Source organism: Cohnella silvisoli (assembly GCF_021190915.1).
Taxonomy (GTDB): domain Bacteria; phylum Bacillota; class Bacilli; order Paenibacillales; family Paenibacillaceae; genus Cohnella; species Cohnella silvisoli.
Window position 1 is genome coordinate 574,346 of record NZ_JAIOAP010000002.1, and the last position, 115,343, is coordinate 689,688.

Annotated in this window: 81 protein-coding genes and 6 pseudogenes (1 of these 87 cut by a window edge); 22 read left to right on the plus strand and 65 right to left on the minus strand. The window is 47.4% G+C overall.

Translation table 11 applies throughout. The features are described 5' to 3' along the window. Positions 1 to 88 precede the first annotated feature (88 nt). On the plus strand, positions 89 to 1,144 hold the full coding sequence (gene add, locus K7P76_RS06315; protein WP_232184314.1) for an adenosine deaminase: 1,056 nt from the start codon (positions 89 to 91) through the stop codon (positions 1,142 to 1,144). 430 nt (positions 1,145 to 1,574) lie between these two features. On the opposite strand, the gene K7P76_RS06320 is transcribed toward add, so the two are convergent. The 5 genes from K7P76_RS06320 to K7P76_RS06340 all read right to left on the minus strand — a co-directional run bounded on the left by K7P76_RS06320 (position 1,575) and on the right by K7P76_RS06340 (position 6,302). After that, positions 1,575 to 2,219, minus strand: coding sequence for a bifunctional 4-hydroxy-2-oxoglutarate aldolase/2-dehydro-3-deoxy-phosphogluconate aldolase (locus K7P76_RS06320; protein ID WP_232184316.1), 645 nt, complete (start codon positions 2,217 to 2,219; stop codon positions 1,575 to 1,577). A 119-nt stretch (positions 2,220 to 2,338) separates the two neighbouring features. Then, on the minus strand, positions 2,339 to 3,187 hold the full coding sequence (locus tag K7P76_RS06325; protein ID WP_232184318.1) for an AraC family transcriptional regulator: 849 nt from the start codon (positions 3,185 to 3,187) through the stop codon (positions 2,339 to 2,341). After that, entirely contained in the window at positions 3,180 to 4,052 is an 873-nt protein-coding gene (locus K7P76_RS06330; protein ID WP_232184479.1) for a sugar phosphate isomerase/epimerase family protein, read from the minus strand. The genes K7P76_RS06325 and K7P76_RS06330 overlap by 8 nt, the downstream gene beginning before the upstream one ends. A gap of 36 nt (positions 4,053 to 4,088) precedes the next feature. Then, a complete protein-coding gene (locus K7P76_RS06335; protein ID WP_232184320.1) occupies positions 4,089 to 5,162 on the minus strand; it encodes a Gfo/Idh/MocA family protein in 1,074 nt (357 codons plus the stop codon). A gap of 15 nt (positions 5,163 to 5,177) precedes the next feature. Next, positions 5,178 to 6,302 (minus strand): Gfo/Idh/MocA family protein, encoded by a 1,125-nt coding sequence (locus K7P76_RS06340; RefSeq protein WP_232184322.1) that lies wholly within the window; start codon positions 6,300 to 6,302, stop codon positions 5,178 to 5,180. Between the two features lie 83 nt (positions 6,303 to 6,385). Between K7P76_RS06340 and K7P76_RS06345 the strand changes: the two genes are divergently transcribed. Next, on the plus strand, positions 6,386 to 6,709 hold the full coding sequence (locus K7P76_RS06345) for a hypothetical protein (protein ID WP_232184324.1): 324 nt from the start codon (positions 6,386 to 6,388) through the stop codon (positions 6,707 to 6,709). Positions 6,710 to 6,809: 100 nt separating this feature from the next. Here the strand turns inward: K7P76_RS06345 and K7P76_RS06350 are convergent, their stop codons facing one another. Then, positions 6,810 to 7,736 carry an AEC family transporter gene (locus tag K7P76_RS06350; RefSeq protein WP_232184325.1) on the minus strand — a complete coding sequence of 309 codons (927 nt, stop codon included), beginning with the start codon at positions 7,734 to 7,736 and terminating at the stop codon, positions 6,810 to 6,812. A 97-nt stretch (positions 7,737 to 7,833) separates the two neighbouring features. On the opposite strand from K7P76_RS06350, the gene K7P76_RS06355 reads away from it, so the two are divergent. Beyond that, complete coding sequence (locus K7P76_RS06355; protein WP_232184326.1) at positions 7,834 to 8,130, plus strand: hypothetical protein; 297 nt, start codon at positions 7,834 to 7,836, stop codon at positions 8,128 to 8,130. Positions 8,131 to 8,141: 11 nt separating this feature from the next. On the opposite strand, the gene K7P76_RS06360 is transcribed toward K7P76_RS06355, so the two are convergent. The 7 genes from K7P76_RS06360 to K7P76_RS06390 form a co-directional block, all read right to left on the minus strand. Continuing rightward, a complete protein-coding gene (locus K7P76_RS06360; RefSeq protein ID WP_232184327.1) occupies positions 8,142 to 8,801 on the minus strand; it encodes an SGNH/GDSL hydrolase family protein in 660 nt (219 codons plus the stop codon). Between the two features lie 92 nt (positions 8,802 to 8,893). Next, positions 8,894 to 10,480 (minus strand): DUF2339 domain-containing protein, encoded by a 1,587-nt coding sequence (locus tag K7P76_RS06365; protein WP_232184328.1) that lies wholly within the window; start codon positions 10,478 to 10,480, stop codon positions 8,894 to 8,896. A 6-nt stretch (positions 10,481 to 10,486) separates the two neighbouring features. Beyond that, complete coding sequence (locus tag K7P76_RS06370) at positions 10,487 to 11,200, minus strand: YwaF family protein (protein WP_232184329.1); 714 nt, start codon at positions 11,198 to 11,200, stop codon at positions 10,487 to 10,489. A 382-nt stretch (positions 11,201 to 11,582) separates the two neighbouring features. After that, on the minus strand, positions 11,583 to 14,258 hold the full coding sequence (locus K7P76_RS06375) for a family 78 glycoside hydrolase catalytic domain (protein ID WP_232184330.1): 2,676 nt from the start codon (positions 14,256 to 14,258) through the stop codon (positions 11,583 to 11,585). A gap of 391 nt (positions 14,259 to 14,649) precedes the next feature. After that, a complete protein-coding gene (locus K7P76_RS06380) occupies positions 14,650 to 15,471 on the minus strand; it encodes a carbohydrate ABC transporter permease (RefSeq protein WP_232184331.1) in 822 nt (273 codons plus the stop codon). Continuing rightward, complete coding sequence (locus K7P76_RS06385; RefSeq protein WP_232184332.1) at positions 15,471 to 16,184, minus strand: carbohydrate ABC transporter permease; 714 nt, start codon at positions 16,182 to 16,184, stop codon at positions 15,471 to 15,473. The genes K7P76_RS06380 and K7P76_RS06385 overlap by 1 nt, the downstream gene beginning before the upstream one ends. A 242-nt stretch (positions 16,185 to 16,426) precedes the next feature. Further along, complete coding sequence (locus K7P76_RS06390; RefSeq protein WP_232184333.1) at positions 16,427 to 17,776, minus strand: ABC transporter substrate-binding protein; 1,350 nt, start codon at positions 17,774 to 17,776, stop codon at positions 16,427 to 16,429. A gap of 215 nt (positions 17,777 to 17,991) precedes the next feature. Between K7P76_RS06390 and K7P76_RS06395 the strand changes: the two genes are divergently transcribed. Beyond that, positions 17,992 to 19,809 (plus strand): sensor histidine kinase, encoded by a 1,818-nt coding sequence (locus tag K7P76_RS06395; RefSeq protein ID WP_232184334.1) that lies wholly within the window; start codon positions 17,992 to 17,994, stop codon positions 19,807 to 19,809. Beyond that, positions 19,806 to 21,362, plus strand: a complete 1,557-nt coding sequence (locus tag K7P76_RS06400) for a response regulator transcription factor (protein ID WP_232184335.1) — start codon at positions 19,806 to 19,808, stop codon at positions 21,360 to 21,362. Before K7P76_RS06395 ends, K7P76_RS06400 begins: the two co-directional genes overlap by 4 nt. A gap of 92 nt (positions 21,363 to 21,454) precedes the next feature. Here K7P76_RS06400 and K7P76_RS06405 read toward each other — a convergent pair whose 3' ends face one another. The 7 genes from K7P76_RS06405 to K7P76_RS06435 form a co-directional block, all read right to left on the minus strand. Further along, entirely contained in the window at positions 21,455 to 25,309 is a 3,855-nt protein-coding gene (locus K7P76_RS06405; RefSeq protein ID WP_232184336.1) for a beta-xylosidase family glycoside hydrolase, read from the minus strand. A gap of 1,079 nt (positions 25,310 to 26,388) precedes the next feature. Further along, positions 26,389 to 27,051 carry a response regulator transcription factor gene (locus K7P76_RS06410; protein WP_232184337.1) on the minus strand — a complete coding sequence of 221 codons (663 nt, stop codon included), beginning with the start codon at positions 27,049 to 27,051 and terminating at the stop codon, positions 26,389 to 26,391. Then, on the minus strand, positions 27,044 to 28,459 hold the full coding sequence (locus K7P76_RS06415; RefSeq protein ID WP_232184338.1) for a sensor histidine kinase: 1,416 nt from the start codon (positions 28,457 to 28,459) through the stop codon (positions 27,044 to 27,046). The genes K7P76_RS06410 and K7P76_RS06415 overlap by 8 nt, the downstream gene beginning before the upstream one ends. Positions 28,460 to 28,474: 15 nt before the next feature. Next, complete coding sequence (locus K7P76_RS06420; RefSeq protein WP_232184340.1) at positions 28,475 to 29,281, minus strand: alpha/beta hydrolase; 807 nt, start codon at positions 29,279 to 29,281, stop codon at positions 28,475 to 28,477. 683 nt (positions 29,282 to 29,964) lie between these two features. Continuing rightward, on the minus strand, positions 29,965 to 30,549 hold the full coding sequence (locus K7P76_RS06425; RefSeq protein WP_232184341.1) for a thymidine kinase: 585 nt from the start codon (positions 30,547 to 30,549) through the stop codon (positions 29,965 to 29,967). 87 nt (positions 30,550 to 30,636) lie between these two features. Next, positions 30,637 to 31,674: a Gfo/Idh/MocA family protein gene (locus tag K7P76_RS06430; protein WP_232184342.1), complete on the minus strand. Its 1,038-nt coding sequence runs from the start codon at positions 31,672 to 31,674 to the stop codon at positions 30,637 to 30,639. Between the two features lie 40 nt (positions 31,675 to 31,714). Next, positions 31,715 to 33,325 carry an alpha-amylase family protein gene (locus K7P76_RS06435; protein ID WP_232184343.1) on the minus strand — a complete coding sequence of 537 codons (1,611 nt, stop codon included), beginning with the start codon at positions 33,323 to 33,325 and terminating at the stop codon, positions 31,715 to 31,717. A gap of 153 nt (positions 33,326 to 33,478) precedes the next feature. On the opposite strand from K7P76_RS06435, the gene K7P76_RS06440 reads away from it, so the two are divergent. Then, the gene (locus K7P76_RS06440; protein ID WP_232184344.1) at positions 33,479 to 34,387 is read left to right on the plus strand and encodes an AraC family transcriptional regulator; all 909 of its coding nucleotides are present in this window, start codon (positions 33,479 to 33,481) and stop codon (positions 34,385 to 34,387) included. 60 nt (positions 34,388 to 34,447) lie between these two features. Here the strand turns inward: K7P76_RS06440 and wrbA are convergent, their stop codons facing one another. The 3 genes from wrbA to K7P76_RS06455 form a co-directional block, all read right to left on the minus strand. Beyond that, entirely contained in the window at positions 34,448 to 35,071 is a 624-nt protein-coding gene (gene wrbA / locus K7P76_RS06445; protein WP_232184345.1) for an NAD(P)H:quinone oxidoreductase, read from the minus strand. A 63-nt stretch (positions 35,072 to 35,134) separates the two neighbouring features. Continuing rightward, a complete protein-coding gene (locus K7P76_RS06450) occupies positions 35,135 to 35,482 on the minus strand; it encodes a YkgJ family cysteine cluster protein (protein ID WP_232184346.1) in 348 nt (115 codons plus the stop codon). A 193-nt stretch (positions 35,483 to 35,675) separates the two neighbouring features. Further along, on the minus strand, positions 35,676 to 36,341 hold the full coding sequence (locus tag K7P76_RS06455) for an SOS response-associated peptidase (RefSeq protein ID WP_232184347.1): 666 nt from the start codon (positions 36,339 to 36,341) through the stop codon (positions 35,676 to 35,678). Between the two features lie 146 nt (positions 36,342 to 36,487). Between K7P76_RS06455 and K7P76_RS06460 the strand changes: the two are divergent. Next, a pseudogene (locus K7P76_RS06460) lies at positions 36,488 to 36,601 on the plus strand (spore germination protein); the annotation flags it as partial. Between the two features lie 221 nt (positions 36,602 to 36,822). On the opposite strand, the gene K7P76_RS06465 reads toward K7P76_RS06460, so the two are convergent. Next, the gene (locus K7P76_RS06465; RefSeq protein WP_232184349.1) at positions 36,823 to 38,913 is read right to left on the minus strand and encodes a copper-translocating P-type ATPase; all 2,091 of its coding nucleotides are present in this window, start codon (positions 38,911 to 38,913) and stop codon (positions 36,823 to 36,825) included. 236 nt (positions 38,914 to 39,149) lie between these two features. Between K7P76_RS06465 and K7P76_RS06470 the strand changes: the two are divergent. Next, a pseudogene (locus tag K7P76_RS06470) lies at positions 39,150 to 39,683 on the plus strand (multicopper oxidase domain-containing protein); the annotation flags it as partial. Between the two features lie 250 nt (positions 39,684 to 39,933). Here K7P76_RS06470 and K7P76_RS06475 read toward each other — a convergent pair. The 5 genes and pseudogenes from K7P76_RS06475 to K7P76_RS06495 form a co-directional block, all read right to left on the minus strand. After that, positions 39,934 to 40,053, minus strand: coding sequence for a glutaredoxin domain-containing protein (locus K7P76_RS06475; protein ID WP_232184350.1), 120 nt, complete (start codon positions 40,051 to 40,053; stop codon positions 39,934 to 39,936). 33 nt (positions 40,054 to 40,086) lie between these two features. Then, positions 40,087 to 40,290 carry a heavy-metal-associated domain-containing protein gene (locus K7P76_RS06480; protein ID WP_232184351.1) on the minus strand — a complete coding sequence of 68 codons (204 nt, stop codon included), beginning with the start codon at positions 40,288 to 40,290 and terminating at the stop codon, positions 40,087 to 40,089. Positions 40,291 to 41,466: 1,176 nt separating this feature from the next. Continuing rightward, positions 41,467 to 42,567, minus strand: a complete 1,101-nt coding sequence (locus K7P76_RS06485; RefSeq protein ID WP_232184352.1) for a Gfo/Idh/MocA family protein — start codon at positions 42,565 to 42,567, stop codon at positions 41,467 to 41,469. Between the two features lie 180 nt (positions 42,568 to 42,747). Continuing rightward, positions 42,748 to 44,082: pseudogene (locus K7P76_RS06490) on the minus strand (IS3 family transposase). Between the two features lie 154 nt (positions 44,083 to 44,236). After that, positions 44,237 to 44,494: a hypothetical protein gene (locus K7P76_RS06495; RefSeq protein WP_232184353.1), complete on the minus strand. Its 258-nt coding sequence runs from the start codon at positions 44,492 to 44,494 to the stop codon at positions 44,237 to 44,239. Between the two features lie 184 nt (positions 44,495 to 44,678). On the opposite strand from K7P76_RS06495, the gene K7P76_RS06500 reads away from it, so the two are divergent. Then, on the plus strand, positions 44,679 to 45,161 hold the full coding sequence (locus K7P76_RS06500; RefSeq protein WP_232184354.1) for a hypothetical protein: 483 nt from the start codon (positions 44,679 to 44,681) through the stop codon (positions 45,159 to 45,161). Positions 45,162 to 45,188: 27 nt separating this feature from the next. Here the strand turns inward: K7P76_RS06500 and K7P76_RS06505 are convergent, their stop codons facing one another. The 16 genes from K7P76_RS06505 to K7P76_RS06580 form a co-directional block, all read right to left on the minus strand. After that, complete coding sequence (locus K7P76_RS06505; protein WP_232184355.1) at positions 45,189 to 45,881, minus strand: LrgB family protein; 693 nt, start codon at positions 45,879 to 45,881, stop codon at positions 45,189 to 45,191. Further along, the gene (locus K7P76_RS06510) at positions 45,878 to 46,222 is read right to left on the minus strand and encodes a CidA/LrgA family protein (protein ID WP_232184356.1); all 345 of its coding nucleotides are present in this window, start codon (positions 46,220 to 46,222) and stop codon (positions 45,878 to 45,880) included. The genes K7P76_RS06505 and K7P76_RS06510 overlap by 4 nt, the downstream gene beginning before the upstream one ends. Before the next feature lie 145 nt (positions 46,223 to 46,367). Beyond that, positions 46,368 to 47,606: an iron uptake transporter deferrochelatase/peroxidase subunit gene (gene efeB, locus K7P76_RS06515; RefSeq protein WP_232184357.1), complete on the minus strand. Its 1,239-nt coding sequence runs from the start codon at positions 47,604 to 47,606 to the stop codon at positions 46,368 to 46,370. A 22-nt stretch (positions 47,607 to 47,628) separates the two neighbouring features. Beyond that, positions 47,629 to 48,801: an iron uptake system protein EfeO gene (gene efeO / locus K7P76_RS06520; protein WP_232184358.1), complete on the minus strand. Its 1,173-nt coding sequence runs from the start codon at positions 48,799 to 48,801 to the stop codon at positions 47,629 to 47,631. A gap of 25 nt (positions 48,802 to 48,826) precedes the next feature. After that, a complete protein-coding gene (locus K7P76_RS06525) occupies positions 48,827 to 50,338 on the minus strand; it encodes an FTR1 family iron permease (RefSeq protein WP_232184359.1) in 1,512 nt (503 codons plus the stop codon). Positions 50,339 to 50,451: 113 nt separating this feature from the next. Continuing rightward, positions 50,452 to 51,141, minus strand: a complete 690-nt coding sequence (locus K7P76_RS06530) for a response regulator transcription factor (RefSeq protein ID WP_232184360.1) — start codon at positions 51,139 to 51,141, stop codon at positions 50,452 to 50,454. Beyond that, positions 51,134 to 52,606, minus strand: coding sequence for a sensor histidine kinase (locus tag K7P76_RS06535; RefSeq protein ID WP_232184361.1), 1,473 nt, complete (start codon positions 52,604 to 52,606; stop codon positions 51,134 to 51,136). Before K7P76_RS06535 ends, K7P76_RS06530 begins: the two co-directional genes overlap by 8 nt. A 70-nt stretch (positions 52,607 to 52,676) precedes the next feature. Further along, positions 52,677 to 53,870: an MFS transporter gene (locus K7P76_RS06540; protein WP_232184363.1), complete on the minus strand. Its 1,194-nt coding sequence runs from the start codon at positions 53,868 to 53,870 to the stop codon at positions 52,677 to 52,679. Positions 53,871 to 53,874: 4 nt separating this feature from the next. Beyond that, positions 53,875 to 55,056 carry an MGDG synthase family glycosyltransferase gene (locus tag K7P76_RS06545; protein ID WP_232184365.1) on the minus strand — a complete coding sequence of 394 codons (1,182 nt, stop codon included), beginning with the start codon at positions 55,054 to 55,056 and terminating at the stop codon, positions 53,875 to 53,877. Positions 55,057 to 55,085: 29 nt separating this feature from the next. After that, a complete protein-coding gene (locus K7P76_RS06550; RefSeq protein WP_232184366.1) occupies positions 55,086 to 55,835 on the minus strand; it encodes an ABC transporter permease in 750 nt (249 codons plus the stop codon). Continuing rightward, a complete protein-coding gene (locus K7P76_RS06555; protein ID WP_232184367.1) occupies positions 55,807 to 56,565 on the minus strand; it encodes an ABC transporter ATP-binding protein in 759 nt (252 codons plus the stop codon). The genes K7P76_RS06550 and K7P76_RS06555 overlap by 29 nt, the downstream gene beginning before the upstream one ends. Before the next feature lie 82 nt (positions 56,566 to 56,647). Then, the gene (locus K7P76_RS06560) at positions 56,648 to 57,580 is read right to left on the minus strand and encodes a hypothetical protein (RefSeq protein WP_232184368.1); all 933 of its coding nucleotides are present in this window, start codon (positions 57,578 to 57,580) and stop codon (positions 56,648 to 56,650) included. A 287-nt stretch (positions 57,581 to 57,867) separates the two neighbouring features. Next, complete coding sequence (locus K7P76_RS06565; RefSeq protein ID WP_232184369.1) at positions 57,868 to 59,709, minus strand: beta-L-arabinofuranosidase domain-containing protein; 1,842 nt, start codon at positions 59,707 to 59,709, stop codon at positions 57,868 to 57,870. Between the two features lie 24 nt (positions 59,710 to 59,733). After that, entirely contained in the window at positions 59,734 to 60,657 is a 924-nt protein-coding gene (locus K7P76_RS06570; RefSeq protein WP_232184370.1) for a hypothetical protein, read from the minus strand. An 89-nt stretch (positions 60,658 to 60,746) separates the two neighbouring features. Continuing rightward, entirely contained in the window at positions 60,747 to 62,903 is a 2,157-nt protein-coding gene (locus tag K7P76_RS06575) for a glycosyl hydrolase (RefSeq protein WP_232184371.1), read from the minus strand. A gap of 40 nt (positions 62,904 to 62,943) precedes the next feature. After that, positions 62,944 to 65,634, minus strand: a complete 2,691-nt coding sequence (locus K7P76_RS06580) for a glycosyl hydrolase (RefSeq protein ID WP_232184372.1) — start codon at positions 65,632 to 65,634, stop codon at positions 62,944 to 62,946. Between the two features lie 307 nt (positions 65,635 to 65,941). Here K7P76_RS06580 and K7P76_RS06585 point away from each other — a divergent pair, with 307 nt between their 5' ends. Both K7P76_RS06585 and K7P76_RS06590 read left to right on the plus strand, forming a co-directional pair. Beyond that, positions 65,942 to 67,762: a sensor histidine kinase gene (locus tag K7P76_RS06585; protein WP_232184373.1), complete on the plus strand. Its 1,821-nt coding sequence runs from the start codon at positions 65,942 to 65,944 to the stop codon at positions 67,760 to 67,762. Beyond that, complete coding sequence (locus K7P76_RS06590) at positions 67,740 to 69,329, plus strand: response regulator transcription factor (protein WP_232184375.1); 1,590 nt, start codon at positions 67,740 to 67,742, stop codon at positions 69,327 to 69,329. The genes K7P76_RS06585 and K7P76_RS06590 overlap by 23 nt, the downstream gene beginning before the upstream one ends. A gap of 73 nt (positions 69,330 to 69,402) precedes the next feature. Here K7P76_RS06590 and K7P76_RS06595 read toward each other — a convergent pair whose 3' ends face one another. From K7P76_RS06595 to K7P76_RS06620, 6 genes and pseudogenes are all read right to left on the minus strand, one after another. Further along, a complete protein-coding gene (locus tag K7P76_RS06595; RefSeq protein ID WP_232184377.1) occupies positions 69,403 to 72,573 on the minus strand; it encodes a hypothetical protein in 3,171 nt (1,056 codons plus the stop codon). A gap of 108 nt (positions 72,574 to 72,681) precedes the next feature. Further along, on the minus strand, positions 72,682 to 74,472 hold the full coding sequence (locus K7P76_RS06600) for an extracellular solute-binding protein (protein ID WP_232184378.1): 1,791 nt from the start codon (positions 74,470 to 74,472) through the stop codon (positions 72,682 to 72,684). Positions 74,473 to 74,571: 99 nt separating this feature from the next. Continuing rightward, a complete protein-coding gene (locus K7P76_RS06605) occupies positions 74,572 to 75,453 on the minus strand; it encodes a carbohydrate ABC transporter permease (RefSeq protein ID WP_232184379.1) in 882 nt (293 codons plus the stop codon). A gap of 17 nt (positions 75,454 to 75,470) precedes the next feature. Continuing rightward, positions 75,471 to 76,400 carry an ABC transporter permease subunit gene (locus K7P76_RS06610; protein ID WP_232184380.1) on the minus strand — a complete coding sequence of 310 codons (930 nt, stop codon included), beginning with the start codon at positions 76,398 to 76,400 and terminating at the stop codon, positions 75,471 to 75,473. Positions 76,401 to 77,278: 878 nt separating this feature from the next. Further along, a pseudogene (locus K7P76_RS33630) lies at positions 77,279 to 77,425 on the minus strand (transposase); the annotation flags it as partial. 209 nt (positions 77,426 to 77,634) lie between these two features. Continuing rightward, positions 77,635 to 79,605, minus strand: coding sequence for an alpha-amylase family protein (locus K7P76_RS06620; RefSeq protein ID WP_232184382.1), 1,971 nt, complete (start codon positions 79,603 to 79,605; stop codon positions 77,635 to 77,637). Positions 79,606 to 79,778: 173 nt separating this feature from the next. On the opposite strand from K7P76_RS06620, the gene K7P76_RS06625 reads away from it, so the two are divergent. Next, a complete protein-coding gene (locus K7P76_RS06625) occupies positions 79,779 to 80,651 on the plus strand; it encodes a helix-turn-helix transcriptional regulator (RefSeq protein ID WP_232184383.1) in 873 nt (290 codons plus the stop codon). A 3-nt stretch (positions 80,652 to 80,654) separates the two neighbouring features. Here K7P76_RS06625 and K7P76_RS06630 read toward each other — a convergent pair whose 3' ends face one another. Continuing rightward, a complete protein-coding gene (locus K7P76_RS06630; protein WP_232184384.1) occupies positions 80,655 to 83,411 on the minus strand; it encodes a discoidin domain-containing protein in 2,757 nt (918 codons plus the stop codon). A 186-nt stretch (positions 83,412 to 83,597) separates the two neighbouring features. Between K7P76_RS06630 and K7P76_RS06635 the strand changes: the two genes are divergently transcribed. The 3 genes from K7P76_RS06635 (at position 83,598) to K7P76_RS06645 (ending at position 86,544) form a co-directional block, all read left to right on the plus strand. Next, complete coding sequence (locus tag K7P76_RS06635) at positions 83,598 to 84,089, plus strand: CBO0543 family protein (RefSeq protein ID WP_232184385.1); 492 nt, start codon at positions 83,598 to 83,600, stop codon at positions 84,087 to 84,089. Beyond that, on the plus strand, positions 84,086 to 84,580 hold the full coding sequence (locus K7P76_RS06640; RefSeq protein WP_232184386.1) for a CBO0543 family protein: 495 nt from the start codon (positions 84,086 to 84,088) through the stop codon (positions 84,578 to 84,580). The genes K7P76_RS06635 and K7P76_RS06640 overlap by 4 nt, the downstream gene beginning before the upstream one ends. Positions 84,581 to 84,936: 356 nt before the next feature. Then, the gene (locus K7P76_RS06645) at positions 84,937 to 86,544 is read left to right on the plus strand and encodes a sensor domain-containing diguanylate cyclase (RefSeq protein WP_232184387.1); all 1,608 of its coding nucleotides are present in this window, start codon (positions 84,937 to 84,939) and stop codon (positions 86,542 to 86,544) included. Positions 86,545 to 86,741: 197 nt separating this feature from the next. On the opposite strand, the pseudogene K7P76_RS06650 reads toward K7P76_RS06645, so the two are convergent. After that, positions 86,742 to 86,876 (minus strand): annotated as a pseudogene (locus tag K7P76_RS06650) (glutamate:protein symporter); the annotation flags it as partial. A gap of 179 nt (positions 86,877 to 87,055) precedes the next feature. On the opposite strand from K7P76_RS06650, the gene K7P76_RS06655 reads away from it, so the two are divergent. Both K7P76_RS06655 and K7P76_RS06660 read left to right on the plus strand, forming a co-directional pair. Continuing rightward, a complete protein-coding gene (locus K7P76_RS06655; protein ID WP_232184388.1) occupies positions 87,056 to 88,345 on the plus strand; it encodes a sensor histidine kinase in 1,290 nt (429 codons plus the stop codon). A gap of 6 nt (positions 88,346 to 88,351) precedes the next feature. Further along, on the plus strand, positions 88,352 to 89,284 hold the full coding sequence (locus tag K7P76_RS06660) for a response regulator (RefSeq protein ID WP_232184389.1): 933 nt from the start codon (positions 88,352 to 88,354) through the stop codon (positions 89,282 to 89,284). A gap of 59 nt (positions 89,285 to 89,343) precedes the next feature. Here K7P76_RS06660 and K7P76_RS06665 read toward each other — a convergent pair whose 3' ends face one another. Next, positions 89,344 to 91,812, minus strand: a complete 2,469-nt coding sequence (locus K7P76_RS06665; RefSeq protein WP_232184390.1) for an alpha-L-rhamnosidase-related protein — start codon at positions 91,810 to 91,812, stop codon at positions 89,344 to 89,346. 205 nt (positions 91,813 to 92,017) lie between these two features. Between K7P76_RS06665 and K7P76_RS06670 the strand changes: the two genes are divergently transcribed. Beyond that, a complete protein-coding gene (locus K7P76_RS06670; RefSeq protein WP_232184391.1) occupies positions 92,018 to 92,899 on the plus strand; it encodes a helix-turn-helix transcriptional regulator in 882 nt (293 codons plus the stop codon). A gap of 73 nt (positions 92,900 to 92,972) precedes the next feature. Here K7P76_RS06670 and K7P76_RS06675 read toward each other — a convergent pair whose 3' ends face one another. The 4 genes from K7P76_RS06675 to K7P76_RS06690 form a co-directional block, all read right to left on the minus strand. Further along, entirely contained in the window at positions 92,973 to 96,476 is a 3,504-nt protein-coding gene (locus K7P76_RS06675) for a discoidin domain-containing protein (RefSeq protein WP_232184392.1), read from the minus strand. Positions 96,477 to 96,522: 46 nt separating this feature from the next. Then, complete coding sequence (locus K7P76_RS06680; protein WP_232184393.1) at positions 96,523 to 97,350, minus strand: carbohydrate ABC transporter permease; 828 nt, start codon at positions 97,348 to 97,350, stop codon at positions 96,523 to 96,525. After that, positions 97,350 to 98,228, minus strand: a complete 879-nt coding sequence (locus K7P76_RS06685) for a carbohydrate ABC transporter permease (RefSeq protein WP_232184394.1) — start codon at positions 98,226 to 98,228, stop codon at positions 97,350 to 97,352. Before K7P76_RS06685 ends, K7P76_RS06680 begins: the two co-directional genes overlap by 1 nt. A 74-nt stretch (positions 98,229 to 98,302) precedes the next feature. Then, entirely contained in the window at positions 98,303 to 99,661 is a 1,359-nt protein-coding gene (locus K7P76_RS06690; protein WP_232184395.1) for an ABC transporter substrate-binding protein, read from the minus strand. A 212-nt stretch (positions 99,662 to 99,873) separates the two neighbouring features. Between K7P76_RS06690 and K7P76_RS06695 the strand changes: the two genes are divergently transcribed. The 3 genes from K7P76_RS06695 to K7P76_RS06705 are packed head-to-tail and all read left to right on the plus strand — an operon-like array spanning position 99,874 to position 104,225. Then, entirely contained in the window at positions 99,874 to 101,661 is a 1,788-nt protein-coding gene (locus K7P76_RS06695) for a cache domain-containing sensor histidine kinase (protein WP_232184396.1), read from the plus strand. 21 nt (positions 101,662 to 101,682) lie between these two features. Beyond that, a complete protein-coding gene (locus K7P76_RS06700; protein ID WP_232184397.1) occupies positions 101,683 to 103,323 on the plus strand; it encodes a response regulator in 1,641 nt (546 codons plus the stop codon). Between the two features lie 2 nt (positions 103,324 to 103,325). Beyond that, the gene (locus K7P76_RS06705) at positions 103,326 to 104,225 is read left to right on the plus strand and encodes a helix-turn-helix transcriptional regulator (protein WP_232184398.1); all 900 of its coding nucleotides are present in this window, start codon (positions 103,326 to 103,328) and stop codon (positions 104,223 to 104,225) included. An 8-nt stretch (positions 104,226 to 104,233) separates the two neighbouring features. On the opposite strand, the gene K7P76_RS06710 is transcribed toward K7P76_RS06705, so the two are convergent. Together K7P76_RS06710 and K7P76_RS06715 are read right to left on the minus strand one after the other, a co-directional pair. Continuing rightward, positions 104,234 to 105,364 (minus strand): glycosyltransferase WbsX family protein, encoded by a 1,131-nt coding sequence (locus K7P76_RS06710; protein WP_232184399.1) that lies wholly within the window; start codon positions 105,362 to 105,364, stop codon positions 104,234 to 104,236. An 18-nt stretch (positions 105,365 to 105,382) separates the two neighbouring features. Further along, positions 105,383 to 108,598, minus strand: coding sequence for a glycosyl hydrolase (locus K7P76_RS06715; RefSeq protein WP_232184400.1), 3,216 nt, complete (start codon positions 108,596 to 108,598; stop codon positions 105,383 to 105,385). Between the two features lie 240 nt (positions 108,599 to 108,838). Here K7P76_RS06715 and K7P76_RS33635 point away from each other — a divergent pair. Further along, positions 108,839 to 108,994, plus strand: a pseudogene (locus K7P76_RS33635) (aldo/keto reductase); the annotation flags it as partial. A gap of 61 nt (positions 108,995 to 109,055) precedes the next feature. On the opposite strand, the gene K7P76_RS06725 reads toward K7P76_RS33635, so the two are convergent. The 5 genes from K7P76_RS06725 to K7P76_RS06745 form a co-directional block, all read right to left on the minus strand. Further along, positions 109,056 to 109,889 carry a carbohydrate ABC transporter permease gene (locus K7P76_RS06725; protein ID WP_232184401.1) on the minus strand — a complete coding sequence of 278 codons (834 nt, stop codon included), beginning with the start codon at positions 109,887 to 109,889 and terminating at the stop codon, positions 109,056 to 109,058. Beyond that, on the minus strand, positions 109,889 to 110,779 hold the full coding sequence (locus K7P76_RS06730; protein ID WP_232184402.1) for a carbohydrate ABC transporter permease: 891 nt from the start codon (positions 110,777 to 110,779) through the stop codon (positions 109,889 to 109,891). Before K7P76_RS06730 ends, K7P76_RS06725 begins: the two co-directional genes overlap by 1 nt. Positions 110,780 to 110,966: 187 nt before the next feature. Beyond that, positions 110,967 to 112,352 (minus strand): ABC transporter substrate-binding protein, encoded by a 1,386-nt coding sequence (locus tag K7P76_RS06735; RefSeq protein WP_232184403.1) that lies wholly within the window; start codon positions 112,350 to 112,352, stop codon positions 110,967 to 110,969. 109 nt (positions 112,353 to 112,461) lie between these two features. Further along, complete coding sequence (locus tag K7P76_RS06740; protein ID WP_232184405.1) at positions 112,462 to 114,069, minus strand: response regulator; 1,608 nt, start codon at positions 114,067 to 114,069, stop codon at positions 112,462 to 112,464. Between the two features lie 4 nt (positions 114,070 to 114,073). After that, a protein-coding gene (locus tag K7P76_RS06745) for a sensor histidine kinase (protein WP_232184407.1) crosses the window boundary here: on the minus strand, positions 114,074 to 115,343 show its 3' portion. It continues 641 nt past the right edge of the window; only the last 1,270 of its 1,911 coding nucleotides appear in the window; its start codon lies off the right edge, out of view; its stop codon occupies positions 114,074 to 114,076.

Here is a 115,343-nt window from a genome sequence, read left to right on the forward strand (position 1 = left end):
ATATTACACACTAATTATAATCATTCAAATTAGCAGAATATTATGTTATATTAACTTACAAACATCTCGGTCAAGGAGTGACTTATATATGGATACCTTCCACCTGTTGTCGGAATTACCGAAAATAGATCTTCACGTACATCTAGATGGCTGCATTAAACCGTCAACTCTCCTCAGGCTTGCTGACCAACAAGATATGCCTTTACCCACGAAGGAACTTGATGCATTGCTACCCTACGTACGAGTTGGCGAAGACTGTACCAGTCTGACCGAATATTTAACCAAATTCGATTTCGTCCTCCCCTTCCTCCAAACGAAAGAAGCGTTGGAGCAGGTTGCATTCGAAGTCGTAGAACAAGCGGCCGAGTACAAGATTAAATATATCGAGGTCCGCTTCGCTCCTCAACTGCACCGAGCAAATGGATTATCCGCGGCCGAAGCTATCCATCATGTTATTGAGGGATTAAAGCGGGGAGAAGAACATTGCGGGGTTAAAGCTCGGGTTATCGCCATATGCATGAGAAACCATGCTGCTCCCGCGAATTTGGAAGTTATAAATGCCGCTTCCCGTTATGTAGGCCGCGGTCTAGTCGCCGTTGATCTAGCGGGTGATGAAAAGACTTACCCCGCAACCCTGTTCCGAGAGGTGTTCGCTCTTGCCCGCACGCTCGGCATTCCGGTTACGATTCATGCGGGAGAAGCCGCGGGAGCCGACAATATCGAGGAAGCGGTGCTCCATCTTGGAGCGCGACGCATAGGCCACGGCGTTAGATTACGGGAAAAAGCGAGCGTGATGCATTTGATACGGGATCAGCGGATTCCCTTGGAATTATACCCGACCAGCAACATCCAGACCAAAGCGGTTAACGGCTGGGATGCCTATCCGATTCGCGAATACTACGATCAGGGTATTTTCTTTACGGTCAACACGGATAATCCCGGCGTATCCGGAACGAATATTACGAAGGAATACCACATTCTAACCGAGAAATTCGGGTTCACCTTGCGGGAAATAACGGTGCTTATCCTGAACGGCGTTGAAGCTTCCTTCTTGGAAACCAATGAGAAAGCCGCCTTGAAAAAGGATTTCGAAGCGATTCTAACTCAGCTGGGCCTGTACGATCCCGTTGAAACGTTGAATTAATGAGCTAAAACGAATTAGATTCGCGCAAAAGGGCAGCAGCTCCTACCGGGCGTGGCTGCCCTTTTGCAGGCGTTAAGCCCGAATTCCGGAACGGAAATTGGGCTTAATTATGACGAGGGCCAAAAAAGTGCCTTGGCGGAGCGAGTGAGCGATGTTACTTGGGGGCGAATGCCAAGAAAGTACCTTGGCAGAGCGGGTGAGAGGTGTTACTTGGGCGTGAAGGCCAAGAAAGTGCCTTGGCGGAGCGGGTGAGCGATGTTGCTTGGGTGCGAGGGCCAAAAAAGTGCCTTGGCGGAGCGGGTAAGCAGTGTTGCTTGGGTGCGAAGGCCAAAAAAGTGCCTTGGCAGAGCGGATGAGCGGTGTTACTTGGGCGTGAAGGCCAAAAAAGTGCCTTGCCCAACCGGCGCCGACGGCCCTACATAAGCGGAACTTATATCGTCTTTGCCCCTTGGACTTCACTCACGAACGCTTGGGCCAAATTCCTCAGCTCTTCGAATTTACCGTCCTTTACCAATTGCTTGTCGATAAGATTGCCGCCCAAGCCGACGGCTACCGCACCCGCGTCCAAGACGGAATTAATATTTTGCAAATTGACGCCGCCCGTCGCGACCATCGGAATATGGTTCAACGGCGCGCGAATTTCCTTCAAGTAATTGATGCCGAGCGAGCCCATCGGAAACACTTTAACCGCGGAAGCTCCAGCCTTGTACGCACGAACGATTTCGGTCGGAGTCATCGTCCCCGGCCAAACTTCGATGCCCTGCTCTACGCCGTAGTAAATGACTTCTTCGTCAAGATTAGGAGAAATAATATATTCGGCTCCCGCCGCTACCGCTTCTTTGGCTTGTCCCAGGTCCAGGACGGTGCCCGCACCGATGCGCAGGCGGCCTTCATAGTCCGCACGGAAGCGCGAGATCATGTCTAATGCGCCATCGGTATTCAACGTAACCTCAAGGAACACGATTCCGCCGTCGGCCAAAGCTTTGGCAGTGTTATTCCCCGACTCTGCGGATATCCCCCGGATGATGGCAACGATTTTCTCGCGAGACAAGGATTGCATGAGTTCAGAGGGCATAAGAAATCTCCTTCAATAGGTATTGTTACGTTCGATAATCCCGTTTAACCAACGTAACCCATTCTACCATCTCAGAGGAAAAAATTAAAATAACTTCCGCGAATCTGCGAGCACCTTCGTTAAAGCTTCCCACCTTCCGCATCAGAGCGCTCTTCCTTCAATTGTTTTTTATACCGCTCGGGAGACAATCCCACATGTTGCTTAAAAAGCCTGCTAAAATGGGCCAAATGCTTGAATCCGAGCCGAAAGCAAGCATCCGTAACCGTTAGATCAGGCTGGAGAAGGAACAGGATTTTGGCTTCGTTAATCCGCTTCCGGTACACGTATTCGAATATCGTAACGCCGGTCACCTCTTTGAATATTTTCGCTAAATACGACTTGCTGAGATGCAGCGCATTTTGCAGCTTCTCCATATGCAAATCATCTTCCGCATACGTATCCTCTAACAAATTGATGACATTCTGAACGGTCATTTCCTTGTCCGAAGGAAACTCCCTAGGCTCGCGAAGGGATTGCAAGCATTGATCATAGATGAAATGCAGCATGTCAACGAAAGCGAGCAGCAACCGTCCCGCCCCAACCTTATCACCGCGCTGCTGATGACCGTGCATAACAACCAAAATCCGCTCGAACTCCTCTTTCTCCTTTTCACGCAAGCAAAGACGATGGTTCTTGAACTGCTCGAATGGCTGCATGACGGGAACGGCCTGAGGCAACTCCAAATAAGGACGAAGAATAGCCGGGTCAAAATGTACGATCGACCGGATGTATGGGACCGCTGGATCAACCTTTGGACAATGCAGAGTCATTCCATACATGAGTATTAGGTCGCCGGGAGCCAGATTATAAATCTGGTCGCCGATTAAATAGTTGCATTTGCCCTCGTGAAAATAATAAACCTCGTAATGCATATGCGAGTGAAAGATCGGTTCTATCGGAGCGGTTGAACGATAAATATATTCAAACATCTTGCCGAAGCTCCGCGACCAACCCTCCGATATATTCGGAAAAATGATTCAGCATGCTTGGCGAATCCGCAAACTGCTTGCTGAAATCCTCAACGCCCAAGTATCCGTCATACCCGACCGCCAGCAAATCGGCGATGACCTGTCTCCAAGGAACCATTCCTTCCTTGAGTCCTTCCCAATCGCATACCCAGTTGGCGCTTCCATCTTCCGTCTTGCCATCCGCCTTCCACCCGGCATTTTTCACATGGACATGCGCCAAGTAAGGCCCCAATATTTCCAGAGCCATCCGGTAATTTTCGAAGCCTTCGAATACCGAATTGCCCGGATCGAAAAGGACTCCTATGAAGCTCGGGTCCAACCCCTCGCACAATCGGCGCGCTCCCGAAGCAGAGGCGGCTATCGTTCCATGATGGATCTCGATTAACCCCTTGACCTCATATCGCTTGCAAAGCGCCTCTGCTTCCTTTAAATAAGCGATAGCCAGATCGAACAACTCTCCAAAAGGCTTGCTGCGATCATATCCGGGAACACCTAGTCGAATGTAAGACGCGCCCATGTAACGGGCAGCCTTAAGCACCTCCTCGGTCCCTTCCAAATCTCCCGCTCGCAAATAAGGAGTGACGCTAATCGTTGTAAGACCGTGCAGCTCCGTTGCTTGTTTGAAGCGGGTCAGTTCGGCCTCGCCGCCGGACGGGGATATCGTACTGAGATTGTTTCCCCAGAAAGAAGACAAACCGTCAACCGTCTGCGGCGCACGTTCCTTGTAACGCCACTCGATTCCGTGAATGCCGGCTAACTTGGCGGCAGCCGCAAGTTCTTCCGGTTCAAGCTCCGGCGTTGCTACCGTAAATACCGAAAGTTTAATCATAAGAGAAGTCCTCCTCGGCTCGATTCATCGTTTCTATTCAATGCGGATCGCTTTGGCTTGCGCTTGCAGACAAAGCTCAGCCGCTTTGAAGGCGTGCGCCTGAGTCATCGCATGCTCCGTTCGGTTCATGCAGTCCAGTATGAGCTCTCCGAAAAACGGAAAACCGACCTTGCCGCTTAAGTCCATATGAAATTCGCCTTCCCCATTTACCAAATACAATTGATCGCCTTTGTCATCCCGAGCGATATCGACGTATTTACGAAGCTCGATATATCCGTTCGTCCCCATGATGACCGTACGGCCGTCTCCCCAAGTCGATAAGCCATTTGGAGTCAGCCAATCGACGCGAAAATAGTTGGTCGCACCATTGTCGCCGACTAGGGTCGCATCGCCATAGTCCTCAAGCTCCGCATAACTCTTATTGTCGTAATTCGCCACTTTGCTATGGAGAACTTCGGCATCTTTGCAGCCCGCATAATACAGAAATTGCTCGATCTGATGGCTGCCAATATCGCAGAGAATGCCCCCGTACTGCTCTTTTCTGAAAAACCAATCCGGCCTTGAAGACGCGTTCAATCGATGCGGCCCGAGCCCGAGCACCTGCACGACTCGCCCGATGGCACCATCCTTCACCAACTGTCCCGCAAACACCGCACTTTCCACATGAAGCCGTTCACTATAGTAGACGGCATATTTGCGACCGGTTAAGTCGACGGCACGCTTCGCTTGTTCTAATTGCTCCTTAGCCGTAAACGGTGTTTTGTCGGTAAAATAATCTTTGCCATGCTCCATCGCTTTCACGCCAAGCGGCCCGCGAAGGTTCGGTACGGCAGCGGCGGCTACGAGCGCGACTTCGGGGTCTTGCAGAATTTGCTGTTCGGATGCCGCAGCCCTAACGTTAGGGTATGCTTCGATAAACCTACGAACTTTATCCGGATCGGAATCATACACCCACTTAAGAGATGCCCCCGCCTCCTGCAACCCATTGCACATTCCATAGATGTGACCGTGATCGAGCGACATGGCTGCAAACGTAAACTCTCCCTCGCTCACGACCGGTCTTGGCTTACCTTCCGGCGCGTAGTTCATGCCGTTAGCACGTGACATCGCCCTCATCCTCCTCTATCGTTTGCCGTTGGCCGAAAATAAGATTTGCTCTTGCAGCTTGTCGTAAAATACATCCTCGTCGATCGGAAGGCTTACCCAGTTATCCGTCCAAGTCGACAGCAGCATTGCATTTGATAACGTCAATCCTTTAATGCCATCCTCACCGGGTGCCAATAACGGCGTTCCTCCCATAATCGCATCCGTCCAATTTTGCGTGATTTCCTTATGCTGAGCGCCGCCTGACGCAACCGGAATCTCGCATTTCCAAATTTCCGGCTGACCCCAGGCGTTTGTATTCGTCCGATTGAACTCCGACTCTAACTCCCTTAAACGCCAGAAAGTCATTTTATCGTCCTCGATGACGATTTTGCCGCGATCCCCGGATATTTCGAACCGATTCGTACCCGGAGCTTCATAAGTCGAAGTAACGAACACTCCCGTCGCTCCGTTCTCGTATTCCGCGTAGGCGGTCACATCGTTCTCTACCTCTATGTCGCGATGCTTACCGAAAGAGCAGAAAGCCCGGATCCGCTTCGGCATAAGTCCTGTCGTCCATTGCCATAAATCCAGCTGGTGAGGATCCTGATTAATGAGCACTCCGCCACCTTCACCTCCCCAAGTCGCTCTCCAGCCGCCCGAATTATAGTAAGCTTGCGAGCGATACCAATTCGTAATAATCCAATTCGTCCGCCGAATCTCCCCAAGCTCTCCCGACGAAATCAATTCCCGCAGCTTAACATATAGAGGATTCGAGCGCTGGTTGTACATGATGCCGTACACTTTGCCGCTAGCGGCCGCCGCTTCGTTCATTTCCCGCACTTGCTGGGTATAGACACCAGCCGGTTTCTCCACCAGCACGTGAAGGCCGCACGAGAAAGCATCGATCGCTTGCCTCGGATGGTCATAATGGGGTGTGCATAACAAGATACCGTCTACCGCTCCCGAGCGAAACAAAGCTTCCGGGCTTTCGAACGTTAGGACACGGTCTCCCCACTGCTCCTTAGCCAGCTTCAGACGCTTGGGATTAATATCGCTAACCGCCGTTAACTCCGCCCCTTTCACTTGACCTTCAATCAAATATTGCGCATGCCCGGATCCCATATTCCCTAGCCCTACAATGCCGATTCTGACTTTGTTCACGAAGGATTCCCTTCTTTCGTCACATATTATTTCATTACAGCTATTGTATCATTGTTGACTATAAATGAACTTCACTCCTAGGCATGAAAACGTCTTATTATTTGACTGTGAGTCAACTGGAAGTTTTTCTCCACGATTCGATCAAAAACAACAATAAAACCCTCTATCATGCGTTTACGTATCCGGATATAATCAGCTTCATGAGACAATTAACCAATATGCTGGTAAGCCAGCACATGGCCTACGCCATTCAGAATCCGCACGAGATTCACGAATTCGAGTCGATATCCGACCATATGTTGCACTTCTTCGTTTCCGTGATCGGATTGTCGGAACAATCAGCTAACGCATATATCGAGGAATTCTTTGCACAACCGATGTTCTCGGCTGTAATGAAAGGAGGTTAAAGCTGCTCAGTTAAACAAAAAACCGCCCCACAAGGACGGTTGAACAAAAACACTCTCCGTGCGCTCCGCACGTATAAGCTCCATATTAAATCCCCAACAATTACGCCCGTAACAAATAAATGACCCCCGTAACTGTCACGATACTTAACGCCGTCGTTACGAGTACGGTTTGCGAAGCGAAATCCCGTTCGTTGTCGAACTCAACCGCGAGAAGCACACTTGAAAGCGATGTCGGCACAGCTGACGATACGATAAGCGCCGCTGCCATCATCCCGTGCAAATCAAGCAAGAGCACGACGCCCCATGCAAGCAAAGGACCGACCAGCAACCGAAGTGCCGAGGCGATTCCGACATCCAGCGCCAGTTTCCGGCTGATCGTTCCTTTCATGGTGCCCAATTGCACGCCAAGCGTAAATAGTGCCGTACCTATGAACGCGTTCGACAAATAGCCGATGGAAATGGTCAGGAAACCCGGCAATGGAACATGATAACCGCGCAGCAAAAACGCAATCGGTATCACATAGATGACCGGCATGGACAGTATCACTTTGCGTATTTCACGCCAATTGGCTTTATGGGCATTCACGCTATAAATGCCGTATGTATTCGGAACGAGCGACTGCATCATCATGATAATAATTTGAACCGAAAGCGTGTAGGCATTGCCCGCAAACGCGAGTTGATTGATTGGAATGCCATAGTTTGCGCTGTTATAAAATAGAACGCTGTTCCGCATGGCGGCGCGTTTGCCGCCATCGTATTTTCGCAGCCGAACGACAACCTCCAGCAAGGCGTATTGAGCAAGCATAAACACGATAAAGAAGAGCAGAACTTGCCCGAATAGCTGCAAAGAGATCGCCGTCCCATACAGCAATTCGAACATGATCGCCGGAGAAAACAAATAAAAATTCAACTTGGAAAGCGTCAAGATATCCAAATTGAATATACGATGCAAGAGGATCCCCAGACCGATAATTATCGATAAAGGAAGTACGTTATTCCAAAGAATATGCATAAAAATATCCATGCTGCCTATTATCCTTTCCTAAACCCATCAACCTTTTATACATGCTATACTATGATAACCGGCATCGGAATCCCGACTTCGCAAAGGATGAACGTGAATGGCTTTCGGCATTACTAGAGCAGAGTTGAATCAATGGAAGGAGGCGGTCGCGCGCGGCGAAACCGCCTACTTGACCCATTATTGGTACGATCCAAGGTTTCCCGAAGTGAGAACGGTAACTAAAGTAGGCAACGCCAACCTCGAACGGTTAACCGACTGGTGTATTGCCCACGGACTGAACCCCAAGTACATCCACAACCGTCCGCCTTTTCCCCACTTCGATTTAATGGGCTGGAAACAGAAGGATATATTAGCTAAAGAAAACCTGCTACATCACATGGATCGATTCAAATAAAACGGTTTCCGTTATCCATTTTTAGTCCAATCAAACCCGACTTTGTTCAGAAAAGCTCTTGCGAGCACGACATGGCCCGCTTGCGACGGATGTACGCGATCCCAAGCTAAAGTAGCAGCATACAGTTCCTTAAGCACCTTGTTAAACGCCGCTTGCGTATCTACGAATAACGTCCCCGTTTCCTCCGCAATCTTCTTAACGATAGTCCCGTACTCATCCATCGTTCGGCGCATAGCGTCCTGTTCGTTGCTTTCCAAGTAGAACGGAGTCATTAGCACCAAGTTGCCTACGACCGGTTTGGTTTGTTCGACCAGCGCACGCAGCGTCGCTTCATACTTATCCGCATATACATGCCACTCCGTAATGAACGGTGTGTCGTATTGCCGCCAAACATCGTTTGTTCCGATCATGATCGACAGCCAGTCCGGCTTCCGATCAATAACGTCTTCTTGCCATCTGGCTTGCAGGTCGAGAACCGTGTTCCCGCTATTTCCTACGTTCACGACACGAATGCCAAGCTCCGGATATACGGCTTGCAGCAGCGCATCCACCAAGGATACGTACCCTTTCCCGAGTGCTCCGAACAGCCCTTCTCCGGCAGGTCTGGCACGTTCGCAATCCGTAATCGAATCCCCGATGAACAGCAGTTTTTGGCCTTTTTTCAGCAACATAGTACGTCTCTCCCCTATTCGAACGAAGTCGTAATGATGGCTAATTCTACATCATTGTACAACGTTACGATCGCACCGGATAGAAGAAATAATCATAATTCGGAGTTAATCTCCTTCTCTACCCCTTTCCACTTTCCGTTAACCCATGTGATTAGGAAAGAGATACCGCCGAGAATGAGCAGCAGGAGTACTTTGTACAGCATCTCTTTGCCTTCCAAATCCATGAACATCGCTTTGCAAGCCACGCACAGCAGGACGACGGCGCCGAAAGCGCGAAACAGAATTTGACGGCGATAAGCGCCCCACAAGAACAAGAGCAAAGCATAGATTCCCCACGACAAGGTTAAGCTCATTTGCAGTAATTGATCTGCCGACTCATTGAAGTAGACGATATAAACGTTCCGAATTTGGACAGTTAGCAGTCCTCCGACTATGAGGTGCGCGAGCAAAGCGAATATATTGGATAACAGCTTCTCGGATCCTTTGGCCGCCTCGGATACTATGCCTTTCGTCGAGTAATAGAAGCCGATCGCGGCAAGCAATACCCACGACATCGCACCCCAATTCAGAAATGGAATGAACGTGCCGAACCATTCCCCGCGCGGAGTATCCCAAGTCACGATAAACCAATAGCAGCCGACGACAAACCAGATGACAAGCGAGCTCACGCTTGCGAATGCCAGCCGTTTAATCTGACCGATGATCGCAAGTACGCCGGCGATTCCGCCCCATACGAATACGTTGACGATCGGTTTGGAATCCATGCCGTTCCCCAGATGCGTGGAAGCTAAGAGCAGCATGAGCAATCCCCCTAGCTGCTGGCTAGCGGATGCCATATCCATCCGGTTCGTAAGCCTGTAGATGATTGTTCCGGAAATCATAAATACGATACCGATGAATCCAAGAATATAGGCGTAATGAAGTTCGCCTTGCAAGATGAATATCGACCAGCATCCAAACAGCACTCCGTTGGACAAGCTCAAATACAAATTCCATCCGTCGAAGCAGCGGTTGTTTTTCCAGGACGAGACTAGGAATCCAACAAGATAGAAAATAAAAGCAGCTAATGCATATTGGAATGGCAGGTTCCAAATCCCATCCGTCGGCGGATCGAAATGGACAAAATATACGCCATAGACGATCCATGTTCCGATAAAAGCATGGATTCTAAGCTCGCTCCACTTCTTGGCAATGCTAAGGAAGAAAAATGCCGAGTTAATGACTAGCAAGTACAAGAACAAGGTAAATACTTGATCCGTTTCCGGCTGCATGAGCAGAGGCGATAGCAGGCCGCCCGCGAGCGCAATATTCATGAGCAGTCTGGAATCAAAGCGGTAAGCATATGCGGAAACACCTACGGTAACGGCCGTCATTCCAATCAATACCGTCATCGGGCTCCATAATCCATAATAAATGCCAGCGAAAGAAAACGTAGAGTACAAGATACAAGCTCCCAATCCGATCATAATCTGCACGGTTGATAACCACTTGATGCTTCGACTGGCCAAAGCTAGACCCGCTACGCACAATCCCGTTCCGCTCAACAGGCCGAAGCCGATTTTCATATTGTCGGTAATCCAGCCTTGCTCGATAGAATACTTGAATAACGTCACGAACGCCGCAAGGATGAACAGTACGCCAAGCAGCGATGTCCAATGTTTACGAAAGATTTGTTCCATTACCGATCAGCCTCCTACAGGATTTGACTTCCGATTGACGAGCAGTAAACGATCTATAGCTTTGACGAGTCCCAACAAGGCGAAGCATAAGGATAGCGCCACGAGCTCCAACTGAAGCAAGTACCAAGGCCATGGAGCAAGCAGATCCAGCATTGAAGCCGTTTCCGGCTTGCGGGCCAGGAACATGAAATTAGTGCCCGTAAGTTCGTTAGCGATAGCGGCGGGTATGGCTAACACGTGCAACCACCCTAGCGCTCTGAATACGGAGGAAACCTTGGGCCGATAACCGTCGACTACCGTCAGGAAGACGCTTGCTCCGACGATCGCACTATGGGCGATGAAGAAGTGGAAATAGCGGAACTGCGGAAAAGTAACATCCAGATTCGGCGTTAGCAACGCCTGCAGAGCGCCCATGATGCCAAGAAAGAAGGTAATCTCATACAGCCTGCGATTACGGGTTAGGAGAAGCGCGGCGGATAACCACATCATGATGCTGCACAATTGGAAGGGCAGCGAATACCAGCCCCAGTTATCCGTAACGGCATACCACCCTTGGAGGGCAAGCTCGCAGATCACGAGCAAGGCTGCAAGCCCGATTCTTGCGATAAGGTTATAGACCGGGTCCTTTAGCTTTCTCCGAAAGAAGCTTATGCCGATTACGAATGCTGCTGCCAGGGCGAGCCCGATATCATGCGCTAGCGAGAACGGTTCGAATGCCATTGTGCTTCCTCTTTTCCATCATTAGAATCGCCTTGCTTATACCTTTATTTTAGGAAAACGGCAGCAAAAAAATAGTACCAACTTTATATGGTACCCCTTAGGTTGCTTCACTATTTGTATAACCCGATAGCACATTGGGAATTCCAAAAAATACAAAAGACTGAGGCAGCTAAAGAAATTAGCGATCTCAGTCTTTATTATTTTGAAAACACAGATATGAAATAATCGCATTAGATCCGAAAATGGAAATGGAATACGAACAATTGTCCCTTGTTTATAAGTCATTATAAACGTCGTCCTCTTCATTATCCCAATCTTTAAGCGCGTCTGTTATGACTCCCTTTGTTTCTTGCTTGGATGCACTATGCCCTTCAATCTCCTTTCAAGCTATAAAATCATAGATACCGGATGACACATGATAAACCGCATATTCCTTTTCCCATCGTACAAATTCAACATTCGCAGGATGCTTAGTGACTAACCGCGGTAAATCGGATTTAGTTTCCGTGGATGGCTGTTCCGTACGTTTTGGAACCGGAACAAATACCAAAGCCGTCGTATTCGCCGGAATTTCCACATGCAAGGTTAACAGTCCGTCTCGGATCGACCAATCGCTGACTATGACCCCATGGATCGAGCGATAAAATCCGCGCGCAAAAGTTAAAGCTCCGGTGCAAGTGGGCTGGATAATGATTTTTTGAAATCCAGGACTGCCTGATCGGATCCCCAAAATATGCGAATACATCCATGCGTCAAATCCACCTTTGAACGGATGGCTGAGCGAGCCCATTTTACTCATACCCGGCAAGTCGGCATCGCCTTCCCAATATTCCCATAACGTGGTGGCGCCGTTTAGCATTTGGTGCCCAAAGCTCGGATATGTCGTTTGCTCTAACACATCTATCGCTAATTCTGCATAGCCATAATCGCAGAGTGCATTAAATACATGCTTCAGGCCGAGATGCCCTGTGGTGAGATGAAGCTCCCGCTGTCTGATATCCACGGCAAGCGCATCGGCTACCGCTTGCTCTGAACATGACGGCACCAATCCGAACGTAAGGGCAATGCTATCAAGCGCCTGAGTGCCGTAGGTTGAATTGATTTCACTATAAAATTTTGCATTAAAGGTTCCTTTAATCGCAAGGGCGAGCTTTTCAAATGCTTGTGCATCCTCATGCCTGCTAAGAACTGAAGCAATCTCCGCCATTCGCATTGCGCTTAAATAAAAGCAAGCGGTCGATATTTGCGGAACCGTTTTCCCTTTCATTTCGAATCCATCCGGTGGACACCAATCATCCGTTCCGAAGGATACGATGTAATTCTCCGACTTTCCCAACAAATGATCTACCCATTGCTTCATTGCGTCATAATGTTCTTTCAACAATTCCTTGTCACCGCAAAATTGATAAAGGATCCAGGGAATTTCCAACTGAGCTAAACCCCATGCTGGTGCGGCTTCCCCGCAAGTGCGTTTTCCGGGTGCAATATTCATCCACTGTCCTTGGACTTTCCGGGTCGTCTTGATGTCCTCGATAAATTTTTTCCAAAAGGTTACCGAATCCCAGTTATACATCGTCGCCTCGGCAATCACCATCGCATCCCCGAGCCAGCCGCATTTCTCCCTAACCGGACAATCTGTAATTACCCCTTGCAAATTGCTGGTGATCGTATTTTTAATCATGCGATGAAGCCGGTTTATCATCTCATTCGAACATTCGAAAGCGCCGGTTTCCTTTACTGCATTATATAAGACGATGCCTTCCAGCGTTTCCACTGTCGGAATCCCGGGAAATCCGGTAATCTCCACAAAGCGAAATCCATGATAAGTAAACCGTGGCTCCCAGATTTCCACCCTCTTGCCTTTGAGGATATAGCGGTCCGTCTGGATCGAGTATATTACATCGATGGCTCCGGAATTCGTATCGATCATGCCAAGCTGATCCACCGTTTCCGCATAGCGCAGCGTCACCTCGCAGCCCGCAAGTCCTTCCATCTGCAAACGAATCCAACCGGACAAATTACGCCCCATATCCACAACATATACGCCATCTTTGGGTTGACTGATTCCAATCGGTTGAATGAATTCCATTCGTTTGACTGCAGGCATATGCTGGGAGACAAGCTTCCCGCCGGGAGCCGGGGCTTTTTCCGCTTGCAACCAATCGGAAGCGATATACTTGGGTTCACTCCAACCGGGCTTCTCCAGACGTGTATCATATACCTCACCGGCGTATACACTGTTCAGTGTTACCGGGCCAAATGTGGTCATCCAACTCTCATCGCTGACAATCCGTGCTCTGCTCCCGTCCGTGTACTCCAACTCCATTTGAAATATCAGACTGGGTATACCGTAAATCATCCATCCGTACCAAACCCGATGCTGGTGATACCATCCATCGCCCAGCATGATGCCGACAGCATTATTACCGGGCAGGAGCATTTCAGTCACATCGTAGGTCACATACATCACACGTTCTTCATAATCCGTCTGACTTGGATCCAACACGTGATCGCCAACCTTATGTCCATTGAGATACAATTCATAGTATCCGAGACCGCAAACATAAGCCCGCGCTGTTATAATCGCGGATTGCGCGGAGAACTCTTTGCGGAAAAGCGGAGACCACCCTGGCAAATGTCTTTCTCCCGTTCCGATCCAATCCCCTTGCCAATCACTAACTTCCAGCAGCCCGGTTTCCCACCACGCCGAATCGGTTGATTCCTCCATGCAACCCAATTCGTCCCATACCTGTACTTTCCAATAGCAACGCTGTCCGGATGCGAGCTCTTTGCCCTCATATTGCAAATGAACGGATTGATCTGAAGGCACTTTTCCGCTATCCCACAATTCATAGTGTTGGGCTTGCAAAGCTTGATATGAGCTTGAAACCATGATCCGATAAGCCGATTGTCGTTTTCCAGGTTCATCAGACTGTAAGTTCCAGCTTAATCTGGGATTCCGATAATCGATGCCCAATGGATTTTTTAAATATTCACAGCGAAGATTCTGTAAAATAAATGTTGCTTTCCTTCCGCCGTTAAGCCCTTGCTGTGGCAATTACTTTCCCCCAATCCAATATATAAATAATTTCAGAAAGCTTCCACCATAAAGCGGGAAAGCTTTCTGGAAGTCGTATCTATCCTAAGGCTTTCTGCTCTTGAGCTTATTGTTCCTTGACATCAAACCAGTCAGAATCAACATTAGGTCCCACCGGCCCCCCATAATTCATCAGTCCGATCTTGATGTTGCTCAAGCTGATGGTGGTCTGGGAAAGCTGTCCAGGTCTCGCTGCCATCTATATTATAAAAGCCAGTATAGGTCGTTCCAGACTTAGTCAGCTTAAAGTAAATCGTCGTAGCCGTCACATTGTCCAAATCGTAAGTGCTGGTATAGGTCATTCTTTTACACTTCCATATGCCGGTGATTCTCATCGTCCGTTTTACCCTATTTAACCTTTTACCGCACCTGCCGTCATGCCTGAAATAATGTATTTCTGCGCAAACACATATACGATAAGAATTGGAACGAGTGAGATGATAATGTCGGCAAAAACAACATTGTACTCTTTGGAATATTTACCGAAGAAGTTGTAAACGGTCATCGGCATCGTCCATTGTGTAGATTTTGCAAAGAATAGCTGCGTGCTGACGTCGTTCCACACCCCAAGAAAAGTAAGAATGAATAACGTTGTCGTTACTGGCTTAAGCAACGGAAACACGACTTGTAAAAAGAGTCTCAGCTTGCCGCATCCATCTACGATTGCCGCCTCATCCATCTCCCGCGAAATCGCTTTAATGCTTCCCGTGAAGAGAAATACGCTTATTGGCAAAGAGCCTGTAACAAACACGAGGATTAGGCCGTAGTACGTATTGGTCAGATTTAATATATACAGGATGATATAGGACGGTATAATGGCTCCCGGTAGAATAATCCCTGAAATAAAATAAAAGTAAGCGAATTTGGCAAGCTTGCCGCGCGATCTGGAAATAAAAAATCCTCCCATTGACGCAAGGAAAATGACAATCACTGATGATGTTGTAGAAAGAAAGATGCCGTTCAGCAACCCCCTAAGTGCATGCCCTTCACTGAACACTCTCCTATAGTTATCCCATTGAAAATTAGCTGGAAACGAAAGGCCATATTGATTAGCTTCTGCTACTGTTTTGAATGAATTCGCCAGCACCATCCAGGTGGGGATAATAAAAAGCAGAGCTATCAACAACATTGTGAATTCACGTAAGCCGATATTAAACCTTTGCTTCCACAACATTAATATTCCACCTCCATCCTTCTCATAACAGCAAGGACCACAAAGCTGATCGTACAAATCAATAGGGTGAAAAATAACCCAACAGCAGATGAGTAACCCAGCATCCCTTCACCAAAGCTCTTAAAGAGAAAAGTGCCAAGCACCTGCGTGGAATCGAAAGGACCTCCGTTAGTCAATCCATATACCTGTCCGAAAACCTTTAACCCTCCTATAATTGCGAGCAGTGTATTAACCGTAATCGCATGAAAAATAAGGGGAATTGTAATCTTGACAAGCCTCTGAAAGGGACTTGCCCCGTCTACCATGGCTGCTTCGTAATAGTCTCTGGGTACTGCCTGCAATGCGGCAAGATAGATAACCATATGGGTTCCTACAAAGCTCCAAATATCCATGGCAATTACCGCATTCATCGCAGTAGCTGGGTCGTTGAGCCACTCTCTAGCCATAAAACTTAGTCCAACCTTATTCAGAAATGCATTTAATATTCCATCTGCCGGATGATAAATCGCATTAAATATAACCGAAACGACAAGCGGACTTAAAAGCGCGGGTACAAATATAATAGACCTGTGGAGATTCGTTAGCTTAAGCTTCCCATTGAGGATAACAGCAAACAGCAATCCCAAGATATTTTTCGCAATAACCGTAATGATTGCAAAGTAAAAGGTGTTATAAAAAGCGGTTTTGAATATGGAAGAACGAAACATCTGCATGAAATTTGTCCACCCATTGAACCTGGGATCCTTGAAGTTAAAGATCGTCCAGTCAGTAAATCCCATAAATAAACTAAGGATATTCGGAATGATAAAAAATAACGAGAATAATATCAATGAAGGAAGCAGAAACATTACTGTGTAATGCTTGTTTGTAAACCGATTATACATAGAACCACCTTTTCGATAAACAGGCTCCGTTTTACGGGAGCCCATTTCGGGGAATATTAAATATACTGACGTTAAAAACCTGGATCCCGTTTTGCTTTATGCAGATCTGCATATTTTTGATACCAATCGTCAAGCGCCTTTTTTACATCTTTGCCATATTGAATCGATTGTGCTTGCTCCCCAAGTGCAGAGGTCGTATCGAATCCAGGCAAATATTGGATGTCCGTTGCATCCTTGCGGGGCCAATTAAATTGCTCGGCATATTTGTTGATTTCGATCTCCCAAGAGTTGGCCTTGGTCTCCAACCCCTTGTAAGGGCTGATGCCCGGTGTCAACTCGTACATGGCCTTTAAGATATCAGGCTGGAGGATAAAATTAATCAGCTCTTTCGCTTCTTCTTTATGCTTGGACTTCTTCGGCACTTGGAATGATTGGCCATTGAACAACTGGGTGACTGCTATATAGTCGTCGCTTAATGTGAATGGCAGAAAGCCGACCTTATCTTCATTTCCTGGAAAGCTTTGTTTAATGATTCCATAGCACCAAGTACCATTGAAGAACATACCCGCTTTGCCAGTAGCAACTGCTTCAAGCCCATCCATTCCTGTCAGCGATTTATATTGTGGGTTGACATACCCTTTATTGATTTTATCGGTCAGTTTGGTAAACGCTTCAACTAGGTCCGTCGAATCCGATGGCTTGATCTTGTTGGTCATCAGATCTGAACCCAGTGTCGGATTTTTCTCAAATACATAATGCATGCCGCTGCCGATTTCAATTGCACCTGCTTCCTTTCCATTGTATAGGATCGGTGTGATACCGGCTTTTTTCAGCTTCTCGCAAGCAGCCAGAAACTCGGAGTAGGTTTTAAAAGGAACCTCAATACCGGCTTTCGCGAAAAGTTCTTTATTGTACAGGATCCCCAAGAAAGGAACCGATGCCCAAGGTGCATTGACGATAGCGCCATCGGATTTGCGCGTAGCATTCTTCTTGGCCGTATCGATTAGCGTATCGACCCATGGACCCTCAAGCGGTTCGAGCGTATCCGTCGGAATCGAGCTCTGATCGTTAAACAGACTCAGTATATCCGGCACATCTCCGGTAGCAAGCTTGGCCTTCATCAAATTGACGAATTGATCGTCGGGATACAATTGAACCTCAACTTTATTGCCAGTCGCCTCTTCATATTTCTTTAGTGCCAGCTTGATCGATTCATTGTTTCCCCATCCGTTAAAGGTGGAGAATGTGATTGTGACAGGATCCTTGTGTGGCTTATCCGTCTGCTCCGGCGATGCTGTCGCAGATGGTGTTGGTGAGGTGGAGGCCTTGTCTGTTCCTTCTGTTTTGGAACTGCATGCTGCCATAAGCAGCAATACAACAACCATTAAAACGGATACTACTGATCTTTTAACCCCGCTCATTGAAATGTTCCTCCTTGAATTTTTTTCGTGCTGCACGCTTTCGTATATGATCTTATAACGTGTGCTGTGCCCTTGGAATGTAAAATTGTAAAATCCGTTTATGTAATATACTAAAGCGCTTTCTTAAGACACACCAATCCTATCCTGTTATGTTATACTTATTTTTATTCCAGAATCCACATCCCTTTACACAGTCACAGAAAGGATTTTGACCGATGCTTTCCAGACTCAGCTTCCATAATAAAATCTTCATCTACTATTCAACTTTAATCATTTTCATTTTATTTGCCATAACGGCATTATTCTATTCTTATATTTCTAACCTATTGCAAAATAATGCAGCATTAGGGATGTCGCAAACAATTGATAAGATCTCTTCAAGTCTTGATGCCATGATTAAAGAAATTGATACAGTATCCACTCAGGTTTTATACAATGAAGACATTCAAAACGTATTAATGGATGCCTATGATAACGAGAATAACCTTCCTAATTTCTTTGACATTGATCTCGCTTCCGCCAAAAAAACAAGAGCTACCCTTGTATCCATTAACAGTCCTAAAACCAATGTCAGAAGAATCGGCATATTTAATGAAAAAGGCAGCTTCATTTCTGTAGGGACCGCATCGCAGAGTCCGATGGAATTCGGAAAAACCATTACTTTTAATGATTGGTATGATAAAATCATAAACTCCCCTACTAAAAGCATACTTCTCCCCCCCCATAAGGATAATTGGAGTGACATCCATGATGAAACAATGGTTATATCTCTTGTAAGGGAGATCCTGTCCACCTACGGTGCCTTCAATCATCTGGGGTATGTGGAAGTACAGCAACCTTACTCCAAGCTTGAAGAAATAGGCAAGGATAATAATGAACGCATGCATATTCTCGTTCTGGATGAAGAAGGAAGTGTCATCTATCCGATTAGGCATTACACCCAAGCACAGATAGCTCATTATTTAGAAATAACAGATGAATCGGGAAAGATTATCAAGCGGCCTTGGGATGGTGTGGAGGAGCTCATTTATTCGAAGCACTCCTCGTATACCCAGTGGACGACTTTTGTCATGCAGCCCAAGAAGGATTTTATGTCCCCGGTATATTTCCTCAGAAATATTCTACTATTGTCTGGTTTTATCCTTATCGCACTTACACTGCTTATTATCCATTTTATTACGAAAAGCCTAACAGCGCCCATTAAAGAAATGCGTAAGCTCGTCAAAGAGCTTTCTTTGGACAATATCCAAATTAGCTTAAGCGGGAAAACCAGAAATAATGAGGTTTATCTATTAAACAAAGCATTCAATCAAACCCTGATTCGCCTTAAAGAATCGATGGATCAAACGGTGCAGGCACGTGCCGGGGAAGTCCATGCCCATATGCTGGCTTTGCAGGCACAGATTAACCCTCATTTTCTTTATAATACTTTGATGAGTATCAGTGCAGCGGGTCAGGAAGCCGGGAGCCGCAAAATCATGCTTATGTGCTCCCAGCTCTCCTACATGATGAGATATGCGGCTTCCTTCCAGAAATCTACTGTTACTTTATCGGATGAGCTTCAGCATGCCGAAAGTTATCTAAAACTGATGAAATTCAGATATGAAGATTGGCTGGACTATTCGATCCGAGTCGATGAGCGCCTGGGGGATATTCAGGTACCGAAGTTGATTATACAGCCTGTAATTGAAAATTGTTTCACTCATGCGTTTAAAGACGCATCTCCCCCGTTTCGCATCCAAATCCATGTATACTTTAAGGAGAACTCTTGGTTCATCCAGGTTAAGGATAACGGCAAGGGGTTTGATCCAGAGAGTATTAAAATCATTCAGCTCAATCTGGAAAAATATAAAATCGATTTAGAATCAGGCAAAAGATTTGATGATTTGCAAGTCGGAGGACTTGGTTTGAATAACATCTATATTAGACTCATGCTATTATATGGGACCGGTGCTATCTTCGATATCAGGAACAATGCGTACGCGGGTGGGATTATCACATTGGGCGGAGATTGGAAGGAGGATCTTCAATGATAATTAATGTTTATGTATGCGAGGATGAACCTTTTATTATGCGTTCTTTAAAGCTGTTAATCGAACAGAGCCACTCGAATTATCGAATTATTGGTGAAGCCTATAATGGTCTTGAAGCGTATGAAGAGATCAAACGTCTGAAGCCGGATGTCGTATTCACGGATATTCGCATGCCCGGTATGGATGGCCTTGCATTGCTCAGCAAGCTTAATGAAGAACATTATGAATTTACCCCTGTCCTAATAAGCGGTTATCAGGATTTCGAATACGCTAAAACAGCAATCAAGCTGCACGTTTATGATTACATCTTAAAGCCCGTATCTCCCGAGTCCTTTGAAGAACTGTTAATAAGCATTCACGCCAGGCTTGAATCCACAATACGAACCAGGCAACTGTCCATAATCAACCAGATGGTTACTAATATTTCTTACAAGAATGGAAAAGTAGCAGACTTCTTTAAGTATGCTGGGTACTATTATATGTTTCTTTGCGCGGGCTCTTATTGTACTTTTACATACCCTTGGATTACACCTTCATTAGAGTTTTGGCTGAAAAACGATTTGGAAGCAGTAGCCACTCAACGATTAAACGATATAGATGCAAGTATATGGGTAATAAATGGCAAGCATGAGAACGAAAAAATAATTGTAATGGGGACAAATCAAACAAATCACTCAGAGATCAGTGAATGGATGAGGCATCTGCACGAGCAGTTAAATACCTCAGGCTTTCCACTAACATCCATTTACAGCTTCTCAGGCAGCAAAATTGAAGATATCGGTCCAGCCATCCAAACGGCAAGAATCGTGTTGAACAAACACATTGTGTTTGCTCAGTCCAGCTTCCTGCTTCTAAACACCTCAATTACTGTCGAAAATCAGGATGATCACGGCAAGCTTCTGAGTGCTGACACGGAAAAGCTTCTGGTTGCCTATATTCAGCACAAACAACTTTATGCATTGAAGAGGGAGCTCAAAAAGTTACTTGAGAAATGTCTGTTACGAACATGCAGGCAGATTAGTCTAGAGCATTTACTGAAGAGCATTTGCGAGCTTTTTAAAAAGAATATAGATTTTCTTTCAGAAAAACGAGCCATCGAAATCGATATGGAAATCAACGAATTAATTTGCAACTCTATCTCTTACAAAGCCATATATGAAGGAATGGCGTTTATTATGGAAAGCCTGCTTGCTTCCGACTATGCCAAAGCCAAAGAGAGCGACCACGAAAAGCTCTCTGGCCTAATTGAACACTACATTGAGGAAAACTATTCCAACACGATCAATCTACAGTCCCTATCCCTTATATTCGGCATTGTGCCCTCTTATCTCAGTAAAATATTTAAAAGCTATAAAGGCAAATCGCCCAGCGATTATATCATTGAGCTCAGAGTCGAGAAAGCCAAAGAACTTCTGAAAAGTAAACCCATGATTGCACTGAAAGATATTGCAGTAACGGTCGGCTTTAACGACCAGTTCTATTTCAGCAAGGTATTCAAAACCATTACCGCCCAAAGTCCGTCCGAATTCAGGAAGAATACGACTTCAATATGATTTGTGTTTTTGAAAAGCCGACAAAAAGGAAGATCCTCGTTATTGGAGGATCTTCCTTTTTCGATGCCATGTCAGTCGATTCGAAGATATCTCTATCTGATATCGAACCAATCGAAATCCGCGTTTGGCCCTCCGGATCCTCCCATATTAAGGAGTCCTACATAAGTTCCTATCAATCCAGATAGCGTGGTCTGAGCGAGAAAGCTCCAGGTTTCGCTGCCATCCGTATTGTAGTACGAGGAATAGGTCGCTCCTGACTTGACCAGTTTCAGATAGACAGTGGTTGTCGTCACATTATCCAATTGATACTTATCGGTGAATACGCCTCCGATTTCCTGTTGGAACAAGATCCGATTGGATATCGTATTCGCTCGGACCAGCTTCAGATAGCTGTCGTCATCCTGATAAACGATAAGCCCTGCCTGCTGGTTGCTGCCAATGGGGTTATAACTCAGCTTCGTCTTCATGGTCCAATCGCCGCCTGGTGCACTGCGGAGCAGCAGGTTTTTGGCCGTATTGGGCGTTTGATAAAGCTCTCCAGCCTGCGCCGCGATCCGAACTGCTCCCGGACTGGCGGTAAGGCTCCATTTGGTCGAATCCTCCCATTTCCAGCTCCAAGCACTATCCAGCACACTATTATTGAAGTCATCTGTGTAGATAGGAGGGGTCCCATCGTCAAACCAGTCGAAGTCGGCGTTCGGTCCAGTCGGGCCTCCATAGCTCATCAAACCAAATTTGGTAATACCCGAATCCAAATTGGCCGTTGTCTGATAAAGCAGCGTCCACGACTCTCCTCCGTCTGTATTGTAATAAGCCGTATAACTCATGCCCGACTTAACAAGCATCAAATAAACCGTTGTGGCGGTTACGCCGTTCAGATAATAAGTATCCGTAAAAACGCCTCCAGCCTCCTGCTGCAGCAATATCCGGTTGGATGCCGTATAAGCTCTCACCAGCTTAAGATAATTATTATCATCCTGATAAACGATCAGTCCCGCCTGCTGATTACCTGTTGTCGGGTTAAAGCTAACCTTGGTTTTGATCGTCCAATCCGCAGTGGAAGGCCTTTTGAGCAACAAATTCTTCGCTGTATTGGTCGTTTGATACAGCTCTCCGGGCTGTACGCCTATCCGCATGGAGCCAGCGCTGGACGTAAGACTCCATTTGGCATTGTCTTCCCTGATCCAGGACCACATTCTGGTGTTCAGTGCCTGCCCCTCGAACTCTTCCGTTTTTTGCGATTTGCGAATATCAAACCAATCAAAATCAGCAGATGGCCCAGTTGGTCCACCGTAGCTGATGAGGCCAACCTTGGTATTGTTCAACCCGCTGATTGTGGTCTGGGCAAGCAGTATCCACGTTTCGCTGCCATCAGTATTGTAATATGCCGTATAAGTCGTTCCCAATTTAGCGATCTTGAGAAATACGGTCGTAGCGGTTACACCAAGCAATTCATAGGTGTTATCGAAGGTTCCGCCTACTTCCTTTTGGAAGGAAATTCGGTTGGATGCGGTATAAGACCTTACCAGTTTGAGATAATTATTGTCGTCCTGATAAACAATCACCCCCGCTTGTTGGCCGGCTGTTGTGGGATTGAAGGCAAGCTTGACCTTCATCGTCCAATCTCCGTCCGGTGCATTCCGCAGAAGGATATTCTTGGCATCGTTCGTCGTCTGGTACAGCTCGCCCGGTTGAGTGCTAATCTGCATCGAACCCGGATTTGCCGTGAGGCTCCACTTGGTGCTGTCCTGCCTTACCCAGCTCCACATACTGTTCAGTGTACTGGTGCTGAAATCATCATGTAAATCCGAAGTGGTGACAGAGGTGGACATAGGAATGGCTGCAGCGCTTGACGCTCCTGTCAGCACCTGTAATTTGTCTACAGCAAGCCAGTCGAAAGAGCTGGTCGAATTGCCATCTACGACTTGAAAATATACCGGTGTGCCGGCATAAGCGGAAGTATCCCACTCATACGGAGTAAAGGAATCACTCTGTGGCGGTCTGGCGACGAACAGAATCACATTGTCCGACGCTCTGCGCAAATAATAATAAGAATTATTTTGCAGCACCGTACCGTCCCATCCTGCTCTCAAGAAGGATAGCTTGAGCCCGGCGTTGAAATTGGCCGAGGTTAATGTTCCGGTCGCAGCTCCGCCGCTAGATGAATCGCCCCAATAGCCCCCGTCCCATGCGCTTAATCCGTAATGCCTGACAGTAAACGGCATACTGCCGAACGCACTCCCACTGGTTGTCCAATTGGTGAAAAGGCCTGTTTCAAATCCGGCATTACTGAAGGCGTCTATTTTGCCATAGAAGTTATTATAGGCTTTAAACTCTTTAATAATCGGCTCTCCGCTGGTTGTGGATTTCACATACAGCCTAATCTTGCTGGACAATCTGCCGGGAAAAGGCATGTTATTGGTATAGATGGACGAGCCAATTGTTTTGCCAGTATACATATCACGCCATAAAGAAGTAGAGGAATCCCAATATTGCAGATAGAACCGGCTGATCGAAGAGGAAGCATCTTCTTCAATCACGATTTTATCCACCATTCGGGCTGTTCCGAAATCCAACTGTATCCACTGGTCCGATGCCGTACCCGAAGCGCTTCGCCATGAGGTCGATGAGCTTCCGTCATTGGCATTGGATGCCGTAGAGCCGGAATAAGTAGTGGATGCCGTGGCTGTTGCACTTAATGCCAAATTCAAACCATTCGTTTCCGAAGAGATATCCCCAACGAAGGTATCTTTGAGCACAAGCGATTCCGTGCTGGTTGAGGACAAGGGAACGCCTGTTCTTGGATATAATCGGCTGTTATAGAATACAAAGGAGCCATGCTCATTGAGAACCATATCACCCAGCGGAGCTTGGATTGGAGCCGGATTGATCATATCATTGTACAAGACACTGTTATCCATGATGAAATTCTGGTCGGGCTTGCCACCGCTTTCCAGAATACCAAACCCGTCATTGTGGTGAATGAGCACACGGGTAAATCGGCAATTGTGGCAATCATTGATATCCATCCCATCGCCGTCCATGGGGCTTGCATTTCTTTGGTTGTACGCTGTTTCAAGATCGGACACATCAATATTCTTGTTTCCGTAAAAAGCGAAATTAGCTGGACCATTGTCTACTGTCATACCGTTATTGAAAAACTTCACGTTTTTCATGGAGCCGCCATCCGTATTCAAGAAAGACATCTGCATGAAAAGGCCGTCTTCAAACACACTATCGGAAACGTTTACATTTTTGAATGCATATCCATTATTGCCGCTGCCTCCGAATTCCCAGTGGATGCCCCCTCCCATATTGCGTGCATAAATATTGTTGAAGGTCAAACCATCCAGAACCGGGTTCAACGGGTGATTGCCGGGTGTGACATAGGTATAGAAGCCTCTCGCCGCCTTCTGGGGCCAATAAGTGGGGTCGTACTCCGCGTAAGGAGAATCGGTGAAGCTTACATTTTGAATCGTAATATCTTTATTCAACCCAGTCTCGAATTCCATCATTATGCCATTCCACATTTGACGGAAATCAATATTCTGAATGATCCAATGACTCAGATCCTTCATATAAATTCCGATATCTCCGTTAAAGTTATAATTTGTGCGCTGAATGAGCGGCCTGCTTCCGCTTCCGTAAGAGCTTAACTGAATAACATTGCCGTCTGCTCCGTTTCCGTGCAGTGTCAATTGTTCATTCCACGTATCGCCACTTTTCAGCAGCAACTTGTCGCCTGGTTGGTAAGTGATCGTTGAAGCTTTGGCGAGGGTTTTCCACGGTGTCGATGAGCTTGTTCCATTGTTGGTATCGTTCCCTCCCGACTGGCTGACATAATAGATGGCTCCTGCTGCATAGGCGGTGCGTTCGGGTACGGAAACGAGCAGGATAGCAACCATAGCTGCAAAAAACATCATAACCATAATAAGCTTTACTTTCATTTGAACTACTCCATTCTTTCGGATAGTAACCTGCATTATCGAATTCGATTCCCAAACATTTGGCTGCATTTCCTCCTTTCTCATTGCTGGAATTAAATTTGAAAGCGTTTCCGTTTATCACGGATAAGCTTATAACATGCTACTAGCACTGGGAATGTCAATTTATAAAAAACTCTTATGTAATTTACTAAAGTGTTCCTTAGGACCCAACTGTGCTTGATTTAGGCTTGCCCCTTAGTGAAACAGTGGACTACAATTTCTTTAGAGCGGTTATAAACTTCGTTGAAGGGGATGTACCGTATCCTGCACTGAAAAACGTTATGACTAATAATCCGGATAGACACTCTCCAGAGCTAAATTTACCTGCACGGATTTGAAGCAGGGTAGATTGCATTGCTCTGGCCTTTTCGAGTCGACTGGGGCAGGCGGTACTCGTCATTCCAGAGATATAAGGCAGTTTTCTCTTTTGTATCCACTTTGTCTAATGTTGTATCCGTCATGATTACGGTTCATCAAATGATTCTGAGATGATTCAAACGGTTGTTTCTGCATCATGTCGTATAAATAAAAATCAAAAAAGCTCCTAAGATCAATTGTTCTTAAGAGCTCTATTTTGTTGGTGGTGCGCGTAGAGGGACTTGAACCCCCACGTCGTGAAACGCCAGATCCTAAGTCTGGCGTGGCCTTTTGAAAAGTTGCAAAGCTTTCTTTGCGTTTCTGTTCAAACACGACTATGCACTGGTTAATATCGCGGAAAAACTGGTTTTAGTTAGAGCGCCGAACCCCTATTGCTCTTTTGACCAAGTCAGAATTAAATATTCGGTTCACTTTAACGATTGAAGGTTTCAGCAACAGCTTTGCTGGCATGAAGTCAAACTATAATCAGTGGAAAGCGTAGCTCCTGATGAAGTAATCATCATGCAGATAACCTGACGGGTTTCCCGCTGACTCTCCTCTGAAGACATAATCCCAACTGATCAACATCCTCTTGAAGACGACTATTAAGATCAAGAAACACTTGAAGGGGGTCACTCGAATCGCAAGTGCCATATGGGGTAATTTCTGCTTGATTTTGACATTTATTTAAACAAACCCTTCTCCTTCGCTTGCTGCGCCGCTTCCTTAGATCCTTTGGACCCTAGCTTCTTTAGAATATGATTAATATGGTTTTTGATTGTACGGATCGATACGACCAGATGTCCGGCCATCTCCGATTGGGAGTAACCCTTATCGATAAGCTTAAGCAGCTCTAGCTCGGACGGCGTAATTAAATCTTGCATCGTTTTGACTTCGAATTCCCGCTCCAGCCGTTTCAACCGACGAAATTCCTCACGCATCTTCTCCGCTGCGGCCGGGCTGATCGGAGATTCCCGGCGAGCGGCGGCTTTGATTGCTTCCGGCAAAGCTTCGAAATGCGATTTAATTTGATAATCGATCGCTCCCGCCTGGAACGAACGGAAGATTAGATCCTTCTCTTCCATCGAAGTCAGCATGATGACTCGAGCGCCGGTCGATACCGCCACCTCTTCGGCCAGCGTAATTCCTGCCGGAACCCCGTCCAGCATAATATCCATCAATACGACGTCCGCCGTGTTTGCTTCGTCTAAGAGGCCTTGCCTTACGTCATCTGGATTGCCAGCCGTATAAGTAACTTCGATTCCCGACTGTCCGTTCAAATAAGCGCTTAAGCCGCGAAGCCAGTCCCTGTCGTCTTCAACGATCCAGACTTGGATGTTATCCATGAACTTCTCTCCTATCGGCATGCGCGGCATCGGACTGGGTTTTCATCTTAACCGCCTTAACGTTGCGTTTCGGGAATAGCAGGTAAACACGGGTGCCTACGCCTGGTTTGCTCCGAATGTGGAGTGAGCCTCCGTGTTTGCGCATCACATAATAGGCATACGGAAGTCCGAGTCCGAAATTCGCTTCGTTGCCGCTTTTCGTCGTATAAAATGGCTCTAAAGCTTTGGCAGCCTTCGCCTTGTCCATCCCAGGACCGGTATCTCGTACTTCCAGCGTTAGCTCCCTTTTCCCCTCGCGCAACGTTATAAACAGATGTCCGACCCCATTCATGGCATCGACGGCGTTGGAAATCAGGTTATTCAGCGCTTCCCCCACTTGAGCCGGATCTAACGTGCACCGCCAACCCTCGGGAATATTCAAATGAAGCTCGATGTTGTGAAGCAATGGCTCATAGGTTTTGATCGTGTCGCGGATAAGAGTATCCAATTCAACCTCTATCGGCTGTATGACAAGATCCTCCGTACGGCGGTGAACGCGGGAAATCATATCCTGAATATGATGGGAAGCGTTCTGAACGACGCGGATGTCCTCCAGCAGTTCCGGCTGATTCGTCGCATTGGCGTAAGTTTGCATTTTCTCGGTAAAAAGCCGCATTTTCCCCACATCGTTCTTGATCGCATGGTGGAGAATCGCCGTACCTGAAGTAACCGCCCGCAAGGTCGAATCCAATCTGCGCCGATCGATCAATACGCGCATGCCCAGAAATCCATAAGTGAACAGTCCAATGAAGAAAACCGCGACGCCTATGCCGACGAACCAAATGTTATAAATCCACATTCTGTGCCATCCGAGGATCGGCAGGATATAGCTCATCACCATGGCGAACAGCACCGGCGGCAGCACGGCTAAGCAAATGAGCCAATGGGCGTGGGACAGCGAATAGTGGTGGGTTCTTCTTAAGAGCACGAGGCCAGTCCCGGCCAGAAAATAAGGAACCGCCCACCAAACGACGACGGTATAAGTAATCGGATTGTACTCGTTATAAGGTGGAGTAAACAAAAGGCATAAGAGGATCGGAACCACCAAAACAAGCGCAGCAACACGCTGCGCGTTTAAAGAAGCGGTTTTCGGATGGTACGCCATTGCAAACAGCAAATAAGCATAGGGAAGCCCGTAATAGGATGTCAACGACGAAGTCGCTTGCAAATGAAACAACGTCCGCTCCAAGCTGTCCCTCGGATGGTTGGCATGAAGATAAGGAATGAGGACGTCGGCGAGCGTTGCGGCCAAAGCACCCGCTCCCCCGCACAAGGCAACCGCGCTTAGCCTGCGGTTAACGGGAGAACGAGGATCGGCCAGCAATAAAATAAGCGCGACAGCCCATAACGCAATCCAAACGAAAAGCATAGGGCAGCTCCTAACTTAAAATTGCTGACGTTCGAGCCACAACCCGCATACGGAAGTCCAAGTTGCGACGTGCGGGTCGCCCTCAGCCAAACCAAGCCCGTGGCGTCCCGTCTCATAGACGTGCAGATCGAACGGCACCTTGTTCTTTCTGAGCGCGGAGGCGAACAGAAACGCGTTTTCCACGGGAACACCCTCATCGTCCGCGGTATGCCAGAGGAAAGTCGGCGGCGTGTCTGGCGTGACCCGGGTTTCGCAACTCAACCGTTCGATTAACTCCGGGTCGGGACTATCGCCAAGCAGATTCAACATCGAACCTTCGTGGTAAAAGGGCGGTTTCAACGTAATAACTGGATAACAAGGAATAATGGCGTCCGGGCGGCACGACTGTCTGTCTATGGGATCCTCGGCGTCCGGATTACCGGAATCATATTGGGTACCGATCGAAGCGGTCAAGTGTCCGCCTGCGGAGAAGCCCAGTACGCCTATTTTCGCCCCGTTAATTCCTAAGCCGCCCGCATGGTGTCTGACATAACGAACCGCTCTTTGCACATCGGTTAAGGCGCATGGATAACGGTATGGCGCAACCCGGTACCGCAATACGAAAGCGGGAATACCGATGCTGTTCAACCACAGCGCAATCGGTTCTCCTTCATGATCGGCGCGCATGCCGTAACCGCCGCCCGGACATACGATGACGGCTCCTCTGCCTTGTTCGCCAACCGGAAACGCCATAATCGCAGGAATATCTTCGTCCGTGGTGCCTTGCGCCCAAGGAGCACCCTCCGGCCAAAGCTCGATCCACTCTCTATTACTGTTAGTCAATTGATATCCCTCGCTATCTAGTTGATACGAACTTTACTCTATATTACATTGTAATTGCTTACATAGAAATCGACAATGATTTCGTGGCAAGCTTGGATTGCCGCGATACGTACGGGGCGTCGCTCGCCTTCGACGAACGGTGTATCGCGCCTGCGACGATATCCCCTTTGTTCAGGATACGGTGGTGCGGGTTGGGCGTGAGCTCCCGCCGATTTAAAGCGGATTTTCCGCTTTATTTTCACACGTCGGCCCCTGCTAAACAGGAATTGATCGACTTTTTAGAACAACTCCCCTCCATTGACCCCTGCTGTGGAGGAATTAATCGAATTATTAGTGTAACTCCCTCCACCGCCCCTTGCTGAACAGGAGTTGATCGACTTTTTAGAGTAACTCCCTCCTCCGACCCCTGTCGCACAAAAATTGATCGACTATTTAGAGTAACTCCCTCCACCGACCCTTGCTGAACAGGAGTTGATCGACTTTTTAGAGTAACTCCCTCCTCCGACCCCTGTCGCACAGGAATTAATCGAATTATTAGAGTAACTCTCCTCCGTGGACCCCTGCTATAAAGGAATTAATCGAATTTTTCGTTTAACTCTTCACCCGCCCGCCCAATGAGTAAAATAAAACGCCGTCGGCTCAGGAAGAAGGAGCGAACGGCGTAGCTTCAGGAGGTAAACAACTTATTTATTCTTAAACGCCTCGTTGTAACAACGCCGGCATACCGGCTTGTAGTCTTCGCTCCCGCCGACTTGGATTTGTTCGCCTTCGTTAACGGGGATGTCGTCTTTGAATCGAATGACCATGGTGGCTTTGCGATCGCAATACCAACAAATCGTTTTGATTTCTTCGATTTTATCCGCGTAGATGAGCAAGTTGTAACTGCCTTCGAACAGCTCGTTCTGAAAATCGTTTTTCAGGCCGAATGCCATCACCGGAACGTTCAACTCATCGACGACTCGGGTCAATTCCACGATATGGTGCTTTTTCAACCATTGCGCTTCATCCACGAGAACGCAGAAAAACCGGCCGGATTCCGCAAGCTGCGTTTTCACCGAATCGTACAAATTCGTATTGTCATCAACGGCAATCGCCGGACGCGTAAAGCCCGCTCTCGAGCCGACCTGGTCCGAACCGTTTCTCGTATCGATCGCGGGAGTAAATATCAGAACGGGTTTCCCCTGTTCCTCGTAATTATGGGCCACCTTAATGATTTCAAAAGATTTACCGCTGTTCATCGTGCCGTATTTAAAGTACAACTGCGCCAATGTATTCCCTCCATGCCAATGGTGTTAGCAACCATTATACATGACATCAATCCATTGCAATAGTCGACAATTGTAGAATTCTCTCGCCTATTCGCTCAACTCGGCGATTTTGATTTTTCTGCCCGTTCGGGAACTTTCGATCGCACCGAGAACCATCGCCATGCTATGAATGTTGTCCCTGCAATCGGTCTCGGCTCTCCTGCCCTCCTTCAAGGCAGCGAACATTTCGTCCAAACAGCTTTCGTGGAAAGGCTGAGCTTGCTCCTGAACATCGGCTTCTTGCCGTACATATTCGCGCGTGAAGCTGTCCTCCTGATTATCCGGCGCGACCGATTCGGCATAAGGATTTCCGATGCCATCCCAGATCGCCGTACCTTTCTCTCCCGTAATCCGCCACGAAGCTTCCCAAGAGGTCGGCGCCCCTTCCGCGCACCAAGATCCGCGATAACAGAATACGGAACCATCCGACATTTCGAAAATACATATGGCGGCAGCTTGTCCGGCATACCACGAACCGACCGGATTGAATTCTTGGCAGTAGACGGACACCGGGTCCGCTCCGAGAATAAGACGGGCTTGATCGAAGGTATGGATCGCCATGTCCAGCAACAGAGGGCTGTCCATCGCATCGCGGAAACCTCCAAAATGCGGGCCAAGGAAGAAGTCCGCGCCTGCATAACCCGGCTGGCCGATTAGACCTGAAGCGATGAGCTCGCGCAGGGCGCGGATTCGGGTGTCGTAGCGACGGTTTTGCATGACCGTGTGCGTGCGACCCGTCCGATCCGATACGCGAATGATTTCCTGGCATTCCGCCAGTGTCTCGGCTAACGGCTTCTCGGCGAACACGTCGCATCCGAGGGACATCGCTGTCGTGCTAATGGTGAAATGGCTAGCCGGGATCGTGATATCGAATACGAGATTCGCACCGGTCTCTTCTATAGCTTGCTTGATGTCGGTATACGTCCCGCAGGAAATGCCATGCCGATCCGCCATCGCTTGGGCGAATTCCTGCTTAATATCGACGAGCGCGACGATTTCCGCGTCCGTTCGGCCGAGCGCGTATTTCACCCAAGTGTTGGCCATGCCTCCGCAGCCTGCAACCGCGATCTTATAACGTTGAGTCATCGAAACGATTCTCCTCCTTCTATATAACGCGCTGAAAAGCTTAAAGCCACCAATGATTATCCTCGCTAGACTCGTTACCGGCAACGCTATCGTTCCAAACAAACACCTTCTTTTCCCCATTTAGCAGCCAATGTTTCGGACAAGTCGTCGCCAGCCAATCCAGCGGCTCTCCCGGCGGCAGCGGCTGGGACGCGATCAGGTAAGCACGACGCAATTCCGCTTTCTGCTCTTTGGTCACGACTGCGGGATCCGCCGATACGAACAGCGGAGTTCCGCTTCCTGCAAGCAGTTCCAGCCACTTGCTATTCAAGCTCCAGGGTACGGTTTCCGTTATCCCGATGCAATCCGCGTCATGGCTGTAGAAGGTGCCGTGCTGCGGCATTCTAAACGCCATCGTATTAATGCCCATATATCGCGTTCTTTCCCAAGACTTGCCGCTCGTGTCATCGCCCGTGCGCTGAATTTCGAAACATCCCGCCGCCAGATGGCTAACCGTATTGCAGCCGATGACCAGACTTTGTCCCGATGCTTTAGCAATTGCCTTATATAACCCTAGCACGATTTCCGCTGAAGTTCTCGAACGATCGCCGAAGGGCCGGCTTATCGCGTTTACGTTCCCTTTCATCTCAAATCCCCATTGACCGAATAGATCGAACGTGGTGAAATCGTGTTTGATCAGTTCGTATCCCCAGCCAGCCATGCGGGAAATAAACGCCGAAATATAATCCAACACTTCCGGCAAACTCGGATCGAGCACGGCACCGTTTTCCGAATTCCGATAACGAACCCAATGCTCGGGTACCCGTTCGGATACAAGTAAAGGCCTGCACCAAATACCGGGACGCACGCCAATTTCGCGCATTTCGCTTGCCAGCCGCCGCATATCCGGAAACAAGAAGTTTCCTTCCCAAGGCCCACCGTTGCAGGCGCCTCTGCCGCTTGTCATTTGCCATCCGTCGTCGATAATCATGAACGGTCTGCTGCCGCTGGCCGGAGCCAAAGAAGCGATAAACCGGGAATCGTTCAAAATAATAGAATGAGAGCTGTTGCCATAGGCGTAATACCAATTGTTCCCCCCGTACACAGGCTCGGAAGGCAATACCGGATTATCGCACATGATGCTGCATAACCTCTGGGCGGCCTTAAAGGAAGTTTCTCCCGACTCTCCTTCCATCATAACGACTGTAGCCGCATGAAGCACGCGCCCATTCAGAATAACGCCGGCATTGCCGCACCGAATGTCCAGCGTCAGCGTTACGCCTTCATAGTCCATTTGCCAATAACAGAAGGAACTGGCTCCTGTTTTCACCCCATAACCGCAGGTCGTTTCCCCATCGTTCGTCAAGAAATACCAGGGCATTACTCTCTCCGGCACGATACCTCGCCATTCCAAATCGCCGTACGCCCGCTCCCAATGATCCCCTAATAGCCGTAACGCGCCTTCGATATGTATTTTCCAATTAATTTTGACGGTCATCAGCGGAATTTGCCCTGCTTCAACTCCAATCGTCAGCCGATCCGATTGCGGAACTGCCTGGATCTGGACACCCTCCTTATTCCACACGCCGAAACCAATGTTGTCTAATGCCGACCATCTAGTTTCAGTCCGAACAACGATACTGTCCGGCTCTCTGAGAAGTTCAATAGCCATTCGTCTCATCCCCTCTCATTTATTGTTGCAAGTGGTATCGGTTAAAGCCAATAATGTGAGTATACGGCTCGCGGTTGAATTCTCATATAACCAAACAAGCCGAGTATTTCGACTTAAGTTAACCAAATGAGACATTTGTCAGGAGACCCTGTCATGGCCATTCAAGCACATAAGAAATTTGAACCTCTATATTCTTCATATCCGAACTTTAGAAACGAGACTTATCTCTATGGAGCCCATACGGCTGAAGTTGGCCAAGGATGGACTTGCTCCCGTCATCTTCATCATATGATGTTCGAAATAAACCTTGTGCTGGAAGGGTGCCAGACTTGTTTCATCAACGACGAGAAAATCGAGCAACAGCCCGGGGATCTAATCATCATTCCTCCGATGGTTCTGCATGAATTCAAGCAGGCTCACCCATATAACCTTCGTTATTTTGTTTTCCATGTTCAAATTTCGGATTCCGCATTGCTGCAACTCATCACCCGCTCCCAAACCAATTACTATCCGTCCGCTCATCCGTTAAACGTGCAGCTCCGGCCTCTCATAGACAAACTAATGGCCGCACTTGCGAGCAACGCTTCGAAAACGGCCGTATTTTCCGATTTATTCGGGGTACTAACGGCACTCGAGCAACATTATAGCGCACAATCCTCGTTATCCCTATCGCATACCGCCGACGCGCTTTCCTATCGAATCGCCAGGGAAATTGAAAGCCTTGTGCTCTCGTCGGACGAATCGGAACGGCCTCCGTTGTCGAATTGGCTTGAAGCCCTTTCTTATCGAATAGGCATAAGCCGGCGTCATTGCGCAAGAGTGTTCCAACAAACTTATCAATTGTCTCCGCGCGATTATTTGGCCATTTTAAGGCGGCAAGAGGCGATGCATGCCCTCCTCAACTGCAACGATTCGCTGGAGCATATCGCGCACCGCATCGGATTCGAGAACGTGCAAAGTTTTATCCGCCAATTCACGAAATGGACGGGGATGACTCCCGGCGTTTTCCGCAGAAACCATCGGAACGATTTTATTTACTTAACTCCTTTGGAGGAAAAATAAAGAAGCTGCACCTGCGAATCGCAAGGCAGCCTCCTAATCAGAACAAACTTTATGTTTTCGTTAACCCTGCATCCCTTTTTTCACCCAACCGGCTACCGTCGCGGTTCGTTTGCCTTGATGAATGACCGCGGCTTGAACATCTTCGATCAGCTTGCCGGATTGATCCACGGTAACGCTAGTTCCGTATGGATTGCCACCGGCCGGGTAAGCAACGGGATCTGTATACCCCGGAGCCGCGATAATTCCGCCCCAGTGATAGATGGACGTATAGAGCGACAATATCGTCGCTTCCTGTCCGCCATGCGGGTTGCCTGCGCTCGCCATAGCGCTGACCACTTTGTTCGTGAGCTTGCCTTGGAACCATAGTCCGCCTAAAGTATCGAAAAACTGCTTCATTTGCGCTGCCATGTTGCCGAAGCGAGTCGGCGTGGAGAAAATGTAGGCGTCAGCCCACTCCAAATCTTCCGGCTTAACCGTTGGTACGTCTTTCGTAGCTTCAACATGCGCTTTCCATCCGGGGTTAGAAGCAATCGCGGCTTCAGGAGCAAGCTCGGGTACCTTTAAGATCTTGACTTCGGCTCCCGCTTGCTTAGCGCCTTCCGCAGCCCACTGCGCCAACTGATAGTTGGTGCCGGTAGAGCTATAGTAAATGACTGCAAGTTTGACATCTGACAGGGGAACCATCTCCTTGTTTTGTATTCCCCCTAAGAATGCCCTTCTTGATCCAGAAACTATGCACAGCGGATGTTACTTGAAATCCTTCCAGGTAAAGTCCACGGACAACACGCCAACAGGATCGTTGTCGGCCATCCAATTTCCCGCAGCAGCAGCCTCGGGTTTACGAAAACAGACCAGATTGGCATGGAGCCCAAAAGCACGGCAAACTGCCGGCCTAGCCGAATGTACCCCGCATTTATCATTGTCTAGATCATAGAAAATACAAGTCCCGAAATACCGGTGCTGGTTTTCCAGCCCATTCCGCTGTTGAAACGGCATCGCTTTTATTTTCTTCTTTAAGCCTTTGAGCTCCTGCTCCGTTACCGGTACCGGACCGCAGCAAAGCCCTTTGCATCCTTGGCATGGAAGGCTATTCATCGCAAACCCCCTTGAGGTGACTACCCTATCCGTTCATTCGAAATTACATTGACAAATTCATAAAAATGTGGTATAATTTTAATCTAAATTTATTTTCCAAAAATTAGTTTACCATATTAATACAAGCCATACAATAACAAAAATGCAAGCAGCTTCTATAAAGAAGCCGCCTGCATTTTTCATTTTCCGACGATTATATTTTCACTAACGACAACGCAGGATTAAGCTCCGCGATGCAATCCGGCGTTTCAAGCGCGACGCTTTCGATCAACGGAGTGACGGGATAGATTCGGAACTCGGATTCCGGCAGCGATTGAAGGAGCGCATAAAGGACGTCCGTCCGCGTTTCCTTCGGGTCAAGCCATACATCGATTGAAGCTTCGTCGAGGATCAGGGGCAGCCGATGTTCCGTTTCAAAGGCCGAACCCCTCGTAATCAATGTGCACATCGGAAACTCGTTCTTCTCGGAGTCTAACCATAAGTCGTAGATGCCGGGCATGGCGAAGGTGGATTTTCTCCTATGCACGGCTCGCCAAGCGCTTCTGCTCTTCCCTTCCTGCCTCCAAATATAAAATCCGCTGCAAGGAACGATACATCTTTTTTTCGTCAGCATGGAACGCAAATAGGTTTTATCTCCCAAAGTGTCCAAGCTTGCGTTAACGGAGCTTTTCCCCCAATACGGCATCAACCCCCAACGTTGTTGATTCAAGCAACGCTCTTCGCCGATTTGCTGAATGATGGGGATTTGCTGGGTGGGCGCAATGTTGTAACGTCTCAAGTAGGGAACATGAACCCGATCGATACGGAAATCTTCCGTTAATTCCGATAACTCTGCCGTGAGCGAATAGCGATTGCACATGAACATCAGCCCATTTCCGTATATTTATACGTATTCAGTGTGGGCTGAAGCAAGGTAAATTATGTATGGTATCCAAGACGATCCCTCTTCGTTTGAGGGCTGCGGGCACGAACTTTCGATGAAGCCCATCATGATAATAGGCTTTTTTTGTATTGATTGCTCCGATAACTCTTTATTCTTTGCTCCAGTCTAACGAAGATTACTATGAACGGTTTCTAATCGGTACAGCAATACGTTGGTTGCGTTATTTATTCCTTCTGCCCTGAAAATTAGAAACGTAACTCGTTGCACGCAATATCATTAGAAAGTCGCATGATGGGTTTTGTTTTATTGAAATTATATTGCTATGATCAATTTCAAGATCGACATGTACTCCAAGCAAAAACTCGTCGAACAGAGAGTAAAATGACCTCTTTCTAACGTATCTCTTGTTGAGATCCTGGGGAATGTGCCTGACCTGATTTTATACCCAAAAGAGCGTTTAATCCGCCTTCAATAACTTTGCATTAATAGCGACCACAATGGTGCTGAGTGACATCAAAACCGCTCCCACTGCAGGATCTAACAGGATGCCGGCTCCGTATAATATACCCGCGGCCAATGGAATGGCCACGATATTATAGCCTGACGCCCACCATAAATTTTGAACCATTTTGGCATAGGTCCTTCTGGATAAATGCAGAATGGAAACCACGTCCTCCGGATCGCTTCGGACCAGCACCACATCCGCCGTCTCAATGGCAACGTCCGTCCCTGCGCCGACTGCAATACCCAGGTTGGCTATTGCCAAGGCTGGAGCATCATTTACCCCGTCTCCCGTCATTGCCACAAGATATCCTTTTTCCTGAATCTCCTTGATCTTGTCCGCTTTCTGATGGGGAAGGACTTCCGCATAAATTTCATCTATATTTAACTGGCTTCCCACCAACTCCGATACTTGCTTATTGTCGCCGGTCAACATCATGGATGTGACCCCTAGAATTTTCAATTTCTCTATGGCGTCAAGGGAAGTTTCTCTGACTTGATCGGCCAAAGAGATCATACCGGCAAATTGACCGTCGATCACTGCGAAAACAACGGTTTTACCTTGTGAGGCCAGCCGCTCATAATCCTGGGCAGGATACGCAATTTGATGCTTGTTCATATGGCCGGGACTTACCACTTTTATTTTTTTGCCGCCGACAATCCCTTGAAGACCTTCTCCGGTCAAGTTTTCGACGGATTCCGCCCCATAGACGGAAATGTTGCGCTTTTTCACTTCTGCTGTAATTCCTTTGGAAATGGGATGCTCGGATTGGGCCTCCAAAGCGCCGACGATCTTCAATAACTCTGTTTCATCGTATCCGGAGGCCATAAGAATGTCGGTAATGCCGAACTTGCCTTGTGTCAACGTTCCTGTCTTGTCGAATACGACGGCGTTCAACTTCCGCGCTTCTTCGAATGCGGTGCGGTTGCGAATCAATAATCCTTTTTGGGCCGCCAATGATGTGGATGTAGAGACGACCAGAGGAACAGCAAGACCTAATGCATGAGGACATGCGATGATCATGACGGTAACCATACGTTGCATGGCGAAATCAAAGCTGAATCCCATGGATAACCATGCAGCCAACGTAATCAACCCAGCTGCCAATGCAATGTAAAATAGCCATTTGGCCGCTTTGTCCGACAAATTTTGCGCCTTGGATTTGGATTCCTGCGCTTCCTTGACCAGCTTGATGACTTGAGATAAATATCCTTTCCCGCCTTCATTTTGTACTGTAACGGTTAATGAACCTTCCCCATTGATGGCTCCGCCAATGACTTTGTCTCCAGATTTCTTCACGACCGGTACGGATTCACCGGTGAGCATGGACTCATCTACAGAGGATTGACCAATCTTAATCGCACCATCAACGGGAATACGCTCACCAGGTTTAATCAAGATGACCTGCTGTGGTTTCAACTCCATAACGGAGACGTCTTTTATTGCTCCATCATCGTCGACCAGATGCGCTTCGGAAGGAATGAGCCTGACCAGTTCCTCTAATGCACGTGATGCGCCTAAAATCGACTTCATTTCCAACCAGTGTCCGAGCAACATGATGTCAATCAGTGTAGCGAGCTCCCAGAAAAAATCAACCTCGGTTAGACCAAACACTGTTAAGGAACTGTAGCAATAAGCTACGACAATCGCGAGTGCGATTAATGTCATCATGGCGGGGATTTTTTGTCTCAGTTCACGATAAGCGCCTGCCAAGAATGGTGTGCCGCCATAGAAGAATACAAATGAGGAAAGAAGAAAAAGAACGGTCGTATCGTACGGAAACCGCCAATCCACGCCGAGAAACATTTGAATCATCGGGGAAAGGATGAGGATCGGTATCGTTACGGCAAGAGAAATATAGAAGCGTTTTTTAAAATCATCAACGTGGTGACCGGCATGCTTGTCCATGCGGTGAGAATCGTCTGCGTGTCTGGATTTATCTTCGTGGTGGTGGTGATGATGCTGCTGATACGAACTCACGGAATGGTTGACTTTGTTCTTATCCCCATGGTTTGAATACTGAGCATGTCCTTGATGATGATCCATCCTTATGACACCTCCCTAATATTTTTGTCAATATAGTAATATAATAATATTAAAATCTTGTATCAACAATGATCGGATTCGAAATGAAGATGTTAACCCAACAAAAACAACACGGAACGCCGCTAAAGAATATCTAATCTGCCGCCTTTCTGCCGGGTAGCGGTCTCCGCTGAAAATTGTTGGATCCCATACTGGAAATTCTCTTCTGAGAGCACTGATTTTGTCCAGACGATCCAGCGACGATCGCTTATGAAGGAGTTGCCGCGGGTTCCGACAAAGCGAATGAATCGGAGAAACTGGCGGTTGTCGATATGAGCCGATACGGCCAAGCGGGCAAATCTAACTTTACGTTTGATCAGAAGTACACTTTGGAATACACAATGAATTTGAACACCGAAATGAAAAACGGCGAAATGGTCTACACCATATACGGAAAAACGTTTCCGGAAACCGAACCGATAAACGTCAAAAAAGGAAATACCGTCAAGGTCCGCCTCGTCAATAATTCGAGAACCGACGACCATCCGATGCACCTACACGGGCACTTCTTTCAAGTGCTAAGCAAAAACGGGAAACCGCTTGAAGGGTCCCCCATTATTAAGGATAAGTTGAATTTGAAGCCGGGCGAAGAATACGTTGTCGCATTCGAAGCAAATAATGAAGGAAACTGGATGTTCCATTTTCACGATCTTCATCATGCTTCGTCTGGCATGGTAACGGAATTAAAATATACAGATTACAAGACTGATTTTATTGCAGACCCGGAAATAAACCGGAGTAATACAACAATGAGCACTCATTCACAAGTTAATTTAAATAATCAAGCAGCCTCTGGCGTACGAGTCGCGTTTGATGTTAAGTAAGCCCGGCGATAACCCGGCCATTTCGGCCGGGTCCAGGTTAACTTAAAAGCTCTCTGATCTCATTTAGATTCTCCGCAAATCCAACAAACACCTTGTCGCCGATCACGATCGTCGGGACAATTTGTTTTCCGGTCAAATTCCAGACTTCCTCCGCATACTAGGCGTCTTCTTCGCAGTTGAAATCTGTATAGGCAATATCGTGTTCTTTGAAGTAACGTTTGGCATAATTGCAGTCGCTGCAAGTGGGGATCGAATAAATTTTTACGGTTTCCTTCATTCCATGATCACTCCTTGTTACTATCGAATGCTCTTATGCTACAACGTTATACCCCTTGTTTTGGATGGCTTCCTTTATGTCGGCTAATTGTACTTTCGCTTCGTTATACTGAACATGTACCGTGCCCTGTTCAAAGTTAACGCGGCCTTCAGCACCGATCGACTCAAGTGCCCCTTCAATTGCATGTATGCAAGAGCGGCAAAACATGCCTTGTACATTAACGGTTGCTTCTTGCATAGTTATACCCATTCCTTTCGCTTCGCTCAAGGCACCAAACGGAATGAAATCCGTTAGCCTTGAGCGATTTTTTTTTGTATTCTTGAGTTACTGGGATGTGCGCGCTGTTCTCGAACACAATCTGAGCAGAAATGCTCAATAAAAGCGAGCGGTTGTCATGTGGCAACCGAATTCTGTATCTGAATAGGCAGGGAAAGTACCTGCTTAGATCGAAAGTTGGCGATCCTACTCTAAGCCCCGCGTGCAAGAGAAGTTCTCTCTTTTCTTGTATGAGAGCTCGCTGAGGACGGCGAAAAATGAGCTTGAGATGGCAAATGAAGTAGTCGGGAGGTCATGGGTTGCTATGGTTAGAATGTGTTCGTAAGACACCGACGAATCTCTGAGTGTACGGCTCGAAATGCCTAGTGCAACGAAATGAAGTTGTACGCCCCTGTTAAGGGGATCAGTCATGGTGAAGGTAATATCCCATACCGATCACGATCTTTATCCCATAGAGGATAAAAGTCCTGCATCCGCCATCTCTGGATAAAAGGACGGCTGGCGGGCTATAAGAGAGACCTAAGGCAACCATATAAGACTAAGATACAGGAAACAGCTGAACTCTGAAAGAGGATGCCAAGGGGAGGGAACCCTAATGCCTCTAAGCAGAAGGAAATGGCTGCTGCATTCAGAGGACATCAGCCCGTAGTAGTGAGGACAGGTCGCCGTGAGTCACTACGTTCAGCGATGAACGAAGGAGGAGAAAAACGACCTCGATCGAAGGGGCATAGTCATGACTAAGATTTTTTTCTACATGAAACATTCTACCGTTAGGGAAGCCGCTGTGCACACCTGACTAATCCCATCCTAAATACTCCGCAAGGAAAGATGGGAACAACAATCTAACTTACTTCATCATAGAGGATTCTCTCTCTGATTAGGGAAAAGTTGAACTGATTTCATGTAGAGGTCATGATGGAGCGCCATATGATGCGAAAGCATCACGTACGGTGTGAAGGAAGGGAAAAGGAGAACTGACCAAGTCATGTTGAAGATTATCCTTACCTATTCCTATTATGGTACGATTTCTCCGAAATGGCACGGAAACTAGGCCATAAACTTTCCGGTAGTTGAACAAAAAGGGCCAGCGAAAATCATCGCCGGCTCCTTTACTTTCCGTTATCATAGTCCGCTAACTCAATCCAAACCGAAATCCGCCAAGCCGATCGGCAGAGGTGCAGGCTTCTCGCAAGTGCTCTTCATCACGTAATGAGCTCCTTGCTCGGATGCGTCATGGATTCCATGCATGGCCTCTAACACGTGAAAAGCCATATCGCCGTTCGCCCGATGCTTGCGGCCGGACATGATAGCCTTCGCCATATCCGCTGCCCCCACGCCTCGGGCATTCTCCGATTTGCCGTGGCTTAACGGAATTTCGGACCATTCTTTGCCTCCTGCCCGTTGGATATAGACGGGGCCGCCGAACGTGTTTGGGTCAGGTACGATTAACGTACCTTGACTGCCGTACACTTCGATCCGCGGCAGCTGCGTCCCGCCTTTCACATCGAAGCTAGTTAGAATCGTACCGATCGGTCCGGAAGCGAACTCTAGTACCCCGGCAATATGGGTCGGAATTTCTACCTTCATGACCTGGCCGAATTTCGGCTGGCTCCCGATCGTTCGCTCAGGGAACGAGATGCGGGTCATTCCCGTTACCCGGTTAATCGGACCGAGAAGGGTGATCAGCGCCGTTAAATAATAAGGTCCCATGTCGAACATCGGACCGCCGCCAGCTTGATAGAAAAACTCCGGCGCCGGATGCCAGCCTTCGGGCCCATCGCCAAGCATAAAAGCCGTTGCGCCGATCGGCGTTCCTATCCAACCGTCTTCGATCAACTTAACGCAAGTCTGGATTCCGCCGCCGAGGAACGTATCCGGTGCGCATCCTACGTACAGCCCTTTGCGGCGAGCGAGCTCGAGCACTTTCAAGCCGTCTTCGCGGGTTACGGCCAAAGGCTTCTCCACATAGACGTGCTTTCCGGCTTCAAGCGCTTGCAAACAAACGTTAGCGTGCGCCTGGGGGATGGTCAGATTAATAATGAGCTCAATATCCGGATCGCTTAGGAGTTCTTCGACCGAACAGCCGCGGATGCCATATTCTGCCCCTTTGGCTTTAGCGCGTTCAACATCGATATCCGCGCAAGCAACGATATCCATCGATTCGAACCGCTGCCCGTTCTGAAAATAAATGCCGCTAATGTTACCCGTGCCGATCATTCCCGCTTTGATCTTACCCATGGACAGTCGTCATCTCCCTATTAATCAATCTTATTTATAACTAACCTTAGTGTATCACTTATAGGATACGGCTATTTTGGGATTTCATTATTGAAATTTGGCTAGTTTACGGATACCGAAAAAAACCTTGGATCATTGTGATCTGGACCCTCTGTCAAGGACACTTTAAAAAACCCTGGTTTATGCCAAGGCAGCTAACAATAGATGATTCCTGTATTGCACAGGGGTCATCTTTTTTAATCCCCATTGATAGCGATTATTGTTGTAGTAACGGATGTAACAGTCAATCTTACGTTGAAGTTCTCTTAATGATGGACAACTACGGTGGTCAACATGGTCCTTCATATGGCCGAAAAACGACTCCTGTGGCGCATTGTCCCAGCAATTTCCTCGTCTAGACATGGATTGACCTAACCCTTTTTGCTTTAATAGTTCTTGGTATTTGGGGCTCGTATAATGACTTCCTTAATCCGAATGGATAAATGCATCCTTGTGCAGCTTCAGCCGTCTTTGCTTTACGAGTGCGTCAATCGTGTCGGTAGCAATGTCCAGTGTGAGGCGGTTGGACAGGTTATAGGAGAGGATCTCTCCTGTTGAGGCATCTAGTATGGTGGACAAATATGCCGTCTCTGAGCGGCCATAAGGGAGGTAGGTAATGTCTGTGAGCAAGGCAAGCCCAGGAACACCTTTTCGGAAATCCCTCTCTAAGCTGTTGGGAAGGGTTCGATGTTCCTGTGTCGCCTTGGCCATACGTTTGTAGGGATTGGGTTTTCGATGTGGACATACGAGGTCAAATTTCTTCATAAGCCTGCGGATTCTCTTCAGGTTGTAGATCACGCCAAACTCGTTCTCAAGCGTCATCTTAATAGAACGAGAACCCTTTTTAAAGCCCTTTCTATTGAATGCCTTCTTGATCAGCTCTCCAGCTTTGGCATCCGAAAGAGACCGCTCTTTACGGGTATCTACGGCTTGTAAGTAGTTGTAGTAGCCTGAGCGAGATACGTGAAGTAAATCGCAGAGGTAGCGAGTTGTACGTCCTAAACCCTGACCTACAGTCTCTTTAATCAGCTCAAATAACTTATTCTTGCTTAGATTCTTTCCGTTTGCTACCAGCAACCTTTCTTTCGTGTCTAGCTTTTTTAACAATTCCACCTGAGACTCAAGGTGTCTAATTCTTGCTTCCTGTCTTGCAATCACTTCATCCTGCGTTAGTTCACGCTTCAGCGGACGTCCAGAAGCTTCCTTACGGGAGTCAGCTAATCCAATAATTCCGTCTTTCCCATATGCATTTCTCCAACGTTTGGCACACTCTTTTACACGTTGAATTCCAATTACGTTTACATCAAACCCGTTAGCTTCAAAGATTTCTCTAGGGGTTTTACCTGCCATGTATTGATCGATGAACAACTGCTTAAATTCATCCGCATAGGTTATTGCTTTATCGCTTATCCTGATCACGTATTTATTCATCGATAAATTCATTTGGTCTTTTTCGCTAAAGATTTTCTTAGACATGATGTAATCCCCTCCGGTGCTTACTCTAGTATACAAAAAAAGGTACCCATAGTCTGAACACTTTTTCAAAGTGTCCAGACTATGGGTACCAGTGTATTGCGCAAGCAATTGATCCGAGGTTTTTAATAAATCATTTTTATCGAAGTCTCTGATATTAGATTTTCTTAGGATCAATGTCGGGATTAGGATCCCTTTTAATCCTTACCGGGCGAGTGACCCAGTTGTCGCGGTTCATTTTCTCAACACGATTAACTCGGCTTGCCTCTCCGTTAGTCGCTGCGGAAGACTCTTCTGTTTTAATAAGGCTATCGGCACTTTCGTTTTTTAGCCGTTCTTTGTAGCTTATTTTTCCAGGCGGTATACCGCCCCCGCCATTGCGTTTCCCCTTGTTCCACACTCTTCCTTTACTCATTTCACAACTCCATTTTTCGCAAATTGCTTGAACTTTCGTACCAACTCATTCAAAGTATAGCGCAGCGTTGGGTGCATAGACAATAGATATGACCTCGTCCAAAGTTGCTTGTAACAACCACATTTGATACGATATGTATATTAATTTCCAATTCGTATCATCGCAAGTTTGGAGGAGTGAATTCATGAAGTCAGTTCATTTAGCGAAAGCTTCGTTGCTTCTCCTCTTCATCCAGGTTGCACTCGTAAGTCTGGTCGGCTGCAGCGCGAGCCGTATGTTCGATTCCACCGATCCCGGCAGCGAGTCAATACAGCCTTCTCAGACGGCTCTCGCCGCTGTGTCCAGCTCCGAGCTTCCAAGCGACGTCCCCAAAGACATTCGAATACTCGAAGGCGCCAAGGATGTAACGGCAATACAGACCGGTGATGGCGTTACGAAAGGCGACGGATTTTATCAGCTTTCGTTCCGCGTCAGAACAAGCCTTGAAGAAACCGCCAAGCTCTATCGTGCAATGCTCATCGACAAGGGATACGAATTCATGGATGAGCCTGTTGAAGGCAGCGTTTCAATATCAGGAAGTACCCCTACCTGGGTGTTCTATCTTACGATCGCTGAATCTACGGAATTCAAAGGAGAAACTTCGGTAACGATTGCTTATACGAAATAAATCGACAGCTTCTCGCGGAATTCACGTTCATATCAACCAATAAATCGGTATGCACAGTATCGGAGTAATCACGCTTGTTAAACCCATCGCGAATCCGCTAATGCCGCCTTGCACCTCCGAATCCCTTAAGAGCCGGGCTGTTCCAATGCCATGAGAGGAGGTGCCGATTGCGGTTCCTATCGCAATATTTCCGCGAATTCTTGCCGAGTGGAGGATAGCAGGACCGAACATGCTTCCGAATAATCCCGTCAGAACGGCAAACACACCGCCAAGCTCGGGAGTCCCGCCCAGTTGGCGGGCAAGCTCGATGGCAATAGGGGACGTAGTTGATTTCGGCAACATGGACAATAACGTATCCCTCGTGGCATCAAGAGACATCATTAAGAAAGCTACGGACACTAATCCGCACACGGAACCTACAATTACACCCGCGACGATCGCCCGTATTTTCCCCTTCATAACCTGTGCGGACTTGTATAAGGGTACGGCAAGCGCCACTGTCGCCGGCCCTAGAAAGAAGGTGATGACATCCCCTCCAACCTTATAACTCTCATAAGGAATGTCGCACAGGAGTAAGAAAACCATCATTCCGCCCGCGGTCACGAATAAGGGGTGCAGCCATCTCCATCTTAGATTCAACCGCTGTGCAGCCACATAGAACAAGACTGTCAGGGCAATCCCGAATAACGGCTGATTATAGAGCTCCTTGAGCTGCGTCATTTCGTCTCCTCCTTACCCGCGAACCAAGAAGTAGACCATCCCGTTAGAAGAAGCACGGCAATCGCGCTCCCTACCATGCTTAAGGAAATCGCCACCCATTCGTCGCCGATTCTCGCGAAAAACGCAATCGTCCCAACGATCGTCGGCGCGAAAAATATCATGAAGTGCTTCAGCAGAAAGTCCGCCGATTTCTCGATCCACTCCAGCTTAACCCATCCGCAGAACAAAGAAATCGCGAGTAAAATCAACCCGATAACGTTCGCGGGAAGCGGAATGCCAAGGAAATGGCGGGCGATGTAACCGATGAATTCATATCCTAGCAAAATAGCTAATCCTAGCACGTTCCCGCTCTCCTTTTTCCAATTAACGAAACGGCCGAAAGACTGCTCACCGAACCGCGAAATCTTTTCTCTACTATACTACTTTCTATTGAAAAGGGGCTATCCCCCAGGCCGTTTAGACCTGATTGGGATAGCCCCTGTATATTTATGATTCCAAAATGTTCTGCCCGATATATTGTCCTTCGTGCAAGCCTCCCGGGCAGGCGAACATAGCGCTGGCAATGTGGGAAGTATACTCATTGAGCTTATCCTGTGATTGCATAAGCTTAAGCATCGGCACGAATTGCTCGTCGGGGTTTTTCTGATAGCTGATGAACAAAAGTCCCGCATTCACGTTGCCCGTCCGCAGGTCGACGCCATCCGTATACGAATAACCTCTGCGGTGGATGAGCTGCTTCGATTGCTTGGCAAGGCGCACGTGGGCGCTTTCCGGCATTCGGGACGGATCGACCTTATCGAATTCGTCTTTGGTGCCGTAGGATGCTCCCGAATCCTTATGTCGCCCGAACGTATCCTCCTGATCGCTAAGCGAAGACCGATCCCATACCTCAAGGAGCATGCGCACCTTTCGGTAAGCCATGTAAGTGCCGCCTTTCATCCAAGCCGGTTCGCCTTCGCCCGCCCATACGACGTCGTCGTAGCCGGTCGGTGTCTGATGAAGCCCGTTCGCCGTTCCGTCCTTAAACCCGAACAGGTTGCGAGGCGTTTTCCCGGGACTTCCGCTAATGAAACCTTCTTGAATCCAATTAAGCGTCGCGGAGCCCGTGGACAGTCGAATGAAATTTCGTACCGCATGGAAAGCGACTTGCTGATCCTCCGCGCACACTTGCACGCATACGTCCCCGCCTGACAAGAGCGGATCGATATTGTCTCGCGGCATGCGGGGAATATCTTTCAGGTAACGAGGAGTTTGGCTGGAAATGCCAAACCGGTCTTTGCCTTCCTGACTAAAGAACGTAGGCCCAAACCCGAATGTCACCGTTAGCTTCGAAGCCGGCAAGTCTACCGTTTCTCCCGTATCGCTTGGAGGCAGCAGCGGATTGTCACCCGTCTTCATTGTACCGCCCGCCGTACTCAAATCGCTGAAGCGCGTCCAATCCCGGAATAATCGAATGACGGCGGCCCGGTCCGACGCGGTAATGCGGAAACTGGCTAAATACATATAAGTTTGCTGCGGAGTAATGATCCCGGCCTGGTGTTCACCGTACATCGGTATGAGGTCGCCGGCAGGTTCAGTCTCGTTAGCCGTTGAATTCGCGGGAACGACGGCGTTCTGGATCGCGCTCATTCCTGTTGCGCCGATTGCCAAGCCGACTCCAGCCACGGCCGACATTTTCAGAAAATCACGCCTTGATATTCCCTCTTGTTTAGTTGATGCGTCCATTTCCTTCTCCCCTTCTATCGTCCTAAAGGATACTCGCCGTTTGGGACATCAAGTTGGACAGCTGGCTAAGCTGATCGCTGATCAAACGGATTTGTTCGGTCGTCAGCTTATCGTAGGTTACGTATTGACCGTTATTCTGATGGCTCTGAAGCGTACCTTCTAACAGCAGGAATTGCTTATCCAGTTGATCGCCTAGTTCCGGATTTTTTTCATTCAAGGCGGGAATGATCGCTAAATATACGGTTTTCGAACCATCGACGTTCGCCGCGAAATCGACTAAATCGGTGTGGGAATACAATTCCTCTTCACCCGTGATTTTCGACGTTGCCGCTTCGTTCAGGAGCTCCATCGCGCCGGCAACCATTGCCTTCGGCTCCAATTCGATCGATTTTACTTTCTGAAGAAGTTCCTCGGTATCTTTAATCAATTGATCGGCGTATTTCTCTTGGCCCGCTAACGATTTGTCCAGCCATAACGCCTTCTCGATGCGGTGAAAACCGCTCCACGTGCTTTCATCCTCGACGTCGGCCAGACGGGCATCGATTCTCGGATCGAGATCTCCGAAGCTTTCGGCAATCGGCTCGATGTTCTCGAAGTAAACCCGGGCTTTCGTATATTCCAGCTTCGCTTGCTCCACGTTGCCCGCTTTAACGGCTTCGGCGAACAGCTTCGTCTCGCTTGCAAGTTTCTCGGCTTGCTCTACGACGTAAACCTTATAGTTAGCTACCGCTTTGGTCAGAAGCTCCGATGTGCTGCCCGTCGTTTCCTTTGCGTTCAGCAAAGCCGTTAATGCTTCTTGCAGCTTGCCTGCAGTTATTTTCAGAGCGTCGAAATCCACTTTGTCGTAAGCCGAAGCGGAGTAAATCGGCATCGCGTATTTTTCCACTTCCGTATATTCAAGCGGAAATACTTGACGTACCGCGTTCTCGTAAGACAGCCAAGCTTCGTTGATCGATTTGCCAAGGCGCTTGACCTCCGCGGCATCCTTCTTGTCGATCGCTTCCTGCAGCTTCTTCGTCTCTTCCTGCAATGCTGCCGTTCCTTGCTGTATAGCGCTCTTATCTCCCGATGGAGCCGCGCTTTGCTGGACTGAACCCTCGGTAACGGGTTGATTTGCATTTTCTTTACCGCAGGCGCTTAGCAATAATAGTGAAGAAGCAAGAATTACGCTGGCTAATTTGTATGATCTATTCATTATGAATCCCCCGTCGATTGACCGTTTAAGCCATCATTTTCTTATTCGCGCGTTTACTGACCAGACTCTGAAGGACGACTACCGCAATTCCCGTCAATAAGAAGAGCAACTGCGGAAGCGTGCTGTACCAAGATGGGTACAGGCTGATGGATACGTGCTCCGGCAAGTATTCCTGAACCGTTGAAGGCAGAACGCCAGCCATCTGAAGGCTATGTATGCCTGAACCCATGAACTTAAAGCAAAGGTAAAATACGATGACGCTTGATACTAGGAATACGGGGCGGACCGGAAGCCGTGCACCCGCTTTGATCATGATGAACGCGCACACGCCGAGAATCCCGAACCCGGCGGCAATACCTGCAGCGAGCTCGCTCGCCGGCATTTTGCCCACCATGCCGATAAGGAAAATAACCGTCTCCAACCCTTCCCGCACAATAGCGAAGAAAGCGAGCAGCGCGAGCGAAACCATTTTCCCTCCGGTCAGCGCCTGCGTACTCTTCGATTCCAAAAACCGGTTCCATCGCTTAACGTCGGAATTCCGATGCAGCCAGTAACTTACATAGAGCAGCAGCACGCTCGCGAATACGCCGGTCCAACCGTTGATGAGCGAATTGTTGCGTCCGAACGCGCTCGACGACAACAGAAAAGCAACGGCAAACCCAACAGTAACGCACAATGCCGCGCCGGCGGTCGTTCCTCCGATCACCCATCGCTTAGCGGGTCTCGAATTCGATTTTCTAGCGTACATAAGAAGGGTTCCTACTACGAGCAATCCCTCTATCCCTTCCCGGAGCGGTATCAAGGCGGCGTCCCACCATGAATATTGCGCATCGATGAGCGGAGTTAGAGAAGTAATCATTCGTTCGACGATAGGCTGGGCTTGTTCTCGTTTGTCGGAACTGGACAAGTAGCCGTCCAGCAATACGAGGTCCCTCTCGGCATGATTGTACACGCTCTGCGATTGGCTAACGATATCGCCTTCGACGGACAGCCATTGCCGCTGGAGCATCTTCACTTCGCTCAGAGCCTCAGGCCAGGCCTGCTTGGCCATAAGGTCGCCCGCTTGCCGTAGCTTCATGACATAGGCGCTCAAAGTCATCCTTTGTTTTCCGTCGTTATCGGTGTAGGCTCCGTCCGCGTAATTTCGCAGCGAGAATTGCAACGCTCCGGCTTCACCTGCCGCTTGTTTAACGTCCTTGTTCAGAAACGCGAGCGAAAGGCTGGCGATTTGACGATCGATCTCAAGCGACATATCTAGCGAATTTTGTTTTACGGTTTTCTTGTTCGCGGTCCACCATTTTTTAATGAGCCCGAATGCTTCGGATCCCTGCTCCAAGTTCCCAGCCTGCAAATACGCGTCCATTTCTTCGGCTGCCTTGAGAGTTGACCCTATTAACCCTATCTCCGAGCTCGATGTGGCCGATTTAGCAGAGGAATGGGGAGTTGGACAAATTAAAAAAAACAATGCGGCGACCAAAATAAATGCACAAACCGTCGTGAAAAGCGCATTAGCATTCCACTGGCCCGTGCTTTTCATTCTGACTGCCCCCTCGCTGCCATTGAAATAGGTTCTCATTCGAGTGATAATAATTCTCAATACTCAGGATTATTATAGTCATCCCGTTTCCTTGTGTCAATTGTATTTATTGTCTAAATTCGCAGCCGGTATCCCGCGCCCCATACCGTTTCGATATATTGCGGATTTGCCGGTGCCGATTCTATCTTCTCTCTTAACTTCCGAATATGAACGGTTACGGTCTGGGCATCGCCCATGGCGTCGAATCCCCAAAGCCGTTCGAATAAATGGTCTTTACTGAACACCCTGTTCGGATGGGCAGCCAGAAAATAAAGCATATCGAATTCTTTATTCGTCAGAATAACTTCTGCTTCTCCCTTAAAAACCATTCGAGAATCGGGGTCGATCCGCAGTCCGCGAATTTCCAATTCGTTAGTCGCTGCCTTGTTTCCTTTCAGCCTATCGTACCGTGATAAATGCGCTTTAATTCGCGCCACTAGCTCCGCGGGTTTGAAGGGCTTCGTCATATAATCGTCAGCTCCCAAGCCCAAGCCTCGGATCATATCGACATCCTCCCTGCGCGCTGTAACCATCAGAATCGGAATATCCAACCGTTCGCGGATTTGCCAGCACAAATCGAAACCGCTAACCTTCGGAAGCATCAGGTCGAGAACGATTAGATCGTATTTGCCGGACAGCCCCATGCTTAATCCATCCTCGCCATTATCGGCAATGTCCGCCTTAAATCCATTGATTAACAAATAATCCCTTTCAAGCTCCGCTATGCTGTGCTCATCTTCCACGATCAGGATGGTTTTACTCATCTTTTCCGCCCCGTTCTATGTGAATTGGCATCGTAATGATAATCCGCAATCCTTCACCGAGAGTGCTGGACGCACGAATATCTCCTCCGTGCCCTTCCATGATTTGCTTGGCGATGGCAAGACCTAATCCCGTCCCGCCGGTGTAGGCGTTGCGGGATTGTTCCGCCCGATAAAAGCGATCGAATATATAAGGAAGCGCCGCTTCGGATATGCCAGGTCCATTATCCTCAATAACAATAGTTACGATATTCTCTTCGTCGCTGACGAGAATTCGGATAGTTTTGCTTTTTTTGTCCATATATCTAAGGCTATTCTGAATGATATTGGTGAGCACTCTTCTGAAATTATCCCGATCCATTAACACGTACGTTCCTTGATCCAAGTCCATGTCGGTTTCGAATCGAACGTCGATTTTGTCCAATTCGAATTTCAATTCCTCGGCCCAATCCGATAGAAAAGCGTAAATAGGCACCTGCTCGAAATGAAACGGAAGTCGTTTCAGGTCCAGCTTGGAATAGAGGAACAATTCATTGATAAGATGATCCATCTCTTCGGCCTTGGCCGAAATGGTTCGGATATATTTCTCCGTCTTCTCCGGAGAGTCGGCAATGCCTTCAAGAATGCCGTCCACGTATCCTTGGATTGCGGTGATCGGGGTTTTCAAATCGTGCGAAATATTCGATACGAGCTCTTTACGGTTTTCTTCGTATTGCATCTGGATGCGAATCGATTGCTGCAGCCGATCCCGCATTTCTTCGAAGGCTAAGCCCAATTGGCCGATCTCGTCCTTTCCGCGAACCTTAACGTGAAAGTCCAAATCGCCTTCCTTGATTAATTTAGCTGCATTTCGCAAGTCTCGTAGCGGTCTGATAATATTTTTGGACATCAAATAAGTGAGAAGGACATGCGTTGCGATTAATACAACGAGGAGCAGGCCGAGCACTAACGGGAAATACTGCCGGGCTAAATGTACGAGCGGGTCCACTCGTGTCACGAGAAATAAGCTAACCGGCTGACGTGCCGCCGATAAGATATCGTTCTGTATATAGGAGTAGTATTCGTTCTCGAAAAAATGCGCGGGCGTCTTTTCCCGATAGTTCGTTTTACGAAATCCGGGCAAGCTGGCGATAAAATCTTTGCGCTCCCGAATCCCTTCAGATGCATAACCCGTTTCCCCGTTAATTCGGATAACAAGATACGTTTCTTTGGAGCTGATCTCTTTGGATATTTCGTCCAAATAATGACGATCCGCGAGCAGCGAAGGATTCTGAACGATCGTCCGCTTAATTAAATGATAAAACTCGTCTTCCTCGAACCCTTCCGCTTTCGATTCGTAGAAGTGTTGCAAATTTTGCAAATCCCCGCGGAAAAAGAACACGAGAGACAAGGCCATTAAGACGAGGAGCAGCAGAGGAACTACAAGCATTGCCGCATAGGACAGCAGTAACTTCATTCGGATGGACATCGGCTTCATTCCCCGCTTCTATCATGAATCCCATCTTACCTAATAAAGATTAGAAATTGCTGAGAAGCCTTCAATAACGGACTTCAACCTCAACCGTTTGTCGTTCCTTGTCATAGAAACCGATTGGCGTGATTAGATAGATCAAGCCGATCAGCGCGAATAAACCCGAACTGACGAGGAACGGCAATGTCAGCCTATGTCCGCCAGCAAGCCAGCTTCCGATCAAAGGACCGATAACTACGCCCATTCCTTCTACGGAGGACAAGATGCCCCAGCCCATCCCTTTCGAATCTTCCGGCACGTAACGGGCCATCATCGCGTTCCAAGCGGGAAGCAAGGTAGCATACGCACAGCCCATCACGATGGAAATCACGGCAACGCTAGCAAAGGTTTCGACGTAGGACAGAGCATAGAGCGCTCCGGCAAAAACGCTAAAGCCGATCACGAGAAACCATTTTCCTTCGAAAGCGTCGAACAGCTTGCCCATCGGAATGAGAGCGATGACGGCGCTTGCGCCTCCCGCCATCATGACGATGGAAAACTGCGAATGGGTCAACGCAAGATGTTCCGTCGAGAAGGTGGATAGAACCGGTACAAGTATACCGGCAGCCGTTGTCTGAAGCAGCATGCCCGGGAGGAGAAACCGCGCTTTCTTCATTTTCTCCACTAGGGAAGCCAACTGCTCTTTGAGTGGAATGTTCCCAAGCGAATAAGACCGTTTAGGAATACTCGTCGTAAGGGCCAATGCCCATCCCGAAACAATGAAAGCCAGAACAATGAGAAACGCAATGCGATTTCCTAAATCCATCGCGTATCCGATCAAGATTGGGCCCGATCCTAACCCAGCTAACCAATAGACGTACAATACGCCCATTTGCGCCGCGCGATTTTTCTCCTCCACCCGCCCTAAGCAAATCAGCCATACGGGAGACAGCCCCATTCCGAGCAAGCAGGCAGCCGCTATCAGAAGCCATTCGTTGTTGGCGGACGCCATTAGCCCTAATCCAGCAGTTGCCAATGCATAACCTGCATGAAGAACAAGCCGTGGATAACGGTCAAGCCAATAACCGACCAAACTTTTAATTAAAGCGTCCGTCAAGTAATGCAAAGAAACCGCCAGACCGACTACGGATAACGAGATCCCGTGACGAGAGATCGCAAAGGAAGGCATAAGAACGACCATTATCGCTCCTCGCACCCACTCTATGCCGAATAGCTGAAAACATAGCTTGCGGAATGGATCCGAACCCGATCTTGAGCGCATGTTTTTAAGGGTATCCATGAGTTTGTATAGCCTTTCTTTCGCTTAGAGTAGGATAAGCTTGATTCCCATGCGCATAGGAATACGTGAACTGCAATACTTCCGAAGCGACGGAACGGGCAGCCTCGGATTTATAAAGACTCTTCATCGCATGCAACATGCGTTGTAGATGATAGGGCTGTTGTAATTGGTTAAGTCTATTTGTAACTTCCCGTACATGGTCGGCGATCTGAATCGCTCCAGCTTCGGACAACCTATCTGCATTTCCCTTCTCCTGACCGGGCAGCGGTCGATAGACGATAACGGGAAGAGCCATAGACAGCGCTTCTGTTAAAGTTATGCCGCCCGCTTTCGTTAACATGCAGGAGGACAAGCCCATCAACTCCTCCAGTTGGTTCACGTAACCGAAAATATGGATCCGGGAATGGCTCCCGTATTGCGCCGCCATACGGTTAGCCAATCTTTGATTTCTGCCGCATACGAGAATGAGATCGTAATCGGTATCCTCCAATATAGCCGCTGCTAATTTGCGAACGTGGGCGAGAACGCCGAACGCCCCGGCAACGATCAAAACGTACTTCTTGCTAGGATCAAGCTTGTATTTGCCAAATAGATCTTCTTGTTGGAAGGAGTTCTCGAACGCCGCTCTAATCGGTATACCTGTAACTGAAATCCGCTTTCCGTTTACGCCGGCGCCAATCAACTCGCATTTTAAGCTTTCGGTTGCGACGAAATAATGTTTAGTGTTCGGATGAACCCATCTGCTGTGCAAAACGTAATCGGTGATGACGGTAAACGTAGGTAACGGGGAAGCCATTTCCAAGCCCAACTGCTCTGCGGCTAAGTACGGAAATGTATGAATAACGGCATCCGGTTGAACCCGTCTAATGACTTCTCTCAGCTTCCGTTTCCCGAAGGAATGCAGCCATCGATTGAACATCCGATCGGGCTCAAGCCGATTGGACCAATTGTAGCTTAGACCATACAGGCTCGGGCACAAGGCAGAGCTTGTTAGATAACAGTATCGTGTAACTGCGTTCCAGTAGGGATGGGCTTCCGCCATAAGGTCTAACATGTATATTTGTTGAATCCCTTGGGAAATGAACTGCTGCTTGATCGCATTAGCCGCTTGCACATGTCCTTCGCCGAAGGTGGAATAAATAATGAGAATGCGGGTGTTTGGCTCCATAGGGTTACCCCTTTCAAAGTCAGTCGGATTCAGGCTTCTTTACGGTCGAACATCATGTACCCAAGCGTGATGAAAAGCATGAATCCGGATAGAACGAATAACAATGAAGTCATAAGCTTACCGGAAGATACCGAATGACTGAGCCATAACAAATACCAATCCGTATACGAGGCCAACGAGAATGCCGAGAAACCTTTCACGAAGAAAGGCGCGAACTTGGCCGCCGCGTACAATACGATGGCGAATACGAGAAACCCATTAGCGCTTCGAAAAAATTGGGAAACAAACACGAAAACGGAGGAGAGCGCCCACATCGATAGGAACCCGGCTGCGTAAGCTTTTCCATATCCGAACCAATCGATCGTCGCCATTCCAGCGCTTCCCATCAGGACACTGCAAGCCAAAGTAACGACGGCCAGAAGAACAAGCAATGCAGCAATTGCTGCGCCAAGAGCCAAGATTTTAGCAGCGAATGCTCCGAACCGGGAAATGGGCCGCAGAAGAGCCAGCTTAAGCGTTCTTGAGGAAATTTCCTGCGGAAATAAATCCGATATGGCCAGAAAAAAGAACAGCGGAATCATAAACATCGTATAGAGCTCCAGCATTTGGATCGGGAAAGATTGGCTGACCGTGAGCAGTCCTATCGTTGATTGAAGGGCGTTAAACGAGACGGCCAGAAAGATCGGTACTAGCGCTGACGCTAGGAAGAAAAATAAAGTTTTTCTCCGATAAAGCATGAGCAACAGCTCATTACGCGTTCCCGCTTGCAGGCTGGTCATCGCGATTGCCCTCCTTCGCTTTCCGTAATTGTTCAATATAGTAATGCTCCAATGAAGGACTTCCGCTCAATAGTTCCGATACTTCGCCTTCTTGTACCAGCTTACCTTGTTGCAGAATGCCGACCCTGTTGCATAGTTGTTCTAATTCATGAATCATATGGCTGGAAATTAGGAACGTAATTCCCTTTTCCTCCGACAATCTCTTCACCAGTTCGCGGAACAATACGATTCCTTCGATATCAAGGCCATTAGTCGGTTCATCTAACAGAACCAATTCGGGATTCGGCATGACCGCGGCCGCTAAGGCCAGCTTCTGTTTCATGCCGGTCGAGAAATGCCGGATTCGCTCGCCGGCATAAGGCGATAAACCTACATATCCAAGCACCTCGGTTATCCGTTCAAGGCCAATCTCCGGGTAAAAATTCAACACTAGCTTCAAGTACTGCGAAGCCGTTACATAATCGTAGAAATCGGCGGATTCGATCATGCAGCCTACTTTGCGCATGGCATTCTCAAACTCGTTGTCCACATTGTATCCAAATAAAGCAACAGTACCTTTATCAGGCCGGATGAGTCCGGTCATGATTTTGAGCAACGTTGATTTACCGGCTCCGTTCGGTCCCAGCAATCCGTAAATATCCCCTTTACGAAGCTCTAAATCAATGTTCCGAATGCCTCTCTTGTTGCGATATTCCTTAGTTAAACCCGTTACTCGCGCAATCTGTTCCAATCAGGCTGCCCCCTTTATCGTAAACGACAGATAAGGCACTAAACGCCCTATCTGTCGTTACGTTCGTTAACCCTTGGTCGTATTAATCTTTCCAACCGTGATCTCTATGCTCGTCTTTGATTTGTTGCACTTGTTTGCCGGTCAAATCAATCGAATCCGGGGTTGTCTGATTAAATGCGGACAATTGCACATCCAGATTCGCGGATAAAGTGTGCGAAGCGCCGGCGGAATCTTTGCCGATAAAAGTAACGGATGCTTGCTGACGTTCAATCTGATTGGATGGGTTAATATCGGCATTGAGGCTGATGCTTTGGATTTGAATATCCTGCGTTAACGCCGCGTCCTTGAAGTTCAACAAGTTCTTGTCGAACAGCTTTTTCGGATCCCGAGGCTCAGCGGCTTGATCCTTCTCATCCGCTTTTTCTTTTTCACCGGACAACTGCTTAAACGCGAGCGGTGCCAAAGCTTGAATAACTGCCGGTATTTGTGCGCTATCGAGCTGCAGCGAAATTTGCTTCGAGCCGTCCGACTGACGATTAACCGATATTTCGTTTTTCAATTGGCCGACTAAAGCATCGATAACCGTCTCCGCTTGTTGACTCATCCACGAGGAGTTTTCCTCTTTGTCGGAAGTTTCCTTGTCACCTTGCTCCGGCTTGTCCTGCTTAACGTAGTAGGTGTCGGAGTTGCCCGCTTTCCATGCTTGCCCTTCGGGCAACGTATACAGGCTCACGGATTGCTCCGCGCTTCCGCCGGTCACCTTTACCGTTCCGCTCGTCTCTTCACCCTTAAGGTTCGTTTTCAAGCTGCCCGTTGCCATGTTAAGTACGTTCCCGTTGTCCTTCAGCACCGCCTCTCCTTGGATCGTGACGCTCTCAAGCGCTCTTGTCTGCTTAAGCGCCGACTTGTAATCATCGTATCCAGAAGTACTCGCCAGCGCCGTAAAGCCGGTCGTCAGCATAATCGCGCCGCTAATGCCGATGGCGCCTCCCATTAGAATCCATTTCTTCTTCATGCCTTTGCCATTCCTCCCATCCTTTGATTTGACGTGCAATATCAGCTTAACCCTCAATAATGAAATGACGGTGAATAAACTATTAAATAATTCTTAACTCGGGAGGGTATCCACAGGACAAAATAGAGAAAACCCGTGACATCCGAAGATATCGCGGGTTTTCTACACTTTTTTAATCAGAAACGAAGTCACGGCCGTGAATCCATAGCCGGATAAGATGACTCCATAAATGGCGTATGCCATAACAAGCACGAGGCTAACGGTTTTATTTGCATTTGGATAGGCTTTCAGTGTTGAGAGGGACATGGACACCAGGTCCGGTATTCCGAATGCCCGTCCCAAGTCGTGCCGGCTGATGCATAGTCGATCACTTGAAAAAAGCTTTGCCCGGCAGGTACAGCAAATTGCATATGCGCTTGGACGGTTGGAACGACAGGTGTTAAGCTTACATACTTTTCCGAATCGCTTATTATCGAGACTACCTCATTTATATTCTCGCCAAACCGAATATCACGCGTGAGAACAATCGGCCCGTAGACCAATGCTTGAAAATCATCGCCTAAGCGGTTGCTGCCAATTGGAGCATCCATTAAGCGGCAGCGCATATCCAATTCAAGCTCGATACGGTCCACATCAGACCAGGTATGATTAATCTCGGCATAAGTGCCTGGAATTGCTGCAATCTCATTCCCATTCAGGCAAAGCTTCGATTGCTTGCTCCATTCGGGGATGCGCAACTTGAGCGTAAAAGCTTCATTTTGCGCTAAAGCAAGCATGATCTTGACCGATCCTGTTTTTGGATAATCCGTATGAATGATCACTTGAGCAGTTCGTCCACTAGGCAATTGCACAGACGAATCTCCGCTTATATATAAGTTGACAACAGGGCCTGATGTTGAATTCATCACGTTAACAAATGGAATCAATGCCATGCCCATAGGTCCGTTGGCCGTGCAGCAGCTTAATGGAAAATCACCAATGGTATAGCTGAAATTCACTTGAGAATTACGCGTGCCGTTGAATTTGGGAAAATAATCAAAATAATTGCCTTCGGGCTTCAATGCGGCGATTAAGGCATTATGAATACTTTTTTCAATCTCGTCGACGATTCTGGAATCGCCCGTTAAGCGCAGCAATTGATAACATAACTTCATCCAAGTTACGGTTACGCAGGTTTCCTGCATTAAGCCGATATCAGGATTGGTTTGCTCAAAAGCCGTGTAATTCCATTGCTCCCCGGTCCCGGGACCCAGATTGTAAGGTTTGTCTGCACCACCTGAACCAAGCAAAGTAATTTCTTGTTCAAGCAGCTTATTATAAAATTTAAGCGCAGCCTCTTTCCAATGCTCCTTCCCCGTCACACGATAATATTCGATCAGACCTTCGAAGCAAGACATCATTTCGTAAGCTTTCGCGATGCTTTGAGCGGGATCGCCATTACCGCCGATATCTTTGGGATCTCTGCCATTGAACGCCGCCTCAAAAATATTTTCCCGCTTGCAGGCTCCTTCTTCCTCGACAATATAGGCTGCGAAATCAAGATATCGTTGATAACCGGTCAGCATATATACCCTCATAACCGGCTCAAGAATGGAGCTTGATTCAATGCCATCAAACGCCCAGCCGGTATCGACAATTCTAACTTTCGGTTCGGGTCCCACCTGCGATATTGTATAATCGGCAAGCTTAATCATGGCTTTAAGGATCGCGGGATCCTGCGTTATTTCATAATAGCCCAACAGGCCGAGAAACACATATTTTCTCTCCCAAAGATCCGAATGATAAGGCTGTCTGTCAATTGGAAAAGCGCTGATGCAACCTTCTTCAGTTTGCGTAGTTAATAAATCAGCAACCGACTGAGTCAGTATCTCCAACAGCTGCGCATCGGAGGTGTATTGATAGGCTAAACAAGCGGATCTTACTGTTTTTCCCCAAAACTCGCCAGCGGCAAACTCTCCCTTCTGAAACCGGAAGAAATCTACCAGCTTGGTATAATCCAACGCCTTTAGGTGATTCTCGATAATACTGAGAATTTTATCATGGATATGACTTTGCAGATTTATTGCTCCTTGATCCAATGCGAATAACTGGTCTGAAGCGGTTTCAAAGGCATGTTTATTAAGGGTCACGATATATTCACTCCTCAAAAATATTTATCCTTCAATCTTTATTGTGAGTTTAGGAGCACTCAATAGACCAGATGGCAACAATACATATTGTTTTGAAAAATGCTCCCCTTCCGTCAAGAAACTCTCGGGTGCGTAGAATTTGGCATGCAAAGGCAGTTGATGTAATGGACCAAAAGTGTTTCTTCGAGTCAGAATCACATCGAGGTGAATCGTCTCTGCTTCTATCCTATCCTCTGCCTCATAAAGCTTCGCCTCATATGGCTGCCATGCTATCAACTGTTCCTGCCGATTTGGTGCTCTAACCTTCACGCATGCCGCCTCAAAGTTTGGCACTGACAGCATAACTTCCCCGTTCCTGACTTGTTCTCCTTCGCTCAAAAGCCGCCGCAACGCCTCCTGAGCTTGATTCGCGCTTAAAATATAAGTGAGCTTGCCGCCGTAGAAAGGGAATCCTTGCTCTGTAATACTACCGATGGAAAGCAATTCCGGCATTCCGGTAATGGTTGGTATCCCCCGATCCATTTGCACGCCAAATTCACCCAGTAAATATAAGGACTCCAAATCAATACCTTGATGAAAATACGTTTTTAATACGATTGTATTGCTTCCCAATCGGCAAAATGAAGCTGGAATCCTGATTTTCGTAAAACAGCGATCCACCCACCATTCCGTTGCTTCAGATGACGGCAAGTCAATTCCGTTCAAACTTGCATCAAACTGATCCGGCCGTTCCATTACCAAAAACATCGGTGCTTTGGGCAGCTCCTCCATGTGAAAGGAATACTCCAACTCGATCGGCGCTTTACCTTCAAATGCATTCGCGTTATATTTCTTTGAAAACCAGGGCTGAATCATGGTTCCATGCCTGTAAGGCAAATCCAGCATTCGGCGAATGGCTCGATCGACCTGCAAAATTTCCCGCGGCCGCTGCCACTCGCCGTCATTCACCTTAAACGATGCCCAATCGAGAACGCAGACATTGGGTTCTTCCAGCCGATAAGAATAAGGCCCTGGAATCTCTTGTTCAGCCGTTGTCTTTAAACGAACGACATGAGGCAAGACCGCTGCATCTTCCTCCTGTTCGCTGACTTGCATAACAACATAAACATGCTCTCCCGACGGAGGAAAATCCGTGACAAACTCCAGATTGTCACCCGATCTCGACACATCGACACGACACCGTTTGCCTGTAGCACAAAACATTCTTCAACTAAGCCTTGCACCTTCAAACTGACCTGAATATTAGCAAACGATTGTTCACGATTCATATTCATTAATACAATATACATCAAATCGCCATCAGCTCTAAGCTGCGCATAGATCTCATTCGGTGCCTTGCCCGATTCGGGATCCAACAGGGTCAATAGCGATGATCTTGATTTACGGCAAGCATCCGTCAGAACAGACGAAGCAAAAGGCACCTGCACCGCTTGGGAGGCAACAATTCGGGCGGTGTCCGAAGGAAGCGCATCGACGTATTTCGGCGGTTCTCCCGCAAAGATGATACTTCCCCCTGCTGCAAGGAATTGTTCCAGCAGCCGCACAGTGGAAGAACGCATGGTCATCAAACCTGCAACCAGCACCGACCGATAAGTCGCCTGACCCACACGCAGCACCGCATGACCATCATGATCAACACCGATGGAGCTCAAACGGCACAACATCTCTTCGTCGCCGTAATCAAAGTCGATTTGCTCGCCAGCCAGCCAATGAAACGTATTCCGATAAATCTGTTCAAGCGCCTGTACTTGAGGAGACATTGCTTCCAGATTTCTCGACCAACCCGGATAAATTTGACCCCATAAGCTTTCCACCGGGTTGATGACCAACAGTTCGCATAACGGCCTCCCTTGCGACAAAACCACTCCCAGCCTGGAGAAATACGTTTCCACATAATCGTATTCTTGCCACCACGCAGATTGATGAGCGATACTGGCCGGATAATCCCGTTTCGCTTCCCCTGCCATTGTATACCAGGACAGATGATGACAGCGCAAATTAATTCCGAAGAGAGCTTGCCAATCACCTACAGCTTTATGGCCCTCTAATGGCATTTGCCATCCCGTGCATCCGTACAGCTCGGATAACAACCACTTTTTGCCCAATTGGTGTGCTGCAGAGGACAGTTGCTTCACAATCCAGTAGTTCAAATTCCCTTCCGTCAACACATCTACGCCCGGATAGTCCATATGCTCATAGTAACGCATCACAGAGCCGACCATCGCGGTTTGCGCCGCTAAACTGTCTTCATGCAGAATATGACCCGTCAAAATCAGATCATTCGCTTGGCACCATGCCTGAATCGGCTTCGCGAAATTGTCCAGAAAAATTTCCTGAAGCAGATCGGTATAATGCCATTTCACTTGGGAGAACTCCCTGCCTTCCGGCTGCAAGAATAGTTCGGGCAACTTTAAAAGCAGGTCGTAACCGTAGGTTTCTTTGAAGCGATCGAACAAAGTATATGTCCAGGGCGCATGCCATTCTTTATCTTCATTGGCAAGACTGAAGCCATCCATTAAAGAACCGCGGTGAGGCTCATCCGTAAAAATCCCTTTAATCGCTTTACCAAAATGCTTGCCGCTATGTGATTTGTACTTTTCATGCGTTAGCTCGATGAATTTATCCGTTGCTTCCCGATTGAGTGTATCCAGATAGGTATAGCCATTAAAGAAGCTTTCTTTTTGCTGTTCTTCTATCGAGAACGCAAGTATGCTAAAGCCTTCATTTGATCCAACTGCAAACCCTTCTTCCACTGGCTGAATGTCATAATAGGCAAGCCCTTCAAGTCTGCATTTAAACGCTGCAATCAAATTGTCGCTCCACTGGAATCGTTCTGCCGGGACAATTTGCAAGCGAATGAATTTCTGCCGTAAGCGAGGCTCTTCCGTAACCATTCCGCCTGCCGTTCCGCTGGGCCAGCGGTCCTCGTCATAAAGCCACGCCTCCATCCCGAGCTTTTCCGCTTCTTCCGCGCAAAGGTTGATCAAGTCGAACCATTCATCCCCCAAATATTCCGTAGCAAGCCCGGTTCGCGAATGCATAAACACGCCGCCGAAGCCCATTTCATGAAATACATGCAATTGGCGAAGCAGTTCTTCCTTCTCCAAATTTCCGTTCCATGACCAGAAGGGCTTACCCCTAAATTCCGCAGTTGGCCGCATAAACAAATCGTGTAGTGCCGTTAAATGCTGCAATGATATTCACCCTAACCTTTCCAGTAAGCAGAGATCGGCGTCAACGGATCGGATATATTCGTACAGGACCAATTAATCCTGAAGGCTCCTGTGGCATTGATCTGTCGAATGCAGAAGGCATCTTTCTCACCAGTGTATTTGTTACCTCAATGCGTAATGAATTTATTCCATCTTTTAGCTGTTTAACAGCTTCAAATGTATAAGGCGAGCAAATTCTAACACCCAAATGAATGTCATTCATCCAAACGTCAGCTATCTCGTAAACTTCACCAAGATCTAATATTACTTTACTGACAGACTGACTCCTCTCAAATTCAAAAGTAGTTTCATATTTAATCGTTCCCGAAAAGTCAGGAAGTATCTCCGGTAATGAAATGTTGCCCAAGCCATGAATCTTCTCCTCGAGTTCAAAATCAGGGTATTGTTTAGCTTCCGCTTTACTCGTTATCCAATTATCCGGCAACTCAAGAAAGCTGTTTATATCAGTTGTACTGCTAGTCTCATGTGGATAAAATTCATAATTGCCAAGTCCATCTTCGAGAAAAACAATAAATACAGAATCATAAGGTGCCAATTTCAAACAAATTATTGTGAATTCTCCATCAAACGTATAATGCAAAGCATGGACCTGATTATTCATTGCATCATAAGCTAAAGGCACGCCTTCAGCTCTTAACCTAACATGTGTTTGAACTGTTTTCTGTCTGCTTTCATTAGTAAAGAAGAATAACGATTCCGCATTCTGGATGTAATGGTAGTACCGCAACGCTTCCTCATATGTTTTGACCTCCACATCATAATATCCCAAAGTCCTGATTCTTGGGACCAGCTCGTCCAATGCAATAGCGTTGGCGTAATTCCCTTGTTTCAGCTTCGCAAGCAGTTGATTGAAATCATGTGGTTTAGTGTTAGTGCTGCTTGCGGTTGGATAATCCCGAATAAACAGCACATGGATGCCATTGTCCTGAAGCTTCATCAAGCACTTTATGAATGCCTCCGGCAGACGTTCTGCATAAGGAACAACAATAGCACGATACTGCTCTTCATTCACCTGAAATTTACCTTTGAGAATCTGATACTCCTCTTCGTTAACAAAGGTGTCGATCGGAATAACGTCACAATCAATTTGGTGAAGCGCAAGTGTCTTAACAATTTCTTCAAAAGGCTGATAGCTGCCGGACCATTCTGCTTCTGCATGATAGATAACGGCTATAGGAGCAACATGTCTCCCTCCTGAGAGCAGATGGCAAACACGATTAGCATAAGTGGACCAGACGTTAAAATATCGCCATTGCGGATTTTCGCCACGCGCATAAAAATGTGGAGGGCAATCCAGATCAGGGAATTTCGGCGAGAAGGCATGAGGAACGAGAAAGTTTACCCCTCTCACGCAAAGATGATCCGTAATCCACTTCATTAGTTTGAGACCTTCCTGCCAGCCATAAGCGCCAAATGCCTCGCAGATGGTTACACCTTGCTTCTTCGGATCTAAATGAGCTGCGGAAGTCGCCATCTTGGTCATGCCCCAATAGAAGAATTCTGTATTAAGATAGCCGAATGGCGTAGTAAACCGACCAGACGTATATTCAGGCCAAATCTGATAAACCACATCTAGTCCTGAATAATCCTGCCCCTTAATCGCGCGGAAGAAATGACCGCTGCCGAATCCGAGCCGCGCATGCGCTCCATTATCCTCGACCACATGACCGATCAGTTTGACATTATGGGTTCTGCACCAGTCCCCAATCTGCTGTGTATAATTTTCCGCATATAAACGGCTCACAACATTCATATAAGTAAACCTGACAGAATGAGTCCTTTCGCCGCCTTCGTACCAGAGCAAGGGCAAATAAAGCTTGTAGCTCACATTGTCTTCCCACTCGGCATCTAATTCAGCGATAAGCGAATCCGCATAGGGAAGTACAAATTGTGAATAGCCAGATGGCCCCTTAATGCCACCGTAAGGGAATTCCATTTGTTTTTGACCTAGGCTGCCATCATAGGATGCTACATTTCCAAAACGCGGTTCATCAGTAAAAAAGCCTACGATGGTCTGGCCAAAATCAGAAGCATAACGGCGATAGTGCTCTTCATGAACATGATGGATAAAAGCGCCAACTGCTTCTTGCTGTAATGGGTTTAGATAATCCTTCGTGTGCTCTTCACCGCCATTGCGGGTGCGAATCAAGATAAATACACGCCAGTCTCCCTCGGGAACATCCCAATATAAAATGCCCTTGTGGACTTGTCTGCTAACATCAATTAGTGTGTCAGCATCAATCACATCTACACCATCTATTCGTTTTGCAGCAATAACGCCTATGAGCTCATCTCCCTCATCCAACCATGCCTGGATGAGGAAAGAGCTGCCTTTTAATGGGCCGATGACATCAACATGCTTTTCAGCCAAATAAACCTTCAGGTATTCTGGATGTAGATCACGAATTCTGCCCGCTGCATATCCACTTGGGTACGAGCTATCATCGAATAACCAAACCTTCATACTCCTTTTGCGTGCCTCATCAAGGAGAATGTCGAGGTCGCGCCACCACATGTCACCGAGGAAATCGGGATGCGGCCGCGACTCTATCACAAAGCTATTAATTCCATTTTCATGCATCTGCTTAATTTCTTCACGGAGTATATGCTCATTCTCCCCATGCTGCCAAAAAAGCGGTGTAATATAACTGGGAATACTGGTTCCATTTACGATTTCAGTCATTTTGCCCATATCTATCTCTCTCCCCTAGCTTTTCTCTCTATTAATTTGTTTTCTTAATCGCATAAATGTCAGTGTAATAACCAGTTGAAGCAGTTTTCTTATCACTGATGTCTCATCATTCATTACATTGCATGAAGATCAGCTTCATGGCAAAACCGGATATCTTCTTAATTTACACAGCTCACATCACGATTCAAAGTTTGGAAATTAAAGAATCGTTAATTAATTAAAGTGAAGTTTAATAATAAGATTTAAATACCTGATAAAGCAGGTTATATTTGACTCATAATAAGTTAAGTAAAGGAATTCTGATAATATGAGAATATTTAAGAAGTACATCCGGAATCATTTTATAAACAAATTACTATTGTCCTTCATTTGTATTATCATCGTCACCTCTATCCTCTTGTCTTTGGTTATCGGCAACATCATCAGCAAACATATGACAACAAAAGAGTTCCAGTATAATGATGTAATTATGTACAATGTCAATCAATATATGGATAGCAAATATAAGCTTATCCAGACTATTCTTTATCAGGCCTTTATGGATAAAACGTTCATTGCCGATGTCTTTAACTTCCTGAACGAAGATTTCATTCCCTATTCCGCCGAATTCTACAATGCGAAACCGGTCTTCGACAATTATATGAATTCCGCCTTTTCCAGAGATCCTGATATGACTGCGGTGTCGTTCTACAAAATTCCCGAGGAACGACTATATCAGTACTCTAAAGTTCTTCCCAACACCTACACCAAGCAAGAATTCGCCTACCCGGAACAGTTGGAATTGAATGACCCTGTCGGTAATCCGCTGATCCACATCTACCCAGCCAAACTATCAGATTACCTGCTGGACAATAACCGGCTTGTGTTCACTTTGGCGATGAATGTCTCCTCAAGAAACAACGATCGGAATGCCGGCATTTTATTGTGCGATTTCGATCTTCAAGGCTTTAATAAAATGCTGGCCAATTTCAATTCGGGCTTGAACAGCCAAATTCTGCTTATCGCCGATAATGGAGACGTTGTTTATGATTCTGACGCTCAATATTATGGAGCCAAATTCCCTTACTGGGGAAATGGTGCACCCTTATCTGACAAAGTACGGATAGGCCAGGAATCCAACCTGATCAAAACGTTGCGTTCATCCAAAAGCGGATTGACGGCCGTCAGCATCATTCCGGAGAAAAATATAAGCGCATTGGTCAAGGAAATGAGAATGGCTATTTATCTTTTTACCACTCTAAGCATCTTAATGTGCATCGCCTTAATTATTGTCAGCTCCTTCTTCCTGACGAAACGGATCAAATTCATTATTCAAGCGATTAAGGAATTGCGCAAAGGAAATCTCGCCTTCAAGATTCCGGTTCAGAACCAAGAGGATGAGATCGGCCAAATTGCCCTCAGCCTCAACCGAATGAGTGCCAATCTAATGGAGCATATCGAGAAAAGCTATATATCCGAATTGAAACAGAAGCAGGCTGAGCTAACAGCGCTCCAAACGCAGATCAATCCCCACTTTCTCTATAACACCTTGGAAGCGATCCGAATGAGAGCGGTATCGAGCGGTGATAAGGAGACCGGACAAATGATCTACATCTTGGCGGAAATGTTCAAGAGCACCATAAAATCGGAATCTGTGATCAGCGTGGAACAAGAAATTTGTTACGTCGAACAATATTTGCAGTTGTTCAAAATCCGATACGGGAAGCTGTTCTCCTATTCAATCGATGTCAGTGAAGACATCCTCCCCTATGGATGTATCAACCATTTGCTCCAGCCTCTGATCGAGAATTATGTGATCCACGGATTCTCGCAAAGAAATCCCGATAATTTGATTTCTCTCGCTTGCAAATGCCAGGACGGCAAGCTGATGTTTATCATAGAAGACAACGGCAGAGGCATTCCGGATTGGAAGGTGCAGGAAATTCAAGAACAATTAGCACACACATCGATCTCCAATACCAAAAGCATCGGATTATTGAATGTAAACGAGCGAATCAAGCTTATGTTTGGCAAGGAATTCGGACTAAGCCTGCAAAGTGAGAGGAACACGGGAACCAAAGCTATTATTACACTTCCAGCGATGAACAGAATGGAGTTGAGCCTGTATGTACAAGGTATTAATCGTTGATGATGAGCCATTCATCCTGGAAGGCATGAAGAAACTGATCGATTGGCAGGGACTCGGCCTCGATATCGTTCACACCTGTTATGATGCGTTGGATGCGCTTTCTTATTTGTCCAGGCATTCTGTCCATATTCTCATTACGGATGTGCGCATGCCGGATATGAGCGGATTGGAGCTCATTATCAACATTAAGAAAATGAATATAAATACGCCCAAATTTATTATACTTAGCGGGTATAATGACTTTTCATACACGAAAGAAGCTGTATTGCTCGGCATTGAAAACTATTTATTAAAACCAATATCCGAGAACGAAATGGTTTCGACCCTGAAAACCACCACACAAAAAATTGAAAGTGAATTGTTTCGGCAAATTGAATTTAGACAAGGCCAAAACATAATAAGAGATAACATTTTGCACCGGTGGTTGATGGGGAATATCGAGAAGAAGGAGCTTCTGGAAAGAGCAGCCTTCCTTAATATTGTATTGCCTGAAGCGAATTACTTCACTGTTCATGTTATCCCTATTACCGCCGCTTCCCATGAAACAGAGAGGCTAAAAATAACCAATAAAAATCTCCTTCAATTTGCCGTCCATAATATATGCAATGAAATTACATCCATTCATAACAACGCTATTACTTATTGCGACCCATCCGGAAAAGTAATTATTGTGTATTCCCAAGTCAATTCGGAGATAGACTATCCGATTCTAAGAAATGAACTAAACGAATGCATAGTTCAGATTAATCAATTGTTGGGTATTGATGTGTTTATTATGGTCGGCAGCGTTCAATATTCACTTGAAGAAGCCCATTTCAGCTATACACACGCCAAAAAAATGGAAGATTATCAGTTGGTTCTCCCTCCCAACACGGTGTTGTTTTTTCACGATATTCAACCCGACTCCGTAGAGCTGAAGAACCAATTAAATATCAATTTCAAAAAGCTCCATGAATTGATTGTAGGGAGAAATCGAGAAGAGACAATCCAAATGGTTAGAACGATTTACAATAAATTTATGAGCCTGAATCTGAACAACCCCAAGTATTTACGGGAATTATTCATGGAAATTTTATTTCAGATCAAGTTTGTGATCCGAATGCATTCTCCCAATTCTGAGATACTGCTGCACGATTTCGAAGACCTCGTACAGAATACGCTGGAGAAACCCACGCTGGATCAGCTGCAGGTCTGGATTGAAGAGTTATTACAACGAACATTCGACTTCCTGGAACATCGAAATGAAGAGCAAAGTCCGTTCATACAAAGAATACTTTCCCACATAGAGAGATGTTATATGGAAGACATTAACCTCTCGACGCTTGCCCAAGAATATCATATTCATTCCGTCTACTTGGGTTATTTGTTTAAAAAGGAAACCGGAGAGCCTTTTAACAATTACTTGAATCGAATCCGGATTGGAAAAGCGGTAGAGCTGCTGCGACAGTATCCGGCAATGAAGGCCGTTGATGTCGCCCAACAAGTAGGTTACGTCAACCCCAATTACTTCTATACCGTTTTCAAGAAAATGACCGGCATTTCCCCTACACACTTTCGCAAAGATTAAGTATATTTGACAAATCGAGTAGGCCCATGCGCAATTGCATGAGCCTCTCACAGAGCCGGACGTACGGGTCTGTTTATATAGGATAATATTTGCTCATATAATCACCGGAAGTAGTCGAGCCATTCCAATAAGCAACCGCAGAATTATCACTTGATGGATATTTCCATACGCCAACCGTTTCTGAAGGATTGCTTAATGTCCAAAGATAATCCCCCGGATTCTGAGTAGGGAATTCCATATATAGCCATGCATTGTCGATATAGTTGACGAATTGTTTTTGAGCTATCGGCGTCCCGCTTACAGTTGTAGCGTAATCCGTATTCCATGCATACAGCTTTAAGGTCAGATTGCCTATATTATTATCCCAACTCGGGCAGAATGTGTCTATCGCTGCAAATGGGGATGTTGCGCTAAACTTCTCAGCTGCTACATCATTTGTTGTTATTTGCACTGGACTGCTGGTACCTATTAAAGTGTAAAGATTTACAGGTGCTTTTAATTGACCTGGATATATAGAGAAATTTACCCTATCCCGAACAACACCGGTTGGATCCTGCGGATTCCAGAACGCTTCAACACTTATCTGCTTTGATGTGCCGCTGGCGACTCTGGCATGGATGGTTATAGACTGGCCTGCAGGCAATGTATTGCCATATACCCAGCCTTCATCACTTTTAATTTTATCCGTAATATCGTTTCCGGAAGGGTCTGTCCATATAACTGAAGTTGCACTATCCCCGCTCTCAAAAGCGACAATAGCCGGCAAACATTCCATGTCTCCATTATTCGTTATCGTTACATCATATCCATTTAAGTTCTCACTTGCAGACAGGTTCAGTGCTTCCAGATTACCATCTATATCCTTTATTCCTTTAAGAAATTTTATTGCCTTTTTTGCCAGGTTCGTATAGGTGTAGGTTGTGGTTTCAGGCACTACGCTTGTAGGCATATAATCAGTCGAAGACCATTCCCAACTCTCAAATACATATTTATCAGCGCGTCCTCCGATTTTCTGGTGCTCTACCATTCTGTTAAAACTGCCATTAAAGAAATTCTGCTGCCACTGAGTCGGATTACTGTCAGCCAATGCTTGAGATCCGTCATAGTCTTCGTTAGCTATTACTTCATGAAGCGCACCATGGTTGTGAAGCCATTGTTCATAAGCCAATACCTTGTTTCTTGTCCCTGCACCGCCATTAACCCAAAAATGATACGGCAAATCAGTGGAAAATACAAAAGGCTTGCTTGGCGCTATAGCCTGTTGCATATCCATAAATGCCTGCATGATTTCATCAATTGTGAATGACCAGCTTACCTGATTACCATTGACCAATACCGGATTACCTCGTGGACTATTGTAATTGTCTTCAACAAGATAACTTAAATTATTCAAATCATACAACGGCGTAAAATCCAATATATTCGGCCCATAATTATAGTCATAACCCGGAAAACTCCAGTAGATGGGACTATTGGTTAATTGCAGGTGTGTATACGGGTAATAATCGTATATTTTTTGATATACAGGCTTCCATAATGATATCAACTTATCAATAACCTGAGTATGAGTCATACTCGGATTATTCATCAAAAGCTTGTGTATATTGAAGATAAAATCAAATGATATATCTGCATATGCCACTGATAAATCTCTCTGAAATTTAGCCATCGTGCCGCTGTAGGATCCCGGAACACCAAACATGGTATGCCACTCGTAACTATCCCATCCGTTAATCAAGGTGGGGCTCTGACCCTCTGGAACCCAATGAGCTGCCGTTGTCCCATCAATTTCGTTTTTGAAATTTGTATAATATGGCTCCAGAATCTTATAAAAATCTTGAACAACTTCAGGAGTCATCTCGCTTGAAAATGGTATATCATATCTCCACGCCGCTTTGTGCATCATAAAAACGTCAAGATATTTTTGCACAAATGTCCACTGGTCCGGGTGGTCTATAAGTGACTTGTTATCTCCGACACCACCCCATGATATTTGTGCCGGATGAGGTCGTGGTCGAACCGACGGCGCCGGTGAAAGAGTCATGGTAAGCACAATATGCTTCTCATTTATTTTCCCATGTATATCCTGACCAAAGACTTTTACATAATTATTTCCTACCTTGAGATTCTTGGCAATGAAAGCCCAGTTTGATTTCGCCTGGAATGCACCGTAATCGCCTAAAGCACCATCATGTGAACCATATCTTATTTCATACCACATTGGTATTTTTATATCAGTAGATGCAGTTCCTTGTACTTTTACATATGTTTCCGAGATACTGGTATTGGTAGGTGATGTAATGCTAATCAAGCTGCTTTCATTTTGGGTTGTTACAATATGTTCAGGAATGAAATACTTAAATGCATCTATAGCAACATAGTTATTTGTTGAATTCTGTTCATGCTCACCCTTGACTATTACTTTTATCGTATGTTGACTATAAGATAAACCCGTTTTTTGGTACAACACTTGCTGCATTAATGGTGTTGCTGAATATGCACTTATGGTTGTCTGTAAAACATCATCTATATAGATATCAGCCTTTCCTTTATCTGCACTTCTTTCACCAATTAACCTGATCCCACTCCCTGTGAATGTGTATTGGGCATAACTATTGGCAGTGGGCGTCCAATGTGCGGTATTATTGTAACGGCCTGATAATGTATTCGAGTAGCCCCATCCTGATGAATACGTTATATTGGAGTCATTATCATCAATCGTTGACCATTTTTGATAATAGTCAATTGCATCTATACATCCATAGTAATCTGTGGAATTAGCATCCTTATTCCCGGATATAGATATTTTGACTGTATGTTGTCCATATCCAAGCCCGGTCTCTTCAAACAGAACTTGTTGCATTCTGGGGTTTACACTATAATTATTGGTATCAGCTATTTTTACCCCATCAATATATATACTCATGCTGCCTTGACCATCACTAGTTTCTCCTATTATTCTGAAGCCGGTTCCCTCGAATGTAAACTGGGCATAACTACTTGAAGACTTTGACCAATGCGTTGTATTATTGTAACGGCCTGATAATGTATCCGAGTAGCCCCATCCCGAAGAATACGTTATACTGGATTCGTTATCGTCTATTCTAGTCCAATCAGAGTAATCAAAAGCTTTAGTTGCAGGTACATGAACAAAAGTAAGCACCATGGCCATAATCAAAAATGCAAGTAGTATTCTATTGACCTTTAATGATTTAAAAGAACGCGTAAAATACATTTTTACCATTTTCATTACCTCCTTAGTCAATGCACTGCCAAGCCCACAAAACCGACTCGTTTATTACAGACGAGTCGGTTTTGTGGTAACGTAAGATCATATAATCAGTAAGATTGTTTAGAACTTAATAATTTCTTTGGCTTGCACAAGCGCTTTGGCGAATTCCCCACTGTAATAATCGTAGAGCGCTTCCACACCCATTTTTTTGGCCTGATCAATCGTTTGCTGCTTCAAAGCCTTAAATTCATTGTCATCCTTGGCCAGCATGACTTTAAGCAATTGTTTCTCAATATAAGCAGTTAGCGCACCTTCTTGCCGTTTGATGTCCGTAGGCACCTCGATTGGCATGAAAGAATTGATGAATCCTGTCATCGATGTAGAGAATGCGTCTCCCGACACCCTGTTTTTTGGAAGAACCTCGGATGCTACCTCTTTGCCATAGTATTGCACAAAGTCGGCTTCAACCGCATTTTTGGAAGCGAGCGCCAGCTTCTCCTCTTCTTTCTCATTCAGAAGATTGAGCTTCTGATTGGTTGCCGGGTTAATAAAGTTCGGTCCCAATCCCACATCATTCTGGTACTTGTTGTAGCCGTATTTGACCGCGGCATCCGGATCTCCATTATTTTGGCGGAATTTTTCGGTTAACACGGCTTTGCCATTCTCCAGTACCCAATCGGTTCCTTCTACTCCGTTATAGATCGTCATTGCCCCATTAATGGAAAAGAAATAGTTGATCAATTCCATTGCCCTCTCCGGATTTTTGGCATTCTTGGTAATTGCCCAGGAACGGCCGTTGAGCCCTGTCGGAGTCGGTATCGAATAAGCGTATTTGGCATCAATCATGGGAATCGGCACTGGGGTGAATCCTTTGCCGTCATGTCCTAGGCCCTTCAGATAGCCGTTGGTCGGCGCTAACGGCCAACTGAATACACTGGCAAGAACCTGGTTCGTATTCGCCTTCTGCTGGGCATTTTCGTTCTTCTGGGTGAACGCATCCGGATCCATCAGACCCTTCTGTTTCACTTTGTACCAAAACTCTACACCTTGCCACATAATACTGTCTTCGGTCGTATACATATTCCTGACATCCGACCCGTCACGATTGGATTCCAGCACTAATGCTCCTCCGGATCCCTCCTTGCCCAGTACATATCCTGTAAAAGTGTTTGTTTGAAACAGAACCCCTTGCGCATCGAACCAAGGAGAGAAGCCGAAATTTTTCTTGCCCTCTTCGTTGGTTGGATGCTTCTGCAGCATATCCGCTACGACATTGATGTAATCATCGAAATTTTTGATTTCAGGATAATTCAATTCCTTATAATAGTCCCATCTCAGATAGGGCCCAACGAGCAATCCCCAAGGTGTTTGAGTAATCGCAGGATTTACGGGTTCTACCCCGCTGCTGAGGAAATAAGTGTCTCCCGTATTATTGCTTAAGTATTTTTGGCTGTATTTCAACATTTCCGAAGCGTTCTGTTTAATATCTCCGCCATATTTGTCCACCAATTCGTCAAGCGGAATGACTTGTCCGCTCTTGATCAGCGTGACCATATCAGTTGCTGGAGCAAGTATGATATCCGGCAGATCACCGCTGGCCATCAACGCCTTCCACTTCTCATCCGTAGGATGCGTATCGATATTCATCTTAATTCCCAGCTTAGCTTCGATATCCTTCGCCACGGGATCCTCTTGAATGCCGGACGGAATATTGTTCGCGAACATCACCGGCCATATCGAGAATGTGATGGGCTCCTTGGCAGCAGCGGCTGTATTTTCTTCGGCCGCATTTTCCCCAGGGGTTGCAGACACCTCAGGTGGTTTAGAATTTTTCTGCGTACACCCCGTTATAAGCATGGAAATCGCAACTACACTTGCAAACAACGTGTTCAAAAATCTTTTTCTGTTCAATCTAATTCCTCCTAGTCTCATTTTTTGCAACCTTTATTATACCTGTCAGATTATCGAACTCGTGAATCATCCAACATGGGAATAAAGCTGGGCTGAACTCTACCCTTTGATGGCTCCAACCATGATCCCTTTGACGAAATAACGCTGCAGGAACGGATAGAAGAGCATAACAGGTACAATGGAGACGACTGCAATCGTTGTCTTCAGGGAGAAGGGGCTGATTCTCTGCCTGCTTGCATTCGCCAACAGATCGTTCATATTGGCGGGATTCGAGAATGCGTCCGCTTCTCTTAGAAAGTTAATCAGGATCAATTGGATTGTCTGAAGATGCGGATTGTTGACAAGATAGAAGTTGTCCTGCCAAGAGTTCCATTGTGTAACCGCACTGAACACGCCAACAGCAGCAAGCACGGGCACAGAGACAGGCATCATAATCCACATGAAAACTGTAAAATATCCTGCGCCGTCCATCATCGCCGATTCCTCCAGATGCGGAGAAATCTGCTCCAAGTAAGTTTTGATAAGAATGAGTAGGAACGGAGAGATCGCGGTGGGCAGAATATAGAGCAAATAATTGTCGGCTAATCCCAACTGCTTCATTGTAATAAACCAAGGAATCAAGCCAGCGCTGATATATAGGGCAAATACCGTTGAGCGATACATAAAAACTCTGCCGAATAGCTCTTTCTTCGTAAGCACATAGGCAAACATGGAGGAGAAAAATAAGGTTACCACGGTACCGGCGAGTGCCCGGGAAACCGAAATGAAGAAAGCCTCCGTAATTCCTTTATAGACAAATACTCGCTTGTACGCTTCCACATTAAACCCGGAAGGCCATAGGACAACAAGACCTGACGACACTGCGTCAGAGTTGCTGACTGAAACCAGCAGCAGATAATAGAAGGGATAAATGCATATAAAAGCGAAAGAACCAAATAACACATAATTTATAGAATGAAATGCAATGCTCTTTACTCTCATATTTTCACCTCGCTTCATTAGATAATACCGCTGCCTCTTACCCTCTTCGCTATCATATTGGCTACAGTAATCAAGAGAATACTGAAGAGCGTTTTGAAAATTCCAATTGCTGTTGACAGGGAATAGTCGCTCATTGTGATGCCTATTCGATATATGAAGTAGTCCAAAACTTCAATTTTATCTGCAACGATCGCATTATAGAACAGATAATATTGCTCGAAGCCATTGTTCAACAGATTTCCGATCCCCAGCAGTAGAAGTGTAAGGAAGGTCGATACTAAACCGGGTACCGTAATATGTTTTATCTTGTTTAAACGTCCTGCGCCATCTACCGAGGCTGCATCATACAATTCAGGATCAATCGAAGTAATAGCCGCGATATAGATAATGGCGCTGAACCCAAGATTCTTCCAAAGATAGATCCCTGTTTGAAAAAACCATACGATGTGTGGATTCGCAAGAGGATTAAGAGGTTGCTTGATCCAGCCGAAATTCAACAGCAGCGTATTGACAATGCCGTCACCGACCGAGAACAGCGAGAAGAATACGGCATAGACCAGCACCCAACTAATAAAGTATGGCAGCGTTGTTGTCGTTTGAATCCATTGCCGCACCCGTTTCGAATTCATTTCTGCCAATAGAATGGCGAAAATCGCGGGGACGGGCGAAGTCAGAAAGTATAGCCCGCTCATTACAAGAGTATTCCTGATCACGTTGGCGAAATTCGGCTGCTTGAACATATACGTAAAACTCTTAAAACCCATGAAATCCATCTGCGAGAATTTCAAACCGGCTTTGTAGTCAAAAAAAGCAATGCTCCAGCCCCAGAGCGGCAAATATACAAAAGCAACCAAGAGGACAAAACAGGGAACTGCCATTAGCAGGAGTGTTGCCTTTCCAGATAATAACCATCTGTTTTTGGACCTCGCCACATTTCTGTTGACCATGAATCGCATTATGCTGTCGCACCTCTTTCTCTTTCTAATACTAACAATAGAGGTTTCTGGCATTTGCTTAAAGTTTAAAAAGTCAACATTACAACAGAGATTAAAGTTTTTCATATTTACCATAATAGAGTGAGGAATGCTATGCATGAGTGTAATGCGAATTGAAAAATGCCTTCATTTCAGTTGTTGTTCAACTCATACGGATAAGTAGTAGTTGCTGAAATAATCACCAGTAACTGTTGATCCGTTCCAGGCTCGGCGATCGGTATCCCGGCAATGGTTGTCGCATAATTCGTGTTCCAGTGATTCAACCTGATGGTCAGGTTGCCGATACTTATATTGAAAAGACCATTCGAGGGAGTTAATCAGATGAAAGCAATTGTTCTCAACATTAAATTCTCCCCGCAGCAAGCTGCGGGGTATCTTATCTAGTGGATTCGCTTTGCTCACTTAGAATAAGGTCAATTGCTCTCCTTCAAACTGTTCATGTAGTTTTACGTATTCTTCTTCTACACAGGGCCATCGCATTAGAATGATGAACCAGCTATTCGGGAAATATGCGGTTAGCAACAACGATGAAAAACATCGCTAATAGGAACTTGAACCATAAACGTGAATGAATAACGATGGAAAACATCCTACTTGGGGCAAAAACAGTCGCTTCAGATGCACAAGTACAGCAACAACGATGAAAAACATCGTTAATGTACTTTTCAACCATGGATCAAAGCAAATTAGGTTGAAAAACATTGCACTTTCGCCGGCGGAAGGAAAGGGAAACCTTGGTAGGCTTCGGTGTTTCCATCAAGACAGCGGCTAATGCGATTGCCCTGTTCTTCTACACCTTGCTTCTTGACGTAATTTCTTATTGTCACTTCCTCATATCTTTTCGATATTTCAACGCATACATCTTTCAACGTTTCATCTACTTCATTGCTCAATACCGATTTTCTGTACTTTGCTGGACATACAAAATGATACATAAGCACCGACACGTTGTGTGATTTATGGATATACTCGCTCAAATCACAGCGTCTCCTTCTACTTTTCTCTTTTGTGCTCTTTATACTTCAAAATCTAAATCTAAGTTACTGACGCAGCAAGCTGCGGGGAATTGAACCCGTAGCGATTCAAGTTAAAAGCCTCTTTTGAAAATAAGAATCAAATCTTAACCCTAACCACCATGTAAAAAATGTCCCCGCAGCCAGAAGGCTGCAGGGACATTTATGATGTTCTACTCAATCACGACCATCTGATGGCATTCCAATTGAGGAACCGTGTAGTGCAGTACGCCATCATTTTGTTCAAAGGCCAGCTTCGTCAATTGCGGCGCCAGGTACACGTCTTGGACGGCGCCGGGAATCTTCAAAGCTACTTTTACATTCGACAACGGCACAATATCCTCGATGACTTCAACTCCATTGCCCCGTTTGACGGGCGTTGCATAAAGCAGATGGTTAATATATCGATTCTCATGCGGCTGTTGTTGTAAAGTTACAATTCCTTGCGCAGGAAGATTCGTCTCTAAAGTTTTCCTAGTCGAAAGCAGACGATTGAGTGCATGCAGCACGATTTCTTTATGAACAAGGCTGCCTTTAGTGGCATAATCTTCGAAAATATTCCAAGCGATATAGATCCCATTGTCGCTTTCCACCATACCTGGCCCGCCATCATTATGAGAGGTTGGCGTATGTTGGTGCGAGCAGAACGTAAACGCATCGCGGTTAAAATAAGGATCCTCTCTACGCCCTAGCTCTGTCCCTCCGTCAAGCTCAATTCGTTGACCTTGGCCGTACATAATGAAAGAGGCATTCAGCAAGCTTGTCAGAGCAAATCCCGGCTTGAAATAATCGGGGCGGAACTTATTTTCTCCGATCCACTTTACTCCGAGATCAATGCCGAAAGCATCGCGCGATTGGCGCAGCCCTGATTTGCCAGTGGCCAGCAGCTTGCCTCCGTCAGCTAAATAGGAGTTCAGCCTGCTCTCAAGCTCCGATGCCAATAAAACATCATCCGGAAGAATAATAACCTTATAGGAATTGAAGTCGACCTCTAAGTCGATTACATCGAACAATATTTTGCCTTCGAGCAGCATTCTAACCGCACCGGCATCGGATAATCCCGTGAAATCGGACTGGTTGCTCGTCGCATGGGCACCTACGGCTTCCAATGACAGCAATGCGACGTCGGCTATATTTTGCACATTCGTGCACCACTGCTCCTTGTCGGCCACTTCCTTATAAGCGGCTCCGATCAACGCATAGGTTGCCTCGTCCATGAGTCCATTAGGGTGCAATTGATCCCCGATCGAGCATCTCGCGCCGTTGGCGATGCTTAACGAAGTCTCGTATCGAAGCGCATTGGGATGCTTGTATCCTCCGAATTCTCCCCAAGAGGTATGGAATTTCCCAGTCATGCCGAGGAAATCCATGCCCAGAGTCTGAGCATACCGAGCCGACAATGGAAAATGATCATAACCCCATCCGCCCGTAGGCAACGATTCCAGTTCCAGATGGGTATTCATCAAAGCCATATCTCTACGCCCTCTGCGGATATGGCCTCCATTATGGAAAATGCCCAAGCCCGGCTTGATCTCATGAATGACTTCCTTAACTTTAGCCGTATAGTTCGCGTAGGTTCGCTCCCAAAGCTCGCTCATCACGGATGGATCCCTTGGGTCTTTGTTCTGGCTCCTAATTTCGTTCACGCAATAGTGACAGTAACATGTCCGCACGCCAACGATATCCAGGAAAATACCATCGGCATCATATCGCGTAACGACTTCCTTAATCTGATCCAAGAGAACATCTAAATAGGGAGAGTTCATGCAAAACTCGTGATAGCCGGGTTTCATGAAGCCGTCTACCCAAACGGTATGACCGTCGATATTCCGAATGAGCCATTCAGGGTGCTGGCGTGTCAGCTTCTCATCGAGTCCCGCGGAAAGATAGACCGGGGTTTTAACTCCGATCTCATGGGCTGCTTCGATCATTGCCCCGAGCAAATCGAAATTCAGCTCAGGGTGCTGCTCATTAGCTTCGGAGGGATGGTAAGCCCAGCCGTGATGGCATTTGGAGAAAATCGTAATGGAATCTACGTGCCCTTTAATGAGCATCGTCTGAAATTGCTGTTTTGAGAAATCCTTGCCAATGCCGGGAATAGCCTCGGAAGTATGAAAATCCAAATGAACCTGTCTAAATCGCATATCGATATCCCCTTTAGACCGAGTAATTTCTAACTCTACTGTAACCGCTTCACCGGGATTGAAATAGATCTTGTATCGACATTCTATAGGACAAAATCGACTATATTAGTAGTCAACGGCGGTTTAACTATTTACAATGAATCTAGGGAATGTACCCGCAAGGAGGATGAATCATGGACTGTATTAAACTTCAGATCCCCCCGCTTCCGCAATTCATCACGATCGGTCATGGCACATGGAAACCCGGAGGCCAGCATTTCGAACGAAATTTTCAAGTATACGATGTGCTTATCGTCTTGAAAGGTACGCTGTATATGACGGAAACCGATATTCCATACGCGATCGAAGCAGGTCATTTGCTGATCCTTGAGCCTGGACTTACCCACTTTGGCCATCGCCCATGCGACGAGGAGACGGATATTTACTGGCTTCATTTCATCCATCCGAATCGGGCAGAACGAATATCGGACAAGCATATCCCTTGGTCGTCTATCATCCAACAAGGTACGGATAACGATAATGCGCCTCACGAGCAGTGGATGTATCTTCCCAAATGGACTCCATTCGACGCAACGCCCTTGATTCCCATAATGAACGAAATGCTGAATATCCAAAGCAAGCTTTGCCAAGAAAACGCCCTTCAGCTGCAAAGTCTTCTCGCCCAATTGTTAGCCCATATGCAGCAGTGGCTCTTTCAGTCCTCCAAACCTTCGCAGTCGCTGCTCCATTCCAAACAAATCGAAAGCTATCTCATGCGCCAACGCAATGCCCCGTTTAAAGCGAAAGAAATGGAGCAGGAGCTCCATTTCCAATTCGACTATTTGACTAGATGTTTGAAAAAGCATACCGGAATGACGCCCTTGCAATACGTCAACCATTTGAAGATAGAGGAAGCCAAACGAAGCCTTATCCACACGGATGTGCCGATACCGTCAATCGCCGAGCACATCGGAATCGAGGACTACAGCTATTTTATCCGGCTGTTTCGCAAGAAAACAGGTATGACTCCGAGCGCTTACCGCAGGCATAGGCAGGGCGTAGTCTGATTTCTAGCGAATTTCAATTTCCGCGAACTGCATGCGGTAAGGCTGGCCGCCTTCGGTTGTAATTTGCCGCAGGCTTGTTCCCTCTACTTTAACGTACCTTGCGGATTGAGCGGTAAAGGTAAAACTTTGAGGAAGATGGTTCGGCTGCGCGTAACCCGTTTGCGTCACGACGGTCGTCCAAGGACCGGACGGGCTGGCCGCCACTTGGATCGTAAAGTTAACCGGAAAACCCATGCCGACTTGCCCGTTGTCATTTCTAGGGAACAGATCGACGCGGCTAATGGTTTGCATTGCTTGCATATCAAGCGTAATCGATTCCGTATGATTGGATGTTAAGCTATTGTTGCTGGTCCAACCGTCACTGCCGGCAACGGAGTTGTGTATCCGATCCGTTGCGCGGTACGCACCCCAGTCAGCATTCTCAACCGAGCTTGATGCGCTAACCAAAGCGCCTTTTGCATAGTCGGGAGAATCGTAGATTTCAACCTCGGCAAATTGCATCCGGTACGGTTGACCGCCCTCCGTCGTAATCCTTCTAAGGTTGGTGCCTTCGACCTTCACGTAACGCGCCGTCCCCGGTGTTACGGCAAACCATTGGCCGATGTTTCCCGGCTGCGGGTAGCCCGTCTTCGTGAGAACGGTCGTCCAAGGTCCTGCTGCGCTTGTCGCCGTCTTAACCGTAAAGTCGATCGGGAAGCCTTGCCCGACATTGCCGGCATCATTACGCGGGAATAATTCAATTTCTTCGACTGGCTTAACCGAACCAAGGTCGAAGGTTATCGACTCCGTATGATTGGCTCCAGTATTGCCATTGCTGCTCCATCCTGCAGATTGGGATGCAATGGTATTGCGCTGATCATCGTTTACTTTCCCCATTCCCCATCCGTCAACAGTCGATTCATAAGAGCTCGTGGAGGTTACCGTTGCCTCTGCAGCCAAGTTGCTGTAAGGAGCAAAACCCGTCGGGAGCGCAAACAGCCTTCCTTCTCCGGGGCTTAGCGTCAGATTCATTACTCCCGTCGTCGAATTATAGCCCGGTACGCTTACCTCCGCGCCCGTTGACTTAGAGATTTCCGTAATCGTTGAAGGTTTCGGGCTAAAATTGAAATTCAGCGTTTTGCTGCTCGTGTAATCCCGGTTCGTTATCATCACGTATTTGCGCCCGCTTGCGTTCGTGAAATAACCAAACACTAGCGGCTGACTCAAATCCGCCGGCTTGACGAAGAAATCGGCAGGCAAAGCTTTAGTTCCCGATGCCAACGTTCCGGTATGATAGACTCGCACGGAAGTCAAATCTTTTAACGTTGCTCCAAGCTTGCGCATTTCCGAGCTGAGCGTCTGAACGTTAACATAGTTGCTTAGTTGAGTTCCATTGGAATCGACGGGGCTGTTGTAGAAATACTCTCCACCGGCAGGGTCCGGACGCCAATAGATGAACCAATACATTTTTTTGAAACCGTATGTGAGCATGGTGTATACGTTCCAGCGCATTTCATTCAGGGACGGAGCCCGCAAGGCAACATCACCGGCCGAGTTCCGAACCTCTACGCTTTGCATGAATCCACCATAAAGAACTTGATTCGCAAGTCCCCGGCCGCGGACGAGCTCAGCGTTAAGGAAGTAAGAGTTGGTATCGGTAGAACTCGTTCCCCTGAACGGGTAATTGTCGTATAAAATAAAATCCGCGCCGCTGTACTGAACCCAATCGTCCAAATAATTCTCATAAGATGAACCATAGTTGTCACGCGAAGTATACAGTCTGAAATTAAAATCGTAAGTTTTGACCGCGCCGCTCTCATAAGCGCTCCCGCCGGCATACACATCCCCGGTCGAACGCACGACCCAGCCTACGGAATTATCGCCGCCTCCGTTATGGGTCAGCTCCATGTAGTAAGTCCCGCCTGGCGTTACGGGAGCTGCTACCCGGAAATAACGATGAAAATCCGGAGCGCTTCCGCTGCCGTTCCCGGTTATCGCCGCTTGCCCGAGCAACGAGGTTTTGGCTGTGCTATTCCACAGCTTCAAAGTTAACGTTTCGCTCGAAGACCATTGCAACGAATCGATGTACATGTCGATTCCGTCGATATAGCTGATGCCGGCCGGAATCGTAATCGTCTGGCCGACGCTGTTGGCAGTGCTCACATAGGCCCCGTTGCCTAAGGCTCCGGAATTCGACTGGATTAATTTACCCGGAGGAGAAGATGCACCGTGGTTGGGCAGCATGTTCACATAGTAATCGAAATTGGGGGCGAATGCCTTCGCCACCTTGTAGGCGTTAGCGTAGCCCTCCATCTCATACCCGCCGGGTTCGTCCTTAAAGTTGATTCCTTTCACGCGGGCATCGTTCTTGTAGGGTGTCAATAAATTCTGTAAGGCAGTAATATCTGCAGCCGTGTAAATAGGTTTGCCATAAATGTCCGAATCCGTGACTAGTAGCTTTACGTTATTCGCGGAGCTGTTGGCAATGCCGGTTTCGTTGGCGCTCTTGTTGAGGGTTTGCCCGCTCGGAACCCGAACCGCCGTAATGGTATCGATGTTCGCAGCCGCGATATTCGCCCAGTTCGCGTTCGTATTATAGTCGGCTCCGATATAGACCGGCGGCTGCCAATAAGCGCCAACCTCGAAGGATCCGGTTCCACCGGCGCTCGCCGTTAAAGGCATTACTCCTGCGATAACCAAACCCGACAAAACGAACAACCCAGACTTCAGAAACCTTTTTTTCATAACCGCGCCTCCTCTTTCCTTTCGATCTTTTTTCATAACCACGTCTCCTTCGCTGTATGATTTGAAGCCGCTTATTGTAAGCGCTTCCCCTTAATTGTACTGCTAGGAATTGGTCGCATATAGGCGCGGAAATTCGGAAAGCTTCTCTTTTTTACGGGTGTTTGCATTTTGGAACATTGGGGAAAATAAGGGAGTGTATTCCCGATTGGAGAAGTGCGGCGTATGACATTAGAACGTAGGGTTCTTATTATGATTTGGATTGCAAGTATTATTGCCGTCGTTTTGTTTATTCCAAAGCATAAACGAAGAGAAGCCATTGTAGTCTTGTTAACCTGTCAGGCGATCACATGGCTGAACGGCATACTTCACGTAGAGTTCGGGCTGCTGGCGTTCCCTGTTCGGGAGTTTCCGAGAGCAACGAAACTGCTATTCACATCTGAATATATGATGTACCCCTTGATGTGCGCCTTTTATTTCATTTATGAACCCCATTCTAGAAAGCTCCTGCGACTTCCGTATTTGGTTGCATGGATCTCCGGCCTTACCATGGTTGATGTCATGATTGAAAGATACACAAATCTCATCGAGTACGTGAATTATTTCTGGTATTGGACTTGGATTGATTTCTTCCTGATCTTCTTGTTAACCAACGTTTATTGTAAATGGTATTTTAAGCCCGGAGTATTTAAAATAGATCGGAGTACGGCGCGATGAAGATGGAATGGATAATACTCGTTGCCGTATGGTTAACTACGTCCTCCCTCTTTTTCTTTATTCCGCGTAAGAAATTACGGTTGGCACAATTCGTAATATTGTTTACGCAGGTGATTACATGGCTTATCGGCCTTGTTGTGGTTCAGCTAGGATGGATCGATTATCCGGTACGCTGTTTTGCATCGGCAAACATGACTAGCTTCACTTTTGAGTATTTGGCTTACCCCGTCGTATGCGGATTGTTTAATGCGCGTTTTCCAGAGAATAGAAGTATTGGTTTCAAACTGTTTTACTACGGCTCGTACTGCACAATACTTACGATTGTAGAAGTTGTTATCGAAAAAAATACGAAATTGATCGATTACATTCACTGGGCATGGTACTGGACGTGGATAACTTTGTTTATCACGTTTGTTATGTCGCGCATCTTCAGCAAATGGTTTTTTAGCGTAAGCGTACCCCAAGTTAGAATTGGAGAAAATCACGAATAAAAACGCTGGATCATCTGGTTAAAGATGGTCCAGCGTTTTATTAAATCAAGCTTCGCCAGTGAATCCACATCGGATGACTCTCTAAAAACAATACCCTCTAACGGATGCCTCCTCCTCTTCTTCATTTGATTTCCGATCATTCTAGGCCTAATTATCCTATTCATGGCATTTTGCAAGGAGAATAGACCAGTGCCTAAGTATACAAATAAATCGAGACTCACAAAATTATGCCTTTCGACATGGAAATAGGGAGTTTCTTACAGCATTTATAGGTATTTTGGTATATAATAGAAACTAGAAATTGCGGTATTATGTCGAATTACGTCGATCACTCTAGAACACAAGGGGGTCATCCGATGCCTTTGCAGCGCGAAATAAAAACGAACCAATGGAAGAAGATTAGTCTAGCCACGCTCTTAACCGGACTGGTTACCCTCTCTGTTCTGCTGACTTTAACGATTCTTCTCGTTGCATCCTATCAATCGAAAAAAAAATCATTAATCGACACTACGCTCGCTTTGAATTATACAAGCGCAAGCAAAATGAGTCAGACCATAGACTCTTTGTTTAAATCCATGCGGAGCAGCCTGCAATATTCCGCAAGCGTCTTCTCGAATCTGAACTCAATGAATGCGGATGACGTATTTTCTAAGCTGGAATTAATGCGTCATAGCAGCAACTATTTTAATTCCATTGCCGTGGTCGATGAAACGGGGCTAATTCGAAACGTATCTCCGAAATTTATCGGTTCAGCCGGAAAATATATTACAACGGAAGCATCGAAGACCGCATTAGCATTGAAGAAGCCCTACCTTTCCAAACCTTTCATAACCTTAACTACCAAACGCCTCATCGTATTTATGAGCGAGCCGATATACGATAAGGAAGGGATATACCGAGGATATATTGGAGGCTCAATTTATCTTCAGGAAAACAACATCTTAAATATGATCTTCGGGAGCAACCCGACGGATAATATAGGGTCCTACTTCTACATAGTAGGATCTGACGGTCATGCGCTGTTCCATAAATATAAAAATCGAATAGGGGAAGATATCAGCGCCAATCAAGTCGTAAGGAAGCTGATTCAAGGTCAAAACGGTTATGAACAAATGGTCAATTTGAGGGGAGAAGCTTTATTGGCGGGATACGTTAATGTTCCGGAAAATGGCTGGGGCGTAGTTGTGGTGTCGCCGATCAGCGTCGTCTACGAACAATTGAATCGTCATATAAAAACGATTCTATTATATACGCTGCTTCCGTTTGCGTTATTAATGCTAGTAGTCATAGCGCTTGCGCACAGATTGGCGAGACCTTTCGTTTCTCTGGCCGACCTTGTGAGTAAAATCGGTAGAGAAAAAGTCGACCTCCCTGCAGCAAAACAACATTGGAATCGAGAAGCCGATTTGTTATCAAAGGCAATAAGATATGCATTAACGGATATACAAAAACAAACTGACCAACTGACGCATGATGCAATGACAGATCCATTAACCGGGCTAACAAACCGAAGAACGCTCGAAGCAACTTTAGCTAAATGGATTGTTGATCAACCTTCCTTTTCTATTATTATGATGGATCTCGATCGATTTAAAGCCATTAATGACACATACGGTCATCAGGTTGGGGATGAAGTGTTGAAGCATTTCGCGGACATTATGACTTCTTGCGTCCGACCTGGCGATGTGTGTTGTCGTTTTGGAGGCGAAGAATTCATTGCGCTTATAGCAAATGCCGATGCCGAGGAGGCTTATCTTGTGGCCGAACGAATTCACAATATGCTAGAGCAAAAAGTCAATCCTGTCGGGCAGCCGATTACAGTCTCGCAGGGCATCGCGCAATATTCTTCGATCCTCGATTCGGTTGAAGAACTCATTCATTTGGCCGACCAAGCCTTGTATAAAGCCAAGGAATCGGGAAGAAACCGGACAATTATTGCGGATATGAGGTTGTCAGCTTATTGATAAGTATCCGGCATGCTTTTCCGGGCGACGCCTGTCCGATATGCCGCCTGTTCCATCGGAAATGACGGCAATCGTATTGCGCTTAATCGTTAAGGTGTATGCCTTGTCCGGCTTTTCGGCAATCGCTATACAGACCCGGGCTACGCGAACCGCTAGCTATTGACATCGTTTTGCTTCTATCCCTTTCAAGCCGCCGACACAATATTGACGAATGTATCGGCAAAGCCGTGGCTTTGTACGCTTTCCGCCGTTTGGACGTATTTCGTGATATCCGTTTTGACGAGTTGTTCATGGTGAAGACCCGTACCTGGCTGAAAGATATTCGCCATCAGCTTTTCATGTCCTATTACCTCTTCAGCTTTTAAGCGCTTTCTTTTTGTTTTATCGCGCTGTAAAACAGATCATAAATTCACTCCTAGTAAAATCTATAAAATCCTACATTTTTTTCGATTCAATGGTCAATAATAAAAATGGGATAGGGCAAAAAATGAATCAAGGAAGGGTCTGTACATTGAAGAAAAAGATATTAATCTTGATGGGTATGGCCGCCGTGATATCGTTAACCGGAGAATTCAAGTTTTACCCGTTCTACAATAATTTCCGAGTCAGCTTGGCTACCGCGGCATTTTTCTTCTGTTTGCTGTGGAATCGTTACGTTCATACGTTAGTTTTCGGAACGATTATAGCCATATGCGTGCCTCTATTTCGCATTGTCGCCGACGTAATCATTTATGGCCAGCTTCATTTTGCCCCAGCATTGCATGCGCATCAATCTGCTTTTTTCTACTACTTGACGTATTCCTTGCTGTTTCATTTGTTTCGAATTGATCGGTTCGGGCATCGCCCGCTCATTATGGGGTTACTTGCGGTCGTGGCCGAAATTGCGGCCAATGTCGTGGAACTGCGATTCCGCTCCCCGGTTACGCTTGAACATATGACGATACCCCAAATCAATGAAATCGTGCTGATCGCGATATTTCGCAGCTTCAGCGTCATCGGCTTGTTCACCCTCGTAAAGCATCGTGAGCAACAATCGGCGGAGAGGCAAAAACAACAGCAGTATGAACAAATGATCGTGCTTATTTCCCACTTGTACGAGGAGTCGATTCAATTAAAAAAAACGCAACAAGATGCGGAGCGCATTACAAGAGACAGCTATGCGTTATACCGACGATTAAAGGATGAAGCCTCTTTGACCGATGGTGAGCGGTTGGCCAGAAGCGCGCTGCAAATTGCCGGCCAAATCCATGAAATCAAGAAGGACAACCAACGCATCTATGCCGGTATTTCCAACATTATTTCCAGCGAGAGCGTAACCGAAGTGATGCCGGTTCAAGAGCTAGGCGATATCGTTGTAAAAACAAACCGCAAATATGCTCAAATGTTGGGTAAAACGATTGATTTCAGGTTACAGATCGAAGGAACGCATCCTTTATATCCGGTAAATACCTTACTATCGCTTCTTAATAATCTGGCGGCCAATGCGGTTGAATCAATCGAAGCTGAAGGTACTATAACGATTTCGGCCCATCGTGCGGGAGATTTACTGCTGTTCGAGGTTCACGATAACGGACCGGGGATTGCTCCCAAAATTCGCGAAGCGCTATTCGAGCCCGGATTTACGACGAAATACGATGTGTCGGGCAACCCCTCGACAGGTATCGGGCTAAATTATGTGAGAGAACTAGCGGAAAGTTTGCAAGGAGAGGTAGGCTTTCGCAGCAGCCATAACGGAGAAACCGAGACAACTTTCGTACTGCGGCTCCCAATTGATAACCTAATCAGTAAAAGTAAAGGATGACGGGATATGCGTTTTTTTATAACGGACGACGATCCGGCTGTTCGTTCCATGTTGGCGCAAATCATCGAAGAGGAGGATTTGGGCGATATTGCAGGTGAAGCGGTGGACGGAGTTTATGTGGACGGACGTCTGCTGGCAGCTAAAGAAGTCGATATTCTATTGATCGATTTGTTAATGCCCCTTCGAGACGGCATCGAAACGGTGCGTCTCATCGCGGAAACATTCAGCGGTAAAATCATCATGATCTCGCAAGTGGAATCTAAGGACATGGTTGGCAGCGCCTACTCGCTCGGTATCGAATATTATATAACGAAGCCGATCAATCGGTTGGAAGTAATCGGGGTCATTCAGAAAGTCAGCGAACGGATGAAGCTGCAAAACTCGATTCAAGAGATCCAAAGGTCGTTAGCCGGGTTAGGCATCGGTCAAGGGACAGTACCAAGCGGTCATCCTCCTGCCGCCAAAAACATCCTTACGCCAGGTAATTTTCTTTTATCCGAGCTGGGCATGATCGGCGAAGCGGGCTGCAAAGACTTGTTAGACATGCTGGAGGAACTGTACGCTCTGGAAAAAGAAAATGCCTTGGAGCTAGGCTTCCCTTCCCTCCAGCATCTGTTTGATCGTATAGCCATAAGGAAATTAAGGGAATCTACCGCTCAGGAAATATTGAAAAAAGAAACGAAAGCGGCGGAACAACGGGTACGTCGGGTTATCATTCAAGCTTTGAATCATTTGGCTTCACTCGGTTTGACAGATTATTCGAATGCCAAATTTGAAAATTACGCCTCCAAGTTTTTCGATTTCACGGAAGTCCGCAAAAAAATGATCGAAATCGAAAACGGCATCGACCCCAAACAATCCAGCGTTCGGCTAAACATTAAAAAGTTCATTCAAGTGCTGTATTTGGAAGCAAGACAGTTGATGAGTAAACAGCTGTAGTGCAAAAACAACTCGAACCTATAGCGTTCGAGTTGTTTCGGAAGTAACAGACACTTCATTTAATTATTAACAATAGGCTTTCGTTCAATCTCATAATTGCCTGGCTTCAAGCCCCTCAAATAAATATAGCGATCATCCTCGTCAATGCCAATCCCTTTATCCGAAGTTTCAGATGCTTTCCCGACGGAATGGTAAATCGCCTGCCCATTAAGATAAATGGTGTAGGCTTCCATCTCTGGTTTGGGAATGCCCAATACGGCAGTCGTCCCCTCAGGGGATTCCAACGAAGCCCTAAACTCCGAATCCGACCGGTTCCATGAATAGCGGATTTCTCCGAGCGGCGTCGGCACGCTTCCTTCCGCCCACTGCAAATCGCACGTATGGGGCACTGCCTCGAAGGCTTTGAATCCTGGCTCCTTCGGCTGGACGCCCAACACATATCCAGACAATAAATGCGCCATTGCCGCGTCCGGGTGGGACGAATCTCCCCAGGTTTTTCCGGGCGGAAGCCCTTGCGGCGGATAAATCATGCATTCCCAGGATGCGTGAGGTCCACGCCAATCGTGCAGAGCGCCAATCCAATCCACTCCGCCGCCGGGCTTGCGGATTCGTCCGATCGCGTCCTCATCGTGATGATAATGAAACTTGCCGCGAATTGCCAAGCTTTGATATTTACCCATATCCGTTTCCTTAAGCTTTGAAACAATGGAATCCACCTGCTGTCGGTCCGGGAATCCAATCGCGATAGCGAGCGCATTCGCATAGAAATTGAAGTCCTTGCTTCCCTTAAGTTCAACAAAGCAGCGCTGCTCCCGATCCCACAGATGTTCATTGATGCCCTTCCGAATTACGGACGCTTTACTTAAATAATCGGCTGCATCCGAATCCATTCCCAAATGACGTGCAAGGAAAGCCCCTTCCATAAACGAGTCGTACACGAGAATATTGACATAAGCCCCTTTACCGGTACGCTCCAGAATATGTCCCCAAATTCCCTTCGACGTCTCGTATCGCTGGAAGAACAGACCGTCACCTTCCACGTAGTTCCATAAGTAGTCCAATCCTTTGCGGACAACCGGATAAAGATCGCGGGCCAGATCCAAATCCCCGGTAAACAGGACGTAATCGGCCAGTACGGGCGCAAACCATGCGGAAAACTCGTCGGATTGATAATATCCGTATTCCCCGATCCCGGGCTTCTCCCGATTTTCGGGGTAACAGACCGCCCATATATAACCTTCAGGCGTTTGATGGAAGGCAAACATATTAATCGTATCTTTCATATAGCTGTAATTATCGAACGCATAGTAGACGTTCCGTCCCGCCCAATCCAGATCGCCCAGCCATGGCAGCCGGTCGCGCTTGGCGCCGTCTGCGATAAACGAAGCCGTCTGCGCATAAGACCAACCACTCAAATCGCCGCTGAAATCGTCCGCGAATAATGTTTCTCCGCCGCGAGCTTCTACACGGACATCGCGGATCAACGCCCATTTATCGAGTGGCTGGCAGAACCCGACCTTCCCTTCCGAATAGGTTGAATCCACTGTCGTATCCATGAGCTGCCCATCCAAATAGGTGTCTATTCGAGGTCCATCCAACCTGATCTCCAGACGGTACGTCACTCCATCCGTAATGGTTACCGACAGTTCAACGACCGGCTTAAGTCGTACATATACGCCGTCGATCCTTTTGTATAGATGCAGCCGGCTATCCAGATCGATCTGTCCCACATAACCGTTATTCTCATCTTTGGCCCGGATGACCCACCCGACGGCGGAGACGGGACCCGGATTTCTGCGGATGACAAACTCGCAGCTAAACCGGTAATCCTTCCACTCCTCTCCCTTCACACTCAATCCGACATCGTTGCTTTTAGCCAATCTGCGTGGAATCAGCCATCCCTCGACAATCGTCCAGGCATCGACATTAGGGAACGAGGCGATCTGAGCCGTATAAGTGCTTGCATACCAAAGTCGGTTCAAGTCCTCGTCGCTGGATAGAAAATGGCCTTTATAAGGTGACATATCCGATACATTTTCGAGGCGGAAATACTCGATCTCCGCGCTGCTGCCTTCCGTATCGAGCTGAATGAGCACCCAGCGCTGCTGCCCTTGAATCATCGGTGCTATATACATGCCCGGGCCATGGATAGTGTATAGCTCGTAACGATAAGGATTCGCTGGCGGAACGGGCAGCTCCACGCCCAAATAAGTGCATGATCCCCTGCTGAAATCCCCATACTCACCGTGTACAGGATCGACGATCCACTCATACCAGTCCGCATAAGCGATTCTCAGAACGGGATTGCCTGTCTGTCCGGCAACTTTGAATACGGGATATCCTCCCGGGGCGGAAGGACCTAGATCGAGCAGGATAGCCGGCTTCACCCCTCCTTCGGGATAAACCAGCTTCGCCGTTTGTCCATCGGCACTCCGGATATGTTCCGCGTCCCGCACCTCGCCGCTTGTCGAGTGAACGGCATTGGCAAAGATCTGTTTTGAAGAGGGGGTTAAAATATACTCTTTCATTGAACATCGCTCTCGCTTTCGCATTTGTTGTTTCATTTCTAGCCTTATTATAAATTCCGTGCTTGCAAATCATAGACGGTTTCTAAACTAAAAGATTAACTATTTAAACCACATCTAATAACACAAATACCTGAATATTAAAGGTTGTTTCTTAGGAGAAAACAGAATAACATACAGATATGAAACTACGAAGAAGGTGAGCAATATGTCCGTTCTTTACTTCATGGCCCCGCCTCTTCCCTATTACATTTCCTCGGGTGAAACCTTTTTCAAACCCGGGGATAACCATCCCGACCGCAGCAACATCGGCCTGTTCGACCTGCTCGTCGTCAGCAAGGGGACGCTATATATAGGGGAAGAAAGCCAGTCTTGGTCAATCGGTGAAGGACAGGCGCTCATCCTGAGGCCGGACAAATCCCATTATTCGACCAAACCAGTGGAAGCCGATACGCGTTTTTTCTGGCTTCATTTCAACACATCTGCTCATTGGAGCGACCATCTTAACGCCGTTGCAACCGACTATACGAATCAAGAGAAAGAAGACCGTTACCGGATCGAGCAGGGGCTCGTCACACGCCCTTTCAGCTTCAGCCTTCCGCAATATTTGACCTTGAAAAATCCGGAAACCGTCTACAGCCTGCTGAACGAGTTGAATCAATTGGAGCAGCAGCCCCGCTCTTGGGCACGGTGGCAGCATCAGATTCATACGCAAAATTTGTTGAAAATATTGGCCGAGGAACAGGATTTATTTCTGAAATCGACTGCTCTTCAGCTCGCTGAGCGAGTCGCCATTTATTTGCGCACCCATTACCGTCAGGAAGTAACAAATGAAGTTTTACAGCAGGAATTCAACTTCCATCCGGTTTATATCGCCAGGTGCGTGAAACAGGCGTTCGGCTGCTCCCCTCTGGAGTACTTGGCCCGATACCGTATTGAGCAATCCAAGCTGTTAATGATGAATACCACTCTTCCGATCCAACAAATAGCAATGGAAGTTGGCTTCCACCATCAAACTTATTTCTCCCATACGTTCCGCAAGCTGGAAAACATGGCGCCAAGCGTGTTCCGCAAACAGTTTATTCAGTAATTTACAACCGTTTATGCTTGACTACAAAAGAAAACCGACAGCAGTGCTGCCGGTTTCCGTAATACCAAGGGAGTTAGTTGGACAACACCCTTATTTCATTTACCCTGGCAAAACCGCTTCCCGCATCCCCTTGGTTACAGTAAACCCGTACCTTGGAGCCCGTCACCGGAGTAAAAGTATGAACCCGGATCGCTTGCGTATTGCCTGTCACGGCAGGGAAGCAATCCACCCAAGCGGTTCCGTTCCAATACTGAATTTGATAACCTCGCAATTCATATCCACTCGTCGTATAGAGATCGACACGGCCGAACGTTTTGTTCTCTCCGAAATCGACCTGAACCCATTGCGGCATCGTCGTGCTTGCGCTTGCCCAGCCGTTGAAATCGGTTGTCGCCGCATCGTCGATGACTTTGGAAGCCGCATAACCGTTTGCGGTATCCGTAGTTGAAGCCGAGGCTGTCCCCCCCACTGCTAGGTGTGACGGCCAGGAGTAAGAACCGTTAATGACCCTCACCTGATCTACGCTGAAAGTTCCTGAGCTTGTCAAGTCGTTGACGGGATCGATGCGCAGCTGTTTAAGGGTGCCTGTCCACCCAGGCACATCGCCCATATTGATGCTGTATTCCGAAAATACGGCGGTGTTCGGATTCAAATCGAATTCCTTGGATTTGGTTTCATTAAACGTCGAATCCGATGTGGTTGTAAAAAACACTTTCGCTTTCTTGCCCGCGGTTCCATTTTTCAGTTTGATCGATATCGTCTTATTAGTTGTAATATTCGTTGCCAGATTATCCGGAGAAAGCATCTGCGGATCGCTGTTGGTCAGCGTCCCGTTAAGCGATCCTCCGGCTGTCGTGAACGAAGCGATATTGGGAGTAGTCCATCCTTCCGTATCCCCGTTCGTATTGAACTCCCATGTTTTGACGTAAGAATTATCAAACCGGAGCCAGTTCAGGTTCACATTCCCGCCAACGATTTCCAGCTTGATCACTTTATGTCCTCCCGTCACATCCACATTGTTCAAGGTGACATCCGACCAGACGTTATTGGCGGGCGGATTAAATGTGCCCAGCAAAATGCCGTCAAGCCAGAGCTTGACGCTACCGGCGCCCGTCAGGCCTTTGGCGCGCAGCGTAATATCGTATTTGCCGCTGAACACGATGGCGGAATACTTCATCCACTCTCCGTTAGCCGTAGATATCACTTCATAGCCGCCGCCCGTATCGGCACTCGCCCCTATGTCCACACCTTCGCCGGTTCGATACTGACCGCCGCTGTTCGAACTGCCGGTGTCATGATACCCGATTCCTCCCCCGCCGAGATCGAAATCCTCAGCTTCAATAAACGAAGGGAAACGTTCGGAATAGCCATAAGGCTGAAGCGGTATCGAAGGCTGTGCGGGCGGCGTTGGATCATTATAAATCTCAATCTCGCTTAACCGCGCAAAGCCGTCCTGCTGCACATTCCCATCATTCATATACACCCTGAATTTGGAGCTAGTGACGGCAGGAAACGAATAAGTCAGATGATCCATCCGGTTGCCCTTTACCTCCGGAATGATGTTCACCCACTGCGTGCCATTATAATATTGCAGAATAAACCCCTTCTGCTCCCAGTCCTTCTTCGAATACAGCTCTACCCGATTGTAGGTTTTGTTCGCACCGAAATCGATTTCCACTGTTGCCGGCAGCCCGCTCGCCGCGTTGGACCAGCCTTTCCACACCGCATTATTATTGTCGCCGTCCACCAGATAAGCGGACGAATAATTAGGGTCGCTATAGGTGGAAGAAGCCGTCGTTGTCGCTCCAAGTGCCAGATTAACGTCCGGGGATGAATATTTATACACTTGAAACTCTTTGAGTCCTGCCCAATTCCCATCATTTGAGCCGGTCACCGTCAGCTTGACGTATCTGTAGGTCCCTCTCACAGCGTCGGTTAAACGATCAATATTAGTGCCCTCAATCGTTTTATCAAGCACAACATCCCAACTCACGTTATCGTTCGAGCCTTCGATTTTATAATAATACCGTGTCATCGCCTGATGAGTTTTGTACCGGTCTTTCTGTCTGAGCTTGTCCACTTTCGTAATCTGTTTAATGAAAGCCAGCTTCTCCGGTTGGCCGAGATCGACTTGCAAATATTGAGGAAAAGAAGGCCCGGTAGCGCCCCAATTCGTCGCCTCATTGCCATCCACCGCGTTCGCGGCTGTCCCGGACGAGGCCGTCGCCGGCTTTCCTTGGGAAATGGGGGTGATGTTGGTCCGGGTATTATTAGATACAGTAAAATAGGACAAAATGGTCGGCAACGTGGTGCAGTTATCATTATTGCCGCAATCATAATCGGGGAGTGTCGAATCATAGGAAACAAACTTGTTATTGCTGATCGTGCCAAGAGGCTTTAATCCTTCTTCGAAATAATAGTGGATCGCTCCGGTTTTGTAAGGATAATCTCTTGACCAGTCGACGAACGTATTGTTGGCGATCGTAATGTTCTTATTGGGCCAATGGATATTGTAAGTAACGAGCACCGCATAAGCGTCAATTCCAACAAAAGTGCTGTTGATCAGCTTAACATTGTTGTTGCCGCCTTCGAAATCAAAGCCGCAGCCGTCAAACCCTACGTCCGGATGTCTCTGGGCGTTGGATGCCCTTATCCCGTCGAACGTCACATTATTCGAATAAGCGACAAGAAAAGCCGTTCCCCCGTAACGGACATATTCAAAGCCGGTGTCGTCCGTCGTAACATTTTTCACCAGACCGTTGTCGATAAATTCCAGGCTGTAACCGAATATTCCGCCTTTTTCCGTGACGCAGTTCTCGATCAACAGACCGTCAATTCGTCCGGCATCCTCCCAACCGTAATAGAAACCCCGGTGAATCGGACCGATCCCGCTGAACGATACATCCACATTATAAAAGGTGCTGTTTTTAAGCGTAAAATTTTTCAGAACGACCGGTTGATTGTGGTGGAGCAGCGAACCCTTATCGACCGATGCCTTGATCGTAACCCCGGTCGAGGATTGACTCCAGTCCCAATAGGCATTCAACTGTTCCGGCGTCAGCTTGGCTGCGGTCATGCTGTTCTTGGAATGATCCATATCATGGAAATAAATATTTTCGATCCAAATGTAATCATTATTGTAGGAATGATCGTACGTGAGCTCGATCCCTTCCCAAGCATGGCTGAGCTCCAGATTGGTAATTTCCCAGCCTTGCAGCCCGTCCATCTTGATGCAGATGCTGTCAACGGTATTGGGGCTGATATGCGGTCTCGCTCCCGTACCGTAGGAGGAAAGAAGGATCGGATTTACGGCCGTCCCGCTTCCATGCAGCGTCAACGTTTCGTTATTCCACGTATCGCCGCTTTTCAGCAAAATCTGATCGTCCGCAGCGAAAGTTATACCGGAAACTTTGGAAAGGGTTTTCCATGGCGTAGAGGTACTAGTCCCGTTATTGCCGTCGTTACCGGAAGTACTCACATAATAAGTGGCCGCGTGCGTCGTTTCCGCATTGACCACGATGCCAAGCACGATAAACAGAAACAACCCGCCAATGAGCATGAACCATTTCTTGTACACTTCGAATCCCTCCATTTAGTAGTGATTTTCGAAGAACGCGGGCGGGCTAACCCTTCACGGAGCCGACAACCAGTCCCTTCAACAAGAAATTTTGGGTAAACAGAAAGAACAAAATCATCGGAAGGGCGGAAACCATGCATAAGGCGTACACGGGTCCCCAATCCACGGTGTTGTTGGTGCCCATAAATTTGTAGATCGTCATCATCAGGGTGCTGACCTCGCTGGAATTCAAGTAAATCAAAGGACCGGAGAAATCGTTCCAATACCAGTAAATCGTTGTCGTAACGATTGTGGCCGAGGCAGGCGCCATCAGCGGAAATATGATTTTGACGAAAGTCTCGAAGCGGCCGCAGCCGTCGATAAAAGCCGATTCTTCCAGCGCCTCCGGGATCGACTTGATAAAGCCGGCGTAAAATAACGAGGCAAAGACGGAGCCGCCCGCAACATAGAGGATGATCAGAAACGGCATCGTGTTGATCAAATGTGTGGCAACCCCTATTTTATATACCGGAATCATGCTCATCTGCGTTGGAATAATGATCCCGCCGGCAAATAAATAATAGATCATGCGGATCGGTTTTCTCCGGGAACGGCCGATCATATATCCGGCCATGGAAGATAAAACAACGATGAAAAGCAGCGTAAAAAAACAAATCGTAATCGTTAGCCCGATTGACGCAAAGAAATTGGAGTTTTGAAACATGCGAATGTAATTATCCCAATTCAGCAAGTTGGGCATATAGAAAATTTCGAATAAATGGTCTTTGTCCTTGAAAGTATTCAGGAAAAACAGAACAAACGGAATCAAAAATAGGAATGCCAGAATATAAGTTATCAGCTGTACGGCGAGCTTTCCTGCAAGTGCGCTTCTCATTACACTTGAACCTCCCTGCTTCGTGTCGCTCTCATTTGCAGAAGGGATACGATCGCTACGAACAGGAACAATACAATTCCCCCTGCTGTCGCATAGCCGTAGTTATAATAAGTGAACGCCTGTCTGTAAATGATCATGGCCAGCGTGTTAGAAGCGTCCCCGGGCCCCCCGTTCGTCATAATAAAAGGCAGATCGAAAACGCGCAGCGTCGACGAAAGCCCTAGGAAAGTCACCAGTGTAATCGATGGCATCAATAGCGGAAACGTTATATATTTGAATTTGGCTACCGGACCGGCTCCATCGATTTGCGCGGCTTCGTACAATTCGGAAGGAATGGAATTCAAGCCGGCCAGAAAGACGATAATGCCGAAGCCTACTCCGCCCCAAATCATGATCACGACCAATGCGGGTATGACGGTGTCGTAATTGCCCAGCCATTCGCTCGCGAGCGATCCGAGGCCGAGCGACCGCAGAACTTGATTAATAGAACCGTTATAATGATAGATCAGCGTCCATACGATAGACATCGTAATAAAGCTAACGACTCCGGGAAGATAAAATATCGTTCTGAGCACCTTTTGCATTTTGCCCGTCCGGTTTAAAGCGAGCGCTAGAAGCAGACTAAGTCCATTGCCAATCACTAATCCGGTCAGCGCAAAGATGAGCGTATTCTTCAAAGCAATCCAGAAGCTTTCTTCATAGAACAGCCTCGTAAAATTGTCGAATCCGATAAACACCGGCTGCGAAAACCCGTCCCATTGCGTCATGGAATAATATAAGGAACCGATGAACGGCCAAATGACGAAAATTAGAAACAGCAATAACGTCGGCGCTACGAACAAAATTTCCACTAAAAAATTCTTTATGCCTTTATGCACAACAGCACCTGCTCTCAAGTTGTATAACAAAGGATGCAGCAACATGTACGTCTGCCGCTGCATCCTTTTCCTTGTTACTCCGGTGGATTAATCAGTGCTTTGTCCTGCTCGAGCGCTCGATCCACTTCGTCCAACCACTTTGGTTCAAACTTCTTGCCGGCCAATATTTTCGTAAAGATTTTGGTGAATATATCCCCGGTGGACGGAGGCAAATACCGTCCGGCAATGACCGATTTGGTCGATCCCACAACTTGCAGGAAATCCTTGTTGCCAATTTCCTTGTAATCGATATCGATCCCTTTCATCGCCGGGAAAGTTCCCGAATCCTTGTCTCTGACGATTTGTGCTTTAGGATCGTACATAGCTGTGACTAGGTCTTTAGCCCGCTGAACATCTTTGGTCTTGGCGTTAACGGCGGTTAACACGCCTGATCCGACGCTTAATACAGGCCCTCCTTTGTCGTGCGGCAGGGCGAAAAATCCCGTTTCCATTCCGCCCTTATCCTTCATCTCGCTGTTTACAAGCCCGGCAATGTAAGAACCGTGTATAATCATCGCCGCTTTGCCGTCTTCGAACAGTTTTCTTTGCAAATCCCAGCCGTTGCTCAACGCATCCGGCCCGAAGTAACCTTTCTCATACAACAACTGAAGCTTCTGAAAGGCAGCTTGAATTTCAGGTCCGTTGACTTTTTTCTTGCCGTTGTACACATCCAATTCAAACGAGTCGCTGCCATATTCGTTCGGAGTGAATACGCTGACCGTCATGCCGGCCACCCATCCGTCCTTAAACCCGCCGGCAAAAGGCGTAATTCCTTGCGTTTTGAAAGTTTCCGCTATTTGCAGAAGCTCATCCCATGATTTGGGAGGCGTCATATTGTTGTCGGCGAACAGCTTTCTGTTGTACCACACCCCGTTCGTTGAGATATCGAACGGTGCGGCGTAGATTGCGCCTTTATAAGTCGACTGGATCTTGGCTGAACCATCGATGCTGGCGACAAATGGCATGTCCGACAAATCCGTGAGGTATCCGGCTTTGGCGAACAACGGAATTTGCGTCCATTGCAATTGAACGACATCCGCTGCAGACGCTGAAGCCATCTGGGCTTTTAATACATCAAAGTACTTATCGCTCGGCGTGTTGAGATATTCGATTTTTGCATTCGGATATTTTTCCTTATAAATCGCTTCGAATGTTTCCCGGTAAGCCTTAACGATCCCCAAAGGCTCATCGGCCAAGTTCCAACTTGAAACCGTAATCGTGAACGCTTCGTCGTTCTTGGATTCGGCAGTGCCGCTCTCCGCCGGGGTGCCGCTGCTAGAAGCTTCATTCGTCTTCTCCGGCGAAGACGAAGTATTGGAGTTGGAGCCGCAACCGGCAATCAAACTCACGATCAACAAACAGGCAAACAGTTGTACCCCCATCTTTTTCAACAAAATTGCTGCCTCCCTTTTCTTGAAGCCGATATTTGTAAGCGCTTGTAATGATCATTACAATTCAAATTATAGACACCCTGCCGGGTTGGAAACAGGTTAAAATAATTGATATTGGGAGTAATTTATTGACGAGAATATCCAGCGGTCACGAAAATAAACGAATGCCGTGTTATGATAATTAAACCAAAATATCTTTAATCGGGGAGATTGTTTTGTTCAAAATAACAGATTTGTTCAAGAATACAATGGCATTCCGGTTGTTCATCATCTATGTTCTGGTTATCTCTTTTCCCCTTTTTATTTACGGTCTCATCTCTTACAAGCTCTCGGCAGCGAACGTCGAAGCGGACTACATCAAGTATAAGGAAAATGTAACAGCGCAAATGATCCGCAACATCGATGAGAATATGCTGGCCCTGCAGAAGCAATCCTCCGCCTTATTCCTGATCAGCAAGGAAATCAACTATTTTCTAGGTCCATCCGCGCTGGCTTACAGCGATCAATATTTCGAAGTCAAAGAACGAATGGACAAATATTTTCTCGCGTTATTGCAAATGAACAGCAAGCTGAACGGCATTACGCTAATTGATTCGAAAGGCGATGTTAAATACGCCATCAATGTTCAAGGGAAAAATTCGGTGCTCGGTACGGTAGCGGATGAAAACTGGTTTAAAGAGACGTTAAAGCTGAATGGGGCGCCTTATTTTCTGGATCCGCATACGAACGACTTTATCTTTAACGAGAACAAGATCAACGTCATCTCCGTCTCGCAATCGATAATAGACTACTCTATCAATCAGTCGGTCGGCGTTCTGCTCGTGGATCAGAATGTGGATCATTTCTTTAACGATGTCGCCAAAATCAACCTTCAGGAAGACGAACAAATCGCCATTATTAGTAAAACCGGTAACTTGATTTATTCGAATATCAAGCTGGATGAAGCCACCAAAGAGGCGTTGCTGGATGCTAACAAGTCGAAAGCAGGAGCAAACTCCATGATCCGGATCAGCGACAAGCAACTGCTTCTGATTTCCAGTAAACCTTCCCAATACGGATTTCAAGTGATTTCGTTGCTGCCCCTGAGCGAGTTGCAGAAGAAAAGCTTGTTTCTCAAAGATATTTCCATTGTCATGCTTATTATCATTGCGATTATCATTTTCATCATCTCGATAGTTGTCGCGTATATGATCGTGAAGCCGCTGCGCAAATTGATGTCATCCTTCCGCAAGCTGGAGAAAGGACACTTCGATACGCGCGTTACAGTCAGAGGAAAGCATGAACTTGCGCAGATCAATGCCGCTTTTAATAAAATGGCGGAAAACGTCGGCAGCTTGATACATGAGAAATACGAAGCGAATCTTCTTCGCAAGCAATCGGAATTCGACGCGCTCCAAAGTCAGATCAACCCTCATTTCCTGTATAACACGCTGTATTCGACCAAAGCGATCATCGACAACCATGATTATGACACCGCATCCAACATGGTTCAGAATCTGGCCGAGATTTTCAGATACAGCTTGAATCAGGGCCGGCATCTGGTTGCGCTCAGCGATGAAATCGCCCACATCCGCAAATATTTGTACCTGCTTGAAACGCGGTTCAAAGGCAAATACAAAATCGTATACGATATTGATGAATCTCTGCGGAGCTACGAATTGCCGCGTCTGACGTTGCAGCCGCTTGTCGAGAACGCCATCCGTCATGGTCTTGAAGAGAAGATGAGCGGTGAAATCCATATTTCTGCCAAATCAACCGGGGAGCATACGGTCATCTACATCTTCGACAACGGCCGGGGAATGACGGAACAACGGGTTCAGGTTTTAAACGAAGCGATGAGTCATAATCGGGACGCCATATTCAAAGAAGACGGCCATATTGGAATGATTAATGTCAATTCGCGTATCAAGCTGCATTTCGGCCCGGCATTCGGCATCAAAGTAAGCAGCAAACCGGACAAATTCACAACGGTAAAGATCATTTTGCCCGGCATTCATCCTTAGATAACACAAGGAGCGTCCAACATGAAAATTCTAATCGTCGAAGATGAAATCGAGATTCGCCAATCTATCGTATCCATGCTCAGGCACAGCGGTTTCAAAGATATACGGACGGCGGAAGATGGACAGACCGCCTTGGCGCTGACGGAACAGGAACGAATCGATATCATCATTTCCGATATCCGCATGCCGCGCATGAGCGGAATCGAACTGTTGGAGCAAATCCGCAAACAGGACAAAAATATTCTCTTCGTGCTGCTAAGCGGATATGACCTGTTTGAATATGCCCAGCATGCGATTAAGCTGGGTGCCTTCTCGTATTTGCTGAAACCGGTGCAAGCCATCGATTTGCAATCCGTGCTAGCCGATGCTCTGCAAGAAATCACCAAGAAGAGAACGCTGCAGGATCATGAAATCCGCATCCAAATTCAATTGAATCAAGGTACACTGGCGCTTCGGAAGCACTTCATCCTGGAAATCGTCAAAGGAATGGTGACGGACGAGGTCTATGTATCCAAAAGATTAAAACAGTACGATATCCATTTCGGGACTTCTGATGCTGGTGCCTTCTGCGTTCTGATCGCGGAGCTCGATGTTTTCTCCGGAAACGGCGGATGGAAAACGCAGGACAAGGAATTGCTCGTTTACGGTCTGGAAAATATCGCGATGGAAATTCTGACAGAGGCAGGTTTCGCTGTTTACCTGTTCACGGCGGAGGAGGATAAAGCGGGTTTTCTTTTGCACTTCGATCCAACGGACCCGTCTGCCTGCCACAAGGAGCTAGTCGGCATTTGCGAGACAATTCAGCATGCCGTACGAGCTTATACCAAGGGGACAGTCACCATCGGTATCGGTTCTCTGGAACACGACCTTTACTCGGTCCCCCACTCATATGCTGCAGCCAAACGGGCATATGCCCAGAGAATGGTCCGGCAGCGGGGAGGTATCTATGCCTGCACTTCCGCTCCCAAGGGAAACAAAAAACCGCTTTCTCCCGATCTCAAAGCTGCGCATGTGCTTCAGGACTGTTTCGATGCGTTTAATCGCGATGCGGCGCTGCAATTCATCGTGGACAGCTATGCCCCTTTTTATGAACCGTTCGCTTTCGAAATGGACGATTTAAGAGGGTTCAACTACCAGCTGCTCTTGATGCTTCAGAACATTTTACGGCAATTGTCGATCGATCCTGAAACAGTTTTCGAGGATGAGTTTTTCCTATATACGCAAGTAAATGAACTCGAAAGCCTCGATGCGACCGTCTCGTGGTTTCAAGCTTTAATCGAACGTTGTTTCGACTCCATCAGCCGGCTGTCGCTTCGCAGCACGAAGAAACTGATGGATCTTGCCAAAGCTTATATGACCAATCATTATCATTCGGACATCAGTCTCGACCAGGTCGCCACCCATCTTCATATCAGTTCCGAATACTTGAGCCGGGAGTTCAAGAAGGAAACGGGGATTAATTTCCTCGACTATCTGATCCAGCTGCGGATTTCCAAAGCCAAGCAATATTTGCTCGAGGGAACCCGGAAAACGAATGAAATTGCCCGGCTTGTCGGCTTTAACGACGAGAAATATTTCTCCAAAGTATTCAAGAGGCATACTGGTTTCACGCCCAGCGAATACAAATTCAGAACGATTCACAACATTCGGACGGAGGAATAAGAATGGGAGAAAGGGCAACGTCAGACATGCTCATTCATTTGGGAGAGTTAAGAGACCTGAAGCCGCGTGTCAATTACGCCGAACGTTCCTCCAAAACAATCGGCCATGTATGGGGACCCCGGACGATTCCGGACTGCCAATTGCTTTATGTCGTCAGCGGCGCTATCGAAATCTCGCTGGGACCCGATCAATTCGTGCTGGAATCTGGGAACTGCGCCTATTACGGATCGAACAGCCCTCATATGCTGACCATTTCCAAGGAAACGACATACTGCAGCATTCATTTTGACTGGAATACCGAGGACACCATGCCCCGACACCCTGTTCCAGGCATCGAAAACTGCTATCCCCGGGATATGTCGAGGCATCCGGTTTCATATGACATCGGCCTGGATAACGGACGGACGGTCCGCCTCCCTCATCGGTTTAAAGCTCCTTCTCTTGAACCGATTTTCGGTTCGATCGTAGTCGAATACCGAGAGCAGGATTCCGGCTACGAATTCGTTCTTAGATCGCAGATGATGGCCCTAATCGCGAGTATCGTGAGGCTGAGAATTCAGGAAGTTCCGTTTGATTCCGAACGCCGCAAAATCGCCCCCGCTTTGGAGGCGATTCGGTTAAATCCGGGCATTCATTGGTCTATCCCGCAGCTCGCGAAGATGTGTGGATACCATCCAACTTACTTCGCTGATTTATTCGGACGGTTGATCGGTCAACCACCTAAGGCGTTCCTCATGAACGAGAGAGCCAAGCAGGCGAAAAGAATGCTTCTGACGGGCGAGAAACTCGTTAACATCGCCGAAACGCTCGGCTACGGCAGCGTCCATTACTTCTCGCACAACTTCAAAAAGATGACCGGCCTTTCTCCCTCCCAGTATCGCATGCATTCAGAGGAAAGTTAAACGAGAGATTACTTTGCACCGAACACATTGCGAATGGCTTCCAGGTAACCCATTCCATTGACCGTGTCCGGCTCCAGATAGCTTCCTTCCGTCCATTCGTTCCATGCGTTAATCGTGAAGACGGGAGGATTTGTCTGACCTCGGTCAAGAAAATGCTTAACCGCGACGAGTGCTTTCTCGAATTGCTGCGGCGAATTGTTCGTAATCATCGGCATATACGGGTACCCGATATTGTCGAACTTCTCGGATTGAACCGTTCTCGGGCTCGCGTCCCACCCCATCGTGACGTTCGGGAAGTAGGGCAGCTTATATTCCCCGGTAAATTTTTCGTAATCCTGATAGGATCGCTCAGAAATGAGCGCAAAGTCATTTTCCGGGAAACGCTCGAGCGGCTGATGGTGAATCCACACATACGACGTAATGCTATCGAACCCAATCTGATCGAGCACCTCGTTTACATTCTCGACTTTTTGCTCGGACGGCAATATTTGAAGCCCCCATACAACGACGTTCAGATGCAATTCTCCAAGTCCGGCAGTTCGAACGCGCTCCCTGAACTCCGCTAGAATACGCGCCGTTTCCCCGATTCCGCCGAGCCCCGAAATCAAGCTGTGAATTTCGTAAATGGATACGTATAAGCCGCCATTTACTCTCCAATAAGACGGATGCGAGAAATATCGTCGAATCATATGATCGGTAGCTTCGATGAAAGACTTCTCGCTTACTTTCCCGATTGCTTGCGTGTTGTGGGGCGTGCTTCTTTGGGCCGGGTGGATGTCCTGCCAGTCATGATTAGCCCACATAATGGAAAACTTCAAACGCTCGTTGTTGGGCGCATTCAGGAACCCTTCATCCAAGGCGCGTTCCAAAAAGGGGCCGTCCTCGTACCAGTACCAATCGAATATGAAGGCGGAAATGCCATGATCGGCTGCCGCATCGATTTTCCTGGCCATCACGGCCGGATCGGCTTCGTCTTCGTATCCCCATAACGGCACCTTCGGTTGGTTATGGCCGGGAAACTTGGGCTCAGCCCGCTTAACCAACTCCCATTCCGTCCAGCCTTCGCCGTGCCAGCGTTCGTTGCGGATATCCCTATGGTAATTAGGAAAATAGTAAACAGCCGTTTCATATTGAGTCATGAGCTAATTCCTACCCTTCTACTCAAATGTGTGTCGAACCTCTACATCGAAATCCCGGAACAAACCGTAATCAATCAAATCATAAGCATCCGATGAAGGCGGACCGTATATCGGAGCCTTCTTCCAGTTGCCCGGCCAAGCGACATTCCTCGGTTTATCAGCATCGAAGTGCGGACCCAACAGGTTCTTGAAGCTGCCGCATACCCGTACAGCAATATCGTTGTCTTCACCAGGAAGGATGCACGCGGTGATGTCCAATCGATTATGACGTTCCATGCCGATCAACCCCGCATTTTGCCCATTAATCGTAACCGAGGCAATCGTACCGCACCAGTCGGGGAGAACGATTTCAGCGGCCCGTACCGATTGTTCTATCTTAACTTTCTTGCAATAGGTCATCGCAGACCCATAGAACGGGTAGCCCAGTTCACCCCAAGAACCAATCTTCATCGCGCGGCTTGGACCGATCACCCACCGTCCTTCTTCCTCTTCGACCGAAAATTCCCCCGTCACGTAAACAGGCTCGATTTCCATTAATACCGAAAACGGCTTCGCCTCAAGACGCACTATGTTTTCCCCGATTCGAACGGAAGAGCGTATGTCGGCCTCACCCATATTGTGGTCCAACCAAGAAGTGCCCGGTTCTATCGGGAGGGGCTTCCCGTTAACCGAAATCCGGTACAGCTCGGGCCGTTCTACGATCAAAGCCATGACGGATGGAAGCGCCCCTTCGCGAATATGGAATCGGTAATCGATCGTTACTCCGGATCGGTCGTCGAACATCCGGTTGCGGTCGAGGAGTCGCCTCTTGAACTGCACAGCGTTATCCCATGGATTCGTCTCGAAGCCATGATGTTCGAAAGCGAGACGCGCGGCATTCAAAGTATTGATGTTCCGATAGGTTTTCGAACCGATAACGACATCGCAGTACAAGAGAGGCAATACGTTGCCCCGATCGGGAGTTACCGTCGTCGCGGTCACTTTCAACGCCAATTCCGATGCATTTTCCACCGCAAATGGATCAGTGCTGTTGATGGAACCGGACCCAGCCTGTTCTATGGTACCGCCATCCTTTGTCACACGAATTAACAGCGAGCCGGAACCGTTCATCCGGAACGGAATTTCCAAACGGCCGCCTGATGAGGCTTGTATTTCTGCAGGACGGATTGTTCCCGTCAGCGGGTCCCAAACCTCGGCTGTTTCGCCAGCCAGGATCAGAACATCCTCTATCGGTTCCGGCCTGCTGTTGACGAGAAAATAAACAACGCTGCCGTCGGCCCATACCCTTTGCAAGCAGCCCACACCGGCGAATTCGTTTCGACCCGAAACCCATTCCGTTCTCGGTGCGACCGATCGCCTGATTTCCGTATCAAGCTCTTCGAAGCCGGAGATGTCCAACCAGTTGTCATGCCCTAACAATTGTTGTGCGTCGAAACATTCTCCTTCCACCCGCTCCAATGTTTTGCAAAGGCTTAAAACCTTGCCTCCTTGATCCATATAATTTTGCAGAAGTTCAATCGTCCTTCGTTTCACTTGTATGACTCCCGGGGGGATGATCACCAGATCATAGGTTCGAGCGCCGACGGCAAGACCGCCGTTTACAGCCGATCCATGCCGTTCAATAATAAATTCGTCTCCCCAGTCGTAGTCCCATTGGCTGTCGCAGAGCCGCTGAGCCAGCCTTACCGTATCGGAGATTCCGCGCTTGTAAAACTCGTTATTCTCATAGTCGTGCGGAGTGAAAAGAAATGAAGACGTCGTCGTATTAAGCAGAAGAATCCGGTTGACCGTTTTTCCTTGGGAGAGCGCATACGACAAACGGCCGAAATAATCGTTCATTGCGCCGAATTCCTCCCACCAAGGCTGCCGCCAATCGAACGACTGCGGATGATCCCGTTTGCGCGCTCCGACAATGGTAGAATAGGACAAGTGCGGATTAAGGAAATTAATTCCATGGACGAACAGCCAGTCGCCGATCCGCTTGTAATCCTCGAAGGAGGAATCCCATCCTCCGGCTCCATAGGCTTCGCACAAAACCCGTGGACGATCGAACTGGTTCGCCGCGCTGTGAGCCTCGCGAATGCCTAGCATTAACAAGGATTCGTTAGCGAGAAAATGGTCTTCTGCCGCATGTTCAGGATTAAGCAATTTAGTCATCAACATATCGATGCCCGGCCAATGCATGTATTCATACATTGACATGACTGCCGGTGACGCACGGTGGAACGGATGCGGCCAATTGTGCTCCAAGTAATGCCCGGTGTAGGCTATACCATGCCGTTCGCACCATTCCGAAATCGGCCTTACCGAATTGTCGGTCCACAAGGTATGGATCGTACTGTAATAGTCGTACCGCACTTTTTGCGCAGCAAAAGGAAGCCCCTTCATGACCGCATCCCGGAATAGGCAGGGCAAATAATCCCGGAGATCGTAGCCGTGGCGGCGTTCGAATTCCGCAGCAAACCAGAAGCTGTACGGAAGAAATTTATCCCCTTCCTGAAACAAGTTTCCGGGAGAAATCTCCGGTTCATCCGTGAACAAGGCAGGAATCGATTTCCCGAAACGGTCGCCGAAGTGTTGTCGATATTGCTCATGTGTCGTCTGAAGAAACCTCTCGGTCACTTCCGGCCGCAGCAAATCGGCATAGGCGAACCCGCCGAGCCAACTGTTCGTTTCCGGAGTCCCCAGCTCAAAGATCCAGAAGCGGTTGCTATAACGCTCCCACTCCGATGCCGACAATAAAGTAACGTCTTGAACGACCTCCCACTCCGTCCCGTTCCCGGCAGCCTTTACGGCAAAAGCCCGGATCGGATGCCCCGGGCGGTTCAACATCGGGGACGATGCGCTTCCGTACGCTTTGGCGGCGGCAAGGTCCAATTCTATAAATTGAACGGAGTTAGCCAGACAATCCGGCAGTTCCGATGGAACGTGGCCTCCCGCGAATCCCGAAGGGTAGGAGTTCTCGTCGTAAATGTATAGCTTCATTCCGAGCCGCTCCGCTTCCTTGAGCGCTTCTCCCCACAGTTCGAACCACTCGTCGGACAAATATTCAGTAATTAGCCCCGGACGGGGATGGACGAACGCCCCTCCGAAGCCATGCCCGGCGAAATTCTGAAGCTGCTTACGGATTTGGTCAGGATTCATCTCATCGTTCCATACCCACAAGGGCGCCGGACGAAATTCGGCGGACGGCTGCTGGAACGGTTTCTTGAAGTCATAATGATTTACTGTCATGTAAAGTCGCCTCCGGTCGGAATTACAATCTTTTACTTCTCCAACTTAACAAATCGGCCGGACGGCGTATTTGGCTTTTCCCCATCTCCTTTATACAATTTCCACAGGTTTTCTTTTAAAATGGAATGAGGCTATTCCCCAAGTCTTTTAGACCTTCTGAGATAGCCTCTTTCTAGCTCTATTACGTTAGAGCTCAGCCTATTTCTCTACAGGCGAAAGGTTATTAAGAATAATATCCTCCAGCACCAAGTTGAATTTCATCCTTATTTCCCGTTAATGCAAGGTCAATTGTTAGACAATCCGGTGCTCAAAGAAATTGCGGATAAACATGGTAAATCGGTTGCCCAAGTCATTCTGCGTCGGGTCGGCCCGGATCCGGACAACATCGATTTTTAATAAAACAATCCCCCTTAGCTAGCCAAGAAGGCTAAGCAGAGGGGGATTTGTTTTTTGCGGGTTACCCTTTTATCGCACCCGCCGTAATACCGCTAATGATGTATCTCTGGGCGAACAAATATACGATCAGCATAGGCGTTACGATCAAGCACACCCCCGCGAAGATCAATGACCAATCGTTGAAGTACATTCCTTGGAAAGCGGATAATTTTACCGTGATCGTCGCCTTCTTGCTGTCCGACAAGTAAAGCATCGGCATAAGAAAGTCATTCCAAACCGTGAATAAATTCAAGACGATGATCGTCGTCATAGCCGGCTTCAGCAAGGGGAGAACAATGCGGAAGAACGTGGAATACACGCCGCTTCCGTCAATGCTGGCCGCTTCTTCCAGCTCCTTCGGCACCCCTTTGACGAAGCCGCTCAGCACGAATACCGAGAACGGGGTTAGCGAGCCGAGATAAATGAAGATAACGCCTTGATACGTATTGATCAGATCAAGCGCCGTCAACACTTTGTACAGCGGGATCATGGCCATCTGGAACGGAACGATCATTCCCGCGATGAAGAGCAAATACACCCCGTTGTACAACCGGTTATTTTTACGGGAAATCGCGTAAGCGGCCATAGAAGCCATAATAACTACGCAAGCGACGGACACGAAAGCGATCAAAGACGTATTCAGCAGCGATCGGCCATAGTTCATCGTACGCAGCGCCTTTGCGAACGATTCCGTCGTCCAATGTTCGGGAAAGCCGAACGGGCGAAGAGCCAGTTCGCTTTTGGTTTTGACCGACGATAGGAATACGAGGAGGATTGGGTAGATGAACAGAATGCAACTGCACCATAAAAGCAACTTGCCGATATAGCCGCCAAGAGGCGATACGCGGGTTAACATTATAGCTCCACCTCTCTTCTGCGAAGAAAAGTGACCATAACGGTCGTTAACGCAAGGATGCTCACGAACAATGTCACCGACAACGCCGAGCCGTAACCCCAGCGAACGCCGTTTCCGAACCCGAGATGATAGATCATCGTGGCAATCGACTCGGTCGAATATCCCGGACCGCCCCCGGTTAACGCGAAGATCTGGTTAAAGAGCTGCAAGTCGCCGATCAGGCAAAGAATTACGTTTATCGTGAAGGCCGGAGCGATAAGCGGAAAGGTAATATTCCAGAACCTTCGCCATCCGATCGCACCGTCCAAATCTCCGCATTCATACAAATCTTTCGGAATCCCTTGCAGTCCGGCGATAAAGATGACCATGGAATAACCGAGGCACTGCCATACCGTCACGAGAACGATCATCCAACGGGCAAGGCTGGGTTCGCTGAGCCATCCTTGCTTAAGCTCCCCGAGATGTAACGCGTCCAAAACGTTATTGACGATTCCGATGTTCGGCTCGAGAATAAATCCCCATACGTAACCGATCAGCAAGGTACTGAAAATGTAAGGCATGAAAATCATCGTCCGCATCGCGTTTACGCCTCTGAACTTACGGACGAGAAGCAATGCCGCAAGCAAGCCGATTCCGTTCTGAAGGACGGTAATTCCTACCGTATAGAGCAGCGTATTGCGGAAGGAGGCCACGATCATCCGGTCATTCAGCATCTCTCTATAATTGTCCAATCCGATGAAACGGCTCTTCACTCCGTCCCAATCCGTCAAGGAATAATAGCCGGAGCTTAGCGTCGGAAGCAAATAAAACGCCAAGTAAAACATTAATGCAGGAACCAGAAAGGATGCCCACTTCAGTTCTGCCTTGAGTTTCCTTCGTTTTCTCTCCATGCCGTGTTGTCCTTTCCACCCAAAATGGCAGGGGCTATTTCATAAGTCGTATAAGTTCAAGGCCAAAATAGTGCCTTCATCGAGCCAGACTAGGTGCATAAGAAGCACGAGTCGCATTTCAAAGATTCAGGGGCTGCCCCGCTGGTCTTCTCAGACCTTATGGACAGCCCCTTCCTTCTAATCGTCATTATTTATTAAGGGCTTTCGCATTTGCCGTGTCATAATCCTTGATGAATTGATCGATCGTGATGCCCTTGGCCACGAGGTTCTGCAATTCCTTATCCATGGCGAAAGTCGTTCCCGGCGGTTGGTAATTTCCGTTGCCGCCCCACCAATCGGGTTGTACGGCATTAGCGGCCATGGAAGCTTGCACTTCCTTCACGAACGGGTTGCTTACTTGCACTTTCGTATTCGTCGGAATGCCGTTCAAATCGGCGATGACCCGGGTTTGGTTTTCCGCGCTCAGGTAGTAATCCATCGCTTGCTTGGCCGCATCCAAATCTTTCGACTTCGCGTTAATGAGTATTCCTTCGTCCGCGGAAGTCGGAACGATCGTTTTCTCTCCCGCAGCGTTTAGCGGAAGCGGGAAAAATCCGATTTCCGCATCCGGGTTCGCGCCTTGAATGGCGCCCAGCTGCCACGTTCCGTTGATCAGCATCGCCGCTTTGCCCGTTGCGACCATCTGGCTGGCAACGTTAATGTCGGTGCCGAGGAAGTTGTCTTGGAAATACCCTTTAGCCGCCCAATCCTGCTGCACGTTCAAAACTTTCGTAACGTCGTCCTTGATGTCCGAGTATTTAAGCGAGCCGTCAGCCAGCTTCTCGCGGGTGCTCATGTCCTTGCCGTTCACGTACTGACCGAAGGCGATGAACGGAATAATCTGAGTTGTCCACGCATCTTTGTAACCTGCCGCGATCGGCGTAATTTTGGCTGCCTTCAACTTCTCGCTGGCGGCGATAAATTCGTCGATGTTCGTAGGAACCGCGATTCCGTTGTCGGCGAACACCTTTTTGTTATACAGGACGCCGAGAGCGTTAGTCGAGATCGGCACGTAATACAGCTTGCCTTCCTTGTTCTTCTTCCGGTCTTCGATGACGGAAGGAAGGAATTCGGCAATCGATTTCAAATCCGACAGGTCGGCGAATTGAGAGGCATCGACCGTAAGCTTCTCCCCGTTGGAATATAGCGCCTTGTCCAACCCGTGAATCATGACCAAATCAGGCAAGTCAGCAGATGCCAACTTTGTTTTTAAAGTAGTGGCATATTGATCGGTCGGTACGTTCTGCATGTCGATCGTAATATTGAACTTGTCCTTCAGATCCTTGATCAAAGCGTCCGTAGAGCTGGTGCGATCCGAATAAGCCCAAGTCAGATAACCTAGATTCGCGGCTTTGCTCTCGGATGCGGCAGGAGACTCGGATGCCGCGGTAGATTCGGAGGCAACCGGAGTATCCGATGCCGCGCTTGCGGATGGAGAAGAGGACGAATCCGAATTCGAATTCGATCCACATGCCGTCAACAATCCGATAGTCAAAAGGATAACGAAACCGATTGAAGCCCATTTCTTGTTCAATAAAAACCCTCCCTATGATTAGAAGCACGCTCTCTCTTGCAAGTTTTATTATAGGGTCCCTGATTAGGATAGACATTCAACGAAATTGACTGATTCGGTTCCACTATTTTTACTTTCCGCTCGTACCTCTCCGGTATTCGGAAGGGGTGATGCCGAAATGCTCCTTGAACTTCTTCATGAAATAAGAGACGTTATCGTAACCGACAATCGGGGCAATGTCATGGATCTTGAGCGATTCGTCGGCCAATAGCTTGCCGGCAGCTTCCATGCGCACGTGACTTAAGAAATCGTTAAAGGTTTGGCCCATCTCCTGCTTGAATATCCGCGATAAATAAGCGGAATTCAGATGGAAAGTATCGGCGACGCCGTTCAGCGAAATCTCTTCTCCGTAATGCTCTAGCATATACTTCGCGATATCTCCTACGGCTTTCTTAGCGCCGATCTTCGTCGCGTCTTCAAGGAACGACATGACGGATGCCGTCGCCTGCAGCAACCAATCCCTCATTTGCGGAATCGATCGAATCCGATAACGGATCAAAGCGGCTAGATCCTCCTCGCCAAGCACCTTCTCCAATTCAGCATGGTGCTTCCGGACGATTTTGCGCAGACTTAACGTCAGCTCGAGAGCCGTATGGCGAATACTCGACGGATGAATGTCCGGGCTTGTCTCCCACTCCCGGGTCAAATCCGCGATAAGCTGTTGCGCCTGATCCTTATAACCGTTCTCGATATAAGTTAACAATGCCTTTTCCTTCCCCACCGGGTACTCATAAGAGCGCCTGACATCCAATTGGTCAAAGAGAACCAATGAACCTAAACCTGCGAGCTTCGCGTTGCGAAGAGCTTCGATGGCTTGGACGTAGCTTGAAGGCAAATCGCGCAGACTGGAGCAACTTCTGCCGATTCCGCCGGATAGTCGAAAGGGCAATAGACGTTCCGCTTGATCCATCGCGGCAAGAATGCTAGACATAACCGACGGTTGTTCTGCCGAAAGCAGGATGATGAATTCGTTGCGCTCCCCGTATTTTCGGAAAAAAACGGCGTCTTCGCGGCTTGAGAACAGCTCTGCCAATAAGTTTCCGAGCACGAAACTCGTGAGCTCGCCATCGCCTAAATACTTGTTTGCGGCCACCTCTATAAAATTGTCCGCTTCAAGAACGAGCACCGAGACCGAATCGCCGAATCGCGAAAGTCCGTTGCGGTCCAGCAAGCCTGCAGCCAAGAGCTGCGCCTCGCCTGCCTCCAACACCGCTTGCGTAAGCAACCGTTCTTTCGTCAGCGGCCCGGCTTCGTTCGCTTTCTTATTCAATTCGACCCATTCGTTGCGGAATGACTTATCCGCGTCGAGCTTGAGCGCGGCACGCCTCAGCGTCTCCGTCAATTGCTCCTCGTCGATCGGCTTCAATACGTAATCGAATGCCTGAAGCATAACCGCTTGCCTTGCATATTCGAATTCCGAGTAGCCGCTAAGCATAATGAAAAGCACGCTCGGATAAGATTTGCGCGTTTGTTCCATTAATTTCAATCCGTCCATCGCCGGCATTCGAATATCCGTAATGACGATGTGGGGAACCACTCGGGCAATGGCTTCAAGCGCAAGTTCCCCATTGCGGGCTTCCCCTGCGATTTCCATGCCGAGCGCGCTCCAATCGACCTGTTCTCTCAAGCTAATGCGCGTCCATTCTTCATCATCCACGATAAGCACTCGCAAAAGCATTGTTTCATCCCCCATGTATCGGTCGGATAGGCATTTCCATCACGACTCGCGTCCACTCGTTTTCTATGCTGTCGATCGTAAGTCCGTATTGTTCGCCGAATATCATCTTGATTCGCTGGTCGATGTTCCGTAAACCGATCGAATTTCCTTTTTTCAAAATAACGCCCATATCGAGCGAGCCTTCTTGCGCCTGCGCCGATTTCGATTGGCTGCCGATCGTTTCCATCAGTGTCCGGCATTGCTCATCGGATATTCCCACACCATTATCTATGATTTCAATGATGACGCGGTCTTCCGTTATTCTTCCGGTTATTCTCACGCGTCCGCCTTCCGCTCTCGGTTCGATCCCATGGACGATTGCATTTTCGACGATAGGCTGGAGGATAAGCTTGATGGAAGTCTGTTCATACACACTGTCCTCGATGTTAAGCTCGTAATCGAAAAAGCCGCGAAACCGGAGCTTCTGGATATCCATATAACAGATGACGTTATCGATTTCTTCGCGGAATGAAACGGTGCTCCGCTTCAAGTCGATACTGTAACGAAGCATTTTGCCTAAGCTTTTCGTTACCGCATGAATTTCCTGCGCCTTATAGACCGAAGCCATCCCGCTAATGATTTGGAGTGTATTGTAAATGAAATGCGGATTGATCTGCGATTGCAAGTAATTAAATTCCGCGTTTTTCCGGGCAAGCTGCTCCTCGTAATTTTCCACGATAAGCGACTTGATCGTACTCGTCATACTGTTGAAGCTAATCGCGAGTTGGCCGAGTTCATCGCTTGAAGCCGGAGCGAGGCGTACGCCGAAATTCCCCTGCTTAACTTGCTTCATCCCTCTTTTCAGCTCGAAGATAGGCTTGAAAATTTTCCTCGAAAACAAGAAAGCGATCATCACCGTCAAACCGAGCGCCACCAACCCGAGGATCAAATCGAAAGCGAGCAGGTTTTTGCCCACCTGGGTAAGCTGCGTATAAGGCGTCAAGGTAATGGACTTCCACCCGGTCACCTGCAGCGTGCTGTAAGACAACAAATATTTTACTCCATCCACATCGGCCACGAACGACCCGCTCGGACCGTTATCCCGGATTTGCCGCATGACGCGGTCGTTTAAACCTCCCGCAAGCATCACCGATTCGGAAAATACGACTTGGCCCGCCTTATCCAGCAACAGCACGCCCGTCTTTGGATCCAAACCTGCATTCTCGATAATATGATGAAGCGCTTCAGTGGACAAGTCGATCAAGATGACGCCGTCCGCCACGTCCATCCGGTCG

Coding starts and splice junctions, on each gene's coding strand:
- K7P76_RS06400 (WP_232184335.1), top strand. CDS start 19,806: ATGATAATTAATGTTTATGTATGCGAGGATGAACCTTTTATTATGCGT.
- K7P76_RS06435 (WP_232184343.1), bottom strand. CDS start 33,325: ATGGCTATTGAACTTCTCAGAGAGCCGGACAGTATCGTTGTTCGGACT.
- K7P76_RS06730 (WP_232184402.1), bottom strand. CDS start 110,779: ATGGAGAGAAAACGAAGGAAACTCAAGGCAGAACTGAAGTGGGCATCC.
- K7P76_RS06345 (WP_232184324.1), top strand. CDS start 6,386: ATGAAAACGTCTTATTATTTGACTGTGAGTCAACTGGAAGTTTTTCTC.
- K7P76_RS06380 (WP_232184331.1), bottom strand. CDS start 15,471: ATGTTGTGGAAGCAAAGGTTTAATATCGGCTTACGTGAATTCACAATG.
- K7P76_RS06710 (WP_232184399.1), bottom strand. CDS start 105,364: ATGACTCAATATGAAACGGCTGTTTACTATTTTCCTAATTACCATAGG.
- K7P76_RS06610 (WP_232184380.1), bottom strand. CDS start 76,400: ATGGTCAACAGAAATGTGGCGAGGTCCAAAAACAGATGGTTATTATCT.
- K7P76_RS06740 (WP_232184405.1), bottom strand. CDS start 114,069: ATGCTTTTGCGAGTGCTTATCGTGGATGATGAAGAATGGACGCGCATT.
- K7P76_RS06585 (WP_232184373.1), top strand. CDS start 65,942: ATGAGAATATTTAAGAAGTACATCCGGAATCATTTTATAAACAAATTA.
- add (WP_232184314.1), top strand. CDS start 89: ATGGATACCTTCCACCTGTTGTCGGAATTACCGAAAATAGATCTTCAC.
- K7P76_RS06545 (WP_232184365.1), bottom strand. CDS start 55,056: ATGGAGCCAAACACCCGCATTCTCATTATTTATTCCACCTTCGGCGAA.
- K7P76_RS06700 (WP_232184397.1), top strand. CDS start 101,683: ATGAAAATTCTAATCGTCGAAGATGAAATCGAGATTCGCCAATCTATC.
- K7P76_RS06705 (WP_232184398.1), top strand. CDS start 103,326: ATGGGAGAAAGGGCAACGTCAGACATGCTCATTCATTTGGGAGAGTTA.
- K7P76_RS06415 (WP_232184338.1), bottom strand. CDS start 28,459: ATGCTTTTCGTTTGGATTGCGTTATGGGCTGTCGCGCTTATTTTATTG.
- K7P76_RS06725 (WP_232184401.1), bottom strand. CDS start 109,889: ATGTTAACCCGCGTATCGCCTCTTGGCGGCTATATCGGCAAGTTGCTT.
- wrbA (WP_232184345.1), bottom strand. CDS start 35,071: ATGGTTCCCCTGTCAGATGTCAAACTTGCAGTCATTTACTATAGCTCT.
- K7P76_RS06620 (WP_232184382.1), bottom strand. CDS start 79,605: ATGCGATTTAGACAGGTTCATTTGGATTTTCATACTTCCGAGGCTATT.
- K7P76_RS06665 (WP_232184390.1), bottom strand. CDS start 91,812: ATGAAAGAGTATATTTTAACCCCCTCTTCAAAACAGATCTTTGCCAAT.
- K7P76_RS06365 (WP_232184328.1), bottom strand. CDS start 10,480: ATGGAACAAATCTTTCGTAAACATTGGACATCGCTGCTTGGCGTACTG.
- K7P76_RS06350 (WP_232184325.1), bottom strand. CDS start 7,736: ATGGATATTTTTATGCATATTCTTTGGAATAACGTACTTCCTTTATCG.
- K7P76_RS06560 (WP_232184368.1), bottom strand. CDS start 57,580: ATGAAGAAGAAATGGATTCTAATGGGAGGCGCCATCGGCATTAGCGGC.
- K7P76_RS06630 (WP_232184384.1), bottom strand. CDS start 83,411: ATGAAAAAAGATCGAAAGGAAAGAGGAGGCGCGGTTATGAAAAAAAGG.
- K7P76_RS06320 (WP_232184316.1), bottom strand. CDS start 2,219: ATGCCCTCTGAACTCATGCAATCCTTGTCTCGCGAGAAAATCGTTGCC.
- K7P76_RS06450 (WP_232184346.1), bottom strand. CDS start 35,482: ATGAATAGCCTTCCATGCCAAGGATGCAAAGGGCTTTGCTGCGGTCCG.
- K7P76_RS06535 (WP_232184361.1), bottom strand. CDS start 52,606: ATGTCCATCCGAATGAAGTTACTGCTGTCCTATGCGGCAATGCTTGTA.
- K7P76_RS06440 (WP_232184344.1), top strand. CDS start 33,479: ATGGCCATTCAAGCACATAAGAAATTTGAACCTCTATATTCTTCATAT.
- K7P76_RS06670 (WP_232184391.1), top strand. CDS start 92,018: ATGTCCGTTCTTTACTTCATGGCCCCGCCTCTTCCCTATTACATTTCC.
- K7P76_RS06550 (WP_232184366.1), bottom strand. CDS start 55,835: ATGACCAGCCTGCAAGCGGGAACGCGTAATGAGCTGTTGCTCATGCTT.
- K7P76_RS06540 (WP_232184363.1), bottom strand. CDS start 53,870: ATGCGCTCAAGATCGGGTTCGGATCCATTCCGCAAGCTATGTTTTCAG.
- K7P76_RS06455 (WP_232184347.1), bottom strand. CDS start 36,341: ATGTGCAATCGCTATTCGCTCACGGCAGAGTTATCGGAATTAACGGAA.
- efeB (WP_232184357.1), bottom strand. CDS start 47,606: ATGGACGCATCAACTAAACAAGAGGGAATATCAAGGCGTGATTTTCTG.
- K7P76_RS06500 (WP_232184354.1), top strand. CDS start 44,679: ATGAAGTCAGTTCATTTAGCGAAAGCTTCGTTGCTTCTCCTCTTCATC.
- K7P76_RS06660 (WP_232184389.1), top strand. CDS start 88,352: ATGCGTTTTTTTATAACGGACGACGATCCGGCTGTTCGTTCCATGTTG.
- K7P76_RS06355 (WP_232184326.1), top strand. CDS start 7,834: ATGGCTTTCGGCATTACTAGAGCAGAGTTGAATCAATGGAAGGAGGCG.
- K7P76_RS06530 (WP_232184360.1), bottom strand. CDS start 51,141: ATGAGTAAAACCATCCTGATCGTGGAAGATGAGCACAGCATAGCGGAG.
- K7P76_RS06360 (WP_232184327.1), bottom strand. CDS start 8,801: ATGTTGCTGAAAAAAGGCCAAAAACTGCTGTTCATCGGGGATTCGATT.
- K7P76_RS06325 (WP_232184318.1), bottom strand. CDS start 3,187: ATGTTTGAATATATTTATCGTTCAACCGCTCCGATAGAACCGATCTTT.
- K7P76_RS06405 (WP_232184336.1), bottom strand. CDS start 25,309: ATGAAAGTAAAGCTTATTATGGTTATGATGTTTTTTGCAGCTATGGTT.
- K7P76_RS06430 (WP_232184342.1), bottom strand. CDS start 31,674: ATGACTCAACGTTATAAGATCGCGGTTGCAGGCTGCGGAGGCATGGCC.
- K7P76_RS06495 (WP_232184353.1), bottom strand. CDS start 44,494: ATGAGTAAAGGAAGAGTGTGGAACAAGGGGAAACGCAATGGCGGGGGC.
- K7P76_RS06410 (WP_232184337.1), bottom strand. CDS start 27,051: ATGGATAACATCCAAGTCTGGATCGTTGAAGACGACAGGGACTGGCTT.
- K7P76_RS06335 (WP_232184320.1), bottom strand. CDS start 5,162: ATGTCACGTGCTAACGGCATGAACTACGCGCCGGAAGGTAAGCCAAGA.
- K7P76_RS06605 (WP_232184379.1), bottom strand. CDS start 75,453: ATGAGAGTAAAGAGCATTGCATTTCATTCTATAAATTATGTGTTATTT.
- K7P76_RS06395 (WP_232184334.1), top strand. CDS start 17,992: ATGCTTTCCAGACTCAGCTTCCATAATAAAATCTTCATCTACTATTCA.
- K7P76_RS06595 (WP_232184377.1), bottom strand. CDS start 72,573: ATGGTAAAAATGTATTTTACGCGTTCTTTTAAATCATTAAAGGTCAAT.
- K7P76_RS06680 (WP_232184393.1), bottom strand. CDS start 97,350: ATGAGAAGCGCACTTGCAGGAAAGCTCGCCGTACAGCTGATAACTTAT.
- K7P76_RS06715 (WP_232184400.1), bottom strand. CDS start 108,598: ATGACAGTAAATCATTATGACTTCAAGAAACCGTTCCAGCAGCCGTCC.
- K7P76_RS06370 (WP_232184329.1), bottom strand. CDS start 11,200: ATGGCATTCGAACCGTTCTCGCTAGCGCATGATATCGGGCTCGCCCTG.
- K7P76_RS06580 (WP_232184372.1), bottom strand. CDS start 65,634: ATGGGCAAAATGACTGAAATCGTAAATGGAACCAGTATTCCCAGTTAT.
- K7P76_RS06505 (WP_232184355.1), bottom strand. CDS start 45,881: ATGACGCAGCTCAAGGAGCTCTATAATCAGCCGTTATTCGGGATTGCC.
- K7P76_RS06385 (WP_232184332.1), bottom strand. CDS start 16,184: ATGCAGATGTTTCGTTCTTCCATATTCAAAACCGCTTTTTATAACACC.
- K7P76_RS06635 (WP_232184385.1), top strand. CDS start 83,598: ATGACATTAGAACGTAGGGTTCTTATTATGATTTGGATTGCAAGTATT.
- K7P76_RS06485 (WP_232184352.1), bottom strand. CDS start 42,567: ATGGGTAAGATCAAAGCGGGAATGATCGGCACGGGTAACATTAGCGGC.
- K7P76_RS06475 (WP_232184350.1), bottom strand. CDS start 40,053: ATGAAGGAAACCGTAAAAATTTATTCGATCCCCACTTGCAGCGACTGC.
- K7P76_RS06480 (WP_232184351.1), bottom strand. CDS start 40,290: ATGCAAGAAGCAACCGTTAATGTACAAGGCATGTTTTGCCGCTCTTGC.
- K7P76_RS06465 (WP_232184349.1), bottom strand. CDS start 38,913: ATGGATCATCATCAAGGACATGCTCAGTATTCAAACCATGGGGATAAG.
- K7P76_RS06640 (WP_232184386.1), top strand. CDS start 84,086: ATGAAGATGGAATGGATAATACTCGTTGCCGTATGGTTAACTACGTCC.
- K7P76_RS06625 (WP_232184383.1), top strand. CDS start 79,779: ATGGACTGTATTAAACTTCAGATCCCCCCGCTTCCGCAATTCATCACG.
- K7P76_RS06525 (WP_232184359.1), bottom strand. CDS start 50,338: ATGAAAAGCACGGGCCAGTGGAATGCTAATGCGCTTTTCACGACGGTT.
- K7P76_RS06390 (WP_232184333.1), bottom strand. CDS start 17,776: ATGAGCGGGGTTAAAAGATCAGTAGTATCCGTTTTAATGGTTGTTGTA.
- K7P76_RS06645 (WP_232184387.1), top strand. CDS start 84,937: ATGCCTTTGCAGCGCGAAATAAAAACGAACCAATGGAAGAAGATTAGT.
- efeO (WP_232184358.1), bottom strand. CDS start 48,801: ATGAATAGATCATACAAATTAGCCAGCGTAATTCTTGCTTCTTCACTA.
- K7P76_RS06590 (WP_232184375.1), top strand. CDS start 67,740: ATGTACAAGGTATTAATCGTTGATGATGAGCCATTCATCCTGGAAGGC.